The 113061-nt window shown below is 70.4% G+C and carries 110 protein-coding genes and 2 pseudogenes (2 of these 112 running past the window's edge); 42 read left to right on the forward strand and 70 right to left on the reverse strand.

The window, feature by feature from the left end:
• The 10 genes from hpnE to OG322_RS02870 all read right to left on the reverse strand — a co-directional run.
• Positions 1-253, reverse strand: partial view of a hydroxysqualene dehydroxylase HpnE gene (hpnE, locus tag OG322_RS02825; protein WP_123464509.1) — the beginning only. The gene continues 1136 nt to the left of window position 1, outside the view; 253 of the gene's 1389 nt are visible here — the first part of the coding sequence; the start codon lies at positions 251-253; its stop codon lies off the left edge, out of view.
• Positions 254-372: 119 nt separating this feature from the next.
• On the reverse strand, positions 373-1293 hold the full coding sequence (gene hpnD, locus OG322_RS02830) for a presqualene diphosphate synthase HpnD (protein ID WP_185095500.1): 921 nt from the start codon (positions 1291-1293) through the stop codon (positions 373-375).
• A gap of 29 nt (positions 1294-1322) precedes the next feature.
• Positions 1323-2243, reverse strand: a complete 921-nt coding sequence (gene hpnC / locus OG322_RS02835) for a squalene synthase HpnC (protein ID WP_123464506.1) — start codon at positions 2241-2243, stop codon at positions 1323-1325.
• A gap of 468 nt (positions 2244-2711) precedes the next feature.
• Complete coding sequence (locus tag OG322_RS02840) at positions 2712-3497, reverse strand: ABC transporter ATP-binding protein (RefSeq protein ID WP_123464504.1); 786 nt, start codon at positions 3495-3497, stop codon at positions 2712-2714.
• A complete protein-coding gene (locus OG322_RS02845) occupies positions 3490-4419 on the reverse strand; it encodes an ABC transporter permease (RefSeq protein ID WP_123464502.1) in 930 nt (309 codons plus the stop codon). The genes OG322_RS02840 and OG322_RS02845 overlap by 8 nt, the downstream gene beginning before the upstream one ends.
• A 106-nt stretch (positions 4420-4525) precedes the next feature.
• A complete protein-coding gene (locus tag OG322_RS02850) occupies positions 4526-5398 on the reverse strand; it encodes a glycosyltransferase family 2 protein (RefSeq protein ID WP_185095566.1) in 873 nt (290 codons plus the stop codon).
• Positions 5399-5406: 8 nt separating this feature from the next.
• Positions 5407-6186: a CDP-alcohol phosphatidyltransferase family protein gene (locus OG322_RS02855; RefSeq protein ID WP_123466356.1), complete on the reverse strand. Its 780-nt coding sequence runs from the start codon at positions 6184-6186 to the stop codon at positions 5407-5409.
• On the reverse strand, positions 6164-7225 hold the full coding sequence (locus OG322_RS02860; RefSeq protein ID WP_124285716.1) for an iron-containing alcohol dehydrogenase family protein: 1062 nt from the start codon (positions 7223-7225) through the stop codon (positions 6164-6166). The genes OG322_RS02855 and OG322_RS02860 overlap by 23 nt, the downstream gene beginning before the upstream one ends.
• A complete protein-coding gene (locus OG322_RS02865; protein ID WP_123464496.1) occupies positions 7213-7950 on the reverse strand; it encodes a phosphocholine cytidylyltransferase family protein in 738 nt (245 codons plus the stop codon). The genes OG322_RS02860 and OG322_RS02865 overlap by 13 nt, the downstream gene beginning before the upstream one ends.
• Entirely contained in the window at positions 7947-9551 is a 1605-nt protein-coding gene (locus OG322_RS02870) for a DUF5941 domain-containing protein (RefSeq protein ID WP_241200307.1), read from the reverse strand. The genes OG322_RS02865 and OG322_RS02870 overlap by 4 nt, the downstream gene beginning before the upstream one ends.
• A gap of 455 nt (positions 9552-10006) precedes the next feature.
• Here OG322_RS02870 and galE point away from each other — a divergent pair, with 455 nt between their 5' ends.
• The 4 genes from galE to idi all read left to right on the forward strand — a co-directional run bounded on the left by galE (position 10007) and on the right by idi (position 13663).
• Entirely contained in the window at positions 10007-10990 is a 984-nt protein-coding gene (gene galE, locus OG322_RS02875; RefSeq protein WP_123464492.1) for a UDP-glucose 4-epimerase GalE, read from the forward strand.
• 168 nt (positions 10991-11158) lie between these two features.
• The gene (locus OG322_RS02880) at positions 11159-12100 is read left to right on the forward strand and encodes a cation diffusion facilitator family transporter (RefSeq protein ID WP_123464490.1); all 942 of its coding nucleotides are present in this window, start codon (positions 11159-11161) and stop codon (positions 12098-12100) included.
• A gap of 358 nt (positions 12101-12458) precedes the next feature.
• Positions 12459-12920 carry a GNAT family N-acetyltransferase gene (locus tag OG322_RS02885; protein ID WP_370375277.1) on the forward strand — a complete coding sequence of 154 codons (462 nt, stop codon included), beginning with the start codon at positions 12459-12461 and terminating at the stop codon, positions 12918-12920.
• A gap of 149 nt (positions 12921-13069) precedes the next feature.
• Positions 13070-13663 carry an isopentenyl-diphosphate Delta-isomerase gene (gene idi, locus OG322_RS02890; RefSeq protein ID WP_123464486.1) on the forward strand — a complete coding sequence of 198 codons (594 nt, stop codon included), beginning with the start codon at positions 13070-13072 and terminating at the stop codon, positions 13661-13663.
• A 23-nt stretch (positions 13664-13686) separates the two neighbouring features.
• Here idi and OG322_RS02895 read toward each other — a convergent pair whose 3' ends face one another.
• Together OG322_RS02895 and OG322_RS02900 are read right to left on the reverse strand one after the other, a co-directional pair.
• Positions 13687-14142 carry an ATP-binding protein gene (locus tag OG322_RS02895; protein WP_123464484.1) on the reverse strand — a complete coding sequence of 152 codons (456 nt, stop codon included), beginning with the start codon at positions 14140-14142 and terminating at the stop codon, positions 13687-13689.
• 134 nt (positions 14143-14276) lie between these two features.
• The gene (locus OG322_RS02900; RefSeq protein ID WP_329305994.1) at positions 14277-14915 is read right to left on the reverse strand and encodes an HdeD family acid-resistance protein; all 639 of its coding nucleotides are present in this window, start codon (positions 14913-14915) and stop codon (positions 14277-14279) included.
• Positions 14916-14995: 80 nt separating this feature from the next.
• Here OG322_RS02900 and OG322_RS02905 point away from each other — a divergent pair, with 80 nt between their 5' ends.
• Positions 14996-15754 carry an enoyl-CoA hydratase/isomerase family protein gene (locus tag OG322_RS02905; RefSeq protein ID WP_124285713.1) on the forward strand — a complete coding sequence of 253 codons (759 nt, stop codon included), beginning with the start codon at positions 14996-14998 and terminating at the stop codon, positions 15752-15754.
• A gap of 10 nt (positions 15755-15764) precedes the next feature.
• On the opposite strand, the gene OG322_RS02910 is transcribed toward OG322_RS02905, so the two are convergent.
• Positions 15765-16400, reverse strand: coding sequence for a DJ-1/PfpI family protein (locus OG322_RS02910; protein ID WP_123464480.1), 636 nt, complete (start codon positions 16398-16400; stop codon positions 15765-15767).
• Between the two features lie 21 nt (positions 16401-16421).
• The gene (locus tag OG322_RS02915) at positions 16422-17429 is read right to left on the reverse strand and encodes a GlxA family transcriptional regulator (RefSeq protein ID WP_329305995.1); all 1008 of its coding nucleotides are present in this window, start codon (positions 17427-17429) and stop codon (positions 16422-16424) included.
• Positions 17430-17564: 135 nt separating this feature from the next.
• Between OG322_RS02915 and OG322_RS02920 the strand changes: the two genes are divergently transcribed.
• From OG322_RS02920 to OG322_RS02965, 10 genes are all read left to right on the forward strand, one after another.
• Positions 17565-18422, forward strand: coding sequence for an SCO6745 family protein (locus tag OG322_RS02920; RefSeq protein ID WP_123464476.1), 858 nt, complete (start codon positions 17565-17567; stop codon positions 18420-18422).
• Between the two features lie 174 nt (positions 18423-18596).
• Positions 18597-21125, forward strand: a complete 2529-nt coding sequence (locus OG322_RS02925; RefSeq protein WP_329305996.1) for a Tex family protein — start codon at positions 18597-18599, stop codon at positions 21123-21125.
• A 299-nt stretch (positions 21126-21424) separates the two neighbouring features.
• Positions 21425-21622 (forward strand): hypothetical protein, encoded by a 198-nt coding sequence (locus OG322_RS02930; protein WP_266413262.1) that lies wholly within the window; start codon positions 21425-21427, stop codon positions 21620-21622.
• 35 nt (positions 21623-21657) lie between these two features.
• On the forward strand, positions 21658-21978 hold the full coding sequence (locus OG322_RS02935) for a hypothetical protein (RefSeq protein WP_398912127.1): 321 nt from the start codon (positions 21658-21660) through the stop codon (positions 21976-21978).
• Between the two features lie 95 nt (positions 21979-22073).
• Positions 22074-22283: a hypothetical protein gene (locus OG322_RS02940; RefSeq protein WP_329305997.1), complete on the forward strand. Its 210-nt coding sequence runs from the start codon at positions 22074-22076 to the stop codon at positions 22281-22283.
• A gap of 450 nt (positions 22284-22733) precedes the next feature.
• Entirely contained in the window at positions 22734-24344 is a 1611-nt protein-coding gene (locus OG322_RS02945) for an ABC transporter substrate-binding protein (protein WP_123464468.1), read from the forward strand.
• A complete protein-coding gene (locus tag OG322_RS02950; protein ID WP_123464466.1) occupies positions 24341-25315 on the forward strand; it encodes an ABC transporter permease in 975 nt (324 codons plus the stop codon). The genes OG322_RS02945 and OG322_RS02950 overlap by 4 nt, the downstream gene beginning before the upstream one ends.
• On the forward strand, positions 25312-26220 hold the full coding sequence (locus tag OG322_RS02955) for an ABC transporter permease (RefSeq protein WP_329305998.1): 909 nt from the start codon (positions 25312-25314) through the stop codon (positions 26218-26220). The genes OG322_RS02950 and OG322_RS02955 overlap by 4 nt, the downstream gene beginning before the upstream one ends.
• Positions 26217-27293, forward strand: a complete 1077-nt coding sequence (locus OG322_RS02960) for an ABC transporter ATP-binding protein (RefSeq protein WP_123464462.1) — start codon at positions 26217-26219, stop codon at positions 27291-27293. Before OG322_RS02955 ends, OG322_RS02960 begins: the two co-directional genes overlap by 4 nt.
• The gene (locus OG322_RS02965) at positions 27290-28354 is read left to right on the forward strand and encodes an ABC transporter ATP-binding protein (protein WP_124285709.1); all 1065 of its coding nucleotides are present in this window, start codon (positions 27290-27292) and stop codon (positions 28352-28354) included. The genes OG322_RS02960 and OG322_RS02965 overlap by 4 nt, the downstream gene beginning before the upstream one ends.
• 79 nt (positions 28355-28433) lie before the next feature.
• Here OG322_RS02965 and OG322_RS02970 read toward each other — a convergent pair whose 3' ends face one another.
• From OG322_RS02970 to OG322_RS02985, 4 genes are all read right to left on the reverse strand, one after another.
• A complete protein-coding gene (locus OG322_RS02970) occupies positions 28434-29642 on the reverse strand; it encodes an amidohydrolase (protein ID WP_123464458.1) in 1209 nt (402 codons plus the stop codon).
• A 68-nt stretch (positions 29643-29710) separates the two neighbouring features.
• Complete coding sequence (locus OG322_RS02975; RefSeq protein ID WP_123464456.1) at positions 29711-30379, reverse strand: GntR family transcriptional regulator; 669 nt, start codon at positions 30377-30379, stop codon at positions 29711-29713.
• Positions 30376-31419: an amidohydrolase family protein gene (locus OG322_RS02980; protein WP_443066522.1), complete on the reverse strand. Its 1044-nt coding sequence runs from the start codon at positions 31417-31419 to the stop codon at positions 30376-30378. The genes OG322_RS02975 and OG322_RS02980 overlap by 4 nt, the downstream gene beginning before the upstream one ends.
• Positions 31420-31547: 128 nt before the next feature.
• Entirely contained in the window at positions 31548-33185 is a 1638-nt protein-coding gene (locus OG322_RS02985) for an ABC-F family ATP-binding cassette domain-containing protein (RefSeq protein ID WP_329305999.1), read from the reverse strand.
• A gap of 268 nt (positions 33186-33453) precedes the next feature.
• Between OG322_RS02985 and OG322_RS02990 the strand changes: the two genes are divergently transcribed.
• A complete protein-coding gene (locus tag OG322_RS02990) occupies positions 33454-34377 on the forward strand; it encodes an FAD-dependent oxidoreductase (RefSeq protein WP_123464452.1) in 924 nt (307 codons plus the stop codon).
• Positions 34378-34504: 127 nt separating this feature from the next.
• Here OG322_RS02990 and OG322_RS02995 read toward each other — a convergent pair whose 3' ends face one another.
• Positions 34505-36250 carry a BCCT family transporter gene (locus OG322_RS02995; RefSeq protein WP_164494478.1) on the reverse strand — a complete coding sequence of 582 codons (1746 nt, stop codon included), beginning with the start codon at positions 36248-36250 and terminating at the stop codon, positions 34505-34507.
• Between the two features lie 74 nt (positions 36251-36324).
• The gene (locus OG322_RS03000; RefSeq protein WP_443066523.1) at positions 36325-37647 is read right to left on the reverse strand and encodes a M14 family metallopeptidase; all 1323 of its coding nucleotides are present in this window, start codon (positions 37645-37647) and stop codon (positions 36325-36327) included.
• A gap of 235 nt (positions 37648-37882) precedes the next feature.
• Here OG322_RS03000 and OG322_RS03005 point away from each other — a divergent pair, with 235 nt between their 5' ends.
• A complete protein-coding gene (locus OG322_RS03005) occupies positions 37883-38926 on the forward strand; it encodes a LacI family DNA-binding transcriptional regulator (RefSeq protein WP_329306000.1) in 1044 nt (347 codons plus the stop codon).
• Between the two features lie 88 nt (positions 38927-39014).
• Here the strand turns inward: OG322_RS03005 and OG322_RS03010 are convergent, their stop codons facing one another.
• A complete protein-coding gene (locus tag OG322_RS03010; RefSeq protein WP_329306001.1) occupies positions 39015-39893 on the reverse strand; it encodes an oxygenase MpaB family protein in 879 nt (292 codons plus the stop codon).
• A gap of 308 nt (positions 39894-40201) precedes the next feature.
• Between OG322_RS03010 and OG322_RS03015 the strand changes: the two genes are divergently transcribed.
• Together OG322_RS03015 and OG322_RS03020 are read left to right on the forward strand one after the other, a co-directional pair.
• Positions 40202-41128, forward strand: a complete 927-nt coding sequence (locus tag OG322_RS03015) for an oxygenase MpaB family protein (RefSeq protein ID WP_266410595.1) — start codon at positions 40202-40204, stop codon at positions 41126-41128.
• Between the two features lie 12 nt (positions 41129-41140).
• Positions 41141-41254 (forward strand): annotated as a pseudogene (locus OG322_RS03020) (transposase); the annotation flags it as partial.
• Positions 41255-41276: 22 nt separating this feature from the next.
• Here OG322_RS03020 and OG322_RS03025 read toward each other — a convergent pair.
• From OG322_RS03025 to OG322_RS03040, 4 genes are all read right to left on the reverse strand, one after another.
• Positions 41277-42023, reverse strand: coding sequence for a phosphotransferase family protein (locus OG322_RS03025; protein ID WP_123464442.1), 747 nt, complete (start codon positions 42021-42023; stop codon positions 41277-41279).
• Positions 42024-42168: 145 nt separating this feature from the next.
• Entirely contained in the window at positions 42169-42801 is a 633-nt protein-coding gene (locus tag OG322_RS03030; protein WP_123464440.1) for a TetR/AcrR family transcriptional regulator, read from the reverse strand.
• Between the two features lie 105 nt (positions 42802-42906).
• Positions 42907-43383: a macro domain-containing protein gene (locus tag OG322_RS03035; protein WP_123464438.1), complete on the reverse strand. Its 477-nt coding sequence runs from the start codon at positions 43381-43383 to the stop codon at positions 42907-42909.
• Positions 43380-43598 carry a hypothetical protein gene (locus OG322_RS03040; RefSeq protein ID WP_329307816.1) on the reverse strand — a complete coding sequence of 73 codons (219 nt, stop codon included), beginning with the start codon at positions 43596-43598 and terminating at the stop codon, positions 43380-43382. The genes OG322_RS03035 and OG322_RS03040 overlap by 4 nt, the downstream gene beginning before the upstream one ends.
• Before the next feature lie 227 nt (positions 43599-43825).
• Between OG322_RS03040 and OG322_RS03045 the strand changes: the two genes are divergently transcribed.
• Positions 43826-44557, forward strand: coding sequence for a MerR family transcriptional regulator (locus OG322_RS03045; protein ID WP_123464433.1), 732 nt, complete (start codon positions 43826-43828; stop codon positions 44555-44557).
• Positions 44558-44580: 23 nt separating this feature from the next.
• Here OG322_RS03045 and OG322_RS03050 read toward each other — a convergent pair whose 3' ends face one another.
• From OG322_RS03050 to OG322_RS03065, 4 genes are all read right to left on the reverse strand, one after another.
• The gene (locus OG322_RS03050; protein ID WP_329306002.1) at positions 44581-46788 is read right to left on the reverse strand and encodes a 3-hydroxyacyl-CoA dehydrogenase NAD-binding domain-containing protein; all 2208 of its coding nucleotides are present in this window, start codon (positions 46786-46788) and stop codon (positions 44581-44583) included.
• Positions 46789-46826: 38 nt separating this feature from the next.
• Positions 46827-48041 (reverse strand): acetyl-CoA C-acetyltransferase, encoded by a 1215-nt coding sequence (locus OG322_RS03055; RefSeq protein ID WP_266410597.1) that lies wholly within the window; start codon positions 48039-48041, stop codon positions 46827-46829.
• Between the two features lie 70 nt (positions 48042-48111).
• On the reverse strand, positions 48112-49254 hold the full coding sequence (locus OG322_RS03060; protein ID WP_329306003.1) for an acyl-CoA dehydrogenase family protein: 1143 nt from the start codon (positions 49252-49254) through the stop codon (positions 48112-48114).
• Positions 49254-50414, reverse strand: coding sequence for a CaiB/BaiF CoA transferase family protein (locus OG322_RS03065; RefSeq protein ID WP_124285701.1), 1161 nt, complete (start codon positions 50412-50414; stop codon positions 49254-49256). The genes OG322_RS03060 and OG322_RS03065 overlap by 1 nt, the downstream gene beginning before the upstream one ends.
• Positions 50415-50618: 204 nt before the next feature.
• Between OG322_RS03065 and OG322_RS03070 the strand changes: the two genes are divergently transcribed.
• Positions 50619-51809, forward strand: coding sequence for a saccharopine dehydrogenase family protein (locus OG322_RS03070; protein WP_329306004.1), 1191 nt, complete (start codon positions 50619-50621; stop codon positions 51807-51809).
• 51 nt (positions 51810-51860) lie between these two features.
• Here OG322_RS03070 and mmpA read toward each other — a convergent pair whose 3' ends face one another.
• Both mmpA and OG322_RS03080 read right to left on the reverse strand, forming a co-directional pair.
• Entirely contained in the window at positions 51861-52004 is a 144-nt protein-coding gene (mmpA, locus tag OG322_RS03075) for a morphogenic membrane protein MmpA (RefSeq protein ID WP_164494477.1), read from the reverse strand.
• Between the two features lie 79 nt (positions 52005-52083).
• Positions 52084-52761 carry an endonuclease V gene (locus OG322_RS03080; protein ID WP_266410600.1) on the reverse strand — a complete coding sequence of 226 codons (678 nt, stop codon included), beginning with the start codon at positions 52759-52761 and terminating at the stop codon, positions 52084-52086.
• 115 nt (positions 52762-52876) lie between these two features.
• Between OG322_RS03080 and OG322_RS03085 the strand changes: the two genes are divergently transcribed.
• A complete protein-coding gene (locus tag OG322_RS03085; RefSeq protein WP_123464419.1) occupies positions 52877-53167 on the forward strand; it encodes a YciI family protein in 291 nt (96 codons plus the stop codon).
• A 13-nt stretch (positions 53168-53180) separates the two neighbouring features.
• Here the strand turns inward: OG322_RS03085 and OG322_RS03090 are convergent, their stop codons facing one another.
• Positions 53181-54284 (reverse strand): oxidoreductase, encoded by a 1104-nt coding sequence (locus tag OG322_RS03090; RefSeq protein ID WP_241200304.1) that lies wholly within the window; start codon positions 54282-54284, stop codon positions 53181-53183.
• Positions 54285-54475: 191 nt separating this feature from the next.
• Here OG322_RS03090 and OG322_RS03095 point away from each other — a divergent pair, with 191 nt between their 5' ends.
• Entirely contained in the window at positions 54476-54892 is a 417-nt protein-coding gene (locus OG322_RS03095) for an SsgA family sporulation/cell division regulator (protein ID WP_123464415.1), read from the forward strand.
• Positions 54893-55211: 319 nt separating this feature from the next.
• The gene (locus OG322_RS03100) at positions 55212-56843 is read left to right on the forward strand and encodes an ABC-F family ATP-binding cassette domain-containing protein (RefSeq protein WP_123464413.1); all 1632 of its coding nucleotides are present in this window, start codon (positions 55212-55214) and stop codon (positions 56841-56843) included.
• Between the two features lie 72 nt (positions 56844-56915).
• Here the strand turns inward: OG322_RS03100 and OG322_RS03105 are convergent, their stop codons facing one another.
• Complete coding sequence (locus OG322_RS03105) at positions 56916-57122, reverse strand: hypothetical protein (protein WP_241200303.1); 207 nt, start codon at positions 57120-57122, stop codon at positions 56916-56918.
• Positions 57123-57248: 126 nt separating this feature from the next.
• Here OG322_RS03105 and OG322_RS03110 point away from each other — a divergent pair, with 126 nt between their 5' ends.
• From OG322_RS03110 to OG322_RS03125, 4 genes are all read left to right on the forward strand, one after another.
• Entirely contained in the window at positions 57249-57431 is a 183-nt protein-coding gene (locus tag OG322_RS03110; RefSeq protein ID WP_323179770.1) for a Scr1 family TA system antitoxin-like transcriptional regulator, read from the forward strand.
• Between the two features lie 9 nt (positions 57432-57440).
• On the forward strand, positions 57441-57632 hold the full coding sequence (locus OG322_RS03115) for a hypothetical protein (protein ID WP_123464411.1): 192 nt from the start codon (positions 57441-57443) through the stop codon (positions 57630-57632).
• Between the two features lie 277 nt (positions 57633-57909).
• Positions 57910-58884, forward strand: a complete 975-nt coding sequence (locus OG322_RS03120; RefSeq protein ID WP_329306005.1) for an acyl-ACP desaturase — start codon at positions 57910-57912, stop codon at positions 58882-58884.
• Between the two features lie 119 nt (positions 58885-59003).
• Positions 59004-59915 carry a chitosanase gene (locus tag OG322_RS03125; protein ID WP_123466352.1) on the forward strand — a complete coding sequence of 304 codons (912 nt, stop codon included), beginning with the start codon at positions 59004-59006 and terminating at the stop codon, positions 59913-59915.
• Between the two features lie 84 nt (positions 59916-59999).
• Here OG322_RS03125 and OG322_RS03130 read toward each other — a convergent pair whose 3' ends face one another.
• From OG322_RS03130 to OG322_RS03170, 9 genes and pseudogenes are all read right to left on the reverse strand, one after another.
• Positions 60000-60254 carry a WhiB family transcriptional regulator gene (locus OG322_RS03130; protein WP_123464407.1) on the reverse strand — a complete coding sequence of 85 codons (255 nt, stop codon included), beginning with the start codon at positions 60252-60254 and terminating at the stop codon, positions 60000-60002.
• 88 nt (positions 60255-60342) lie between these two features.
• The gene (locus tag OG322_RS03135; protein WP_123466350.1) at positions 60343-61128 is read right to left on the reverse strand and encodes a VOC family protein; all 786 of its coding nucleotides are present in this window, start codon (positions 61126-61128) and stop codon (positions 60343-60345) included.
• Between the two features lie 139 nt (positions 61129-61267).
• Positions 61268-62341, reverse strand: a complete 1074-nt coding sequence (locus tag OG322_RS03140) for an LLM class flavin-dependent oxidoreductase (RefSeq protein WP_124285697.1) — start codon at positions 62339-62341, stop codon at positions 61268-61270.
• A gap of 4 nt (positions 62342-62345) precedes the next feature.
• Positions 62346-63233, reverse strand: a complete 888-nt coding sequence (locus OG322_RS03145; protein WP_123464402.1) for an ABC transporter substrate-binding protein — start codon at positions 63231-63233, stop codon at positions 62346-62348.
• A complete protein-coding gene (locus OG322_RS03150) occupies positions 63234-63992 on the reverse strand; it encodes an ABC transporter ATP-binding protein (protein WP_123464400.1) in 759 nt (252 codons plus the stop codon).
• On the reverse strand, positions 63989-64873 hold the full coding sequence (locus OG322_RS03155) for an ABC transporter permease (RefSeq protein ID WP_123464397.1): 885 nt from the start codon (positions 64871-64873) through the stop codon (positions 63989-63991). Before OG322_RS03155 ends, OG322_RS03150 begins: the two co-directional genes overlap by 4 nt.
• Positions 64870-65891 (reverse strand): annotated as a pseudogene (locus OG322_RS03160) (NrtA/SsuA/CpmA family ABC transporter substrate-binding protein). Before OG322_RS03160 ends, OG322_RS03155 begins: the two are co-directional and overlap by 4 nt.
• Positions 65888-66916, reverse strand: a complete 1029-nt coding sequence (locus OG322_RS03165; RefSeq protein WP_329306006.1) for an ABC transporter substrate-binding protein — start codon at positions 66914-66916, stop codon at positions 65888-65890. The pseudogene OG322_RS03160 and the gene OG322_RS03165 overlap by 4 nt, the downstream one beginning before the upstream one ends.
• 143 nt (positions 66917-67059) lie before the next feature.
• The gene (locus OG322_RS03170) at positions 67060-67170 is read right to left on the reverse strand and encodes a putative leader peptide (protein WP_311309001.1); all 111 of its coding nucleotides are present in this window, start codon (positions 67168-67170) and stop codon (positions 67060-67062) included.
• Positions 67171-67365: 195 nt separating this feature from the next.
• On the opposite strand from OG322_RS03170, the gene OG322_RS03175 reads away from it, so the two are divergent.
• From OG322_RS03175 to OG322_RS03185, 3 genes are all read left to right on the forward strand, one after another.
• A complete protein-coding gene (locus OG322_RS03175; protein WP_123464391.1) occupies positions 67366-68148 on the forward strand; it encodes an IclR family transcriptional regulator in 783 nt (260 codons plus the stop codon).
• A 106-nt stretch (positions 68149-68254) separates the two neighbouring features.
• Positions 68255-70483, forward strand: coding sequence for a DEAD/DEAH box helicase (locus tag OG322_RS03180; protein ID WP_329306007.1), 2229 nt, complete (start codon positions 68255-68257; stop codon positions 70481-70483).
• Between the two features lie 71 nt (positions 70484-70554).
• Positions 70555-71127: an SMI1/KNR4 family protein gene (locus OG322_RS03185; RefSeq protein ID WP_266410604.1), complete on the forward strand. Its 573-nt coding sequence runs from the start codon at positions 70555-70557 to the stop codon at positions 71125-71127.
• 255 nt (positions 71128-71382) lie between these two features.
• On the opposite strand, the gene OG322_RS03190 is transcribed toward OG322_RS03185, so the two are convergent.
• Positions 71383-72438: a multicopper oxidase domain-containing protein gene (locus OG322_RS03190; RefSeq protein ID WP_329306008.1), complete on the reverse strand. Its 1056-nt coding sequence runs from the start codon at positions 72436-72438 to the stop codon at positions 71383-71385.
• Between the two features lie 261 nt (positions 72439-72699).
• Here OG322_RS03190 and OG322_RS03195 point away from each other — a divergent pair, with 261 nt between their 5' ends.
• Entirely contained in the window at positions 72700-75192 is a 2493-nt protein-coding gene (locus OG322_RS03195) for a ThuA domain-containing protein (protein WP_329306009.1), read from the forward strand.
• Positions 75189-77426: an OmpL47-type beta-barrel domain-containing protein gene (locus OG322_RS03200; protein WP_123464382.1), complete on the forward strand. Its 2238-nt coding sequence runs from the start codon at positions 75189-75191 to the stop codon at positions 77424-77426. Before OG322_RS03195 ends, OG322_RS03200 begins: the two co-directional genes overlap by 4 nt.
• 20 nt (positions 77427-77446) lie before the next feature.
• Here the strand turns inward: OG322_RS03200 and OG322_RS03205 are convergent, their stop codons facing one another.
• Complete coding sequence (locus tag OG322_RS03205) at positions 77447-78547, reverse strand: ABC transporter permease (protein ID WP_123464380.1); 1101 nt, start codon at positions 78545-78547, stop codon at positions 77447-77449.
• The gene (gene ligD, locus OG322_RS03210) at positions 78544-79554 is read right to left on the reverse strand and encodes a non-homologous end-joining DNA ligase (RefSeq protein WP_124286131.1); all 1011 of its coding nucleotides are present in this window, start codon (positions 79552-79554) and stop codon (positions 78544-78546) included. Before ligD ends, OG322_RS03205 begins: the two co-directional genes overlap by 4 nt.
• Before the next feature lie 97 nt (positions 79555-79651).
• On the opposite strand from ligD, the gene OG322_RS03215 reads away from it, so the two are divergent.
• Complete coding sequence (locus OG322_RS03215) at positions 79652-80716, forward strand: ATP-dependent DNA ligase (RefSeq protein ID WP_329306010.1); 1065 nt, start codon at positions 79652-79654, stop codon at positions 80714-80716.
• Positions 80717-80751: 35 nt separating this feature from the next.
• On the opposite strand, the gene OG322_RS03220 is transcribed toward OG322_RS03215, so the two are convergent.
• The 17 genes from OG322_RS03220 to OG322_RS03300 all read right to left on the reverse strand — a co-directional run bounded on the left by OG322_RS03220 (position 80752) and on the right by OG322_RS03300 (position 98136).
• Positions 80752-81972 carry a lytic transglycosylase domain-containing protein gene (locus OG322_RS03220; protein WP_266410606.1) on the reverse strand — a complete coding sequence of 407 codons (1221 nt, stop codon included), beginning with the start codon at positions 81970-81972 and terminating at the stop codon, positions 80752-80754.
• A 22-nt stretch (positions 81973-81994) separates the two neighbouring features.
• Positions 81995-82738 carry a hypothetical protein gene (locus tag OG322_RS03225; protein ID WP_266410607.1) on the reverse strand — a complete coding sequence of 248 codons (744 nt, stop codon included), beginning with the start codon at positions 82736-82738 and terminating at the stop codon, positions 81995-81997.
• Between the two features lie 40 nt (positions 82739-82778).
• Complete coding sequence (locus OG322_RS03230) at positions 82779-83309, reverse strand: nuclear transport factor 2 family protein (RefSeq protein ID WP_123464370.1); 531 nt, start codon at positions 83307-83309, stop codon at positions 82779-82781.
• Between the two features lie 97 nt (positions 83310-83406).
• On the reverse strand, positions 83407-84111 hold the full coding sequence (locus tag OG322_RS03235; RefSeq protein ID WP_241200301.1) for a hypothetical protein: 705 nt from the start codon (positions 84109-84111) through the stop codon (positions 83407-83409).
• Positions 84108-84632: a hypothetical protein gene (locus tag OG322_RS03240; RefSeq protein WP_123464368.1), complete on the reverse strand. Its 525-nt coding sequence runs from the start codon at positions 84630-84632 to the stop codon at positions 84108-84110. The genes OG322_RS03235 and OG322_RS03240 overlap by 4 nt, the downstream gene beginning before the upstream one ends.
• Positions 84629-85894, reverse strand: coding sequence for an MCE family protein (locus tag OG322_RS03245; RefSeq protein WP_123464366.1), 1266 nt, complete (start codon positions 85892-85894; stop codon positions 84629-84631). The genes OG322_RS03240 and OG322_RS03245 overlap by 4 nt, the downstream gene beginning before the upstream one ends.
• Positions 85891-87054, reverse strand: coding sequence for an MCE family protein (locus OG322_RS03250; RefSeq protein ID WP_329306011.1), 1164 nt, complete (start codon positions 87052-87054; stop codon positions 85891-85893). The genes OG322_RS03245 and OG322_RS03250 overlap by 4 nt, the downstream gene beginning before the upstream one ends.
• Positions 87051-88166 carry an MCE family protein gene (locus OG322_RS03255; RefSeq protein ID WP_123464362.1) on the reverse strand — a complete coding sequence of 372 codons (1116 nt, stop codon included), beginning with the start codon at positions 88164-88166 and terminating at the stop codon, positions 87051-87053. The genes OG322_RS03250 and OG322_RS03255 overlap by 4 nt, the downstream gene beginning before the upstream one ends.
• Before the next feature lies 1 nt (position 88167).
• Positions 88168-89187 carry an MCE family protein gene (locus OG322_RS03260; RefSeq protein WP_123464359.1) on the reverse strand — a complete coding sequence of 340 codons (1020 nt, stop codon included), beginning with the start codon at positions 89185-89187 and terminating at the stop codon, positions 88168-88170.
• Positions 89184-90215, reverse strand: a complete 1032-nt coding sequence (locus OG322_RS03265) for an MCE family protein (protein ID WP_123464357.1) — start codon at positions 90213-90215, stop codon at positions 89184-89186. The genes OG322_RS03260 and OG322_RS03265 overlap by 4 nt, the downstream gene beginning before the upstream one ends.
• Positions 90212-91525 (reverse strand): MCE family protein, encoded by a 1314-nt coding sequence (locus OG322_RS03270; protein ID WP_123464355.1) that lies wholly within the window; start codon positions 91523-91525, stop codon positions 90212-90214. Before OG322_RS03270 ends, OG322_RS03265 begins: the two co-directional genes overlap by 4 nt.
• The gene (locus OG322_RS03275; protein ID WP_073734361.1) at positions 91525-92328 is read right to left on the reverse strand and encodes an MlaE family ABC transporter permease; all 804 of its coding nucleotides are present in this window, start codon (positions 92326-92328) and stop codon (positions 91525-91527) included. The genes OG322_RS03270 and OG322_RS03275 overlap by 1 nt, the downstream gene beginning before the upstream one ends.
• Positions 92329-92331: 3 nt before the next feature.
• Complete coding sequence (locus tag OG322_RS03280) at positions 92332-93180, reverse strand: MlaE family ABC transporter permease (protein ID WP_306085973.1); 849 nt, start codon at positions 93178-93180, stop codon at positions 92332-92334.
• Complete coding sequence (locus OG322_RS03285; protein WP_207314990.1) at positions 93177-94172, reverse strand: ABC transporter ATP-binding protein; 996 nt, start codon at positions 94170-94172, stop codon at positions 93177-93179. The genes OG322_RS03280 and OG322_RS03285 overlap by 4 nt, the downstream gene beginning before the upstream one ends.
• Before the next feature lie 720 nt (positions 94173-94892).
• A complete protein-coding gene (locus tag OG322_RS03290) occupies positions 94893-95849 on the reverse strand; it encodes a hypothetical protein (protein ID WP_123464349.1) in 957 nt (318 codons plus the stop codon).
• Positions 95850-95928: 79 nt separating this feature from the next.
• Positions 95929-97356: a DUF6801 domain-containing protein gene (locus OG322_RS03295; RefSeq protein WP_260146927.1), complete on the reverse strand. Its 1428-nt coding sequence runs from the start codon at positions 97354-97356 to the stop codon at positions 95929-95931.
• 165 nt (positions 97357-97521) lie between these two features.
• Positions 97522-98136 (reverse strand): hypothetical protein, encoded by a 615-nt coding sequence (locus OG322_RS03300; protein WP_123464347.1) that lies wholly within the window; start codon positions 98134-98136, stop codon positions 97522-97524.
• Positions 98137-98743: 607 nt separating this feature from the next.
• Between OG322_RS03300 and OG322_RS03305 the strand changes: the two genes are divergently transcribed.
• From OG322_RS03305 to OG322_RS03320, 4 genes are all read left to right on the forward strand, one after another.
• Positions 98744-99958 (forward strand): helix-turn-helix domain-containing protein, encoded by a 1215-nt coding sequence (locus OG322_RS03305; protein WP_123464345.1) that lies wholly within the window; start codon positions 98744-98746, stop codon positions 99956-99958.
• Between the two features lie 218 nt (positions 99959-100176).
• The gene (locus tag OG322_RS03310; protein ID WP_123466344.1) at positions 100177-100440 is read left to right on the forward strand and encodes a hypothetical protein; all 264 of its coding nucleotides are present in this window, start codon (positions 100177-100179) and stop codon (positions 100438-100440) included.
• Positions 100441-100539: 99 nt separating this feature from the next.
• Entirely contained in the window at positions 100540-101013 is a 474-nt protein-coding gene (locus OG322_RS03315; RefSeq protein ID WP_123464343.1) for an SCP2 sterol-binding domain-containing protein, read from the forward strand.
• A gap of 4 nt (positions 101014-101017) precedes the next feature.
• Positions 101018-102232 (forward strand): acyl-CoA dehydrogenase family protein, encoded by a 1215-nt coding sequence (locus tag OG322_RS03320; RefSeq protein WP_123464341.1) that lies wholly within the window; start codon positions 101018-101020, stop codon positions 102230-102232.
• A 123-nt stretch (positions 102233-102355) separates the two neighbouring features.
• Here OG322_RS03320 and OG322_RS03325 read toward each other — a convergent pair whose 3' ends face one another.
• Positions 102356-103609, reverse strand: coding sequence for a cytochrome P450 (locus OG322_RS03325; protein WP_405699164.1), 1254 nt, complete (start codon positions 103607-103609; stop codon positions 102356-102358).
• 80 nt (positions 103610-103689) lie between these two features.
• Between OG322_RS03325 and OG322_RS03330 the strand changes: the two genes are divergently transcribed.
• The gene (locus OG322_RS03330) at positions 103690-104529 is read left to right on the forward strand and encodes a hypothetical protein (protein ID WP_124285688.1); all 840 of its coding nucleotides are present in this window, start codon (positions 103690-103692) and stop codon (positions 104527-104529) included.
• A gap of 55 nt (positions 104530-104584) precedes the next feature.
• Positions 104585-106657 (forward strand): MDR family MFS transporter, encoded by a 2073-nt coding sequence (locus tag OG322_RS03335; protein WP_123464335.1) that lies wholly within the window; start codon positions 104585-104587, stop codon positions 106655-106657.
• 9 nt (positions 106658-106666) lie between these two features.
• On the opposite strand, the gene OG322_RS03340 is transcribed toward OG322_RS03335, so the two are convergent.
• From OG322_RS03340 to OG322_RS03355, 4 genes are all read right to left on the reverse strand, one after another.
• The gene (locus OG322_RS03340) at positions 106667-107122 is read right to left on the reverse strand and encodes a YchJ family protein (protein ID WP_124285686.1); all 456 of its coding nucleotides are present in this window, start codon (positions 107120-107122) and stop codon (positions 106667-106669) included.
• Between the two features lie 49 nt (positions 107123-107171).
• Complete coding sequence (locus OG322_RS03345; RefSeq protein WP_123464331.1) at positions 107172-107981, reverse strand: SAM-dependent methyltransferase; 810 nt, start codon at positions 107979-107981, stop codon at positions 107172-107174.
• A gap of 82 nt (positions 107982-108063) precedes the next feature.
• Positions 108064-108300 (reverse strand): DUF397 domain-containing protein, encoded by a 237-nt coding sequence (locus OG322_RS03350; RefSeq protein WP_123464329.1) that lies wholly within the window; start codon positions 108298-108300, stop codon positions 108064-108066.
• Positions 108300-109160 carry a helix-turn-helix domain-containing protein gene (locus OG322_RS03355; protein ID WP_123464327.1) on the reverse strand — a complete coding sequence of 287 codons (861 nt, stop codon included), beginning with the start codon at positions 109158-109160 and terminating at the stop codon, positions 108300-108302. The genes OG322_RS03350 and OG322_RS03355 overlap by 1 nt, the downstream gene beginning before the upstream one ends.
• Before the next feature lie 206 nt (positions 109161-109366).
• On the opposite strand from OG322_RS03355, the gene OG322_RS03360 reads away from it, so the two are divergent.
• Together OG322_RS03360 and OG322_RS03365 are read left to right on the forward strand one after the other, a co-directional pair.
• Positions 109367-109825 (forward strand): ATP-binding protein, encoded by a 459-nt coding sequence (locus tag OG322_RS03360; RefSeq protein ID WP_124285685.1) that lies wholly within the window; start codon positions 109367-109369, stop codon positions 109823-109825.
• On the forward strand, positions 109819-110256 hold the full coding sequence (locus tag OG322_RS03365) for a hypothetical protein (protein ID WP_123464323.1): 438 nt from the start codon (positions 109819-109821) through the stop codon (positions 110254-110256). Before OG322_RS03360 ends, OG322_RS03365 begins: the two co-directional genes overlap by 7 nt.
• Before the next feature lie 65 nt (positions 110257-110321).
• Here OG322_RS03365 and OG322_RS03370 read toward each other — a convergent pair whose 3' ends face one another.
• The 3 genes from OG322_RS03370 to OG322_RS03380 all read right to left on the reverse strand — a co-directional run.
• Positions 110322-110723, reverse strand: coding sequence for a carbohydrate-binding protein (locus tag OG322_RS03370; protein WP_266413062.1), 402 nt, complete (start codon positions 110721-110723; stop codon positions 110322-110324).
• Complete coding sequence (locus tag OG322_RS03375; protein WP_329306012.1) at positions 110608-111639, reverse strand: right-handed parallel beta-helix repeat-containing protein; 1032 nt, start codon at positions 111637-111639, stop codon at positions 110608-110610. Before OG322_RS03375 ends, OG322_RS03370 begins: the two co-directional genes overlap by 116 nt.
• Before the next feature lie 130 nt (positions 111640-111769).
• Positions 111770-113061, reverse strand: partial view of a 6-phospho-beta-glucosidase gene (locus OG322_RS03380; protein WP_266410614.1) — the 3' portion only. Its footprint extends 49 nt past the window's final position; 1292 of the gene's 1341 nt are visible here — the last part of the coding sequence; the start codon falls outside the window, past its right edge — the gene reads right to left on this strand; its stop codon occupies positions 111770-111772.

Consider the following 113061-nt stretch of genomic DNA (forward strand, 5'->3'; position numbering starts at 1 on the left):
GGGCCAGGCGGGCTCCGTCGACACGGTCGAGGAACCATCGGTAGGCGGTGCAGCAGCGCAGATAGACGTGCTGGCCGTTGTCGACCGTCAGCTCGCCGCGCCGGAAGGAGAAGGCGAGGCCACCGAGCCGGGGCCGCCCTTCGAGCAGGGTCACGTCAAGCCCGGCGTCGGCCAGGCGCAGGGCGGACGTGATGCCGGCGAGCCCGCCGCCGATCACCACCGCCCGGGAGGAGCGCAGGCTGTCGTCCGTCATGAATCCCCCTCTCGCCAGGTCTTTCCAGTCAGGGACGCAGTGGTGCGGCCGGGGGTTGCCCGCCGTCCGGACTGATCATCCATGGTGCTCATGGTGCGCGAGATGTCCGCGAGGCGCATTCAGACACGCCCCCTGGCCGTCCGCCGCGAGATGTAGCGGGCGTCGAGACCCGACAGGCCGCGCACCGCCACGTACGCCTTCTCATGGCCCGGCAGCGAGACCCGGCCGCGCAGCACCGCCTCGGGGTCGCGCTCGATCCGGTCGAGGAGCCTGCGGTAGATACCGGCCATCGCCGCCACACACGCACCGCTGCGCCGGTCCAGCATCGGCAGCAGCCGGTAGCCCTCGGCGAACAGGGCGCGGGCGCGCCGGACCTCGAAGTGGATCAGCCCCGCGAAGTCCGAGCCGGGCGGCGGGGTGGCCCGGTGGAAGCCCTCGGAACAGCCGAACTTGGCGAGGTCGTCGGCGGGCAGATAGGTGCGCCCGTTGCCCGCGTCCTCGCGGACGTCACGCAGGATGTTCGTCAGCTGGAGCGCGAGACCGAGCGTGTCGGCGTACTCCGCGGCGCGTTCGGCGCCGGGCGCGCCCGGTTCCGTACCGAAGACGCCCAGGCTGAGCCGGCCGATGGCGCCCGCGACGCACCGGCAGTAGATCTTGAGGTCGTCCCACGTCTCGTAGGTCGCGCCGCGCACGTCCATCAGCACACCGTCGATGAGCTCGTCGAGCCCCTCCAGCGGCAGCGGGAACCTGCGGGCGGCGTCGGCGAGCGCGACGGCCACCGGATCGGTGTCGTCGTCGTCGACCGCGCCGTCCCGGACCCGGTCCAGGAGTGTGCGGGTGCTCTCCAGGCGGACGCGCTTGGTCTCCGGCTCCAGCTCGCCGTCACCGATGTCGTCGACACGACGGGAGAAGGCGTACAGCGCCGACATGGCCTGCCGCTTCTCGGGCGGCAGCAGCCTGATGCCGTACGCGAAGTTCCGCGCCTGCTGTCCGGTGACCGCCTCGCAGTAACTGTATGCGGCCTGTACCGGTGCCGACATGTACGTCGTCTGTCCCTCCACGGTCCGGCTCACCCCTCTCTACGCGCTCTTCGCAAGACAACTCCCACCTCGCGCAGCAGGCTGGGCTTGGTGGGCTTGGGCGGTCCGGGCAGTACGTCGAACCCGGCGGCCGCGATCGCGGTGAGGGCGGCACGCCCCCCTCCCACGAATCCGGCGAGAAGCAGCTTGAGCCTGCCGTGGACGCTACCCACCAGGGGGGTGCCTTCATTCAGCAGATCCCCGGCGCGTTCCGCCTCGTACGCGACCAGCGCCCGCACCGATGCGCCCCCGGACCGTGCCGCCAGATCAGATTCGGCCACATGGAACCTTGCCATGTCGTCGGCCGGCAGGTAGATCCGGTCCCGGCCGAGATCCTCGGTGACGTCCTGGAGGTGCTCGGCGATCTGCAGTGCGGTACAGACGGCGTCGGAGCGGCGGATCCGTTCGGGGCTCGCGGTCCCGGTGAGCTGGAGGACCAGGCGGCCGACGGGGTTGGCGGAGAGCTCGCAGTAGGCGAGCAGCTCCTCGTACGTCCCGTAGCGGCGGATCTTCTGGTCCTGCCGGTTGGCCTCGATGAGGCCGAGGAAGGGTTCGGGGGTGAGCGAGCAGCGCCGCACGGTGGGGCGTAGTGCCTGCAGGAGGGGATGGTGCGGGGTCTCGCCGGTGGTGGCGAAGATCCGGCGCAGGTCGGTCTCCAGCGCGTCGAGCATCGCGAGCCGGTCCTCCCCCTGTGCCGGGTCGAGACCGAGGTGGCGCGCGTCGCCACCGCCTGGGGCGAGATCGCCGTCGCCGATGTCGTCGACGAGCCGGGCATAGCCGTAGACAGCCATCAGGTCGTCGCGCCAGGCGCGCGGCAGGAAGAACGGAGCCACCGGGAAATTCTCGTCGGCGGCCTTGTCAAGGGTTCCGGGTACGGCGGAATCAAGCCGCGTCCGGCGGGCACGCGTCACTGCGGACCGCCCTGCACGGGGACGGCGTGAGCACCTCGGAGCTGGAGATTATCCGTCATAGCCGTCACATCTCCCGTTCTACACTGCCGACCCAAAACAACCCATTCCGGACACGCCGCCCGCTCTCCCCAGTGCGGAGGACCCCTGGAGCCCTTCCACTCAGGCGGTATCGCCCCACTTGCAACGAATCAGCACCGGTACAGCTTACGTTGTACAACGCTCATCGATACGCCGGGGTGTGGGACGCGTACCGAGTGCGCGCTCTGCTGTGCCAACTTTCCCCGTGTGCACGTAAATTGACGTCATCCGGCGGGAGGAGATCTTGCCGGGAGGCGTACGACGAGCCGTGGACGCCCGGGGTCCGGTCCACGATCCGGACGAGCGCAACAGCCTCGGTCCCGGCAAGCGCAGCGGCCTCCGCCGGAGTGGTCCGGCAGAGGCCGCTGCTGTGCGGAGGTCGGGAAGACGCTACTTGCCGGTCTCCCGCTCGTACGCCTTGAGGACCTCTTCGGTCGGACCGTCCATCAGCAGCTCGCCCTTCTCCAGCCACAGCACCCGGTCGCAGGTGTCCCTGATCGACTTGTTGCTGTGGCTGACCAGGAAGACGGTGCCGGCCTCCTTGCGGAGCTCCCGGATGCGCGCCTCGGAACGGATCTGGAACTTCCGGTCACCGGTCGCCAGCGCCTCGTCGATCATGAGGACGTCATGGTTCTTGGCGGCCGCGATCGAGAACCGCAGCCGGGCGGCCATGCCCGAGGAGTACGTCCGCATCGGCAGGGTGATGAAGTCGCCCTTCTCGTTGATGCCGGAGAAGTCGACGATGTCCTGGTACCGCTCCCGGATCTCCTCGCGGCTCATCCCCATGGCGAGTCCGCCCAGGACGACGTTGCGTTCGCCGGTCAGATCGCTCATCAGCGCCGCGTTCACCCCGAGCAGCGAGGGCTGGCCGTCGGTGTAGACCTTGCCGCGCTCGGTCGGGAGCAGACCGGCGATGGCCCGCAGCAGGGTCGACTTGCCGGAACCGTTGGTCCCGATGAGACCGATCGCCTCGCCCCGGTAGGAGGTGAAGGTCACGCCGCGCACGGCGTGCACCTTGCGGACGCCGCGCTCCTCGCCGTTGCCGCGGCGCAGTATCCGGCTCAGTGCCGCGGTGGCGCCGCCCTTGCCACCGCCGCCGCCGTTGACGCGGTACACGATGTGCACATCGTCGGCGATCACGGTGGGGACGCGCCCCGCGGTGTTGTCCTCAGCCACGGCCGTACCGTTCCTCTGCCTTCCAGAAGTACACAAAGCCCGCAACGCCCACCAGGAGCGCCCAGGCCAGCCCGACCACCCAGACGTGCGACGGCAGGTTCTCGGAGCCGTAACCGTCGATCATCGCGAACCGGACCAGGTCCATGTAGATGGCCGCCGGGTTGTACTGCAGCACATCGGCGATCCAGGACGGCTTGTCCGCGAGCATCACCGGGATGGAGAACATGACGCCCGACGCGTACATCCAGGTCCGCATGATGAACGGCATCAGCTGCGCCAGGTCGGGGGTCTTGGAGCCGAGCCTCGCCATGATCAGCGCCAGGCCGGTGTTGAAGAAGAACTGCATCACCAGGGCGGGAACCACCAGCAGCCACGAAAGCCGCGGGTAGCTGCCGAACCCGACCGTCACCGCGACCAGCACGATCATCGAGTACAGCAGCTGCTGGAGCTGCTGGAGCGAGAAGGAGATGGGCAGCGAGGCCCGGGGGAAGTGCAGCGCGCGGACCAGACCGAGGTTGCCGGAGATGGCCCGGACGCCCGCCATCACGGAGCTCTGGGTGAAGGTGAAGACAAAGACCCCGGTCACCAGGAACGGGATGAAGACGTCCTGGGGAATCCCCTTCTTCGTGCCGAGGATCAGACCGAAGATGATGAAGTACACCGCGGCGTTCAGGAGCGGGGTGGCCACCTGCCACAACTGGCCCAGCTTTGCCTGGCTGTACTGAGCGGTCAGCTTCGCCCGGGAGAACGCCATGATGAAGTGGCGTCGCCCGCGGAGCTGGCGCACGTACTCGAAGAGCCCCGGCCGGGCTCCGCTCACCGTCAGACCGTGCTTCGCGGCCAGCTCGGCCGAGCTCAGGCCGTCGTCTGCCGATGGCGGGGTGCTCAGCGCAACCGCACCATCATGGGTTGTGTCACTCACCAGATGAAACTCTCGTATTCAAAATGCGCAGCCAGTCGCGGGCGCGGCTCAGGGCGGACAGGTCCCGACAAGAAAAATACGCCTCATGCTCCCAGAGGCGAGCCTCTCAGATGACCGGAGGGCGGCCTAGTCTGGTCAGCCGCCACACCGTACGCCACTTCATGGGGCGTCGCGGTCCGCAGGGTTTCGACCAGCCTTCCCGGAAGCCGCCGAACCATGCCTTCAGCGCCGGGCCGGACGGCTTGCGGAGAAGAGTGAGCAGCAGCCACACGCCGAGGTACACGGGGACCAGCGGCGCGGGCAGGTTGCGACGGGCCAGCCAGACCCGGTTGCGGGCCACCATGCGGTGGTAGACGGCGTGCCTGGACGGGGCGGTGGTGGGGTGGTTGAGCACCATGTCGGCGCGATAGTCGATCAGCCAGCCGGCGTCCAGCGCCCGCCAGGCCAGATCGGTCTCCTCGTGCGCGTAGAAGAAGTCGCCGGGCAGCGGGCCGACCTCGGCGATGACCCGGGTACGTACGGCGTTGGCGCCGCCGAGGAACGTCGTCACCCGCGACGAGCGCAGCGGGTCGGCGGCGCGCAGCCGCGGCACATGGCGGCGCTGGGTGACCCCGGTGTCCGGATCGGCGATGCGGAAGCTGATGATGCCGAGCTTGGGGTCGGCCTCGAACGCCTGCCGGCACAGCTCGGCGGTGTCGGTGAGCGGCAGCAGCCCGTCGTCGTCCAGGAAGAGCAGGGCGTCCACGTCGGCACCGGAGGGCCCGAAGGCCTCGATGCCGACGTTGCGTCCGCCGGGGATGCCCAGGTTCTCGGGCAGCTCGACGGTGCGCACGCCCGCGGGGACGTCCGGTACGGGAGAGCCGTTGCCGACGACGACCACCTCGATCCGGTCGCCGTCCTGCTTGGCGACCGAATCGAGCAGGGCGCGCAGCTCGGCCGGGCGGTTGCCCATCGTGATGATGACCGCGCCGAGTTTCATGGGGGTGCTCACTTCAGCCTGCTCGATGCCAGGACCGACACGAGGTGGAGGAGGGTCTGCAGCAGGGCGATGCCGGCCAGCACCGCGACCGCGAGGCGGCTGAAGAAGAGGTCGTCCCTGACCGAGTCCAGGACGGCCGCGACCAGGATCACCAGCGACGCCTCGACACACAGGATCAGCCGGTGGAACTTGAGCGCACCGGCGGCCCGGCGGGCGAACGCCATGCCGGAGGAGCGCGGCTCGGACGCCGCCTCCTTGACCGGCGGCAGCCCGCCCTGGTGGCGTGCGACACCGACGAGGTCGGTCTCGGCCTTGATCAGGATGGCGCCCAGGGCCGCGAGCGTCCCCAGGAAGGCCCAGAGCCAGTCGATGCGTCCGTTGCCCCACAGGTCGGCGGCGCGCAGGCCGAAGCCGACCAGCACGGCCGCGTCGCAGAGGTAGGCGCCGACCCGGTCCAGATAGACCCCGCCCAGCGAGAACTGCTTCTTCCAGCGGGCCAGCTCGCCGTCGACGCAGTCGAGCAGCAGGTAGAGCTGGACCATGAGCACGCCGAGCAGCGCACCGGGGATACCCGGAACGAGCAGGGCCGGGGCGGCGAGCACACCCGCGACGGTCATCAGGTAGGTCAGCTGATTGGGCGTGACCTTGGTGTTCACCAGGTACCGGTCCACGCGCAGCGAGACCTCGCGCATGTAGATCCGGCCCGCCCAGTGTTCGCCGCTGCGCCGGTCCTTGACGCCCGGGGGGTGAACGACCGGGCGAAGTTCAGCTACTGATGGTCTTGGCATAGTCGGCGTACGCGTCCCTGATCTGGTCGGTGGACAGGCTGAGGTGTTCCAGGACCGTGAAGCGTCCCGGACGGGTCTGCGGGGCGTAGTCGACGGCCTGGACGAACTCTTCGGCGGTGAAGCCGATCTCCGCCGGCAGGACCGGAAGTCCGTGCCGACGAAGGACCTCGGCGAAGAGCCCCGACTGCTCGTGGGCTCCGCGCAGGTGCATGGCGAAGGCGGCGCCGAGGCCGACCTGCTCGCCGTGGCTCGCGGCCCGCTTGGGGAAGAGCAGGTCGAAGGCGTGGCTGATCTCGTGGCAGGCGCCGGACGACGGGCGGGTGTCGCCGCTGATCGAGATGGCGATGCCGGAGAGCACCAGCGACTCGGCGAGAACGGTGAGGAACTCGTCGTCGGCGACGGTGCCGGGGTGGCGCAGTACGGCTTCGCCCGCGGTACGGGCCATGGCGGCGGCCAGTCCGTCGATCTGCTCGTTGTTGACCTGGTGCGAGAGCTCCCAGTCGGCGATCGCGGAGATGTTGGAGATCGCGTCGCCGATGCCGGAGCGCACGAAGCGGTCGGGGGCCGCCCGGATCACCGAGAGGTCGATGACCATGGCGATCGGCATCGGGACCCCGTAGGAGCCGCGTCCGTTGTCGTTGTCCAGGGTCGCGACGGGTGAGCAGAGGCCGTCGTGGGCGAGGTTCGTGGCGACCGAGACCAGCGGCAGGCCGACCCGGGCCGCGGCGTACTTCGCCACGTCGATGATCTTGCCGCCGCCGAGACCGACCACGGCGTCGTACCGCTTGCCCTTGATGTCGTCGGCCAGCTGTACGGCGGCGTCGATGTTGCCGCCCGCGACGCAGTACCAGTCGGCGCCCGGCAGGGCCGGTGCGAGCTTCTCGCGCAGGGCCTGTCCGGAGCCGCCGCTGATCGCGATCGCGAGCTTCCCCGAGGCGGAGATCCGCTGGTCGGCGAGGAGGCCGGCCAGGTCGTCCATGGCGCCCCGGCTGATGTCGACGAAGACCGGGGACGGGATGAGCCGGGTCAGTACTGGCATGCGATCTCCCGGCCCTTCGCGAGGTCGTCGTGGTTGTCGATCTCGACCCAGGTGACCTCGCCGATGGGGGCCACGTCGACGGTGAAGCCGCGGTTGACGAGCTCCTGGTAGCCGTCCTCGTAGTACAGGTCCGGGTCCCGCTCGAACGTCGCCCTGAGGGCGTCGGCCAGTTCCTCGGCCGCCTCGGCCTCGATGAGGGTGACACCGATGTACTCGCCGGTGGCGGTGGCCGGGTCCATCAGCTTGGTGATCCGCTGAACGCCCTTGCCCTCCTCGGTGATGACCTTCATCTCCTCGTCGGCGAGGTGCTTCACCGTGTCGAGGGCGAGGATGATCTTCTGGCCCTTGCCGCGTGCGTCCAGCAGGGTCCGCTCGACGGAGACCGGGTGCACGGTGTCGCCGTTGGCGAGGATCACGCCGCGCTTGAGGACCTCGCGGGCGCACCACAGGGAGTAGGCGTTGTTCCACTCCTCGGCCTTGTCGTTGTCGACGAGGACGATCTTGAGGCCGTACTTCGCCTCCAGTTCCTCCTTGCGGTCGTAGACGGCTTCCTTGCGGTAGCCGACGACGATCGCGACCTCGGTGAGGCCGATCTCGGCGAAGTTGGCCAGCGTGAGATCGAGGACGGTCTTCTCGCCGTCCACCGGCACGAGAGCCTTGGGAAGCGTGTCGGTGTAGGGGCGCAGGCGCCGTCCTGCGCCGGCTGCCAGTACGAGGCCGATCATGCGGGTTCTCCTTCGTCGTGAACGGCGGGTGCCCCGGAGGACACCCAGAAGCGGATGGACTCCACCAGCACGACCAGTGCCACGGCCACTGCGAGAGCGGTGAGTGCCACGGCGAAGCCCGAGGCTCCGGTGAGTACGGCTGCGAGTACGGCCACCACCAGGGTCCGGCCCTCGTGCCCGCCGATCGTGCGCACCAGCCACTGCGGGGGTGCGCCGGTGCCGCCTCGAATGCGGTACACCGTGTCGTAGTGATGGTAGGCGACGGCCGACACGAGGCCGAAGGCCGCGGGAAGCGCCCCGTCGATGTCGCTGCGGGCGGCCAGCGCGAGGATCGTGCAGTACTCGGCCGCCCTGAAGACCGGCGGGACGAGCCAGTCGAGTGCGCCCTTGAGGGGGCGGGCCACGGCTATGCCGGAGCAGACCGCGTAGAAGACCGCGGCGACGATCATCTGCCGACTGCCGAAGGGCTGCTGGAGCGCGGCGGCGATCAGCGCGCCGGCGCCGACGACCGCCACCACCGGGGCTGTCCAGGCGCCCGGGATCCGGGGTCCGCGGGCCGCCACGAGCTGGGCGAGCGGGCCGGAGTCGGCGAGGTCCGCGAGTGCCTGGGCGGCCCGGTCGGTGCGGCGGGCCTTGCGGGTCAGGGAGCGCAGCAGCCGGCCCGCTGTGGTGTAGCAGGCCGCGAAGGCGCAGCCGACGAGCAGTGCGTAGAAGACGATCCGGGGAGTGGTGAGCGCGGTCAGTACGGCGATCATCGCCCAGCGCTCACCGATCGGAAGCACGATCATCCGGCGCAGCCAGACCGTCCAGCCGACGCTGTCGAGCTTGTCGGAGAGGGCGGCCGTGGGGCTGGAGTTCGCCACCGCGTCGTGGTTCGCCTCGTTGAACGAGAAGTCGATGACATGACGGCAGGACTGGAGCACCATCGCGCCGAGCGCCAGTGCCCAGACGTCGTCGCCGCCGCGGGCGGCGCCGAGTGCCAGGCCCGCGTAGTAGGCGTACTCCTTGGCGCGGTCGAAGGTGGCGTCCAGCCAGGCGCCCATCGTCGAGTACTGGAGCGAGTAGCGGGCGAGCTGCCCGTCGGTGCAGTCCAGGACGAAGGAGAAGAGCAGCAGCAGGCCGGCGGCGACATACCCGCCGCGGGTGCCGGTGGCCGCGCAGCCGGCCGCGACCAGGGCGGTCAGCAGCGACGCGGTGGTGACCTGGTTGGGAGTGAGTCCGCGGCGCGCGCACCAGCGGGCGATGTAGCGCGAGTACGGGCTGATGCAGTACGTGGTGAAGAAGCCGTCGCGGGCCTTGACGGCGCTGCGCAGCCGGACCGCCTCGTCGTCGACGGCGGCGACGCCGGAGAGCGCGGTGGCGCGGGCGGCCTCGTCAGCCGGTACGGCCGCGACCAGTGAGCCGAGCTCCGGGCGCTGCACCTCGGTGCCCTGCGCGTCCATCGTGGCGGCGAGCCGGCCGGGCACGGTGCGGTCGGCGACCGTGGCGGTGCTGCCGGGCGGTCCGGCGGGAACGCCCGCGTCGGCCGCCTCGCTGGTGCTGCTCAGTGCGCGGACCAGCGCGGGACGCGCCTCGGGCTGCACGGTGAGCGCGCCGGGCACGGTGGCGGCGGGGAAGCGGGGGTCGGTCAGTCCGAGCCGCAGGGCGTGGACATGGCCGACGAAACGGGGGTCGACGAGCGCGACCCGGCCGTCGGCGGGGACTGCGGACAGCAGTCGTGCGGCCTCGCCGACATCGGCGGCGGCCTGTACCTCGAAGCCCAGTGACCGCAGATCGGCCTCGATGGACGATCCGGGTACCGGAGCACCTGTGAGAATGGCGGTCGACAGACGAACTCACTCCTTGGTGCTGACATGGGTCGGCGCGCGACGGCACGGCCCCGATGCGGGCCGGCGGCATGTCGGCAGAGGCTATCGGATGAACGGAAGCGGGAGTTCACTGCCCGTTTATGCTCCGTTCCGGGCGGACCGGGATGATGCGGCGCCGTCCGCGATCATCATCGTCGATGGCCGCCTCACCTGACAAAACGCGGTGGGATGGATCTAGTCTGACCCGCATGACATGGCTGATCACAGGCGGAGCGGGATATATCGGGGCACATGTGGTGCGGGCCATGAGGGGGGCCGGGGAGCGGGTGGTCGTTCTCGACGATCTCTCGACGGGCGACCCGGACCGGCTGCCGGCCGAGGTCCCGCTGGTCCAGGGCTCGACGGCCGACCGCGCGACTCTGGACCGGGTGCTCGCGGAGCACACGGTGAGCGGTGTGATCCATCTCGCGGCGAAGAAGCAGGTCGGCGAATCCGTCGAGAAGCCGCTCCTGTACTACCGGGAGAACATCGGCGGGCTGACCGTCCTGCTGGAGGCCGTCGCGGCCGCCGGCGTGCGGAGCTTCCTGTTCTCCTCCTCGGCAGCGGTGTACGGCGTACCGGAGGCGGAGCTGATCACCGAGGAGGCTCCGTGCGTCCCGATCAATCCGTACGGGGAGACCAAGCTCGCCGGGGAGTGGCTGGTGCGGGCGGCCGGGCAGGCGCACGGGCTGTCCACCGGCTGCCTGCGCTACTTCAACGTGGCGGGCGCGGCCGAGCCGGAGCTGTCGGACACCGGCGTCTTCAACGTGATTCCGATGTTCTTCGACCGGCTGACCCGCGGTGAGGCCCCGCGGATCTTCGGCGACGACTACTCCACCCCCGACGGCTCCTGCATCCGTGACTACATCCATGTGGCCGACCTGGCCGACGCGCACCTGGCTGTCGCCGGGCGGCTGGCCGCACAGGACGGACCCGGGGACCTGACCGTCAACATCGGCCGCGGCGAGGGCGTCTCGGTGCGCGAGCTGGCCGCTCTGGTGGCGGAGGTCACCGGCCTCGACCGCAAGCCCGAGTTCGAACCGCGGCGGGCCGGGGACGCGTCGAAGGCGGTCGCGTCCTGCGAGCGGATCTCCGGGGAGCTGGGCTGGGCGGCCCGGCGCGGGGTGCGCGAGATGGTCGCGTCGGCCTGGCAGGGTTGGCTGCTGCACCACCCCGTGACGTCCGCCCCTTGAACTGCCCAGCCGGCCTGTCCGCCGCTCTGACCTGCGGCCATTTGCGCAGGTCAGAGCAGTTGACAACGGTGTTCACTGCCGTGTTGCCCGATACCCCCCGCCCGTAGTTCACTGGCATTGCTCGGGCGAAACGCGTCCGAGTCCGCGCGACGACCGGGAGGCGTCCCCATGGGGGCTGGGCACGATCACGGACATGCGCACGGCGGCCCCGCACCCACCGGCACAGCGGCCGCCGCGTACAAGGGGCGGCTGCGCATCGCGCTGGGCATCACGCTCACCGTGACGGTCATGGAGATCGTCGGCGGGCTGCTGTCCGGCTCCCTGGCGCTGATCGCCGACGCGGCCCATATGGCGACCGACGCGCTGGGCCTCGGCATGGCCCTGCTGGCGATCCACTTCGCCAACAAACCGGCCGGACCGAACCGCACCTTCGGCTACGCCCGCGCCGAGATCCTCGCCGCGCTGGCCAACTGCCTGCTGCTGCTCGGGGTCGGCGGCTACCTCCTCTTCGAGGCGGTGGAGCGCTTCGTCAGCCCGGCCGAAACCAGGGGCGGGCTGACGATCGCCTTCGCCCTCGTCGGCCTGGTGGCGAACATGGTGTCGCTGTCGCTGCTGGTGCGCGGGCAGAAGGACAGCCTCAATGTGCGGGGCGCCTACCTGGAGGTGCTCGCGGACACCCTCGGTTCGGTGACCGTGCTGATCTCGGCGGGCATCATCCTGGCCACCGGCTGGCAGGCCGCGGACCCGATCGCCTCGCTCCTCATCGGCCTCATGATCGTTCCGCGTACGGTGAAACTGCTCAGGGAGACGCTGAACGTGCTGCTGGAGTCGGCGCCCAAGGGCGTCGACATGGGCGAGGTGCGTGACCACATCACGGCCCTGCCCGGGGTGCTGGACGTCCATGACCTCCATGCCTGGACGATCACCTCCGGCATGCCGGTGCTCTCCGCCCATGTGGTGGTGCACCAGGAACTGCTCGACTCGATCGGGCACGAGAAGCTCCTGCACGAACTGCAGGGCTGTCTCGGCGACCACTTCGACGTCGAGCACTGCACCTTCCAGCTGGAGCCGAGCGGGCACGCCGAGCACGAGGCGAAGCTCTGCCACTGACGCGAGGACGAAAGAACCGGCGGTGTAGGGTTTTCGCAGAGGCGTACGAACCTCCACCCGTGTGAGAGCCGTGTCCGAGAGAGGAGCTGGGGCTGATGACCGCCGCGAAGGCACCTGCCCTGCGCACCCTCCGGTCCTGCTTCAGCTCCAGGGTTCCCGGCTAGTCCTGCGGCTCTCACCGAGTCGGCACGTCGGCCGGAGCCCGTTCACCCAAGGGTTTCCCACGTTGACCGACAACGATCACTCCCAGCACGACGAACCGTCCCGCTCCCCGCACGACCGCGATCCGGAGCAGCCGTCCGGCGGCAACGGCACCCGCTGGACGACCCGCCCCGAGACGCCGGCGGACGCCGAAGCGGTGCACGCGGTCAACGCCGCGGCGTTCCCGACGGACGCGGAGGCCCATCTGGTCGACGCACTGCGCGGCGATCCCCAGGCCTGGCTGCCCGGGCTCTCCTGCCTGGCCGAGGCGCCCGACGGTTCCGTGGCCGCGTACGCCCTGCTGACCCGCTGCCTGGTCGGGGGCGTACCGGCACTGGCGCTCGCCCCGGTGGCCACCGCGCCGGAACATCAACGCCGGGGCGCGGGGCAGGCCGTGGTGCGGGCCGTGCTCGACGCGGCCCGCCTGCGCGCGGAGCCGCTGGTCCTGGTGCTCGGCCATCCCGGGTACTACCCGAGGTTCGGCTTCGTGCCCGCGTCGCGGTACGGAATCCGGCCGGGCTTCGAGGTGCCGGACGAGGCGATGATGGCGCTGGTCCTCGATGATTCCGGGCCGGTTCCCCAGGGCACGATTCAGTACCCGGCGGCGTTCGGGATCTGACCCGCCCGTCCGGCCGCGCCGCGCCCGCGTGGGGCGGCGGGGCCGGACATGCCAGGACCCGAAGTGCGGACAAGCCGCTTTTGTACGGCAGACTTGAGCACACTCGACGGGACCGGCGCACGGGGCCGGGACCACAGCGAAGGATGGGTATGCCGACCACACCAGCCACCGCGGCGAACACCTCGTCGAACGGCTCAGCAGAAGCGATCATGCTCGAACTGGTCGACGAGAACGGCACCACCATCGGCACGGCGGAGAAGCTCGCCGCCCACCAGGCACCCGGCCAACTGCACCGCGCGTTCTCGGTGTTCCTCTTCGATGAGCAGGGCCGGCTGCTGCTGCAGCGGCGCGCCCTGGGCAAGTACCACTCCCCCGGTGTCTGGTCCAACACCTGTTGCGGTCACCCGTATCCGGGCGAGGCGCCCTTCGCCGCCGCCGCCCGGCGGACATTCGAGGAACTGGGCATCTCCCCCTCGCTGCTGGCCGAGGCGGGCACCGTCCGCTACAACCACCCGGACCCCGCCTCGGGTCTGGTGGAGCAGGAGTTCAACCACCTCTTCGTGGGCATGGCGCAGGAGCAGCTGCGGCCGGATCCGGAGGAGGTGGGAGAGACGGCCTTCGTGTCGGCCGAGGAGCTGGCCGAACGGCATGACCGGGCGCCGTTCTCCGCCTGGTTCATGACGGTGCTCGATGCCGCCAGGCCCGCGATCCGGGAGCTGACCGGTCCGGCTGCCGGCTGGTAGGGACGACCGTCGGCGCGGAGGGGTCAGGGGCGCGGACTGAGCGGCAGCGCCGCCCAGATGACCTTTCCGCCGCCCGCGGTATGCTCCACGTCACAGGCCCCGCCCGCCTCCCGGGTGATCTCCCGGACCAGCAGCAGTCCGCGCCCGCCCGTCTGCGCGTAGTCGGTCTCCAGCGCTGTCGGGCGGTACGGATGGTTGTCCTCGACGGACACCCTGACCCATTCGGCACCCACGGCCACCTCCACGGCGAGTTCCGGCGAGAGCAGCGCCGCGTGCTTCACCGCGTTGGTGACTAGTTCGGAGACGATGAGCAGCAGCCCCTGGGCGATGTCATCGTCCAGCGGTACGCCCTGGCGGTCCAGCAGATCGCGTACGGCGTGCCGGGCCTGGGGTACGGAGACGTCCGTGGCCGGGGCGGTGAACCGCCAGACCCCTTCGTACGGCACGGGCCTGGCGGGGACACTCCCGCGGCTCTCCATAGACCGGTACCCGCTCTCGACTCGATGGTGACTGCACGTCGAGTACAGGGTGCGGGGCGTAGTTGGTGCGGTCCGTACCACTGAGCAGAAGTCGACCTCTATCGACGGAACTTGACCGAACAGCTGCGGGTACGTCAGTTATCGGACCGCTTTTGCTCGTCTCCTGGCGGCTGGACCTGCTCGCCCCGGGCCGCCCCTCCCGCAGGCGCCATCTGGTCCGAGACCATCGAGACGATCCGGCGGCCACCCACACCGATCGCGATGAGCCCGAGTCCGTCGAAGAGCAGGGCGAGCGAGAAGAAGCAGCCGAGCACATAGAGGCTGCTGTGCGGCCAGTCGAAGAGGACCAGCAGACCCAGCAGCAGTCCGAAGGCGCCCTGCAGGAGCGTCCAGCCGAACTGCGGGCCGCGCACCACGACACTGCCGACGAGGCGGAACACCCCACCGGTCAGGAAGAGCAGCGCGGCGAACATGGTCAGCGCCTCGGCGGTGCCGTGCGGGTGGCGGATGACCACGACTCCGGCGGCGATGTTCAGCGCGGCGACCACCACGCCCAGCCAGAAGTAGCTGGTCCCGCGCGACTGGATCGCGTGGAGCAGCCCTACCAGGCCGCCGATCAGCAGCAGCCAGCCGAAGAGGATCATCGAGGTGAGCGTCGCGACGCCGGTGTAGACGAGACCGACCAGACCGGCGACGACGAGGAGAGCGCCGAGCAGGGCCAAGCCGCTGAAACCGCGGCTGAGCTTCCTGCCTTCTTTTACGGGGTCGGCCACCAGAAGCTCCTCGGGGTGTGTGCCTGCTTCGCGGCCCCTTCTTGATCATAGGTTCGAACGGTACGGATAGCATCCGGCGCATGGACCGTAAGGAACCCCGGCTGGAGCTCACCGTCGCGGACGGCGTCGCCACCCTCGTCATCAGCAACCCCGCCAAGCGCAATGCGATGACGACCGCGATGTGGCAGTCGCTGCCCGTGCTGCTGGAGGAGCTGGCCGCCGACTCCTCGGTGCGCGCGCTGGTACTGACGGGCGCCGGGGACACCTTCTGCGCCGGGGCGGACATCTCCTCCCTCCGCGACCCCTCGGGCGCGCCGCAGGGGCTCGCGGTGGCGGCCGAGGAGGCGCTCGCCGCCTTCCCCCGGCCGTCCATCGCCGCGGTGCGCGGCTACTGCGTGGGCGGGGGGAGCCAGCTGGCGGCCGCCTGCGACCTGCGGTTCGCCGAGGAGGGGGCGTCGTTCGGCGTCACCCCCGCGAAGCTCGGGATCGTCTACGCCGCGTCGTCGACCCGCCGGCTGGTCGCGCTGACGGGCCCGGCGACGGCGAAGCACCTGCTGTTCTCCGGCGAGCTGATCGGTACGGACCGGGCGCTGCGGACCGGTCTGGTCGACGAGGTGCTGCCCGTCGGCGAGCTGGACAAGCGGGTCGAGGCGTACGTCCGGGTCCTGGTGTCCCGTTCCCGGCTGACCCAGTCGGCCGCGAAGGAGTTCGCCGCGGGGCGCGAGGACCGGGACGCCCACTGGGCGGACCAGGCGCGCCGCAGCGGCGACACCGCGGAGGGGGTCGCCGCGTTCCTGGAACGGCGCGCGCCGCGCTTCACCTGGCCGTCCCGGGCCTGACCGCTCCCCGCTACCGGAGGATGAAGCGGCTCTTGGCGCGCCACTCCTCGACCATCTCGGCCGGCGCCTTCTCGGGGGACCCCGCGTCGTACGGCGGCTGCGGGTCGTACTCGGTCAGCAACTGCACGGACTGGGCATGCCGGTCGCCCGCGATCCGGCCGAGCAGGGTGAGGCCCATGTCGATGCCGGACGAGACGCCCGCGGCCGTGACGTACTTGCCGTCGATGACGACGCGTTCGCCGGTCGGCTCGACGCCGTAGTCCTTCAGTGTGCCGAGGGCGAGCCAGTGCGAGGTCCCCCGCCGCCCCTTCAGGAGCCCGGCGGCCGCGAGCAGCAGCGAGCCGGTGCAGACGGAGGTCGTCCAGGTACTGGTGGCATCGGCGGTGCGCAGCCAGTCGAGCAGGGTCTCGTTCTCCATCTGGGCCTGCTGCCCCGGGCCGCCGGGAACGATCACCAGATCGGGCGCCGGGACCTCGTCGAGCGTCCGGTCGGCGACCAGGGACAGGCTGCCGGAGTCATTGCGCACGGGGCCGGTCCGCTCGGCGACGAAGACGGTCTCGGCACCGGGGGCACGGGACAGGATCTCGTACGGTCCGACGGCGTCGAGCGCGGTGAAGCGGTCGAAGAGGACAATGGCGATCTGCATGGGTGGCTGCCTGCCTTCCGGTCAGTGACCGATGGTGAGGGGTTCGGTGGGGTCGGGCCCGTGGACGGGTCCGGCCGGCGGACGGGGGGCGAACCGCCTGCGGTATTCGGCGGGTGCGGTGCCCAGTGCCTTGATGAACGCGCGGCGCATCGCCTCCGGCGTGCCGTAGCCGCACAGCCGCGAGATGCCCGCGACGCCGTCGGTGGTGTCCTCCAGGAGCCTGCGGGCCTGTTCGAGACGGACGCGGTCGACGTACCGGCCGGGTGTCATACCGGTCTCGGCCTGGAACGCGCGGGCGAAGTGGCGCGGCGAGAGCCGGGCGCGGACGGCGAGGGCCTCGACGGACAGGTCGCCGCCGGGGTGTTCGGTGATCCAGTGCTGGACCTCGCGCAACGGTTCGCGGCGGGCCGTCTGGGCGGTGAGCTGGGCGCTGAACTGAGCCTGGTTCCCCGGCCTGCGCAGAAAGACCACCAGATGCCGGGCGACCGTGAGCGCCACGTCCCGGCCGTGGTCCTCCTCGACGAGTGCGAGCGCGAGATCGATGCCCGCGGTGACTCCGGCGGAGGTGGCCAGCCTGCCGTCGCGTACGAAGATGGGTTCGGGGTCCACCTCGACCTCCGGATAGGTGCGGGCCAAGTGGTCGCAGAGCATCCAGTGCGTGGTCACCCGGTGACCGTCCAGCTGTCCGGCAGCGGCGAGCAGCAGTGCGCCGCTGCAGACGGAGACGAGCCGTTCGGCGTGCGGGGCGTTTTCGCGCAGCCAGTCGACGAGGGCGGGGGCGGGGGCACGGGTGCCCCCGCCGCCGGGGACGAGGAGAGTGTGGACGGGGCCGGTGCCGGCGAGGCTGCTGTCCGGGACGAGCGTGAGCCCGCTCGACGAGCGGACCGGTGCGCCGTCCAGCGAGGCGGTACGCAGTTCGTACGAGACCCCGGGGAACCGGGAGGCGCCGGCGAAGACCTCCATGGGCCCGCTCACATCGAGGCTCTGGACGCCGTCGAAGAGGACGACGAGTACGGCTCGCTGCTTCATGCCTGCCATCCTGGACGGCCTCCCCGACGGCCGCAATGACGGGTTCCCCACCTTTTCTGCCATGGCGGCGGCGCGACGCACTTCACGTACGGCCCGGGGTTCCCTGCCGTACTGACCAGTCGGTAACGTGCGGGTATGAGTACTCTGCCGCCCCGTGCCGGACGCCGCTGCCACAACGCCCTCAACCCGTTGCACTCCGCGGTCTACTTCTCCCCCGATCTCGGCAAGGAGTTCGGGGAGATCGGGATCACCGCCCCCGCCGCCGTGTACTTCGCCGGGCGCTCAGCCGCCCTGGGTGCCGTGGGCCCGGGTACGGTCACCGCGACCTTCTACAACTTCAGCCACGAACTCGTGGCCGCGCACCTGCCCGCCGTCTGGGACATCGCCTCGCCCGAAGCCGTTCTGGCGGCGCGGCTGCGTGCCGCCGACTCGACGCTGCGCCGGCTCCTCGGAGAGGAGGTCATCGCCTCCTCCGAGCTGGCCGAGGCCGCGCAGCTGGCGCTGCGCGCCACCGCGGGCTGCACGCGACACGCCCGGCCGCTGTACGCGGCGCACGCCGATCTCCCGGTGCCGGAGCAGCCGCACCTGGCGTACTGGCATGCCGCGACCCTGTTGCGCGAACACCGCGGTGACGCCCATCTCGCGGCGCTCCTCGCGGCCGGTCTCGACCCCGTCGAGGCCCTGGTCAGCCACACCGCCACCGGCAAGGGCATGTCGCCCCGCTGGACCCTGGCGACCCGCGGGTGGCACCGCAGCGACTGGGAGGACGCCTCCGCCCGGCTGCGCGAGCGCGGACTGCTCACCGCCGAGGGCGGGTTGACGGAGGCGGGCGTGGCGCTGCGGACCGGCCTGGAGGAGGCCACGGACCGGATGGACCTGGCGCCGTACGAGGAGCTCGGCGGTGCGGGCGTGGCCCGCCTGACCGAACTGGGACGCGGGTTCCTCGGCACGGCGCTGGCCGCGGGCGCGTTTCCGGCGGATCTGAACGGCTGAGGGCTGTCCGGCGGACCGAGGTCGGACAGGACGACGGCCGGTACAGGGAGTGGCCGGGCGACACGGCGCCCGGCCACCCGGCAGAATGCAGTCGAGTGGCCCAGGACCGGTCCGGACAGCGGACCCCGGGGCCCGACCAGCACAGCCAGTACGAGAAGGCGAGTCGGTAAAACCGTGACGACGTCCATCGAAGGCAGGATCGCCGAGGAGCTCGGCGTACGCGAGCGACAGGTGAAGGCGGCCGTCGAGCTGCTCGACGGCGGATCGACCGTGCCGTTCATCGCGCGCTACCGCAAGGAAGCGACCGAGATGCTCGACGATGCGCAGCTGCGCACGCTCGAGGAGCGGTTGCGGTATCTGCGGGAGCTGGAGGACCGCCGTGCCGCGGTCCTCGAATCCGTACGGGAGCAGGGCAAACTCGACAGGGAGCTGGAGGCGCGGATCCGGGCCGCCGACACGAAGGCGCGCCTTGAGGACATCTATCTGCCCTTCAAGCCGAAGCGGCGGACGAAGGCGCAGATCGCCCGGGAAGCCGGGCTCGAACCGCTCGCCTCGGGTCTGCTGGACGATCCGTCGGTGGATCCGCTCGTCGCGGCGACGGCCTTCGTCGACGCGGACAAAGGCGTGGCGGACCCGGCGGCCGCTCTGGAGGGGGCCCGCGCCATCCTCGCCGAGCGGTTCTCGGAGGACGCCGACCTGACCGGCGAACTGCGTGAGCGCATGTGGACGCGGGGCCGGCTGGTGGCGAAGGTGCGGGACGGCAAGGAGGAGGCGGGCGCCAAGTTCGCGGACTACTTCGACTTCACCGAGCCGTTCACCGCGCTGCCCTCGCACCGGGTGCTCGCGATGCTCCGGGGCGAGAAGGAGGACGTCCTCGACCTCGTCCTGGAGCCGGAGGAACCGTCCGGGGAGTCCGGTCCCTCGTCGTACGAGAACATGGTCGCCCGCCGCTTCGGGGTGAACGACCGCGGCCGCCCCGGGGACAAGTGGCTGGCCGACACCGTGCGCTGGGCCTGGCGCACCCGGCTCCTGGTCCACCTCGGCATCGACCTGCGGCTGCGGCTGCGCACGGCGGCGGAGGACGAGGCGGTACGTGTCTTCGCGTCGAACCTGCGCGATCTGCTGCTCGCCGCGCCGGCCGGGACGCGTGCCACGCTGGGGCTCGACCCGGGTTTCCGTACCGGGGTCAAGGTCGCCGTCGTCGACGCGACCGGCAAGGTCGTCGCGACCGATGTCATCCACCCACACGTCCCTGCCAACAAGTGGGACCAGTCGCTGGCGAAACTGGAGCAGCTGGCGAAGGCGCACGATGTCGATCTGATCGCGATCGGCAACGGCACGGCGTCGCGCGAGACGGACAAGCTCGCCGGCGAACTGTGCGACAAGCACCCGGAGTTGAAGCTCACCAAGGTGATGGTTTCGGAGGCCGGCGCTTCCGTCTACTCGGCGTCCGCCTTCGCCTCACAGGAACTCCCGGACATGGACGTCTCGTTGCGCGGCGCCGTCTCGATCGCGCGCCGGCTCCAGGACCCGCTCGCGGAGCTGGTGAAGATCGACCCGAAGTCGATCGGGGTCGGGCAGTACCAGCACGACCTGTCCGAGGTGAAGCTGTCGCGCTCGCTGGACGCGGTCGTCGAGGACTGTGTGAACGGGGTCGGGGTCGACGTCAACACCGCCTCGGCGCCGCTGCTTTCACGGGTCTCCGGCATCGGTTCGGGGCTCGCGGAGAACATCGTCGCGCACCGTGACGCCAACGGCCCGTTCCGCTCCCGCAAGGGGCTCAAGGACGTGGCCAGGCTCGGCCCGAAGGCGTACGAGCAGTGCGCGGGCTTCCTGCGGATCCGGGGTGACGACCCGCTGGACGCGTCCAGCGTGCACCCGGAGGCGTACCCCGTGGTCCGGGCTATGGTGAAGCGGACGGGCAGTGACGTCGCCTCCCTGGTCGGCAACACGAGTGTGCTGCGGTCCCTGCGGGCCGATGACTTCGTGGACGAGAAGTTCGGGCTGCCGACCGTCACCGACATCCTCAGGGAGCTGGAGAAGCCGGGGCGCGACCCGCGTCCGGCGTTCAAGACGGCCACCTTCAAGGAGGGCGTCGAGAAGCTCGGCGATCTGGCGTCCGGGATGGTGCTGGAGGGGGTCGTGACGAATGTCGCGGCGTTCGGCGCGTTCGTGGACATCGGGGTGCACCAGGACGGCCTGGTGCATGTGTCGGCGATGTCGAGGACGTTCGTGAAGGACCCCCGTGATGTCGTGAAGCCGGGTGACATCGTCAAGGTCAAGGTCATGGAGGTCGACATCCCGCGGAAGCGGATCTCGTTGACCCTGCGGCTGGATGACGAGGCGGGGGCGAGTTCGGGTGCGGGTGCCGGGTCCGGGGCAGGGTCCGGGTCCGGGTCCGCCGGCTCAGGCTCCGGCTCCGGCTCCGGTGGCTCGGGCGGCGAGCGGGGCGGGCGCCCGCCGCGCCAGCGGCAGGGGCAGGGCGGCGCGGGTCCGCGTGGCGGTCAGGGCGGTCAGGGCAGTCAGGGCAGTCAGGGGCGTGACCGGCGCGGTGGCGGCGGCGCCAACGGCGGTGGCGGTCGTCAGGCTCCGGCTGCGGCTCCGGCTCCGGCTCCGGCTCCGGCTCCGGCCAACGGGGCGATGGCCGACGCGCTTCGGCGGGCGGGGCTGCTGGATCCGAAGCAGGGCGGCAAGAAGCGGTAGCGGAAGCCTGGCCTGAATCGGGGCGGGGCGGTGAGGGGTTCGCCTGCGGCGGGCCTTCTTCCCGCCCCGCCCCTTCCTGTATGTGCGACATCCCTTGAGCTCCCCTGAGCTGCGCTGAGTCCATTTCCCTTGCGGCCAGGGGCTCTTCCTCCTTCACGTGTCAGGTGGCCGGGTGACGTGGCTTCGGGATTCTTGAAGCGGCCGCGCCGGCAACCACTGGATCAGCGCCGCGATGTGCGGGCAGGACGCGCCGCCGGAGCGTCTCCGCGTCGACCGGGAGCTCGAAGGGGCCCTGCCCCATGGGCCTGATCCGCTCCACCGCCGAGGTGTTGGGGCTCGACGAAAAGACCGCGATGCGTTACACGGACTCCGCACGCCGGCTTCTGGAGACCGCCGTCGAACAAAAAACCGTGAGGACCGGCAGTGACCTTCTGTCATTCTGCCCTCCATGTCCGCACGAAATCGAAGACTGCCCCGGCACCGTGCCTGGCCTCTGACCACCACCGACATCAACGAGAGTCTCGGCCCTTGCATGACTCGCGTCACGGACCTGCAGTTCCTTACCGGGCAGGACAGCGGGACCATCGTCCTGGGAGCGGCATGGCTCGCTCCGAACCCCCAGAACTACGGCCGCGGCATCCACCCGGACATGGTCGGCTTCCACATAGACGTCCACCCGGTCGATGCCACTGAACGTGCTGCCACCCGCGCTGTTCTACGGGCGCACGCCCTCCCGCAACTCCACGACTGGATCACACAGGCGATCGCTGCCGACGAGACCTGGCAACTGACCGATCACCAGCACTACTGGCGGCTCACCGACGGCCACCTCACCCACCGCGACGAAGAGTGAACCGAGTACCGACGACACGCACACCCCCGCAGCAGCGAGGCCGAACGCGCGGGTTCACAACGAACCCAACGGGTCGCAACCGGGATTCAGAGCTCATGGACCCTGCCGGCACCGGGGCCGAACGGGGCATCGAGTTCCCCAACGGTGCCGGGCCGCCCGGCCGAGCTCCCGTCCCGCTGATGCCCGGCCGCTGGACGGTCCGCGCTGTCCGCGCTGTCCGCGCCGAGGCCGACGAGCCGGCCTCCTCCGGCCTGGTCCAACTCCTGCGCGCCGACGGCCGGATACCGGAACAGCAGCGGCGATAGCCAGAGCCCCGCTGTGGAGGGGCAAGGCCCGTTCGGCCGGCAGGTCGAGAACATCCCGGTCTCTGCGCTGAGCCCTCGGCGCAGAGCTCGCGCTCGCAGTTGGCACAGCCGGCCGGACCTTATCCGTGGACGGGCGAGAAGCTGCCCCCTCGCATACCCAGGGGCTGAAAAGAGGGGCTCCAAGCGCCTCCGGCCGTGGCGCACATTGCTGCTAGGCCATCAAGCCTCTCACTCATCCGGTATACCAAATAGGTCTCAAGTCGCGATTCCACTCGTGATCAACTGCACCCTCCGCCCCTTTTTGTGCGCCCAAATACCCTGCAAAAGTGGCAAACGAGGCCGCATGACCCAGCCTTGCCGTCGAACCTCCTGGTATACCGTTGCGCCTCAACGCATACCCACGTCGGTATGCGTTCCGTCGCCCTGCCGTCCTCAAGGAGGCTTGATCCCATGCGTCGAATTCCGGCCGCCCTCTCGGTGGCCGCATTGCTGGCGATCACCACCGCATGCAGTTCACTCACTCCGCCCGGCAAAGAAACCACCGCCCAGGCGCGGCTCACCGACCTGCGTCCCGTACGCGACGGCGGCACGGTCACGATCGGGCTGAAGTCTGATCCCGACATGCTGGATCCGAGCCTCACGACGACGCTCGTCGCACGCACCGTGTTCACCTCCATGTGCGAACAGCTCTACGACGTGGACCAGGACAACAAGTTCGTGCCGCAGCTCGCCGCCTCGATGCCGAAGATCACCGACGGCGGCAGAACCTTCACCTTCACCGTCCGCAAGGACGCCACCTTCAGCGACGGCGCACGGCTGGACGCCCGCGCGGTGAAGACCTCGCTCGACCGGCATCTGCATCTGCGCGGCTCCGGCCGGGCCTCCGAGATCGACTCCGTGGAGAAGGTCACGGCCATCGGTCCGTACACCGTGCGGCTCTCGCTGAGCCATCCCGACGTACCGCTGCTGGGCCGGCTCGCCAACACGGCCGGACTGATCATGTCGCCGAAGGCGCTGAAGACGTACGGAAGGAAGTTCGCGACGCATCCCTCGTGCGTCGGGCCGTTCCGGTACGTCAGGAGGGTCGTCGGTGACCGGATCGAACTGGCGAAGGACCCGCTGTACTACGACGCGGACAAGGTCCATCTCGACCACGTCGTCTACAAGACGATCACCGACGGCAACATCCGGATGGCCAACATACGTTCCGGTGACGTCCAGATCGGCGACCAGATGGGCCCGGTCGAGGTGCGCAGCTCCATGGGCGAGAAGGACCTCCAGCTCCTCAACACTCCGTCGCTGGGCTATATGTCCCTCACCCTCAACGTCGGTAACTCGCACGGCATCGACAAGAAGCCCAGCCCGGTCGACAGCCCCTTCGGGCGCGACGTGCGCGTCCGGGAGGCCTTCGATCTGTCGCTGGACCGCGAGCTGATCAACAAGCTGGTCTTCCAGGGCATGTACGAACCGGCCTGTGGTCCCGTCCCCCCGGGGACACCGCTCAGCACCCCGCTCACCTGCCCGGAGCGGGACGTGGCGAAGGCCGAGCGGCTACTGAGAGCGGCCGGTGTGAAGACGCCGGTGCCGCTGGAGCTGATGATCAACACGACTCCGGACGACAGCCGTCTCGGACAGGTCGTGCAGGCCATGGCGGCCGACGCGGGCTTCGAAGTCAAGCTGAGGCCGACCGAATTCGCCACCGGGCTGACCCGGACCCTGGCCGGCGACTTCGAGGCGCGGACCGGCGGCTGGGGCGGCCAGCCCGACCCGGCGGGCAACATCGACAGCCTCGTGGGCACCGCGGGCAGCAACAACCAGGGCAAGCTCTCGGACCCGACGATCGACCGGCTGATCGTCGAGGGCCGCAGCACCTCGGACATCGCCGAGCGCCGCGAGATCTACCGCAGGCTCACGGTCGCGATCAACAAGCAGCACGGGGTCATCTACCTCTACCGGAACATCAACTACGTCTCCGCCTCGCAGAACGTGAGCGGCCTCAAGCTCTCCGGTGACGGCCTGATCAGGGTCAAGGAAGCCGGTTACACGAAGGGGAGCCGGTGAAGACCCTCCGCAGACTGCTCACGTCGTACGTGAGCCGCCGGATCGGCATGTCTCTGGTGACCATGGTGCTGGTCAGCATCACCGTGTTCCTCGGGGTCCGTGCGATGCCCGGCGACACCGCCCAGGCACTGGCCGGTGAACAGACCTCCCCGGAGGTACTGGCCGCGATCCGCTCCGAGTACGGGCTCGACGACAACATCGCCGTGCAGTACTGGCGCTACGTCAGCAACGCGGCCACGGGTGACTTCGGCACCTCGGCCCGTACCGGCCTCCCGGTGCTCGACTCCATCACCCAGGCGCTGCCCATCACTCTCGAACTGGCGGCGCTGTCCCTGCTGATGGCCGTGGTCGTCGGCATCGGGGCCGGTGTCATGGCAGCCGTCCGGCGTGGCAAGCCGGAGGAGTGGCTGGCCAACGGCATCGCGCTGCTGGGCATGTCGGTCCCGGCGTTCTGGCTCGGCATCGTGCTGGTGCTGGTCTTCGCCATCGCCATGCCGGTGTTCGCCGCCTCCGGCTTCGTACCGTTCAGTGCCGATCCGCTGGAGAACCTGCGGCGGCTGGTGCTGCCCGCCGTCGTGCTCGGCTCCGGCCTCGCCGCGGTGGTGATGCGCCAGACCAGGGCGGCGATGATCGACGCGATGTCCTCGGACTACGTGCGCACCGCACGGGCCAAGGGGCTGGCCCCGGCCGCCGTGATCGGCCGGCACGGGCTGCGCAACTCGCTCGTCACCGTGATCACCGTGCTGGGTCTCCAGCTCGGGCACCTGATCTCCGGCGCCGTCGTCACCGAACAGGTCTTCGTCCTGCCGGGCTTCGGCAAGCTCACCATCGACGCGGTCTTCACCCGTGACTACGCGATGGTCCAGGGCGTGGTCCTGTTCACCTCGGCCGCCTACATCCTGATCAATCTGCTGGTCGACTTCCTGTACTCGGTGGTCGACCCGCGCATCCGGCTCGGAGGTTCCCGATGACCCTCGCCCCGTCCACGGCGCCGCCCGCCGCCGCGGCCCCCGCGGCACGGCCCGGCGTCCGTGCCGCACGGCCGGCCACCTCACTGCGCCGACTGCGGCGCAACCGGCTGGCGCTGGTGGGTGCGGTGCTGTCCGCGGTGTTCGTGCTCGTCGCGCTGCTCGCACCGCTGCTCGCCCCCTACGACCCGGCCCGGCCGGACTTCGACTCGGCTCTCATGGCGCCGAGTTGGTCGCACTGGCTCGGCACGGACGACCTGGGCCGTGACCAGCTCTCCAGGGTGCTGGTGGGCGTCACCGCTTCCATGCAGGTCGGTGTGCTGGCCGTGCTGCTGGCCTTCGTCGTCGCCGTCCCGCTCGGGCTGGTGGCCGGCTACTACGGCCGGTTCGCCGACACCGTGGTCTCCCGGCTGACCGACACCATGCTGGCCTTTCCCTTCCTGGTCCTGGCCGTGGGCCTCGCCGCCGTCATGGGTCCCTCGCTGCAGAACGCGACCATCGCGATCGGCATCTCCCAGATCCCCGGAATCATCCGCGTCACCCGGGCCGAGACCCTGCGGCTCAAGCATCTGGACTACGTCGGTGCCGCGGTGGCCAACGGCGGCGGCGACGGTGTGATCCTGTTCCGCCACATCCTGCCCAACGCGACCTCGACGCTGATCGTGCAGGCCACCGTCGGGATCCCGTCCGCCATCATCGGCGAGGCGGTGCTCAGCTTCCTCGGCCTCGGGGTGCAGCCGCCCTCCCCCTCGCTCGGCGTGATGCTCTCCAGCGCCCAGCCCTTCATCGCGGACGCGCCCTGGATGGCGGTCTTCCCCGGCCTGGTCATCGTGCTCGCCACTTTGGCTTTCAACCTGCTCGGCGACGGCGTACGCGACATCCTCGACCCCCGCGGAGGTTCCCGGTGACCGAAGTCGAGACGTCCACCGCGCCCCGGCCCGGCGCGGACAGTGGCAGCGAGCCGGTGCTCCGGGTCCGTGACCTGTCGGTCTCCTTCCACGGCGCGGAACGCACCGTGCACGCCGTGGACGGTGTCTCCTACGATTTGGCGCCCGGCGAGGTACTGGCCGTGGTCGGCGAGTCCGGCTGCGGAAAGTCCGTCACCTCCATGGCCGTGATGGGGCTGCTGCCGTCGACCGCCCGGATCGGCGGCTCCATCACCCTGGACGGCCAGGAGCTGGTCGGCGCGCCGGAGAAGCGGTTGCGGTCGCTCCGCGGCCGTCGCCTCTCGATGATCTTTCAGGAGCCGATGACCTCGCTCAACCCGGTACTCACCGTCGGCCGGCAGATCACCGAAGTCCTGCGCCGACACCAGGGGTTGAGCCGGAACGAAGCCAGGGAACGGGCTGTCGAACTGCTCGGTGTCGTCGGAATCCCGGCGCCCCGCAAGCGGGTTGACGAATACCCGCACCAGCTCTCCGGCGGCATGCGGCAGCGGGTGATGATCGCCATCGCGGTGGCGTGCGACCCCGCCGTGCTGATCGCGGACGAACCGACGACCGCTCTCGACGTGACAGTACAGGCCGGCATCCTCGATGTGCTCCGCTCGTTGCGGGACCGGCTCGGCACCGCCATCGTCCTGATCACCCACGACCTCGGAGTGGTCGCGGACACCGCAGACCGGGTCCTGGTGATGTACGCGGGCCGCCCCGTCGAACAGGCCTCGGTGGACGAGCTGTTCGCGTCGCCGCGGCATCCGTACACCCGGGGCCTGCTCGGTGCCGTACTGCGTCCCGGAAGCCGGGGCGCGGGCGGAAGGGCGCGGCTGAACGAGATCCCCGGGCTCGTCCCCGATCTGCGCGAACAGCCGAAGGGGTGCAGTTTCGCGCCGCGTTGCGCCTCGGCCGAGGACGGCTGCCTGACGAGCCGTCCCCCGCTGAACAGGTCCGCCGGCACCCACCTGATCGCCTGCTACCACCCGGCCGATGCGATCGGGTCCGACCCGTCCCGACCCGACGCGAGCAAGGGAACCGTCCGATGACCGCAGACCTCAACCCGCCCGCCGCCACGGCGGGGACCGTCACCCCGGTGCTGGCCGTGCACGGCCTGAAGCGGCATTTCGACGGGGCGGGCGGCACCGTGAAGGCGGTGGACGGGGTGTCGCTGACGATCCTGCCCGGCGAGGTCGTCGGCCTCGTCGGGGAGTCGGGCAGCGGCAAGTCCACGGTGGGGCGCTGTGTGGTCCGCCTCGACCGGCCGACCGACGGCAGCGTGGAGATCAACGGCACGGATGTCACCACGCTCTCGCCGCGTGCGCTCAGGCCGTTGCGGAAGGACTTCCACCTGGTGTTCCAGGACCCCTCGTCCTCGCTCAACCCGCGCATGACCATACGTCAGATCGTTGCGGAGCCGCTGCGGCTGCACGGCCTGGCGAACCGCGCCGAGGCGGCGCAGCGGGTGGACGGGCTCCTGGCCCAGGTGGGCCTGCGGCCCGAACTGGCCGACCGCAACCCCCATGAGCTCTCCGGAGGCCAGCGCCAGCGCGTCTCCATCGCGCGCGCGCTGGCGGTCGATCCCGCGCTCCTGGTGGCGGACGAGCCGACCTCGGCCCTCGATGTGTCCGTGCAGGCCTCCGTGCTCAACCTCCTCGCGGACCTGCAACGCGACCGGGGTTTCGGCTGCCTCTTCATCACCCACGACCTGGCGGCGGTGGAATACCTGGCGGACCGCATAGCGGTGATGTACCTGGGCCGGATCGTCGAACAGGCCCCGGCGGCCGAGCTGTTCGCGGCCCCCAAGCACCCGTACACGCAGGCGCTGCTGTCCGCGGCGCCGGTGCCCGATCCCGCCGAACAGCGGGGCCGGCGCCGGATCGTGCTGGGCGGCGATCTGCCCAGCCCGCTGGACCCGCCGCCCGGCTGCCACTTCCACACCCGGTGCCCCCTGGCCACCGACCGGTGCCGTACCGAGGCGCCCGAACTGCGCCCGCTGCCCACCGGGGGCGGTCGCGAGGCGGCTCCTCGGCAGGTGGCGTGCCATCTCGTCGCGGACGACGGCAGTGTGCCGGATGCCGCGAAGGCCGTGGCGGCGGCTGCCGGCTGACCCGCTGCGGCTGATCAGCCGCGAACGCCGGAGCCCGTCCACCACTCGGTGGACGGGCTCCGGCGTTCGCGGCGGCGGGTCAGCCGACCAGTTCCAGGCCGTCGGCGACGACACGGCCGGCATGCAGGACCGTACGGTCGTCGCTGCGGTCCATGACGGCGGACGCCACCGTCTCGCCCTCGACCAGCAGCAGATCGGCGCTGTCGCCAACGGCGAGACCGGGACGGTCCGAGACGGACGTCAGACGGGGCAGGTCCGTGTGGAGGATCGAGGCCCCGCCGCGGCTCGCGACGGCCACGCAGTGCTCGATCAGCTCGTCGGCCCGGTAGCGGTTGGTGAAGGCCAGCTGCCAGGTGCGGTCCAGCATGTCCCCGTTGCCGTAGGGCGACCAGAAGTCGCGCTGGCCGTCCTCTCCCAGGCCTACACGCACACCGGCGGCGGTCAGTTCGGCCAACGGCAGGGCGTGCTGCTGCTGAGCCGGTGCGATGGTCGCCATCGCGATGTCCAGCTCGGCGAACTCCTCGATGAGGCGGCGGGTGGTCGCCTCGTCGACGGTCCCGAGTTCATAGGCGTGCGAGAGCGTCACCTGACCGGCCATGCCCAGGGCGCGTACCCGCTCCAGGATGAGGTCGACGCTGAACACACCGAGTGCGCCGGGCTCGTGGAGGTGGATGTCGATCGGTGCCTGGTGGCGCTCGGCGAGGCCGAAGACGATGTCGAGATGGCGTACGGGGTCGCGGTCCAGGGTGCACGGGTCGATGCCGCCGACCACGGACGCGCCGGCGGACATCGCCTGGTCCATGAGTTCCGGCACGCCCTTCTCCTTGAGCAGACCGGCCTGCGGGAAGGCCATGATCTCGACCTCGCACCGGCCGGCGTGCGCCTCCTTGGCCGCGAGGACGCCCTCCAGCCGCTCCAGACCGCAGTCCGCGTCGATCTGGGCGTAGCTGCGCACGCGGGTCGTGCCCCGCTCGATCATGCGGCCCAGGGTGTACGTGGCCCGCTGGGCGACGCTCCACTCGTCCTCACGCCAGTGCGCGCGGTCGTTCATCGTCATGCCCCAGACACCGGGGGCGCCCGTGTGGGGGCGGAAGGGCAGCCCCATGCGGGTGGAGTCGAGGTGGCAGTGGACGTCGGAGAACGACGGCAGCGCGAGCCGTCCCCGTCCGGCCACGGTGTCGTCCGCGGCACGGCTCGGGTCGTGCGGGGTGAGCGCGGCTATCACGCCGTCCCTGATCTCGATGTCGCAGGGCTCGCCGCCCCAGGGACGGACGTTCGTGATCAGCATGTGGTGCCTCTCCTTCGTTCGGTAGACCGGTATGAAGTTGTCGGGGTGGAGGTGCCGGGCGGCTCGGGTCACTCCGCCGGCAGCACCTCGGCCAGGGTCGCCAGGGAAGGGCCGCGGCCCCGCTCGATGTGCGCATAGGCGAGGGCGTCGGCCAGGTCCGGCTTGCCCGCGTAGATCGCGGCGCAGATGTCCTGGTGCTCGGTGCACTGCACACGCGGGTCGAGGCCGCCGGTGAGGGTGAACAGCCACTGCACCAGGCCCAGCGAGGGCTGAAGGGCGTCCTGGAGCAGCCGGTTCCCGGTCATCGCGACGATCTCCGCGTGCAGGGCGGTGTTGGCGGCGGGAATCTCGTGGATATCACCCCGCCCGGTGGCGTCCTCGGCCGCTTCCATGAGTTCGCGCAGCCGGTCGCCGCCGCGGCCGGCCGCGCAGGCCTCCGCGGCCCTGCGGGCGGCGAACACCTCAAGGCTCAGCCGGAGGTCGAAGAGCTCGGCCACATCGCGCAGCGAGAGGTTGCGCACGGACGCGCCGCGCCGCGGGGAGATCACCACGAGGCCCTCCCCGGTCAGCCGGGTGAGCGCTTCCCGGACGGGGATGCGCGAGAAGCCCAGGGCCTCGGAGAGTTCGCGCTCCCGCAGACGTACGCCGGGCGGGTACTCGCCGGACAGGATGCGGGCGCGGATCGTCCGCTCGGCGTGATCGACATGGGACGCACCGGACTCGGGCGAATCGGTCATCGTGAGGTCTCCTCGTACGGCGGGAACGTCGGCGGGAACAGCTCGCCGGCGCCTCGGCGGCGCAGGTCGCGCTCGCCGTAGGCCGCGCGCATTGTCTCGAACAGGGTCTGGGCCCGGCGCCGCAGGTTCGGCAGGTCGGTGCCCGGTATCCGGCCGTCGGTCATGACGGGGCGCCCCGCCACGACGGAGTGGGTGGCCTGCCGGGCGGTGCCGTTCAGCAGGAACGTACGGACGGGGTCGTCCTGGACGCCGTCGCGGATGTCGTCCAGCCGGAACGCCACCAGGTCCGCCTGCGCGCCGGGCTCCAGCCGCCCGAGGTCGGTGCGCCGCAGTGCGCGGGCGCCGCCGAGCGTGGCCGCCTCGACGTAGTGCTCGGCGGGCGCGGCGTCCAGGCGTCCGTCGACGACCTTGGCGAGGTGGACGCCGGTGTCCATGCCCCGGATGAGGTCCGGCGGGAAGGAGTCGGTGCCCAGACACAGATTGATCCCTGCCCGCCGGTAGGCATCGAAGGAGTGCAGTACCTGGCCGTAGCGCAGCGAGGTCTGCGGGCAGTGGATGACGGAGACGCCCGCCGCCGCGAGCGCGGCCAGGTCGCCGCGGTCCTCGCCGTGCACGTCGGGGTGGCGGTCGGTCACGATGCCGTGCGGCACGAGGAGCCGGGTGTCCAGCAGCCCGGTGCGGGCGAGCAGCCGCAGGGGCGTGGTGCCGTGCAGCTCCTGTACGAGATCCCGTTCGGCCATGCCCTGGAGACAGTGCAGCCGTACGGGGACGTCGCGCCGTCGCGCGATCCACCAGCGCCTCGCCGAGGTCCAGTTCCGCGTCCACCGGACCGTCGTACCCCGTGCCCACGTACGCGATCGTGTCGTCCTCCCACACGATCTCGCCGTCACGGAGCAGAGCGTGCCCGCCGTCTCGGTGGGCGAGGACGTGGGTGGCGCGCCAGCGGGTTCGCACGGGGCCTCCTGCGGGTGCGGTGTACCGGACCGCCCCGAGCGGACGGCGGTCCTCGGTCGGAGCAAGGCGACAGTAACACTTGGCATACCAAGTGCCCGCACCCTCAGGAGTTATGTGAAGTTAGTCGGAAATATCGACCCGGAAAGCCTGCATGGAGGAGAGGATGACACCCTCTGGCATACCAGCAGGGTGACTCCGGGGAGCCGGAGCCCCGTCAGATCTCCGTGAGCCGTCCCGCCGTCACCTCGACGCGGCGCGTCGTGCGGACTGCCTCCAGCATCCGCCGGTCGTGCGTGACCAGCAGCAGCGTCCCCGTGTACGAGTCGAGCGCCGATTCCAGCTGCTCGATCGCCGGCAGGTCAAGATGGTTCGTGGGCTCGTCCAGGACGAGGAGGTTGACGCCGCGGCCCTGGAGCAGGGCGAGTGCCGACCGGGTCCGTTCGCCCGGGGAGAGGGTGGTCGCGGGGCGCATCACATGGTCGGCGCGCAAGCCGAATTTGGCGAGGAGGGTACGGACCTCGGCCGGTTCCGTGTCCGGGACGGCCGCGCAGAACGCCTCCAGCAGGGATTCCGTACCGTGGAACAGCTTCCGCGCCTGGTCCACCTCACCGACGACCACACCCGAGCCCAGGCTCGCGTGCCCCGAGTCCAGCGGGAGACGGCCGAGCAGAGCGGCGAGCAGGGTCGACTTCCCGGCGCCGTTGGCACCGGTGATGGCGATCCGGTCCGCCCAGTCGATCTGGAGCGAGACCGGGCCGAACACGAAGTCCCCGAGGCCGACCCGCGCCTCGCGCAGCGTCGCCACGACGGAGCCGGAGCGGGGGGCGGAGGCGATCTCCATCCGCAGCTCCCACTCCTTGCGCGGCTCGTCCACGACATCGAGGCGGTCGATCATGCGCTGGGTCTGGCGGGCCTTCGCGGCCTGCTTCTCGCTCGACTCGCTGCGGAACTTGCGGGCCATCTTGTCGGAGTCGCCGGCCTTGCGGCGCGCGTTCCTGACGCCCTTGTCCATCCAGGAGCGCTGCATCAGAGCGCGGCCTTCGAGTGCGGAGCGCTTGTCGGCGAACTCCTCGAACTCCTCGCGGGCGTGCCTGCGGGCCCGCTCGCGCTCCTCCAGGTATGCCGCGTAGCCACCGCCGTAGAGGTTGATCTGCTGCTGGGCCAGGTCGAGTTCGAGGACCTTGGTGACCGTGCGCATCAGGAACTCGCGGTCGTGGCTGATGACGACCGTGCCGGCGCGCAGCCCGGAGACGTACCGCTCCAGCCGTTCCAGGCCGTCGAGGTCGAGGTCGTTGGTGGGTTCGTCGAGCAGGAAGATGTCGTAGCGGGAGAGCAGCAGCGAGGCGAGGCCCACGCGGGCCGCCTGGCCGCCGGAGAGCGTGGTCATCGGCAGGTCGAGACCGACGGTCAGGCCGAGGTCGGCGGCGACCTCCTCGGCCCGTTCGTCCAGGTCGGCGCCGCCGAGGGCGAGCCAGCGCTCCAGCGACTCGGAGTACGCGTCGTCAGAGCCGGGCGCCCCGTCGACGAGGGCCTGGGTGGCGGTGTCCATCGCCGCCTGGGCCTCGGCGACACCCGTCCGGCGGGCCAGGAACTCCCGTACGGTCTCGTCGGGGCGCCGCTCCGGTTCCTGCGGCAGGTGGCCGACGGTGGCGGTGGGCGGGGAGAGCCGCAGCTCCCCCTCCTCCGGCTGGTCGAGCCCGGCGAGCAGCCGCAGCAGCGACGATTTTCCGGCGCCGTTGACTCCGACGAGACCGATCACATCACCGGGAGCGACCACGAGGTCGAGTTCGGCGAAGAGAGTGCGGTCGCCGTGTCCGGCGGCGAGGTCCTTGGCGACGAGGGTGGCAGTCATCAGGGTGTCGATCCTAATCGGCGGCCGGGGCTCCCGGTGCAGGTGCCTGCGGGGTCGGGGCACGGGCCACCGGCGAGGTGCGCCGCAGGGATGCCCGGCAGGCTCCCCGTCCTCACGCCTGCCGGGCGCCCGAAGCATCGCCCTGCCCGTGCACCTCGGCTAGGGTCCTTCCCCTGGATCGAGTGATCGGGCGCGGCCCGACCCGGGCGGGAGACCTGGCGTCCGGGGCGTGAACGGGGTCCGGACAGAGACGAGCGGCGGTGCGGCAGTGTCCGAAGTGATCGTGGTGGGCGGTGGGGTCAGCGGCCTCACCACGGCGGTGGTGCTGGCCGGGCGCGGTCACCGGGTGCGGGTCTGGTCCCGGCAGCCCGCGGCGGCCACGACGTCGGCGGTGGCGGGCGCCCTGTGGTGGCCGTACCGGATCGAGCCGCAGGACCGGGTCGGCGACTGGTCGCTGGCTTCACTGCGCTGGTACGAGGAGCTGGCCGCCCATCCGCGCGAGACCGGGGTGCGGCTGGTCAGCGGTGTGCACCGGGGTGAGCGGCTCGCGGCGCTCGGGGCGTGGGCCGGGAGGCTGAAGGATGTGGTGGAGGACGCCGAGGGGCTGCGGTGCCGGCTGCCCCTGATCGACATGCCGGTCCATCTCGACTGGCTGGAGGAGCGGGTCAGGGCGGCCGGGGGCTCGGTCGAGCGGCGTACGGTCACCTCGTTCGACGAGGCGGCCGCCGAGGCGGCGACGGTGGTCAACTGCACGGGGCTCGGCGCCCGCGAACTGGTCCCCGACACCGGGATGCGGCCGGTTCGCGGTCAGCTGGTCATGGTGGAGAACCCGGGGATCGAGGAGTGGTTCACCGAGGCTGACCCGGCGGCGGGCGCGACGACGTACTTCTTCCCGCAGCCGGGCCGGCTGGTGCTCGGCGGCACCGCCGGGACGGACGACTGGAGCACCGTGCCCGATCCCCGCACGGCCGAGGAGATCGTGGCCCGGTGTGCCCGGGTCCGGCCGGAGATCGCCCGCGCGCGGATCATCGGGCACCGGGTGGGGCTGCGGCCGGCCCGGGACGCGGGGGTCCGCATCGAGGCCGAGCCGCTGCCCGGCGGCGGGCGCCTGGTGCACAACTACGGACACGGGGGCGCGGGCGTGACCGTCGCCCTGGGCTGCGCGGAGGCGACGGCCCGGCTGGTGGTCTGAACCGCCGCGTGCGGGGCCGACGGGGGCAGGGACGCCTGGAGGGCCCGCGACCCCGCAGGGCCGTCGGCCCGCGCGGCCCTCGGACGGCTCGGGGTCCACTCCTCGGCCCTCGAACGGCCCAGCGCCCTCAGTCGCCCGCCGGGCTCGAACCGCCGGGCCGGTCCCCGCGCTCGGTGGTGATCTGGCTGTCGCCGGGGCCGATCCGGATCTCGAAGTCACCGTCGTACTTGGCGTGGCCCTCGATGACCGCGGACTCGACCGCCTCCACCCCGAACTCGCGGCGCACGATGAGCGGGTCCTCGCGCAGGTCCCGCACAAGGGCCACGCACATGCCGATCATGACGATCGTGAAGGGCGCGGCCACCAGAATGGTCAGGTTCTGGAGGCCGGCCAGCGCATCGCCCTTGCCGTTCCCGATCAGCAGCATGATCGCCGCCACCGCACCGGTGGTGACGCCCCAGAAGACGACGACCCACTTGGCCGGTTCGAGGATGCCCTTCTGCGACAGGGTGCCCATCACGATGGAAGCGGCATCCGCGCCCGACACGAAGAAGATGCCGACCAGGATCATCACCAGCAGACTCATCACCGTCGGGATGGGGAACTGCTGGAGCACGCCGAAGAGCTGGGCCTCCTGGGTGTCGGCGCCGTTCAGCTTCCCGGCCTCCTGGAGCTTGATGGCGCTGCCGCCGAAGATCGCGAACCAGATCAGGCTGACGGTGCTGGGGACCAGGATGACCCCGCCGATGAACTGACGGATCGTCCGGCCGCGGCTGATCCTGGCGATGAACATGCCGACGAACGGGGTCCAGGAGATCCACCAGGCCCAGTAGAAGACGGTCCAGCTGCTGAGCCAGTCGGCGACCTCTCCCTTGCCGGTCGCCTCGGTGCGGCCCGCGAGCTGGGGCAGATCACCGATGTAGGCGGCGATCGAGGTGGGCAGCAGGTCGAGCACGATGATGGTGGGTCCCGCGATGAACACGAAGACGGCGAGGATCAGGGCGAGCACCATATTGATGTTGGACAGCCACTGGATGCCCTTCTCCACGCCGGAGATCGCCGAGGCGACGAAGGCCACGGTCAGCACCGCGATGATCAGGACGAGCAGCCCGGTGCCGGTCGTCTCCATCCAGTTCAGTTCGTGGAAACCGCTGCCGATCTGAAGGGCTCCCAGGCCCAGCGAGGCCGCCGAGCCGAAGAGCGTGGCGAAAATGGCGAGGATGTCGATCAGCCGGCCGACGCCGCCGTGGGCGTGCCGGGCACCGATGAGCGGTTCGAAGACGGCACTGATCGTCTGCCGCCTGCGGCGCCGGAAGGTGCTGTACGAGATCGCGAGACCGACCACCGCGTAGATCGCCCAGGGATGGAGCGTCCAGTGGAAGAGAGTGGTGGCCATCGCCGTCTGCATCGCCTCGGCGGCGTCCGCCGGGTGGGTGCCGGGCGGCGGGTGGACGAAGTGCGCCAGGGGCTCACTCACTCCGTAGAACATCAGGCCGATGCCCATACCGGCGCTGAACATCATGGCGACCCAGGACACGGTCCGGAATTCCGGCTCCTCGCCCTCCTGGCCGAGGGTGATCGTTCCGTAGCGGCTGATGGCGAGCCAGAGCGCGAAGACCACGAATCCGGAGGCGGCCAGCATGAAGGCCCAACCGCCGTTGTGCATGAGTCCGTTGAGCAACGTATTGGAGACGTCCTCCAGCGAGTCGGTGGCGGTGGCCCCCCAGACCACGAAGGCGAGGGTCAGGACAGCGGTGACGCCGAACACCACCCGGTCGGTCGTGGGGTGCCGGCTCTGGGCCGGGTCGCCGGGCAGATCCGCCGTCACCGACAGATCCCCCCTGCCGCCCGTTCTCTGATCGTCCTGCGACACGAATGGCACCTTTCACGGAAGCTGGAGTTTCGCTCTCCGTAGGCAGTACCACACGCGACGCACATCTTCCGGGATCAACAAGCGGTATCAGCTTGACCGTTTATGAGGTGATACGTCGCATTCTTGTCCAGAAGGAGCGGGACCAGCCTCCGGGCGGGCTGGGCCAGCGGTACGTACACACCGTCACCGTCGGGCCGGGAGGTGACGCCGTGCAGGACGAGTTCGTCCCCGACCCGGGCGAACTGGGCCGCCGTGAGCCGGTAACCGCAGGGCGGGTGCGCGAGGGTCTCGCCCGGACCCGCCGCCTCGTTGTCGGCCCCGCCGAGCGGGACCGGGCCCCGGTCGGTGAACCCGGCCGCCCGGGAGCGGGCGGTGGCGGCGGCGATCTCGCCGCGCCGCTCCTCGACGTAGGAGAACAGGCCTTTGAGTGCGGCACGTTGGGAGTGCACCCGGCGACGGTTGTTGAGTGCGGGGTCGGCCCGCTCGGCGTCGGTGAGCGCGTCCACGCGGGACTCGACGAGCAGGGCCACCGCATGCTTGACGCCCGCCGCATTGCGCAGGATGCGCTCCTGCCCGTCGCCCGCGGTCTGCTTGACGGGCCGGCCCGTGACCGGGTCGGTCCAGATGCCGTAGAGCCCGCTGTCGTGTCCGGCGTCCCGGGCGGCCGGGCGCACATGGCGTTCGGCCAGGAGCTTCGATTCGTCGCGCACCAGGTCATGGACATTGGGGTTGCGGGGCCACAGGACGGTCAGGTCGCTGTCGTAGTACGGCGGCGTCGCGCCGTACTCGTGCAGGTCGTAGACCACATCGGGCCTGTCGTCCCGGAGGGCCGCCGCGATGGCCCGGCCCTCGGCGGTCCGCAGCGCGATGTGGTCGCGGTTGATGTCCACGTCGTCGGAGTTGCCACGGGTTCCGGCGGCGCGACCGTCGGGGTTGGCGGTCGGAATGACGAGGATCTCGGTACGGGAGAGAAGGTCCCGGGTCGCCCGGTCCCTGGCGTATCCGAGATCACGGATCACCGTCAGACAGGCCTCGCGGGCGGCGGGTTCATCACCGTGCTGGCCGCACACGAGGAGCACGGTGAGGGCGGTCGGACGCCGGCTGCCGATCCGGACGAGCCGCAACGGCCGCCCCTGCTTCGTCGTTCCGATCCGCTCCACGGAGACCCGGTCGCTGTGCCGGGCGACGGCCGCGAGCAAGGAGCGTTCCTCGGCCGGGCCGGTCCAGCGTGCCCCGTCGGCGGATTCGAATCCGGTACGCGGCGGGGTCCGCGCCGCCGCGGCGGACACCGTGACCAGCGCGCCGGCCAGCGCGGTGGCGACGCCCGTCAGCGCGAGGTTGCGAACCCTGTGACGCCCCGCCCGCCGGTCGCGGTACTTCGGCGCGCAGCGGTTCACCGGCCACCGGCCGCCGTGTCGCACGGACCGCCGGCGGGGGCCGGAACGGGCGGTCTGTACGTCGAGCGGGCACCCCGCGCACGTGTCGGCATGGGCGGAAGGTACCGTGGCCGGCGCCCGCGCGACAGGTCCCCCGGTCACCGCTCCGCGAAAGGCCCTAGGCTGGCGAGGTTCGTGCTGTTCGGCCGGACCCCGGCCGTCTCCGGCCCCCTCCCGCGCCTCCGAGGAGCGTCCCTTGCCCCGTCCGACCCCCGATGCCCCTCACGACGCACGCCCCACACTGGAAGCCGTGGCAGCCCGGGCCGGGGTGTCCCGGGCAACGGCCTCCCGAGTGGTCAACGGCGGGGCCGGGGTACGGCAGCCGCTCGTGGACCAGGTGCGCAAGGCGGTCGATGAGCTCGGCTACATACCGAACCACGCCGCCCGGACGCTGGTGACCCGGCGCAACGGAGCCGTCGCCGTGATCATCGACGAACCCGAGATACGTATCTTCTCCGACCCCTTCTTCTCCCAGCACATCCGCGGCATCAGCCGTGAACTCATTACTTATGACGCCCAGTTGGTGCTCCTCCTGGTGGAGGGGAGCGGGGACTTCGACCGGGTGACCCGCTATCTGGCCGGTGGCCATGTGGACGGGGTACTGGCCTTCTCGCTGCACACGGACGACGAACTGCCCGCGGTCATCCGCCGGTTCCGGGTACCGACGGTCTACGGCGGGCGCCCCGGACGGCCGGGCGCCACCTCCGAGCTCGCGGTCCCCTACGTCGACTGCGACAACCGCGGCGGCGCCCGTGAGGCCGTGCGCCATCTGGTCTCGCTCGGCCGCCGGCACATCGCGCACATCGCGGGCCCGCGCGACCAGACCTCCGCGCTCGATCGCATCGACGGGTACTTCGACGTGCTGCCCGACGGCGATCCCGCACTGGTCGCGGACGGCGACTTCACCGCGGAGGGCGGTGCCCGCGCCATGGCCGCACTGCTGGAGCGGCGGCCGGACCTGGACGCGGTCTTCGCCGCCAACGACCTGATGGCCTCGGGCGCCCTGCGGGTGCTGCGCGAGCACGGGCGCCGGGTACCGCAGGACGTGGCACTGGTCGGCTTCGACGACATGGAGTCGGTCGCCGAGACGACCGATCCGCCGCTGACGACAGTCCGCCAGGATGTGGTGAGCATGGGCAGGTTGATGGTCAAACTGTTGATGGATCGGCTCGACGGCGGGGCCGGGGACGCCGGTCCGGTCATCATGCCGACACAGCTGATCCGCCGCGCTTCGGCCTGATCCAGGCATCGGGCCGCTGCGAGGGCGTCCGGCCACCGCGAGGGGACCGGACCCCGATCAGCTCCCCCCGCCCCACCGCGGCACCCCGTCAGCCGGACACCGCTCGCGCACGCCGCCGGGCCTCCCGGTGGGCCGCCCTCGCCCGACGCGCCCTCGGCAGATACCGCAGCCGCTCCGGCAGCACCGGCACCACCACCCGCGCCACGGCGCAGAACCGCCGCAGCGCGCGCTCCTGCGCATCCGTCCACTCCAGGCCGATCGCCTCGCGCGCGTCCGGGGGCATCAGCCCGACGGTGAGGAAGCGGCGGAACCGGGCCAAGGGCGGAAGAAGCACCGGCCACAGGGCCCTCGTCAGCAGCCGCAGGAGCAGGGGGCCTCGGTCGGGCGGCGGTACGGGGGTACCGGGGGCGACCAGTTCGTCGACGACGACGGTCCGCTCGATCTCACCGGCCAGCATGCCGCGGTAGTAGGGCCAGAACTCCTCGATGGTCTGCGGCATGTCCCGGTCGCGGATCCCGAGCACCCGGCCCACCTGGAGCCACTCCCGGTACAGCGCCCGCTCCTGCTCCCCGCTGAGCGGGCGGATCAGGTACCGCACCGCGTGCTGGTACACGGGGAATCCGGTGGCGTGCACCCATGCGTAGTTCGCTGGTGACAGGGCGTGGTAGGGGCGGCCCCTGGTGTCGGTGCCCTGAATGGTGCGGTGCAGCCGACGAAGCCGGCGCCCCTCCTCCACCGCCTCCGCTCCCCCGTACACCCAGAGTTGGAGCGAGCGCAGGGAACGTTCGCCGCGCCCCCACGGGTCCGTACGGAAGACGGAGTGCTCGTCGACCCCCGCGCCGACGGCGGGATGGGCGACCTGGAGGGTGAGGGCGGCGGGCAGCATCAGCAGGGCCCGGATGTCGCCGGACAGGCTCCACAGCACACCCCCGGGCGGGGGCGGCACGGGGTCCGGCTCGCGTGTCATTCGGTGCTCCCCACGGTCGGCGCGGGAGCACGGCACGGCGACCGGCCCCTGCCTGATCCAGTATGCGAGCGCTTCGGGCGTCTCGCTCACCGGCCCCCGCCGTTCCCCGCCGCACGCCCGCCCGGCCGCCGGTCCGTCGGCACTGTTGACGGGACCTGTGAAACAAGTCGATAGTATTTGTAACTTTGACTCTCGGAACAGACGGACTCTCATATTCCTTGCGCAGCAAGCGAGTTGGACCGTCCCACTCAGGCACCAGTCGAAGAGCGGTCCCACAGGGAGCCGGTACACGGACAGGAGGGCGCACCATGGGCCGATACAGCCGCCTGCACGAGATACGCCGGATGAATCCGGCGCGCGACTACGCCGAAATTCTTCGGCTGATCTCCCAGTACGAGTTCCCCTGGGACTATCGGCAGGGGGTGAGCGTCGCCTTCCTCCGGGACTACGGCGTCCCCCGGATCTCCGTACTCCTGGACCGGACCCAGGAGTTCGAACGGGCCGGGCAGAAGCGGTACGACGACACGGTGCTGATCGGGTACGAGATGGCCGCCGACGGCTTCGACTCGGAGCGCGGGCGGGCTGCCGCGCGTCATCTCAACCGGATCCACGGCAAGTACCGGATACCCAACGAGGACTTCCTGTACGTCCTGGCGACCACGGTCGTCGGACCGAAGCGCTGGATCGACCGGTTCGGCTGGCGGCCCCTGTGCCGGGTGGAGACCGAGGCGCTGACCGAGGTGGGCCGGAAGATGGCCGCGATGATGGGCATCGAGGGCGCGCCGGACACCTACGAGGGGTTCGAGCGGCTGCTGGACTCCTACGAGGAGCGGATGTTCGCGTACGACCCGGCGAACCGGCGGGTCGCCAACGCCACGTTCCGGATCATGGCGAGCTGGTATCCGCGCCCGCTGCGTCCGGTGATCGCGCGGTTCTCGCTCGCGCTGCTGGACGAACCACTGCTGCGGGCCCTGGGGTTCAGGGCGCAGCCCCGCTGGGTCCGGTCGGCGGCCGCCGGATCGCTGCGGGCCCGCTCGCGGTGCGTGCGCCTCCTCCCGGCCCGGCCCCGCTGGCTGCCCTCACGCCCGCAGCCGCGTTCCTACCCGTTCGGCTGGCGGCTGGACGACCTGGGGCCGCACTGGGCGGGCAGCCGGCCCCTGGAGCCACTGCCCGACGAGCGCCGTCCCTCGCCCTCGGCGGCGCCGCTGAACGGGCGTGCGGATCAGCGCACTTAAGGACTGCCCGATAGCCGCAGGGTGCTGTGCGGGATCCTGTTCGTGCTGCATACCGGGATCCGCTGGGCGTTTCTGCCCCAGGAGCTGGGCTTCGGCTCGGGGATGACCTGCTGGCGACGACTGCGCACCACACTTTGCCCGCGTAGCCTCACACCCGGGATCTCAGCACGTCGACCTCACAGCCCGGCGCGAACGGGTCGAAGCCGTGCTCGATCAGCCAGCGAACCGCCAGCAGGCTTCGCAACGACCACCAAGCGTGGATCACGTCGAGGTCGATGTCGGTGCCATAGCCGGCGATGACGTCGTCGAGGTGCCCCTCGTGTCCGAGCGTGAAGGTGGCGAGGTCGTACAGAGCATCACCCTGGCCCGCCTCGGACCAGTCGATGATGCCCGTCACCTCGTCGCCGTCGACGAAGACGTGCGCGATCTGCAGGTCGCCGTGCGTGAACGCCGGAGTCCACGGCCGGAGCGCGGCCTCGGCGACCCGGCGGTTACGGGTGACCAGGTCAGTGGGCAGGACGCCGTTCGCCACGAGCAACTCGCACTCGTCGTCGAGTTCCGCCGCCAGCGCGACGACGCTCCGGCCGGCCCGGCCCGGCCGGGACGGCAGCGGCGCGTCGTGCAGCTTCCGGATTGTGGCGCCCGCAGCGGCCCACGCTGCCGACGACCCCGTCGACGGCCCACCGAGGCGCCCAAGCGTCGTCCCCGGGAGCGCGGCGATCGCGAGCACGGGCGGCTTGCGCCACAGGACCTCCGGGGTCGGTACCGGTGCCAGGGACATCGCCTCGACCTCGACGTCGATACGCGCCTGATCGGCGTCCACCTTCAGAAACACGTCGCCGACGCGCAGAGTCGCACGCTCGCAATGGGCGACAACGACTTTGACCTCATCCACGGGCGACCAGTATCCCGGAGATGATCGCCGACATCGCCAGATTTACCGCATGCGCTTACGCAGCTGACCGCGTCCCGCTACCCGACAGCCTCGTGCGCGACACTGACCCTTGACCAGGTCAGGCCCACCACGTTTGTCAGGAGTCCTAAGCGACGGCGATCAGCGGCACCAGGTAGCGGCGGGCGAACGCCCTCAGCTGCTCGTCGTCGTCGAGCTCGAAACAGCTGACCGGGTTGAGGAGGAAGGAGACCGTGATGCGCACCATCAGCTCGGCGACGGGTGCCGGATCGGCCTCCGGCCTCCCCTCCGCACGCCTGGCCTCGCGCAGCCGACCGGCCACGTAGCCGCGCATGGCGACGAGTGCCGGCCCGCTCTCCACGGTCAGGAACGGGAGCATGATCTCCGGTTCCAGCCGCAACAGCCCGCCCACCAGGGGATGTTCGCGGATGTGGCCGAGGACGGCCACGAACCCTTCGACGATCCGGTCCTCGGTGGTGGGGAGCGCGGCGACCGCCTCGTCCACCTCGACGACGAAGCGCCGGTACTCACGCAGCAAGCAGGCCGACACCAGGCCGTCCTTGTTGCCGATCCGCCGGTACACGGTCACGCGCGAGACCCCCGCCCGCTTCGCGACGTCGTCGACGGTGGAGCGGCGCAGCCCGAAGGTCATGAACTGCTCACGCGCGGCGTCGAGGATCTGCTCGCTCAGCGCGTCGGAGGGCGGTGCCTCGTCGAGCGCCCGGGCCAGCAGTGCTTCGTCCGTACTCCGTGCGGCCATGGGCCCTCCCCGCTCCTTGCCGGTTCCGGTTCACCATAGCGGCGCCGCAACACAGAGACCGTGTCCGTCTCTCTGTCACCTCGCCCGTGCGAGGGGGCGTGGCGGTCAGTCGTGGTCGTACACCGTCACGCCGATCCCCCGGCTCGACAGCCGCTGCTCCAGCAGTGGTTCGATCCGTGACCACTTGCCGCCCGCCAGTCCGCAGCCGATACGTGGCATGTGCACCGAAGCCCCCAGCCCGGTCGCCCGGCCGGCCACCGCACCCAGTGCCGTATCGATCGCCTCGTAGCGCACCGGCACCCCCTTGCTACCGGTGCGCATCCCTCGCTGGCCCACCATGTTCGCCACCCAGATGTACGGGCTCACCTGGACGAACTGAACGGCGCCGAGGCCGAAATCGTTGCCCGCCCGTTCCCGGTGCCAGGTGCGGTACCGGGCCTCCGGCTCGGGCCAGCGGCGCGAGAGCGCCAGGACGAAGCCCTTGCCCCAGCCGCCCAGGTCGTTGCAGACATGCGCGATCAGTTTGACGCCCTTGCCCTGCGGGGCGGTGGCATCCCCCCGTACGTACGTGATCTCCGTCATCGCACCAGCGTACGAGCGGGCACCGGCAACCGATGCGTCATTTCTCCCCGCCGGGCTCCGGCCGGTGCGGAGGCGGCCACGTCGATGCCCCGGGCGGCCGCCCACGCCGGTACCGTCTCGGGGTCCAGGACCAGGAGGGCCATCAGGCAGGAGCGGCCGTCGCCGTGGACAGGGGCCTGACCGATCAGGGGGTGTTCCTTCAGGGTGTTCTCCACGAGTGCCGGGGAGACGTTCCCCCTCGGCGACGGCGAAGCGGGCGCGGCTGTGCCGGGCGATCCTTCCGGCCGTCCTCGGCCGGACCGTGCGGGCCCGTACCCGGGGGTGGACTGCGCTTCGCTGCTGACGGACACTTTCACAACAGTGGTGAGACAGCAATACTGTTGCACCTGATTGACGCACACGCCCAGCAGTTCACCCGCGGGGTCGGACACGAGGAGCAGACATGGCGACCGGGACCGAGGAGCCGACGCTCACCGTCGACGAGCTGGCGGCGCGCGCCGGGGTGACCGTGCGCACGGTGCGCTTCTACAGCACCCGGGGGCTGCTGCCGCCGCCGGTGATCGGGCCGCGCCGGGTGGGGCACTACGGGCACGACCACCTCTCCCGGCTCGCACTGATCGAGGAGCTCCAGCACCAGGGCATGACGCTCGCCGCCATCGAACGCTATCTGGAGCAGCTGCCGCCCGATCTGAGCGCCCAGGATCTGGCGATCCACCGGGCGCTGGTGGCTTCCTGGGCGCCGGACTCGGCGGAGGACGCGACCCGGGCGGAGCTGGAGCGCCGCGCGGGGCGGGCGCTGACCGGACAGGACCTCGACCGGCTGGCCGCGATGGGCGTGCTGGAACGGGCCGATCCGGGCGAGGCCCCCTACCGGGTGGATCCGGGGCTGCTGCGGCTCGGGGTGGAACTGCTCGACGTGCCGATCGCGCACGAGACGATCCTGGCCGCCCGGACGGTGCTGCTGGAGCACACCCGCTCGGCCGCCCAGCAGCTGACCCGGCTGTTCCGGGACGAGGTGTGGAGTCCGTACCGGGAGCGGGAGTCGGATCCGGAGCACCTCAGGGCGATGAAGTCGCTGTCGGCGCATATGCAGCCGATGGTTCTCCAGGCGCTGGTGACCGCCTTCCAGCGGTCGCTGAAGGAGGAGCTGCGGGCCGCGTTCACCGCTGAGTGAGTTACGGCCCGCAGCGCCTGGCGTCAGTCGTGGAAGGTCTCGCCCCGCTCCGCCTTCGAGACGAGCAGCGCGGGCGGCAGGAAGCGGTCGCCGTACCGCTCGGCGAGTTCCCGGGCGCGGGCCACGAAGCCGGGCAGGCCGCCCTCGTACCCGTTGATGTACTGGAGCACGCCGCCGGTCCACGGCGGGAAGCCGATGCCCATGATGGAGCCGATGTTGGCGTCGGCGACGGTGATCAGCACGTTCTCCTCCAGGCAGCGGACGCTGTCCAGGGCCTCGGAGAAGAGCATCCGCTCCTGCATGTCGGTGAACGAGATGTCCGTGTCCGGTTTCGGGACGTGCCCGCCCGGGGCACGACCACCGGAGCGCCCGAAGTGCTCGCGCAGACCGGGCCAGAGGCGGGTGCGCTGGCCGTTCTCGTCGTAGTCGTAGAAGCCCGCGCCACCGCTGCGTCCCGGGCGTCCGAACTCGTCGACCATCCGGTCGATGACCGAGTCCGACGGGTGACCGGCCCAGCTGCCGCCCGCCTCCTCGACGGCCCGCCTGGTCTCGTCGCGGATCTTGCGGGGCAGGGTGAGCGTCAGCTCGTCCATCAGGGAGAGCACCTTGGCCGGGTATCCGGCCTGGGCGGCGGCCTGCTCGACGGAGGCGGGCTCGACGCCCTCGCCGACCATCGCGACGCCCTCGTTGATGAACTGGCCGATGACGCGTGAGGTGAAGAAGCCGCGTGAGTCGTTGACGACGATCGGCGTCTTCTTGATCCGGCGGACCAGGTCGAAGGCGCGGGCCAGGGCCTCGTCGCCGGTCTTCTCGCCCTTGATGATCTCGACGAGCGGCATCTTGTCGACGGGCGAGAAGAAGTGCAGCCCGATGAAGTCGGCGGGGCGCGCGACCCCTTCGGCCAGGGCCGTGATGGGCAGGGTGGAGGTGTTGGAGCAGAGCAGCGCGTCGGGCTCGATGACGTCCTGGATCTCCTGGAACACCTTGTGCTTGAGCGCGGTGTCCTCGAAGACGGCCTCGATGACGGCGTCGCAGCCGGCGAGGTCGGCCGGGTCGCCGGTCGGGGTGATGAGGGCGAGCAGCTCATCGCGCTTCGCCTCGGTCGTACGGCCCCGGGAGAGCGCCTTGTCGAGCAGCTTCTCGCTGTACGCCTTCCCCTTGGCGGCGGCCTCCGCGGAGACGTCCTTGAGGACGACCTCGATACCGGCGCGGGCGCAGGAGTAGGCGATGCCCGCGCCCATCATCCCGGCGCCGAGGACGGCGACCCTGCGGACCTGGCGCTCCTCGATGCCCTTGGGGCGGCTGGCACCGGAGTTGACGGCCTGGAGGTCGAAGAAGAACGCCTGGATCATGTTCTTCGAGACCTGGCCGGTGACCAGCTCGGTGAAGTAGCGGGCCTCGATGGTGAGCGCGGTCTCGAAGTCGACCTGCGAGCCCTCGACCGCGGCGGCCAGGATGTTGCGCGGCGCGGGCATCGGGGCCCCGGCCAGCTGCTTCTTCAGGTTGGCCGGGAAGGCGGGCAGGTTGGCGGCGAACTTGGGGTTCGACGGGGTGCCGCCGGGGATGCGGTAGCCCTTGACGTCCCAGGGCTGCCGCGACTCGGGGTTGGCCTCGATGAAGGCGCGGGCCTTGTCGAGCATCTCCTCGGGCGTCGCGGCGATTTCGTGGACCAGGCCGTTCTCCAGGGCGCGCCGCGGGGTGTACTGGGTGCCCTGGAGCAGCACCTTCAGCAGCGCGTCGGCGATGCCCATGAGGCGTACGGTGCGGGTGACTCCGCCGCCCGCGGGCAGCAGGCCGAGGGTGACCTCGGGCAGGCCGATCCGGGAGCCGGGCGTGTCGAGGGCGACGCGGTGGTGGGAGGCGAGCGCGATCTCGTAACCCCCGCCGAGGGCGGCTCCGTTGATGGCGGCGACGACCGGCTTGCCGAGGGTCTCGATGCGGCGCAGCGAGTCCTTGATCGCGGTGCCGGTGTCGAAGGCGGCCTGGGCGTTCTCGGGGCCGACCTTGATCATGTCCTTGAGGTCGCCGCCCGCGAAGAAGGTCTTCTTGGCGGAGGTGTAGATGATGCCGCGGATGGAGTCCTTCTCGGCCTCGGCGCGGTCGGCGACGGCCGCGATGGAGTCCTTGAAGGCCTGGTTCATCGTGTTGGCGGACTGGTTGGGGTCGTCGAGTACGAGGGTGACGACGCCGGTCTCGTCCTGTTCCCAGCGGATGGTCGTGCTCTCGGTCATTCTCTTCTTCTCCGTAAGCAGGGGGTTGCCGGGGACGGTCAGAGGCGCTCGACGACGGTGGCGACGCCCATGCCGCCGCCGACGCAGAGGGTGGCGAGGCCGTAGCGCTTGTCCCGGCGCTCCAGCTCGTCGATGAGCGTGCCGAGGATCATCGCGCCGGTGGCGCCGAGGGGGTGGCCGAGCGCGATGGCACCACCGTTGACATTGATCTTGTCGAGGGGCAGCCCCATGTCCCTGGCGAAGCGCAGGACGACGCCGGCGAAGGCCTCGTTGATCTCGACGAGGTCGATGTCGTCGATGGTGAGCCCGGCCTTGGCGAGCGCCTTGCGGGTGGCGGGCGCGGGGCCGGTGAGCATGATGGTGGGCTCGGAGCCGGAGACCGCGGCGGAGACGATCCGGGCGCGCGGCGTGAGGCCGTACCGCTCCCCGATCTCCTTCGAGCCGATCGCGACCAGGGCCGCTCCGTCGACGATGCCGGAGGAGTTGCCCGCGTGGTGGACGTGATCGATCTTCTCCACCCAGTGGTACTTCTGGAGTGCCACCGCGTCGAAGCCGCCCATCTCGCCGATGGCCGCGAACGACGGCTTGAGCGCGGCGAGGGAGTCGGCCGTGGTGCCGGGCCGCATGTGCTCGTCGTGGTCGAGGACGACGAGGCCGTTGCGGTCCTTGACGGGGACGACGGAGCGCGCGAAGCGGTTGTCCTTCCACGCCTCGGCGGCCCGCTCCTGCGAGAGCGCGGCGAACTCGTCGACGTCGCGGCGCGAGAAGCCCTCGATCGTCGCGATGAGGTCGGCGCCGACGCCCTGCGGCGCGAAGCCCGTCTCGTAGTTGGTCATCGGGTCCATCGCCCAGGCGCCGCCGTCCGAGCCCATCGGCACCCGGGACATCGACTCGACGCCACCCGCGAGGATGAGGTCCTCCCAGCCCGAACGGATCTTGGCGGCGGCCAGGTTGACGGCTTCCAGCCCCGAGGCACAGAAGCGGTTCTCCTGGACGCCCGCGACGGTGTCCGGGAGGCCGGCCGCGATGGCGGCGATCCGGGCGATGTCGGAGCCCTGGTCGCCGAGCGGGCTGACCACGCCGAGGACGATGTCGTCGATGGCCGCCGGGTCCAGGCCCGGGAAGCGGCTGCGGATCTCATGGATCAGGCCGACGACGAGGTCGATCGGCTTGGTGCCGTGCAGGGCCCCATTGGCCTTGCCGCGGCCGCGCGGGGTGCGGATCGCGTCGTAGACGAACGCTTCGGTACTCAAGACAGCTGCCTTTCGAGGGTGGTGGCGCAACAGGGGGTGTGGCACGGCGGGGGGTGGTGGCCTGCGGGGGTCAGCCGAGCAGCGAGCGGCCGATGATCTCCTTCATGATCTCGGTCGTACCGCCGTAGATGGTCTGGATGCGGCCGTCGGTGAACGCCTTGGCCACCCGGTACTCCGTCATGTAGCCGTAGCCGCCGTGTAGTTGGAGGCAGCGGTCGGCCACGCGCTTTTGCAGTTCGGTGGCCCACCACTTGGCCATCGAGGCGTGCACGGCATCGAGCGTCCCCTCCGAGTGGTCGACGATGCACCGGTCGAGGAAGGTACGGGTGACGGCGCACTCGGTGGCCATCTCGGCGATCTCGAAGCGGATGTGCTGGAGCTTGGAGAGCGGCCGCCCGAAGGCCTCGCGCTCCTTGACGTACTCGGTGGTGATCTCCACCAGGTACTCGGCGCCGGCGATCCCGGCGACGGCGATGCCCATCCGCTCCTGGGCCAGGTTGGTCATCAGGTGGATGAAGGCGCCGTCCAGCTCACCGAGGAGGTTCTCCTTGGGCACCCGGACGTCGTTGAAGAACAGTTCGGCGGTGTCCTGGGACTTCTGGCCGATCTTGTCGAGGTTGCGGCCCCGTTCGAAGCCCGCCGCACCCCGCTCGACGACTATGAGCGAGAGTCCCTTCGCGCCGCCGTCCGGGGTGGTCTTCGCCACGACGACGACGAGGTCGGCGAGGATGCCGTTGGAGATGAACGTCTTGGAGCCGTTGAGCAGCCAGTGGTCGCCCTTGTCCTCGGCCGTGGTGCGGATGCCCTGGAGGTCGGAGCCGGCACCGGGTTCGGTCATCGCGATGGCGGTGATGATCTCGCCGCTGCAGAAGCCGGGCAGCCAGCGCCGCTTCTGCTCGTCGGTGCCCAGACCGGTGAGATAGGGGCCGATGATGTCGTTGTGCAGGCCGAGCGCGAGCCCCGCGGCGCCCGCCCGGGTGAACTCCTCGGCGAGGACGGCGCTGTAGCGGAAGTCGGCGTTGCCGCCGCCCCCGTACTCCTCGGGCACCGCGAGGCCGAGAAGCCCCTGCCGTCCGGCCGCGAGCCAGGCCTCGCGCGAGACGATGCCGTCCTTCTCCCACTGCTCGTAGTGCGGGACGACCTCCTTGGCCAGGAAGGTGCGGACGGCCTCGCGGAACGCGTCGTGCTCTTCGTTGAAGATCTGCCGCTGCATCAGTCGGTGGTGTCCTTCCGGGTGGTCCGCAGGCCCGGTACGTCCCAGTCGGCGGCGACGGCGTCGGTGTCCGCGCCCGGCTGCGCCGGGCCGCTGTGCACCGAGGAGGGCGTGGCCGAGAACCGGGGCGCGGGCGCGGGCTGGGTGAGTCCGCCGTGTTCGACGAACGTGGCGCGGGCGGCGAGGTGCGGGTGGTGCGGGGCCTCGCGGAGCGAGAGCACGGGCGCCACGCAGGCGTCCGAGCCGGCGAAGACCTCGGCCCACTGGGCGCGGGTGCGGGTGCGGAACCGGGCGGCGACGACCGCGCGCAGCTCGTCCCAGCGGGAGATGTCGCCGCGGTCGGGGGCCGTCTCCCCGATGCCGAGGAGCCCGGTGAACTCGGCGTAGAACCGCTGCTCCAGCGGGCCGACCGCCATGTACTCGCCGTCGGCGGTCTCGTACGAGCCGTAGAACGGGCAGCCGCCGTCCAGGAGGTTGGAGCCACGCCGGTCCTGCCAGCTGCCGGCCGCCAGCATCCCGTGGATCATCATGGCGAGATGGGCGGCGCCGTCGACGATCGCCGCGTCCACGACCTGGCCGGAGCCGCCGGGCGTACGGGCGTGCTGGAGGGCGGCAAGGACGCCGACGACGAGGTAGAGCGAGCCGCCCGCGTAGTCGCCGAGCAGATTGGCCGGGACGGTGGGCGGCTCGTCCGGCTTCCCGATCATGGAGAGGGTGCCGGTGAGGGCGATGTAGGCGATGTCGTGCCCGGCCCGTTCGGCGAGCGGCCCGTCCTGGCCCCAGCCGGTCATCCGCCCGTACACCAGGAGCGGGTTGCGGGCCAGACAGGCGTCGGGGCCGACCCCCAGGCGCTCGGCGGTGCCCGGCCGGTATCCCTCGATCAGGATGTCGGCACGCTCGGCCAGCTCCAGGACCGTTTCCGGGCCGTGCTCGGCCTTGAGGTCGACGAGGACGGAGCGCTTGTTGCGGTTGGTGAGATCGCGGGCCGGGTCGATGCCGAGCCCGGCGCCGCCGGGCCGGTCGACCCGCACCACGTCGGCGCCCAGATCGGCCAGGAGCATCGCGGCGAACGGGCCGGGGCCGATGCCCGCCAGTTCGACCACCCGTACGCCGGCGAGCGGGCCCCGCGGGCCCTGCGCGCCGTTCCCTGTTGCTGCCATCGAGCCCCCAGCGGTATGACACAACCGATGTAACACCGATGATGCTAAGAACGTACGGCGCTCCGCACAACCCTTTCGGCCGAGCAAGCGCTTAGTTCTTTTCCCGCCGATCCTCCCCCACGAAGCCCTCCCGGGCACACACCGCCACGTCCCCTCCGCTAACCTCTGCCTGCCACATCGGCGCCGGCCCCTGCGGAGGCACTCGTGAACAGGCAGAACGGGGCACAACGCCCCTATGACGTAGTCCTCTTCGGCGCCACCGGATTCGTGGGAGTCCTCACCGCCCAATACCTGGCGTCACACGCGCCGGACGGTTGCCGCTGGGCCCTGGCCGGGCGCAACCGCGCCAGACTGGAGCAACTGCGCAATCACCTCACCGCCGCCGATCCCCGCTGCGCGGACCTCCCGCTGCTGCATGCCGACGCGGACGACGCCGGATCACTGCGCGAGCTGGCCGAGTCCGCCCATGTGGTGGCCACGACGGTCGGCCCGTACGTCTGGTACGGCGAGCAGCTGGTCGCCGCCTGCGCCGAGGCCGGGACGGACTACGCGGACCTCTCCGGCGAGCCGGAGTTCGCCGACCGGATGTATCTGGAGCACGACGCCCGGGCACGCGAGACCGGCGCCCGGATCGTGCACGCGTGCGGCTTCGACTCAGTACCGCACGACCTCGGGGTGTACTTCACGGTCCAGCAGCTGCCCGAGGACGTGCCGCTGCGCATCGACGGATTCGTCCGCAGCAACGCGGCCTTCTCGGGCGGTACGTTCGCCTCCGCGCTCACGGCGATGGGCCGCGGCCCGCAGATGCTGCGCGCCGCGAAGGAGCGCCGGCTGCACGAGCCGCGTCTTGTCGGCCGCCGTGCCCGCGCCCCGCTCGGCGCACCGCGCTTCAGTGCGGAGACCGGCACCTGGGCGCTTCCGCTGCCCACGCTGGACGCGCGGATCGTGGAGCGCTCCGCCCGAGCGCTGCCCCGCTACGGCCCCGACTTCCGCTACCGGCACTACGCCTCGGTCAAGCACCTGCCGGTGGCGCTGGGCGGCACGGCGGCGCTGGGCGCGCTGATGGGCGCCGCGCAGCTGCCGGCCGCACGGGCGTGGCTGATGGAGCGGTACGAACCCGGCTCGGGCCCCGACGCCGAGCGAAGGCACCGCAGCTGGTTCACGGTCAGGTTCGTCGGCGAGGGCGGCGGCCGCCGGGTGTTCACCGAGGTGTCGGGCGGCGATCCGGGCTACGGCGAGACGGCCAAGATGCTCGCGGAGTCCGCGCTGTGTCTGGCGCTGGACGAACTGCCGACGGTGTCGGGACAGGTCACCACGGCGGTCGCGATGGGCGATGCGCTGGGGGGACGCCTGCGGGCGGCCGGGCTGGGCTTCCGAGTGGCGGCGGTCCGCTGACCCCCTCCGGAAGATCCACGAGGCCGTCGGCGTGCAGAGCGTCGCCCCGGCCTAGAAGATCCACGAGGTCAGCGTGTAGAGCATCGCCCCGGCCCAGACGAATGCCACCGCACCCCCGATCAGCATGCCCGCCGCGACACGGCGCTGGGCAGGGCGAAGAGGTGCGGTTCGGGTGGGTGTGCGAGTTACGTTCATGTGTCCAGAGTGCCGATCATGATCGGCGAACGCTATCCGTACGGATACTCAGACGCCCTGGCCCCCGCCCGCACCGCTCTCAGCCGGTCGCCTCGCGCAGCGCCCGCCGGCAGAGCGCGTCCGCCCGGCGGGTGGTCTCGGGCTGGCGGAAGTCCCGGGCCAGCAACAGGGTGTGCGCACAGGCGTTGTCAAGGCCGGTGCGGTGGCCGACGGAGACGAAGACCGGTTTGGTGCCGTCCTGGGTACGCAGCGCCCGGCCCACCTCCTCGTCCCCGTCGAGCAGCGGCGAGCAGTCTCCGCGACACGGACCGGGCTGTTCGTACGAGAAGGTGAACGGGTTCTTCGCGACGCCGATGACCGGCAGCCCGGTGAGCACCCCCAGATGGCTGGCGAGCCCGAAGCGGCGCGGGTGCGCCTGCCCGTATCCGTCACAGACGACGAGCCCCGGGCCGACCGACAGGGACTCCAGCGCGGCCAGCACGGTGGGGATCTCGCGGAAGGCCAGGAGTCCGGGGACGTAGGGGAAGGTGACCCGGCCGACGGCGGTGGACTCGGCCACCACCTCCAGGGTGGCCGCGTCGAGCACGACGGCCGCCGCCACGACGACGTCGCGCTCGTCGTCGTAGGCGACGTCGACACCTGTCACCCGGCCGGTGCCGGGCGGCGGCCCGGGTTCGTCGAGCACCACCCGGGCACGCAGCGAGTCCTGGACGGCTCGGGCACCGGCCTCGTCGGAGGGCATCTGAAAAGTTGTCATGGTGCCGGCCAGCTTAGGACGGCCGGCACCTGAGGGGCGGCGTCGCGGGCGGGGCTCGCACCTCTGCCGGGCGGTCCCGGGTTCCGCCGCTGAGCCCTCCCGTAGCCTGGAGATCATGTTCGTACTCGAGCTCTCCTACACCGCCCCCCTCGACCGTGTCGACGCGCTGATGAAGGACCACGTCGGCTGGCTCGACGCGCAGTACGCGGCCGGGGTCTTCATCGCCTCCGGCCGCAAGAACCCGCGGGACGGCGGAGTGATTCTCGCCGTCGGGGACGACCGGGCCGCGATCGAGCGGCTCGCGGCGGGTGACCCCTTCGCCGTGTACGGCGTCTGCGCGTACCGGATCACGGAGTTCATCGCGACCAAGACGTCGGACGCCCTCGCCCCCTACCGTCAGCAGTAGTCACCGCGCCCCGTCAGAGCCCGGTCAGCCGGGCCGCACGCCCCTGCTCGCCGGCGGCCCAGCAGCCGCCGTCAGCGGTGCAGTCGACCGTGTCGTAGGAGCCGCTGTCGACCGTCCGCCAGGTGCGCCCGCCGTCCGTGGTGAGATCCGTGCCGGCCGGGCCGACCGCGAGTGCGGCCGACCGGCTGTGCGGCAGCCATGCGACGCCCGAGCGGTAGGCGGCGGTCGCGGTGGCCGACCGGCGCCAGCCGCGGCCGCCGTTGTCCGTGACGGCCGAGGCGTGAGGCGATTCCTGGTCGGGGCGGTAGTCGCCGCCGACCGCGATCCCGTGGGTCCGGTCGCGGAAGGCCAGCGCGAAGACCCCGCGGGCGGGGTCACCGGCCGGGAGGGTCGATTCGGCCGCCCGCCAGGTCAGTCCGCGGTCCCCGGAGTGCAGGACGCGGGCGGTGGCCGCCCCGCCGGTCGCCAGCCAGACGTCCTTGGGACCCGAACTGACCAGGCACTGGCCACTGGCCGCGAACCCCGCCTCACCCTCCTGGGCCCGGGGCATACCCGTACCGGGCAGCACGCTCCAGCTGCGGCCGCCGTCCGCGGTGGACAGGATGCGGAACCGGCCGTCCACCGGGTCGCTCATGGCCAGCCCGTGCCGGCTGTCGAAGAAGGTGAGGCAGTCGTAGAAGGCGCGGGCGTCGGTGTTGCGGAAGGACTCGGTCCAGGTCACTCCCCCGTCGCCGGTGCGCAGCACCCGGGACGCCTCCCCCTCGCCGATGGTCAGCGCCACCGCCCGCCTGGCGTCGAAGGCCTCGATGTCGCGGAACTCCAGCCCCGCCCCGGCCGCACCGGGCGGGGAGACGTCGCGCCAGTGCCGGCCGCCGTCGGAGGTGCGCAGCACCGTACCTTTCGTGCCGGCGAGCCAGGCGGTGCGGCTGTTCACCGCGGCGAGGCCGCGGAAGCGGGCATCGGTTCCGGTGGCGGTGGGCGTCCAGACCGGCCGGTCGCCGGGCCGGTGCCGTTCCGCGGGTGCCGCGTGAGCTGCCGGTGCGGTCAGCGCGGCGGCCAGCGCCGCCCCGCACAGTCCCAGTGACATCAGTCGTCGCGTCTTTCCCTTGGCCCTCATGGCGCTGGAAGCTAACCGACGGACCGCGCGCCGTCCAGGGTGCGCAGCCCGGCAACGGGCACATGATCAGGATGCGGGGCCCGGTGAGCGGTGACGCAGCTCACTCGGTCCCCGGGTGCACGGATCGGCGACTTCCGTCGTCTGTATCAGTGCCGGGAACCCGTTCATCCGGTCGCGAAAGGGAGCAGGTCTTGTCCATCGTTATCGAGCAGTCCGTACAGGCCCGCATGGTGGCGTCCGCGCCGCAGATGGAAACACTTCCCGCCGTCCTGCAGTACGACCGCACGGACCCCTTCGCGATCCGCATGGCCTTCCCCGCACCCGCGACACTGGAGGGCACCGAGGTGTCCTGGGAGTTCTCCCGGGAACTGCTCACGGCGGGAATGGACACACCGGCGGGCGTGGGCGACGTACGGATCAGGCCCTTCGGCTACGACCGCACGGTTCTGGAGTTCCACGCCGCCGAGGGCATCGCGATGGTGCACGTGCGCACGGCCGACCTGCGCCGGTTCCTGCGGCGGACACAGCAGCTGGTGCCCGCCGGTGCCGAGCACCGGTTCCTGGACCTGGACCGGAGCCTGACGGATCTGTTCGGCGGCTCCCGCTGACCCGGCCCCCGCGGGTACGGCGGTCAGGGACCCGATCCCGTTAATTCGTTTGCCCCGCCCGTGAGCCGGGCGTAGCGTCTGCGATGTCCTTGTCGTCGCCGATCGGAGTAGGACGTTGCTCGTCTGAGGTCTTGAGACACCGTGTTGCGCGCCGTGTCATGTCTGTACATGTCCGCGTGCCCGAGTGTGACCTCAGCTCTTCGAGCCGTCCTCCGTGACCAGGGCCTTCCTCCACACCCCCGGAATCCTTCCGTGGAACGCCAGTGACCGGTGTCTCATCCCGTTGCCCCTGACCTTCCTCGCAACCGGGAGATTCCTAGTGTCAGCTCCACTCGCACACCTCACCTGCTCGTCGCTCTCCTTCGCCTGGCCCGACGGCAGCGAGGTCTTCGACGACTTCCATCTCACCGTGGGGCCCGGCCGTACGGGTCTCATCGGTATCAACGGCGCCGGCAAGTCGACCCTGCTGCGGCTGATCGCCGGCGACCTCACTCCGGCCGCGGGCCAGGTCAAGGCCGCGGGCGAGATCGGCTACCTGCCGCAGAATCTGGTCCTGGACACCGCGCTGCGGGTCGACGCGACCCTGGGCATCGCCGCGACCCGTGAGGCGCTGCACGCCATCGAGGCGGGCGACGTCGGCGAGGAGCGGTTCGCGGCTGTCGGTGACGACTGGGACGTGGAGGAGCGGGCCCGTGCCACGCTCGACCAGCTCGGTCTCCGGCACATCGGGCTCGACCGCACCATCGGTGAGATGTCCGGCGGGGAGTGCGTGCTGCTGGGACTGGCCGCGCTGCTGCTGGCCCGGCCGGACGTGCTGCTGCTCGACGAGCCGACGAACAACCTGGATCTGTACGCACGGGAACGGCTGTACGCCGCGGTCGACGCGTGGACCGGGGTGCTCGTGGTCGTCAGTCACGACCGGGAGCTCCTGGAACGCGTCGATCAGATCGCCGATCTGCGGGGCTCCGAGGTCACCTGGTACGGGGGAAACCTCTCGGCGTACGAGGAGGCGCTCGCCGTGGAGCAGGAGGCCGCCGAGCGCATGGTGCGGGTCGCGGAGGCCGATGTGCACCGGCAGAAGCGCGAACTCGCCGACGCCCAGGTCAAGCTGGCGCGACGCAAGCGCTACGGACAGAAGATGAACGACCAGAAGCGCGAACCGAAGATCGTCATGGGCGCCCGCAGGCGCGCCGCGCAGGAGTCGGCGGGCAAGCACCGCATCATGCACACCGAGAGGCTGGCCGAGGCCAAGGAGCGCCTGGACGACGCCGTCGAGGCGGTGCGCGACGACGACGAGATCCGGGTCGAGCTGCCGCACACCAAGGTCCACCCGGGCCGCGGCGTGCTGGTGCTGCGCGATCTGGAACTGGCTTACGGGGCACGGGTCCAGGGCTCGTTCGAGGTGCGCGGTCCGGAGCGCATCGCACTGGTGGGACGTAACGGAGCGGGCAAGACGACGCTGCTGCGGACGCTCGTCGGTGAGCTGGCACCGGTGTCCGGCGAGGCGGCGGTACAGCTCCCGACGCGGTTTCTGCCGCAGCGGCTGGACGTGCTCGACGACGGGCTGAGCGTGGTGGAGAACGTGGCGCGGTTCGCACCGGATGCCACGGACAACGCGATCAGGGCGCGGCTGGCACGTTTCCTGTTCAAGGGGGCACGGGCGGACCGGCCCGCGGGAACCCTCTCGGGCGGGGAACGGTTCCGTGCGGCTCTGGCCGCGCTGCTGCTGGCCGAACCGGCACCTCAGCTGCTGATGCTGGACGAACCGACGAACAACCTGGACCTGGCGAGCGTGCGCCGGCTCACGGCGGCACTGGATTCGTACGAGGGAGCGCTCATCGTGGCGAGCCACGACGTGCCGTTCCTGGAGTCACTCGGAATCACGCGCTGGCTGCTGCTCGACGGCGAGCTCAGGGACACCACGGCCGAGGAGGTGCGGGCAGGAATGTGAGTACGGAGCCGGGAGGGCTGTGCGGGGGCTGGGGATGGAGTAACGCCCAGGTCTTGGAGCCACCGGACGCCGTCAGCGCGAGTGGACCCGGAGCAGCATCTCCCGGTCCGGGGTGAACCGGTAGGCGGCGGCGACCAGTTCCGACGTGGCGAGAACCGCGGTGTCACAGAGTTCCGCGAGGTCGTGCCGGATGAGCAGATCGCTCACGGCGCGGCGGGCGAGGCCGACGCAGAAAGCACCGCCGGGCAGGGCGAACGAATAGCTCAGATTGTCCGCCATCGGCGGATGGGACCCGGCGGGGGCGAGAGCCGGGAGACAACGCAGTGCGCCCTTCATCAAGGTACTCACGCTTCCGGTACATGTGGTGACGGCCACACGGCGGCATGGTCGCCCCGTGTGAGACTTATGCTACCGACCGTAGTGCCTCAGCTCGATACAGTGCAGCTCGATTCCTCGCACGGCTCGATGCTGCTGGATGCCGATATGCAACTGCGGCGCTATCGGGGCCTGTTGGACCGGCTTCGTACGCTCGCGCTACCCGTCGAGGAATCACGCGACTTCATCCGACGTATAGCCCAGGACCTCTGAGGAGAGACCATGAACGACATCTACTGGGACGAGGCATTCTGCAGCGAGGGGGCGAACTGCTTCCGTTTCGGACTGGACGACCAGGGCCGCGCCTACATCGGCTCCACCACCGACAGCGCCACCCACGCCAGCGACTCCGTGGAGGCGCTGCGGGCGCTGATCTCCGCGGTGAAGTCCGGCGCGGCGGACCATCTGCTCTGATCCCCGACCGGCCGGCCGAGCCCCCTGTGCGCCTGCGCTCCGAGTACGCCGACTGTTCGGAGCCCAACACCACCAGGGCCGGGCCCGGCTTTTCCTCTGTCTGAGGCCCTCCCCCACAGCCGACCTGACCCTCTGTATATACGCCTGACCTGCGCATATGACATAAAGTATCCGGTCATCGCCCGGGCGGGCTTGGCTCTGGCCTTACCGCCGCTTTAACCTACGGTCTCGTAACCTACGAAGCCGTAGGTAATTCTCCCGTCCCCAGGAGCTCCCCGTGACGATCACCTCTCCCCACCTCGGCAGTTCACCGGCGTGGACTGACGCCCAACTGCTGTACGCGCTGGAAGAGGTGGTGGAGAAGGAACTCAACCGCCATCTCAAGGTCGCCAAGGACTGGATGCCCCACGAGTACGTGCCGTTCTCCGACGGCCGGAACTTCCCCGGCATCTTCGAGGACGGCCAGGCCTGGGAGTCCGAGCAGTCCAAGGTCACCGACATCGGCAAGATCGCCCTGGTCGTGAACCTGCTGACCGAGGACAACCTCCCCAGCTACCACCACGAGATCGCCTCGCTCTTCGGCCGCGACGGTGCCTGGGGCACCTGGGTGCACCGCTGGACGGCCGAGGAGGGCCGGCACGGCATCGTGATGCGCGACTACCTGCTCACCTCGCGCGCCGTGGACCCGGACAAGCTGGAGCAGTTCCGGATGGCGCACATGGCGGAGGGCTTCGAGTCCGACAACCGCCACTCGATGCTGCACTCCGTGGCCTACGTCGCCTTCCAGGAGCTGGCGACCCGGGTGTCCCACCGGAACACCGGCCACCAGTCGGGCGACCCCGTCTGCGACCGGATGCTGGCGCGGATCGCGACCGACGAGAACCTGCACATGGTGTTCTACCGCAACCTCCTGGGCGCGGCCTTCGAGCTCGCACCGGACCTGACCATGCAGTCCGTGCGCGATGTCGTCGTGAACTTCCGGATGCCCGGCCACGGCATGCCCGGCTTCGAGCGGGCCGCCGCGCAGATGGCGATCGGCGAGATCTACAACATGCGCATCCACCACGACGACGTCATCCAGCCGGTGCTGCGGTACCTGAAGGTGCTGGACATCGACGGGCTGGGCCCGGAGGGCTTGAAGGCGCAGGAGGAGCTCGGTATGTACATGAACGGGCTGGACAGCGAGGCGTCCAAGTTCGACGAGAAGCTGGCCTCGCGCAAGGCGCGGATGGCGGCCCGGGCCCAGGCCTGACGGCCCGCACCACGTGACCCCGCCGGGGGCGGACCCCTGCGGCCCGCCCCCGGCGGATGTGCAGGTGGGGTGACCCCTCGGCGCGGACGTGCGAACCGTACTCTGTGCCGGTGAAACCTCTGACGCGTTTCGTTCTCTTCGCCGCGCCGATAGCCATCGCCGCCTCCATACTCTTCAACGGCGGTGGCGACGATCCCGAGCTGCCCGCCGACTCACCCGCGGCTGCGGACCCGGCCGACTCCTCGGTGGGCCCCGATCCGTACGCCGCCGCCAACGACGAGGAACGCCGTCAACTGGACGAGCGCGTCGCGGCGATGCCGGCCGGGCTGGACGCGCCGGCGAAGCGCGAGCTCGCCTGGAAGCTGCTGGCAAGCTCGGAGAGCTCGACACTGGACTGGCGCGGCCAGTACGCCACGATCGACGACAACGGCGACGGCACCGGCTACACGGCCGGGATCGTCGGATTCTGCTCCGGAACGCACGACATGCTCACGTTCGTCGAGGCGTTCACCAAGGACCACCCGGACAGCCCGCTGACGCCGTTCGTCCCGGCCCTGCGCAAGGTCGACGGCACCGGCTCGCACAAGGGCCTCGACCCCGGCTTCACCGCCGCGTGGAAGAAGTCGGCCACGGACCCGGTGTTCCGTGCCGCGCAGGACCGGGTCCGGGACAAGCAGTACTTCGAGCCGGCCGTGCGGCTGGCCAAACTGGACGGGCTCGGCACCCTGGGCCAGTTCATCTACTTCGACGCCATGGTGCTGCAGGGCCCCGGAACGGCCCCGGACGGCTTCTACGGAATCCGCAAGGCAGCGCTGGCCGAGGCCGACACGGTCGACGAGGGCGGCGACGAGAAGGCCTATCTGGACGCCTTCCTGGACGCCGCGCGAGCCGTGATGAAGTCGAAGAAGAACCAGCACGACACCTCGCGCATCGACACGACGCAGCGGGAATTCCTGTACGACGGCAATCTGGCGCTGAAGCCGCCGCTGACCTGGAAGATGTACGGCGAAACGTTCCACGTCGCGTCCTGACGCGGGCGCCCGGTCCGGGCCGGCGGCGCGGCGTCCCGGTTCAGGCCCCCGCCGCAGGCCCCTGTTGACCCGGGCGGAGCGGGATCACGCCTGGTCGCGTCCGACTCTGCGCAGCCGGTCCCGCTCCTTCTCGGAGAGGCCGCCCCACACGCCGAAGCGCTCGTCGTTGTCGAGGGCGTAGTCCAGGCAGGCCAGGCGCCCTTCGCAGGCGTTGCAGAGCTGCTTGGCCTCCCGGGTGGAGCTGCCGGGGGCGGGAAAGAAGAACTCGGGCCCCGCTTGCGCGCACAGCGCCGTCTCCTGCCAGGCGAGAGCGGGGTCGATCGAGGTGTTGATCAGCATGGGGCACACAGTGCCCTGCCGCGATAAACGACTGATCAACGATCCATCAACCAGCGGGCCGGGCCGCCGCCACCCGGCCGGCGGGCGTCTACGCGCTCTTGATCACGGCGAACGGCGCACCGTGGGGATCGGTGACGTTGGCGAACCTGCCCACGCCCTCCATCTCCAGCGGCTCCAGTGTGAGCTTGCCGCCCAGCCGCTCGACCTCCGCCGCCGTGGCGTCGCAGTCCTCGACCTCGATGTACGGCAGCCAGTGCGGCCCCCTTACCGCCCGTACCGGCACGGCGTCGAGCGGGACGAGCCCGCCGAAGGAGGTCTCTTCGCCGCCGCCCGCGGTCCGGATCATCGTGTACGAGCCTCCGCCGCCCGGATAGGGCACCTGGCTGCTCTCCCAGCCGAGGACGGCCCCGTAGAACGCCGCGGCGGCCGGGACGTCGGGGGTATACAGCTCCGCCCAGCAGAGACTGCCGGGGTCCCCGACGACTCCGAGTCCCGCAAGCCCCTTCGGCTGCCAGACGCCGAAGTACGCCCCGGCGCGGTCGGTGAATCCGCCCATCCGGCCGAACTCCAGCACGTCCATCGGGGCGAACAACGCCTTCCCGCCCGACTTCTCCACCACCCGCGCGGTGGCGTCGGCGTCCGACGACTGGAAGTACACCGACCACGACGGCTTCGCCTGCTCCTCGGTGACCGTCATCACGCCCCCGACGGACTTCCCGTCCAGCGTGAACATCCCGTACCCACCGGTCTCGGGCCCCCCGGCCTCGTACCCCCAGCCCAGGAGGGCGGTGTAGAAGGCCGTGGCCCCATCGAGATCCGGGGTGCCGAGATCCATCCAGTTGGGGGCTCCGTCAACAAAACGGGTGGTGAGCATGGTGCTCTCCTTCGGTGGTCCGTTCTCGGACACATTGGGGTTCCTCCCCATGTGTCCGAGTCTTGCACCGGGCACGGACAACCGCAGTCCGTCAGCCACCGTCCCTCCCACGGTGCCCTGCACCGTGGGAGGGAGCCCCTCAGCGTGTGACGTCCAGCGCCGGAAGCACCGTCTCGGCCACCCTGTAGGCCTCTTCCAGCAGCGGGTTGCCGGAGAGGATGAAGGTGTCCACACCCAGGTCCTCGAACTCCTTGAGCCGTTCGACGACCTGCGCGGTGGACCCCACCACGGCCGTTCCGGGGCCGGGGCGGAAGAGACCCATGCCCGGCCACATGTTCGGGTGCACCTCCAGCTCCCGGGCGTGCGCGGGGACCTTGCCGCCGTGCTGGCGGAACTGCCGCTGCCAGCCCACCCCGTCCTCGCCCGCCCGGTTACCGAGCTGACGGGCGTACGTGGCGTCGCTCGTGACGTCGAGGAGCCGGTCGGCCGCGGCCCAGGCCTCGTCCTGCGTGTCCCGGACGATGAGGTGCAGCCGCAGCCCGATCCTGAGCGTGCGGCCGTACGCGGCGGCCCGCGCCCGGACCGTGTCCAGCTTCTCCTTCAGCAGGTGCGGGGGCTCGCCCCAGGTCAGGAAGACATCGACGTGTTCGGCCGCCATCTCGATGCCGGGGCCGGACGAGCCGCCGAACCAGAGCGGGATGTGCGAGTCCTGGACCGGCTTCAGCTCGCGGAAGGAGGAGCCGGCGTTCTTCAGGTCGTAGAAGCGGCCCTTGTGGTCGAACACCTCACCGGCCGTCAGCCGCTTCACGATCGACCAGTACTCCGCGCTCAGCTCGTACCGTTCGTCGTGCTCCACATGGAGGCCGTACTCCTGGAGGGATTTGGTTGAACCATTGACCACATTGAAGCGCAGCCGGCCTCCGAAGAGGGTGTCGAAGCTGAGCGCCATCTTGGCCAGCAGGGTCGGAGAGATGAGCCCGGGGTGGACGGCGAGCAGCGGCTTGAAGCGGGTGCTGGTCGACGCGGCGAGCGCGCTGCCGAGCGGCCAGACGTCGTACAGGTCGGTGGCGAGCAGCGCACCGCTGTAGCCGAGCCGCTCGACCGTTCCGGCCAGCTGGGCGAGATAGCCCAGGTCGACCGGGCGCCGCCCCTCGGGTTCCCAGGGATAGGAGCCCTCGCGCGGGATGATGTACCAGAGGACTTCGGTCGCCATGTCGTCACACCGCCTTTTCCGCGGCCGGGCGGACCCGGGCGTGGTCGACGGTGACCGGCCGCTCGATGAAGCCGGTGCGGTGGAAGATGTCGGCGGCCTCCTGCTGCTCGGCGATGAACGCGTCCGTGACCGGTTCGATCGTCCAGGGCAGGGATTCGAGCGCGGTCTCCCAGTCGTCCGCCGATCCGCCCAGATCGGCGGAGGCGATCTCGGCCGCCTGCCGGGGGTGGGCCGCCGCCCATTCGTCGGCGCGGCTCAGCGCCCGGGTCAGTGCCTCGATGACCTCGGGCCTGGATTCCGCGAGGTCCCGGCGGGTGAAGAAGACGGAGCGGTCGCTGATGACGTCGCCGGTACGGATCAGGGTCCGCAGGCCGCCGGTGCGCCGGGCGGCGGCCAGCCGGTCGCCCTGGGCGACCCAGGCCGCGATCTCTCCCGTGCGCACCAGCTGTTCGCTGTCGTCGTTGCTGCGGACGGCGGTGATGTCGTCGGCGTAGGACAGCCCGGCGTCGTCGAGGGCCTTGGCGATCAGATGGGTCTGCCAGGAGCCGATCGCGAGGTGCACGGTCGAGCCCTTGAGGTCGGCGACCGTGCGCACCGGGCTGTCCTCGGGGACGAGGAGCGCGCCGTGTTCGGGGCGGGGGGCGGAGACCGCGGTGTAGACGATGTCGTGGCCGGCGGCCTGGGCGGTGATCGGCGGGGTCGATCCGGTGCCGCCGAAGTCGATGACGCCCCGGGTCAGGAGCTCACCGGTACGCACGCCGTTGGTGTACGGGTGGAAGACGACGGTCTCGCCCAGCGGGGCCAGCTCCTCCTGGGCGAAGCCCAGACGAGAGAGGTGGTACAGGTGGTAGAGGGACGGGTTGCTGCTGTGGACACCGATGGTCAGGGTCATTCAGATCACTCCGGCTTCGGCACGGTCGGGGGATGGGATGGGCTTCGGGGCGGTCTCGACCCCGAGGTCGTCGAGCAGGCGCCGGCGCAGGGACGCGAACGCGGGATCGCCGGGGTCGCGCGGCCGGGCGACATCGACGGTCTCGTCGGTGACGAGCCGCCCGTCGCGCAGGACGGCGACCCGGTCGGCCAGCCGTACGGCCTCGTCGACGTCGTGGGTGACCAGCAGAACGGCCGGCCGGTGCCGGCGGCACAGCTCGCCGACCAGGTCCTGCATCTTCAGCCGGGTCAAGGCGTCGAGCGCGGCGAACGGCTCGTCGAGCAGCAGGAGTTCTGGTTCACGCACCAGGGCTCGGGCGAGTGCCACGCGCTGGGCCTCACCCCCGGAGAGAGTCCCCGGCCAGGCCTCGGCGTGACGTTCCAGACCGACCTCGGCCAGTGCCCGGAGCCCGTGCGCGGACCGGCTGCGCGGCAGCGCGACCGTCACATTGGCGAGGACCTTCTTCGAGGGGACGAGGCGGGGCTCCTGGAAGACGACGGTGCGGGCCTCCGGAACGAGCACCTCTCCCCCGTCGGCACCGTCGAGAGCGCCCAGGATCCGCAGCAGCGTCGTCTTGCCGCTGCCGCTGGCGCCCAGCAGGGCGACGAACTCCCCGCGGGCGATGTCGAGCCGCAGTCCGTCGAGGACGGCCCGGTCGCCGAAGACCCGGCGCAGGCCCCGTACCCGTACGGCGGGGGCGGAGGTCGTACGGGCGGTCATCGGGCCACTCCCTGCGGGGTGCGCCAGGGCATCAGCACGCGTTCCAGCAGCCGTACCAGGATGTCGGCGGTCAGTCCCAGGAGCCCGTAGACGAGGATGCAGACGGCGAGGATGTCGGTGCGGGCGTAACTCTGGGCCTGGGACATCAGATAGCCGATCCCGGCGGTGGCGTTGATCTCCTCCGCGGCGATCAGCGCGATGACGCTGAGTGTCATGGAGAGCCGCAGCCCGGCGAGCAGGGACGGCAGCGCGCCGGGAAGGACGACTTCGCGGACGAGGGCGAGGCGGCCCATGCCGAAGCTCCGCATGGCCTCGATGAGTTTCGGGTCGGTGTTACGCACCCCGCTCGATGTCGACACGTACATCGGGAAGGTGGTGGCGACGGCGATGAGCAGGATCTTGGCCGTCTCGTTGATCCCGAACCAGACCATGAACAGCGGCACGAGGGAGAGGAAGGGGATGGTGCGCAGGGTCTGGAGCGAGGAGTCGAGGAGTTCGTCGCCGAGCCGGGTGAAGCCGGTGGTGATGCCGAGCGTCAGCCCGGCGGCGAGGCCGATCAGAAGGCCGAGTCCGGAGCGGGTGAGGGAGGTGGTGAGGGCGTCCGGCAGCTGTCCGTTGCCCCACAACTCGCCCACGGCCCGGAGAACTTCGCCGGGGGATGCCAGTACGTCGGCGGTGAGCAGTCCGGTCGCGGAGGCCACCCACCACAGGGCCAGCAGTGCCACCGGACCGATGGTGCGGACGGTGAGCGCGTAGCCCCGGCTGCGGGCACTGCGGAGCTGGGGGCGCGGCACGACGAGGCCGGCGGGCGGGGCGGTCGTTCCGCTCGGCCCGACGCGCCGCCGGACGGGTCCGGCCGGTTCGGCGGTGGTGTCGCTCATGTCAGCTTCCCGATGTCCAGCAGGTGCGCGGCGACATCGACCTCGGACTCGGTGACCTTCTGCTCCGCGTAGAACGCGGCGACGGCCTTGAAGCGTTTCGTGTCCTGCGGGCCGATGGGCTCGACCGTGCCGCCCTTGGCGGTGAACTCCATCTGGACCGCCTTGGCCTTTCCGGTGACGGCGGTCGGGCCGACGTCCGTGAAGACATTGAGGTACGCGGCCGGGTTCCGCTTCTCCTTGGCACCGGCCTCGTGGAGGTACTGGTAGAGGGCCTTCACGACCTCCGGGTGCTGCTCGGCGAAGTCGGTCCGTACGGCGTTGAGGCTGTAGTTGTCGGAGCCGATCGCCGCACCGTCGGCGACGAAGTGCGCCTTTCCGCTGCCGATCTCGGCGACCGCGTAGGTGGCCCAGACGGCCCAGGCGTCGACCTTTCCGGCATTGAAGACCGCCGCGGTCTGATCGGGCCGCAGATAGACCCGGGTGACCTTGTCCGCCGGGACGCCGGCCTTGGCGAGGGCCTTCAGCAGCAGGTACTCGCCCGTGCCGCCCTGATTGACGGCGACCTTCCTGCCGACCAGATCCGCGACCGAGCCGATCCCCGAGCCGTTCCTGACGAGGATGCCCTCCCCCGCCGCGTCCGGGGCCACGGCGGTGAAGAACTTGAAGCCGGGCCGCTGGGCGAGCGAGGTGATGCCGGAGGTGATGGAGCCGGTCGCGATGTCCAGCTGGTCGGCGTTCATCGCCTGGGCGGCCGGGGCGAAGGGGCCGGCGCTGCCCGTCCACCGCACCTCGGCGCCCACCGCGGACAGGGCCTTGTCCAGGCTGCCGTCCTTCTTGCCGAGGGCGAGCACACCCGAGTTGCCGGGGTCGGGATGCGGACGGACACGGTGGCACCGCCGCCGGAACCCGTGCCCGCGCCGTCTGCCGCCGAAGTCCCGCAGGCGGTGAGGGCGACGAGCGCGGTGATGCTGAGGAGCGCCGGAGCGAGCGTCGTACGCAGTGATCGGGGGAGATTCATGGTGAGGGGGTCCTCTGTGCTCTTGGGGTGGAAGTACGGCGGGCCAGCTCGGTCGCGCGGCGCAGGGGTTCGGGGTCGGCCCAGGCCGCGACGTCCACGGGCTCGGGCAGGAACCCGTGGGCGCGCAGCCCGGCCTCCTGCGCGGCGAGCAGGTCGAGGCGTTCGGCCGGCAGCCCGGGGTGGAGGGTGAGATGGGTGCCGGGCCGGTAGGCCCCGGCGACTCCGTCGGCCCCCGCCCCGGTCTCCGCACCGAGGATGCGGTCGACCTCGGCGGGCTGTCCGGCGGCCCAGTCGGCGGCCCTGAGCAGCACGGCGAGGAAGCGGTCGACGAGGCCGGGATGGTCGTCGAGGAGCTGCTGGTGGACGGTGATGGGGCGCGGGGTGCCGTTGTTGACCCGGAACCGGGGATCGGGCAGTTCGTCGAGCTCGACGGCCACCTCCGCACCGGCCCGGCGGGCCGCCTCGACGGCCAGCGCGCCCTTCACGTACACGGCGTCGACGTCACCGCGCCGCAGCGCGGCCAGTTCGGCCGCCCACTGGCCCTGGTGTCCGGCGGCCGGTACGTCGACGGGCACGGCGTCGTCGAGCGCCAGCCCGGCGGAGGCGAGCGCCCCCTCGAAACCGCGCAGTGCCATGGCCCGCCAGAAGTCGATGGCGATGTCGTGCTGCGGCACGGCGAGCCGAAGCCCGCGCAGTGCGGCGGCGCCCCGGATCGCGGAGCCGGGCGCGACCAGCACGGTCTGCCGTTCCTCGATCCAGGTGAGCCCGACCAGCCGGGTCCGCTCGCCACGCGAACGGGCCCACAGGGCGGGCACGTTGCCGCCCTCCCGGAAGAGTCCTGGCAGGGCGTGGGTGTAGTGCGCGGCGCGGTCGGCGTCCGGGGCGGCCTCCTGGAGGGAGCGCACGGCGATGCCGTCGGCGGCGAACTCGTCGGTGAGCCAGTGCCGGTCGGCGGCGATGCCGGTGGCGGTGGGTACGGGACAGCGGGTGAACCAGAGCGTCCGGGGCAAGGCGGCGTGCGTCATGGGGTGTTCCCGAGGATCGGTGAAGCGGGGGGGGCGGGCGTGGCGCGTACGTCCCGGATCAGGACAGCGCGTACCGCAAGGGCGCGGCCCCGAGCCAAGGCGACGCGGGAGGCCGGGGGAAGGGCAGGGGGAGGGTGGAGAGGTCAGCGACAGGCGGCGCTGGACACGCGGGCCAGGTCGATGTGACGGCGCAGCGTGAGGGCGAGCGGGACCGGAGCGGCGTGGGCGGGGGTCGCGGTTCGGCGGCCGGCCATGGCACTGCTCCCTTCAACTCGTCGGTGGTGACGGGCCGCAGCCTGCCACGGACAGGATCCGGCCCACAACTCGCCTCCCATGATGTGGGACGGAGCATGAACGCAGTGTTTCCCGGGAACGATTGATGCCTGTACGCCTCCCGTAATGTGGCAATCTCAGGCACCGCATTCCTCACGAGCGGAGAGTGAGCCCCCATGACCGAGGCCGCCGCAGTACGCGCTCCCGGCGGAGCGCAGGCGGTACAGCGCGCCCTGGACGTCCTGCACTGTTTCCACGACAACGGCCCCGACCTGAGCGCGTCGGACCTCGCCCGCCGACTCGCCCTGTCGGTCTCCACGGCCCACCGGCTGGCCCGTACCCTGCTCGCCGCAGGTTTCCTGGAGCAGGACGCGCACACGTCGCGCTACCGGCTCGGGCCCGCCGTGACGGAGCTCGGCCGTCTCTCGTACCACCGGCGCGGGCTGCATCTGGCCGCCCCCGAACTGGCGGATCTCGCCGAGCGCACGGGCGCGACCGCCGACCTGGCGCTGCGCAGCGGGCCTCATGCGGTGATCGTCGCGGGCGGTTCGGTGACTCCCAAGGTGGGGCTGCGCCGGCCGCTGCACTCCACCGCGCTGGGCAAAGTGCTGCTGGCCTGGGCGAGGCCGGGCGAGGGCGGTCCCTCCTCGCTGCCTCCGCTGCCCGCGTTCACCGACCGCACGATCGTCGAACCGGCGGCCCTGGAGGCGGAACTGGCCCGGGTGCGTTCCGACACCTACGCCGTCAACGACGGGGAGTCGGCCCATGGGGTACGCACCCTGGCGGTGCCGGTGCTGGACGGCGCCGGACACGCCCGCTTCGCCCTGGCGGTGCGGGCCACCCCGTCGGTGATCACCGACGGGCGCACCGACTGGTTCCTGACGCAGGCACGCTCCTGCGCCCGCGCCCTGGAGGTCCTGCTGCTGTCACCGGTGGAACGGCGGTCGCCCGCGCGCTGAGCCGCCGCGTCCGTGCCGGTTGTCAGCAGCGCATGGGACGATACGAGTCGCTCCGGTCGGCTGCCGGACGGAGCGGTGGTGAGACTGCGGGGGACAGAGGACGTACATGACTGAGGCCGGGTCCACGGAGGGCGGGGCGACGACCGGACGGGCGGCCCGTGAGCTGCTCGCGCGGGCCGAGGGGCTGCTGGGCGCGGCACGCGGGGTGCTGGCCGATCACGGCCGCGCCGTCGATGCCGTGCGTGCTGCGCTGGACCCCCTGCTCGACGCGCTCGTCCGCGACGAGCTGTCGGCCATCCCGGCGTCCCGGCTCAAGGACGTCACCGAGGGCCGGCTGCGCATCGGCGCGGTCGAGCAGGCCGGTTTCACGACCGTCGGGCAGGTGCACGGGGCGAACCGCTACGAACTCCGCCAGATCCCCGGGGTCGGTGCGCAGACCGCCGACCAGGCGCTCGCCGCGGCGGGCCAGATCGCCCACGCCGTTCGGGACACGGTCACGGTGCGGATAGCCGTGGAATCCCCGGACGACGCCACGACCGCCCTGGTCACCGCGTTGTACCGGCTGGTCGAGGCAGGGCCGGATGTGCGGCGGGCCGTGGACGGCGCGCGGGGTGTGACCGAGCGGCTGGATCCGCTGCTGGCCGCGGCGGCGCCCGCGAGGGGGCGGCTGCGGATGCTCTTCACCCGGCGGCCGGTCCGGGCGCAGGCCCTGGCCGCTGTCGCCGCCGCCCGGGCGGTGATGGCCGATGCGGCGGAGCGTGAACTCCCGCTGCTGTTCGGGCAGGTGTCGGTCGACCTGCTCCGCGATCCGGACTCCGCGGTCGCGGCCTGGGTCGACTTCGAGGTCCGCTCCGCCGAGTACTACAGCCTGCTCGCCGAGATGTCCGGCACCGGACCCGACCGGGACGCGGCCGAGGGGTTCCTGCCGTCCGGGATCGCGGACCGGGTGCGCGGGCTGCGGCTGGACGACGCCCGGCTGCGGGTGTCGTTGCGTGGCTACCAGTCGTTCGGGGCCCGGTTCGCGCTCGCGCAGAAGCGGGTGATCCTCGGCGACGAGATGGGGCTCGGCAAGACCGTCCAGGCCATCGCCGCGCTGGCGCATCTCGCGGCCCGGGGCGAGACCCACTTCCTGGTGGTCTGTCCGGCGAGCGTGCTGATCAACTGGACGCGGGAGGTCCGGGCCCGCTCCACGCTGCGCGCACTGCCCGTGCACGGTCCGGAGCGGCAGGGCGCGTTCGCGGAGTGGCGCGAGGCCGGCGGGGTCGCCCTCACCACGTTCGACGCCCTGCACACGCTGCCCCTCGCGGGCGACTGCGGCATACGGCCCGGAATGCTCGTGGTGGACGAGGCCCACTACGTCAAGAACCCCGCCACCCGCCGCTCCCGTGCGGTGTCCGGCTGGTCACAGCGGACCGAGCGGGTGCTGTTCCTGACCGGTACGCCGATGGAGAACCGGGTGGAGGAGTTCCGCAGCCTCGTCCGCCAGCTCCAGCCCGAACTGGCCCCGTCGATCAGTACCGGTCACGGCGCCGCCGGATCGCAGGCATTCCGCCGGGCCGTCGCTCCCGCCTATCTGCGCCGCAACCAGCAGGACGTTCTCACCGAACTCCCGGCGCTGGTGCAGGTCGACGAGTGGGAGGAGTTCAGCGCGGCCGATCTGCTGGCCTACCGCGAGGCGGTGGGTACCGGGCAGTTCATGCGGATGCGCCGGGCCGCGTACGCCTGCCCGGCCACCTCCGCGAAGCTGAACCGGCTGCGCGAGCTGGTCGCGGAGGCCGCGGGCAACGGACTGAAGGTCGTGGTGTTCTCGTACTTCCGTGAGGTGCTGGAGACGGTCCGGCAGGCCCTGGGCGAGGGCGTGTTCGGCCCGCTGTCGGGGAGCCTGCCGGCCGCCCGGCGCCAGGAGCTGATCGACGGCTTCACCGCGGCGGACGGCCATGCGGTCCTGCTGAGCCAGATCCAGGCCGGTGGAATCGGGCTCAACATGCAGGCCGCCTCGGTCGTCATCCTCTGCGAACCGCAGATCAAGCCGACGATGGAGCACCAGGCGGTGGCCCGCGCCCACCGGATGGGCCAGATACGCACGGTCCAGGTGCACCGGCTGCTCGCCGCGGACAGCGTCGATCAGCGCCTGCTGGACATCCTGGCCCGCAAGGAGCGGCTGTTCGACGCGTACGCACGGCGCAGCGATGTCGCCGAGACGACGCCGGACGCCGTGGACGTGTCGGACGGGTCGCTGGCCCGCCGGATCGTCGAGGAGGAACAGCAACGTCTCGCGGCGGGCGCGGAGACGGAGGCTGACGCCGGGAGCCCGGCCCCGGGGGCCGGTGTCTGACGACCTCACGGGTCGTTCCCGAGCACCGGCACATCCGGGGCCTTGTCACAGCGAGGTGGTATCCATACCGGATGAACGGTGATCAAGCTGTCCAAGCCGAGCCGGCGGTGCTCCGTGCGGCGTTCGACGTCGATGACGAGGGCCAGAACAACGGCGAGTCCGCCCTTGGCTGGGAGGCAGTCCACGCCTTCGAGTCCGCACACGAAATCGTGCTGCCCGAGCCGTACCGGAGCTTCGTTGCCGAGATAGCGGACGGTTCGTTTTCGGGGCCGCCCGCGTACGGACTGCTACCGGTTGCGGAGCTGCCGGACGACTGGGGCGACGACGGGCAGGACCGCGTCCTGAGCAAGCCGTTCCCGCTGACGACGGCATGGATGTGGGAGGAAGACCCGGACCGGGCCGAGGATGCCGACGAGATCCTTGAGCAGGTCTACGACCACGGCTCGATCGTGCTCGGCACGGACGGGTGCGCGATGAACTGGCATCTCGTCGTCGCCGGACCTCACAGAGGGCACGTCTGGCTGATCACTGACGTCGGCGCCGCCCCTTTCGGTGAGCAATTCGGTTTCACCACCGGCGAATCGGGCTTTGCCGGCTGGGTCAGGCACTGGGCGGCGAACAAGCCCTGGTACGACACCGCGTGACTGAATCAGGGCCCGCCCGCGGACCGTGGCGCCGCACCCACAGGCCCCGCAAACCGGCGGCGGGAAGCGGTCCGCGCCCAGGGCCTGCGGTACGAGCCGCCCCGGCCGGACACCCTGCGCCTCGCGGCGTGGGCGTCCGGCTCCCGTCCCCTGTGGGAGCCGCTCCGGGCCGTCCCGCCGCCGCGCGGGCCGACCGCCTTGTCCTGAGCGGTCCCACGGCCGAGGCAGGGGCAGCGGGCACGGCCCCGCCGCCCTTCAGTGGCTGTCGTGCGAGGCGGTCTTGTCCGATGTCTTGGCGTCCGATGTCTTGGCGTCCGGCGTCTTGGCGTCCGGGGTCTTCGCGTCGTGCGAGGACATGGAGTGCGCCTCGTGCCCCGGCACCGTCCCGTCGGCCTTGGCGACCAGCAGCATCCCGGCCATGCCCATGTCGGAATGGCTCTGCACATGGCAGTGGTACATCCACGCGCCCGCGCCCACGTGTTCACCCGCGATGACCTGGAAGCCGAAGGAGTCCGCCGGTCCGACGATCTTCGTGTCGATGACCCGGGTCGGGTCGTCGGGTCCGGTGAGCAGGCCCGTACGGTTGTCCGCCCAGCGGTGACCGTGCACATGGAACGTGTGGTAGTAATCGCCGTGCGTGATCATGACGACTTCGAGCCGGTCCCCCACCGTGGTTTCGAAGTCGGGGCTCTTGTCGGCGGGCTTGTTGTTGATCAGCATGTCGTTGAAGACGATCGTGATCGTCTTGTCCGGCAGGATGTCGCCCTTGCGGCGGACGATGACCGGCCCGTACAGCCCCTTGCGAATGCCGCCCGTGCCGTGGTCGGTGCCGACGACGTGGTCGTGGTAGTGCCAGTAGCCCGCGCTGCCCGCCTGCCAGGTGCCGTCCTTCCTCCGGCCCGGGGCATGGGTGCGCCAGGTGTAGGTGCGCGTGTCGCCCGGTTCGACGATGCTCTTGTTCATCCGCGTGCCGTCGCTGGCGATGTCGTAGTCGACGCCGTGCGCGTGGAGACTGGCCGCCACGTCCATCGTGTTCTCGAACTCGATGTGCAGGGTGTCGCCCTCATTGATCTCGATGAGCGGACCGGGGATCGACGCCTTGCCCTTCTCGAACCCGTACCCCATCGAGCCGTCCGGCAGCTTCTCCGCGTACATCTTGAGGTGCCGGACCACCCCGCCCGCCGGCGCCGTCCGGGGCGGGTTCTCGGCCGAGGTGGCCTCGATCGCACCAAGGGACAACGATGTCACGCCGGTTGCCGCCGCCACCCCGCCGCCCATCAGAATCCGCCGGTTGAAGCTGCGTCGATCCATGTCGAACTCCCCACTTTCGGACGGGTGTTGCGGAGAAATCCAAGCCAACTACGGCACGCGGCGCGGAGGCACGCAGGTCATTGCGGTCGAGGCCGTCGGGCACGGGTGACCTCGGGACGGGCCATACGGTAGCCCGGGGATCTTCGTTTATCCACACTAAGGACAAAGTTCGTGCGATTGCTGCCATAGCTATTGGCGAGTCGCGAAAAGAGGTCTAGCTTCATGCGCTGTTGCAGTGACCAAAGAGGGGTGGGTGACCACATGCAGCGCACACCACATCACAGGTCCAGATCGCGACGCGGACTTGCGGCGGCCGTAGCGGCCGGCGCACTGACCGCATCCCTGCTCGGCGGCAATGCCGCCAGTGCCAGGCCGTATCCCGGACCGCACGAGTCCATGGCGACAACGTTGTCCCTTCCGACGCCGCCCGGCGGCGCGAACGTGAAGGTGCTGGTGTTCCACGCCTCCGCGTCCGAGGAGTCCCCGACGGTCGACGCCGGAATAGCGGCGATCGAGAAGATCGGGCTCACCGGTCCGGAGGCGGGCCGCTTCAAGACCGTGGCCAGTGACGACCCGGCCGTCTTCACCAACGGCAAGCAGCTCGGCAAGTACAACGCCGTCGTCTTCCTGACCGGCGGCGGCGACGTCCTGGACCCGGAGCAGGAGGCCGGCCTGGAGGCGTACATGGAGGCCGGCGGCGGCTTCCTCGGCATCCATGACGCGGCGCGGACCGAGCCGTACTCGGACTGGTTCACCGGACTGGTCGGTGCCCGCCCGGCGGCCGGCAGCCCCACCTCCGTACAGCGTGCGACGGTGGAGATCGGCGACCGGGAGCACCCGGCCACCAAGAACCTCCCGCTGGAGTGGAAGCGTCCCGACAAGTGGCTGAACTGGAAGGAGAATCCGTCCGGCGACGTGCACACCGTGGCGCGCGTCCGGGAGATCACCTACAAGCCCGGGGCCGGCGCCAACGGCTGGGACCACCCGGTCTCCTGGTGCCGTGACTACGACGGCGGCCGGTCCTTCTACACCGCGATGGGCGGTACGGTCGACAGCTTCGCGGAGGCCGACTTCCGTGACCACCTGCGCGGCGCGCTCGACTGGACGACCCGGATCTCGCAGGCCGACTGCAAGGCGACGATCACCTCCAACTACACGGCGGAGCGGGTCACTCAGCCCAACAAGCCCGGTCAGAACGACCAGATCGGCGAACCGCACGGGATGGTGACCGCCCCCGACGGACGCGTGCTGTACATCGGCCGCGGCGGCGCCGACAGCAGCGTGCCGGTCGTCACCGACTGGGCCGACCCGAACGTCGGCAAGGGTCTGGGCCAGATCCACGTCTACGACCCGAAGACCAAGAAGGTCACCCTCGCCGGAGAGCTGACGATCTTCGGCAACAAGGGCGGCGGTGACGAACTGGTCAAGGTCGAGGAGGGTCTGCTCGGTATCGAACTCGACCCTGACTTCGAGAAGAACGGCTGGGTGTACCTGCACTACACACCCCACGACAAGATCGACCGCGACAAGCAGATGGCGGTCCGTCAGGTCTCCAGGTTCACCATGGACCTGGCCACCGACAAGCTGGACCTCTCCTCCGAGAAGGTGCTGCTGCACTGGCCGGTCCAGATCCACAGCTGCTGCCACGCGGGCGGCGGCATGGCCTGGGACTCCAAGGGCAACCTGTACATCGCGGCCGGTGACAACAACTCCTCCGGATTCAGCGACGGTTACTCGGGCAACAACCCCCAGCCCAACTACAAGGGCGTCTCGTTCGCCGATGCCCGGCGCACCGCGGGCAACACGAACAACCTCAACGGCAAGATCCTGCGGATCCACCCCGAGGACGACGGCACCTACACCCTGCCCGCGGGCAATCTCTTCACCGGCAAGGAGCCGGACGAGGGCGGGGGCAAGACCCGTGGCGAGATCTATGTGATGGGTGTGCGCAACCCGGCGAGGATCTCGATCGACAAGTCGACCGACACGCTGTACGCGGGCTGGGTCGGCCCCGACGCGGGCGCGCCGAGCACCACCTGGGGTCCGGCCAAGTACGACACGTTCGCCGCGATCACCAAGGCGGGCAACCACGGCTGGCCGTACTGCATGGGCAACAAGCAGCCCTACCGGGACCGCAATCTGCCCGATCCGAGCAAGCCGCTCGGCTGGTACGACTGCGACCACCCCAAGAACGAGTCGCCGAACAACGACGGTCTGGTGAACCTGCCGCCGATCACGTCCAACACCATCTGGTACTCGCCGCAGGGTGGCGGCGTGGACTACCCGCGCGACAAGAACGGCATCCCGAGCTACAAGGTGGAGGACCAGAAGGAACTCCTGCCCTGGCTCAAGGGCGGCGGCCAGGCCACGATGAACGGCCCGGTCTACCGGTACGACGCGGCGAGCACCAGCGCCGGAAAGTGGCCCTCCTACTGGGACGGCAAGTGGTTCGTCGGTGACTTCTACGACGACACTCAGCCGCGGCACGCCGTGCTCACCGACCCGAAGACGGTCGGCAAGGGCGGACTGCCCACGCACGCCGAGTCGCTCAAGAAGATCATCCCGGTCGGCGCGGACGGCATCCGCAACCTGATGGACTGGAAGTTCGCCCCGGACGGTTCGCTGTACGTCCTGGACTACGGGCGCGGCTTCTTCACCTCCGACTCCAAGTCCGCGCTGTGGCGCGTGACGTACAAGGGCGGCGCACCGACCCCGGCCGTCAAGGATCTGGCCAGGAAGGCGGCAGTGCAGTGAGACACCGTTCGATCTTCTTCCGAAGGCGGTCGCGGCCCGCCCGGCTGTGGCTCGCCCTGCTGGGGTCGTTCCTGATGGTGCTGGGACTGACCTCGACGGCGGCCTACGGGCGTACCGCGGCCCCGGTGGGCGCGGCGGCCGACCAGGTGCTCACCTGGACGGCCGGCAACCCCATCGACCACTATCTGTCCGCGCCGAAGACGGCGGTGGCCGGCAAGGCGACCATCGTCTTCGAGAACAGTGAGGGGACCGGGAACACCAGCGGGATGCCGCACACGCTGACCTTCAGCGTCTCGGACCCGGAGTTCAACAACGACGTGCCCCTGAACCTGCTGGCCAACCCGGGCGACGACCGGGGCGGCAAGCAGACCGCCGAGGTCACGCTCACCCCCGGCCGGTACTTCTACCACTGCACCATGCCGGGACACGAGGCGATGCAGGGCATCCTGACCGTGACCGACGGGGGCGGCGGTGAGGACACCACCGCACCCGCGACCTCGGCGAAGGTCGACGGCGACAAGAACGCCGACGGCGCCTACATCGGCCAGGCGACGGTCACCGTCGCCGCCACCGACGAGGGATCGGGCATCGACACCGTCGAGTACGCGGTCGGGGCCGACGGCGCCTGGCAGCCCTACACCGCGCCCGTCGTCGTGAACGAGGTCGGCGCGCACGCCATCCGCTACCGCGCCACCGACAAGGCGGGCAACGCCGCTGCCGAGAAGACGGCGGAGTTCACCGTCGCGGCACCGCCGACGGACGACACGACGGCGCCGGAGACCTCGGCGACCGTCTCCGGCGAGAAGGACGACCAGGGGCGGTACCTGGGCATGGCGACGGTCACCGTGACCGCCTCCGACACCGGGTCCGGCGTCAACACCATCGAGTACGCGCTCGGATCCGACGGTGCCTGGCAGCCGTACACCGGGCCGGTGATGGTGCACCAGGTGGGGGCGCAGAAGGTCCGTTACCGCGCCACCGACAAGGCGGGCAACGCTGCTGCCGAGAAGGCGGTGGAGTTCACCGTCGTGGAGCCGCCGACCAAGGACACGACGCCGCCGGAGACCTCCGCGAAGGTCTCGGGCGACAAGAACTCGGACGGCGCCTACCTCACCAGCGCCAAGGTGACGGTCACCGCGACCGATGCCGGCACCGGGGTGGACAAGGTCGAGTACTCCCTCGACGGCGGCCCCTACCTCGCCTACACCGCCACGGTCATCGTCGACCGCGTCGGCTACCACACCGTCGCCCACCGGGCCACGGACAAGGCGGGCAACACGTCCGAGGCGAAGCAGACGTCGTTCACCGTCGCGAAGAGCGGCGGCGTACCGGCGCCGAACTGCCCGGAGTTCGACGAGCGGCTCACCGTCATCGTGGGCACCGTCGACACCGGGGTCCCCAACCGCATCACCGGCAACCGCTGCACGATCAATGAGCTGATCGAGGACGAGAAGGACTGGTCGTCGCAGGCGCTGTTCCTCAAGCACGTCGACAAGGTCCTCGACCAGTTGCTCACCGCCGGGGTGGTCGACGCCCGCGAGCACAAGAAGATCTACAAGGCGGCCAAGCAGTCCGGGATCGGCAAGCCGGGCCAGGACGAGGGCTATCACAAGCTCTTCGACGGCACGGCCGCCTCCTTCGCCAAGTGGCAGCAGGTCGGCGGCGGGCAGTTCTCGCTCAACGAGGCGGACGGCTCGCTCAACAGCTCCACCACGGTGGACGGCATGGGCATGCTGTGGTTCCCGGGCCGGCAGTACGGGGACTTCTCGCTGAAGCTCCAGTGGCGGGACGACGCCCCCGGCACGGGCAACGCCAACGGCGGTGTGTTCGTGCGGTTCCCGAACGTCCACGACAACCCGGAGGAGTCGAATCCGGAGTGGGTCGCCATCAAGTACGGCCATGAGATCCAGATCAACGACCGGCCGGACGGCGACATGTACAAGACCGGTTCCGTCTACGGGTTCGACCGGGTGGGTCTCGGTGGCGCCGGGGTCACTCCCAAGGGCACCTGGAACGACTACGAGATCCGGGTGGTGGACCAGCACTACTCGATCTACCGCAACGGTGTTCTGCTCAATGAGTTCGACAACAACGGCGGTCAGCTCTTCGAGCCGCCGCGGGCCGACGACCCGGGGACCGACGGCCGGCGGTACGCCTCCGGCTACATCGGGCTCCAGGTCCACAGCACCTCGGACGTGATCTCCTACCGGGACATCCGGATCCAGGAGCTGTAGTCACGACGTCCGGGAGTGGTTCAGGTGGCCGCGGCCGCATGCTGAGGCATGTGGTCGCGGCCTCCCGGGTGCCGGTGGCGCCATACCCAGAAGACGGTGCAGGAGACCAGCGACCACGCCGCGAGCACCAGGAACGGGAAGATCCGCTGATGCCCCTGGTAGTAGACAGCGGTGTGCTGGGCGTTGACGGAGGCACCCGGGGGCAGCCAGCGCCCGATGTGTCCCAGCAACGACGGCAGCAGCGGCCAGGACACGGCTCCGCCGGAGGACGGGTTCCCCAGGAGCACCATCAATCCCCAGGTCGGGAGCATGGCCCAGCGCCCCATCAGGGTGTTGAACATGGTGAAGACCATGCCCGAGGTGAACATCGTGAACGCCAGGATCAGCCAGGACTCGAAGAAGGGCAGATCGACGGCGCCCAGCCACCAGTCCACCACCGCGGCGATGGAGAACGCGCCGAGCATCGAGTAGGCGATCGTGAACGCGATCCGTTCCAGCGGGGTCAGCGCGCGGGCGTGCACGCTCAGCTGGATGGAGCCTACGAAGCCGACGATGACGGCGGCGAGCGAGATGTAGAAGAGCGCGAGTCCGCGCGGGTCGCCCTTCTGGAGCGGTTTGACGTCCGTGACGGAGACGGGGACGCCGAGCCTGTCCCCCACCTTCACCGCGGACTCGGTGAGCAACTGGGCGACGGCGGCTCCTGAGGCGCCGGCCACATCGAGTGACACCCCCGCCCCGTGGAGCCGCACGATCGCGAAGACCTGCTGTTCCTCCAGTGCCTCGCGCGCCTCGGCGCCGGTGTCGTACCGGTGGACGTGCAGAGAGGTGTCGAGCGCCTCGTCCATCGCGGTGACGAACGCCCTGCCGCGGGCCGTCTCCTGGAGGCTGACCACGGCGGTCGGGATCTGGTGCGGGGTCGGGTTGGCCATCGCGTACGTGTACGAGCCGGCGAAGAGCCCGGCGGCGGCCGCGACGATGAGGAGCAGGACGGTCGCCGGGAAGTAGGGGGAATCCTTGTACGACGCCCACTTCTGGCGTCGGCTCAGCGGCCGGCCGTGCGCTCCGTGCGGCGGGGTGTGCTCGGATCCGGGCGGAGCCGGGCCGGAGCCGGGGTCGCTCATGCGTCGCCGTCCTGGTCGTGCCGGGCGCGGCTCGGCTGCACCCGCTTCGGTTCGCCGGGCATCTTCGGGTACTCCGGCGGGTACGGCATGTCGCCCAGCCCGCGCTCCTGCTCGTCGCGGTCGGCGAGCTCCAGCAGCCGGTCGAGCCGGAAGGCGTGCTCGTCCATGTCCGCGTGCACATCACCCGCCTCCGCGTACCGCACCGGCATGGTCCGGATGTCGAAGTCGCGCGGTTCCGCGTCGTCGATCTCCTCCCAGCGCAGGGGCGCCGAGACCGGGGCGTGCGGTCGGGGACGCACGGAGTAGGCCGAGGCGATCGTGCGGTCCCGGGCGGTCTGGTTGAAGTCGACGAAGATCCGCTCGCCGCGCTCCTCCTTCCACCAGGCGGTGGTCACCCGGTCCGGCATCCGGCGTTCCAGCTCGCGGCCCGCCGCGATGGTCGCCCGCCGGACCTCGGTGAAGGTCCAGCGGGCCTCGATGGGGACGAAGACATGGATACCGCGGCCGCCGGAGGTCTTGGGCCAGCCGCGCAGGCCGTGGTCGTCCAGGACGGAGCGCAGCTCGTGGGCGGCCCGCACCGCGTCGGCGTAGTCGGTGCCGGGCTGGGGGTCGAGGTCGATGCGCAGCTCGTCGGGATGGTCGGTGTCACCGCCCCGGACCGGCCACGGGTGGAAGGTGAGCGTCCCGAGGTTGGCGGCCCAGATGACGGCGGCCACCTCGGTGGGGCAGATCTCGTCGGCGGGGCGGCCACTGGGAAAGGTGATCTCGGCGGTGGGGATCCATTCGGGCAGGTTCTTCGGGGCCCGCTTCTGGTAGAAGAACTCACCCTCGACCCCGTCCACGAAGCGCTGGAGGGTGGTCGGCCGGTTGCGCAGGGCGCGGGTGATGCCGGGGCCCACGGCCAGGAAGTACTCGGCCACGTCCCTCTTGGTGTAGCCCTTCTCCGGGAAGTAGACCTTGTCCGGACTGGACAGCCGGACGGGCCGTCCGCCCGCGTCCAGCTCCACCGCTTTGCCCGCTGCTGCCATGTCGGCCACGGTAGGCCGGGCACACATATGGCGCATATCGGGAGACTCCGGCTGCCGGGCGGTCCACAATCGGGGCATGGATCTGCCGGTGATGCCGCCCGTGAAGCCGATGCTCGCCAAGTCCGTGTCCCGGATCCCGCCGGGGATGCACTACGAGGCCAAGTGGGACGGCTTCCGGGCGATCGTGCACCGGGACGGCGACGAGGTGGTGATCGGCAGCCGCACCGGAAAGCCGCTCACCCGCTACTTCCCCGAGCTGGTCACCGCGGTCCGGGACAGCCTGCCGGCCCGGTGTGTGATCGACGGCGAGATCGTGATCGCGTACGAGGGACGGCTCGACTTCGACCGGCTCAGCGAGCGCATCCACCCCGCCGACTCCCGGGTGCGGCTGCTCGCCGAGCGGACCCCGGCCAGTCTGGTCGCCTTCGACATCCTCGCGGTGGACGACGACTCGCTCCTGAGCACACGGCAGTCGGAACGCAGAACGGTGCTGGAAGCCGCACTGTCCGGCGTCTCGGCGCCCGTCCACCTCGCCCCGGCCACCACCGACCCGGCCGTCGCGCAGGAGTGGTTCGAACGGTACGAGGGGGCCGGTCTCGACGGGGTCGTCGCCAAACCGCTCGACCTGCCCTACCGGCCGGACACCCGGGTGATGTACAAGATCAAGCATGAGCGGACCGCCGACTGTGTGGTGGCGGGCTACCGCCACCACAAGAGCGGCCCGGTCGTCGGATCGCTGCTGCTCGGCCTGTACGACGAGGCGGGTGTCCTCCAGCACGTGGGGGTCTGCGCGGCCTTCCCGATGAAACGCCGCGCGGAGCTGGCCACCGAACTGGAGCCGCTGCTCACGGACTTCACCGGCCACCCCTGGGGGGCCTGGCAGGACGCCGAGGCGCACGAGCACGCCCGGCTGCCCGGCACCCCGAGCCGGTGGTCCGGGAAGAAGGACCAGTCGTGGGTGCCGGTGCGCCCGGAGCGGGTCTGCGAGGTGGGTTACGACCACATGGAGGGCGACCGGTTCCGGCACACGGCCCAGTTCCGCAGGTGGCGGCCGGACCGCACCCCCGACACCTGCACGTACGAGCAGCTGGAAGAGGTGGTGCGGTACGACCTGGCCGCGGTGCTCTCGACCGGTGGCTGAACCGGAGTGCCCGCCCGGGCCGAACGGGCCCGGGATCAGTCGGCGGCCGGCGGCACCGACGGCGTGGTGCAGGGCTCAGGGGTCGTGCTCGGCTCGGGTGACGGAGACTCCGTGGCCCCGGTGGTGTCGCTCGGGTCCGGCGACGGGGAGTCCGTCGCGCAGCCCGGACCGGGCTTCGTGGTGGTCGGGTCGGGGTCCGGACTGGTGGACGGGTCGGGGCTGGTGCCGGGATCGGGGGTGGCGGATCCGCTGCCGGTCGGATCGGGCGAGGCACCCGGGTCCGTGGAACCGCCGGGATCCGGGGAACCCGAGTCACCGGGCGAGGGGGCCGGGGACGTCGGAGGCTTGGTGTGGCCGGGCTGCGGACCGACCTCGATGCCGCCGCCGTTGTCGCCGCCGGATCCGCCCACGGGGTGCTTGGGCTCGTTCGGGCTCCCGGCGCCGGGGCTCCTGGGCACCGGGCCCTTGCCGTCGGTGACCGGATGGGTGCCCTTGCGGTAGAACTCCAGCCAGGACAGCACGGTGCGCAGATAGGTGTCCGAGTGGTTGTAGCTCAGGATCGCCCGGTCGAGGTCGGCCCGTACCGTCAGATCGCGCGGTCCGGCGCAGAGGTAGGACCCGGCGGCCAGGGCCGCGTCGTAGACGTTGCCCGGGTCGCTGCGCCCGTCGCCGTTGCCGTCCCGCCCCCAGTGCGCCCAGGTCGAGGGGATGAACTGCATCGGGCCGACCGCCCGGTCGAAGGTCTTGTTCCCGTCGTACGCTCCCCCGTCGGTGTCCGGGATGTTGGCGAATCCCGCGCCGTTGAGCACCGGTCCGAGGATCGGCGAGAGCGTCGTGCCGCGGGCGTCGACCCTGCCCCCGCCCGCGTGCCCGGACTCGACCTTGCCGATGGCCGCCAGTAACTGCCACGGCAGCCCGCAGCCCGGATCGCTGCGTCCCAGTGAGCTCTCCGCCCTGCGGTAGGCGGCGAGCACCGTGGCCGGAATCCCCGCCTCGGCCCACGACGCGGCGACGGCCGGACTCTGCTTGACGCCCGGCTTCGGGGGCTCGGGGCTCTTCAGCGGCGGCAGTTCGGTGTGGTAGGAGTCGTCGTTGGGCACCTCCGACCACGTGACCTCGTCGGACTCCTGACGCTGTTTCTGCGTCTCCTCATGCGCCACGAGCCCCGGTCCCTGGGAGGCGGTGAGCGCTGCCATCGCGGCGACGGCGGCTGCAGTGCCGCCGAGTCCGCGGCGCATGGTGCCGTTGAACCTCATGCGTGCTCTCCTCTCCCCCGGCTCACCGGGAGAACGTGTCGATGGCCGATATCCGCCAGGTGCCGCCCCGGCGAACCGCGTCCACGGCGAACATCGCCGCGGCGTAGGTCGTCTCCTGCGACTTGCCGGTACGGGTGTTGCTCTGGTCGGCGAAGATCAGCAGCCGGGCCCGGTCGCCGTCGAGCAGTTGCACGCCGCTCTCGGTGACGGTCGTGGTGAGGACGAGCTTCTGCTTGGGTGCCTGTGCCCTCACGTCGGCGAGCATGTCCTTGTGCTGCTGTACCGCCTTGCCCACCAGGTAGGTCTTCACCGCGGTGTCGGCCCTGGCCGGCGAGGCGTAGTTGTACGAGAACACCGCGCCCACCGCCTCGGTGATCTGCCCCTTCACCTCACTGGTGCCGCTGATGTCGGTGAGGGCGGTGTTCTGCCGGCCGGGGTCGTCCCGCAGGCTGCCCGCCGAGGTGAGAGCCCAGGCGGCGAAGGAACCGAGAAGCACGGTCAGGACGCACAGGACCGCGGGCAGTGAGGCCCTCAGACCACGTGGCCGCCCGGACCGCGGCCCCTCCTTCTCCGGCTCCCCCTCGGGTTCGCTCCCGGCACCGGGGCTGTCCTCGCCGGCTGCGGCGGCGCCCTCGGACCCGCTGTCCGCGGGCTCGGCGTCCGGCTCGGCGGGCCTGGGCACGGTGGCGGTCGTGGCGGTGCGTTCTGCTGCGGCGACGGTGGCCAGGCGGCGCTGCCGGTTGACGAGGTGACGGGTCGTCGACATGTCCGGGGGTCCTCTCGGTGCGGGGTGGAAGTCGGTGGCGTCAGCCGGCCGTGTTGCCGACGGGCGCCTGACCGAGGGCGCTGAGCTTCCACCCCTCGGAGGTGCGGGTGAGCTGCCCGAGCATCCGGCTCTCCTTCACCGCGGGCTTGCCCTTCGGCGCCGTCACGGTCACCCGCAGCGCCACCATGACCCCGGCCCGGCCGGCCCGGTCGTCGAGCTCGGTGACCGCACCGGACAGCACCTTGGCCGTGCTGACGGTCTTCGCCTCCTGGATCTGCTTCACGAACGCGTCCCGTCCGTCGACGAGTTGCTGGTGCAGGTCGCCGGTGGTGGAGTCCTCCCAGCTGTCGAGCCCCTTGGCCAGCCGCTGGTGGTCGAGCGTGTTCATGTTCTGCACGGCCTGCTCGCCCGCGGCCAGCGCGTCGTCGCGGGTCTGCGCATACGCCGCCGAGTCGTCGTGCGACGCCTGGTATCGGGACACTCCGCCCCACCCCGCCGCACCGGCCGCCGCGACCGTCAGCACGATCGCCGCCGCCACCAGCGGATTCCTCGTCATCCGTACCCGTGCCATTGCTGCCTCTCCCTGCCGGCCCTGTGCTGTGCCGTGCTGTGCTGAGTCGTGCGGTGCGCTGTTCGGTGCCGCTGTGCGGACGTACCGCCGTACAGCGCTATCTGGAGGTGATCTCGACGATCGTCCAGCGTCCGTCGCGCAGTCGGGCGGTGACGGAGAGCTGCGCCGCCGCCGTACTGGCGGCCTTGCCCTGGCGTTCGTAGACCTGGTCCAGGAAGACGAGCAGATGCGCGCTGTCGTGGGTCAGCCGGGTCACTCCGGCGCGTACGACATGGGTGGTGAGGGTGAGCTTCTGGTCGGCGGCCTGCTTCTCGACCTGGCCGAACAGCGCCGCGTACTGCTGGAGTGCCTTGCCCGCCAGCAGTTGCTTCGCCGACTCCTTGGTGACGGCGGTGGCCGAGGGGCTGTAGGAGAAGACCTTGCCGAGCGCGTTGGTGACATCTCCCGCGACCCGGGTGGTCGCCTCGCTGTCGGTGAGCGCCGTGTTGGAGGTGGCGGGGGTGTCGCGCAGCTGACGCCCCATGGCGAAGAGACCGCCACCGGCCACGAGCAGCGCCACGACCAGTACCCCTGCCACGAGGCGCAGCCTGCGGCGGCCCGCGCCGGATGCCGGCTCGTCCTGCCCCGGCTCGTCCTTCGCGGACTCCTCCGATACGGGCACGTCCGTTACCGGCTCCTGCGTTCCGGACCCGTCCGTTCCGGGCTCCTGCGGGCGTTCCCCGTCCGCGGTTGCCCCGAGTTCCCCGACGCCCTCCACATCCGTGCCGGTGGTCACGACCGTCGCCCCTCCCTGCCGCTTCATGTGCCGCTCCCGACCGGTATCGCCGTCAGTGCCTTGACCTTCCAGCCGTCCCCGGTCCGGGCGAGGGTGGCCTCGAACCGTTTGCGTTCGGTGCCGCCCTTGCCGGTGCGCGGAGTGACCCGGACATCGACGGTCGCGATCAGCTGCGCGGTACCGGTCCGCTCGTCGAGCGCGATGAGCGCCGCGTCGGTGACCTTGCCCCTCGCCGTGGAACCGGACTTCGTCAGCTCGCTCGCGTCCTTGGTCCGGGTGCGCTTCAGCTGTTCGTGCAGGGGGCCGGTCGAGGACCGGAGCCAGCTGCTCAGACCGGCGTCCACGCTCTTGGCGTCCTTGCCGTCCAGGCTGTTGAGCCGGGCGAGGTGCGCACTCCCGTCGGCCAGCGCGGTGTCCCGGCTCTTGGCGTACGCCAGGTCGTCGTCGCCGCGCGCCCGGGCGTACGACCAGCCGCCGAGTGCGCAGATCAGAGTTGCGGCGGCGAGCAGTGCGGCCCAGCCGATCGATGTCCTCGTACGCGATGTCATGAGCCGCCTCCCTGGCCGAGACCCAGCAGACCGGCCATGCCGTCGGCGGCCGGGGCGGTGTCGGGGGTGACACCGAGCGCCCCGGGAAGCCGGTCCGTCGACTTGTCGTCGCCCAGGAGCATCGAGCCGGGCTTGGCCGGCGGGGGCAGGGCCCCGCCCTTCGGTGCGTTCGCGCTGCCCCGGACGTTGACGCCCGTTCCGGGCGACGAGGTGCAGCGGGCCTTGGTGTTGAGCGCGGGGCCGGCCGTGACGTCGAGCCCGTTGCGGTAGGTCGTCCCGCCGTAGCCCGAGGTGCAGGGCAGCGGCTCGAAGAAGGTGACGGACATGCCGAACCGGGCACCGTTCTCGTCCACGGCACTGGAGCCCACGGCCGCGACCGCCGGGAGCTTCACCAGCAGTTCCTCCAGTCCGCGCTGCCGGGTGACCGCGACGTCCGAGGTGGTGAGGAGGTTGGCGACGACGACGCCGAAGCTCGGGTCCAGGTCCCGCAGGAGTCCGCTGATCTGGCCGGTGGCGTCGGGGGCGACCGCGATCAGCTTGCGCAGATCGGTGTCGGACCCCTTCAGCTCGGCGGCCAGTTCCTTGGCACCGGACGCGAAGCCCTTGAGCGCGTCGCCCTGTTCGGCCTGGGTGCGCAGCACGGTCTCGCCGTCGATCATCAGCCGGGTGTTGACGGGCAGCGCGTCGTCGGCCGCCTGGACGAAGTCGCTGCTGGTGTCGAGCAGCACCTGGAGGTCGTCGCCGCGCCCCTCGAAGGCGGTGCCGAATTCGTCGACGACCGTGCGCAGCGACTCCAGGTCGACGGAGCCGGCGAGATCGTCGACGCTGGTGAGTACGTCGGTGACGGGGGCCGGGATCGTGGTGTCGGCCTGGTCGATGACGGAGCCGTTCGCCAGGTACGGGCCCTCGGTGCGGGTCGGGCGCAGATCGATGTACTGCTCGCCGACCGAGGAGAGGTTGGCGACGACGGCCTTGAGGGCGTCCGGGATGGGCGGGGAGTCCTTCTCGATGCGGAGTTCGGCCTCCACCCCGTCGTCGGTGAGCTCGATCGGCCCGACCCGGCCCACGGACACGCCCCGGTAGGTGACGTTGGAGTGGGTGAACAGGCCGCCGGTCTGCGGGAGCTGGACCTTGACGGTGTAGTAGCTGCGCATGCCGACGTAGTGGCCGAGGTCGGCGTAGCGCACCCCGAGGTAGCCGAGGACGAGCACCGCGATGATCAGGAAGGCGATGTTCTTGAGCCGGATGGCCAGGGTGATCATCGGTTGCTCCCCTTCGTGGCCGGCCCCGTGACCGAGGGAAGCGGCAGCGGCAGGGCCGCACCGGACTTCTGGGCGGTGCTGCCCTGGGCGGCCGGGGGTGTGGTGCCGCCGGCCGGGTCGAGCGGCGGAATGATCTGGGTGCCGGGCAGGGCCGTCACATCCAGGTAGACGTTGAGGTAGTCGCCCTTCACGCCGCGCAGCACCTCATCGGTGAACGGGTAGGTCAGCAGCACCTGGAGCGAGTCGGGCAGGTCCTGGCCGGAGTCGGCGAGGGCCTGGAGGGTGGGGGCGAGGGCCTTGAGGTCGGCGACCATGTCGGCCTTGCTCTTGTTCACCGTGTCGACGGCGACGGTGGAGAGCGTGTCGAGCGAGCGCAGCATCGTCATGAGCGAGCCGCGCTGCTTCTCAAGGACCTTCATGCCGGGGCTGAGTTTGGTCAGGACCGTGCCGACGTCCTGTTTGCGGGTGGCGAGGGTGGCGGACAGCCGGTTGACGCCGTCGAGGGCGTCGGTGATGTCCCCCTTGTGGTCGTCCAGGTCGGTGACGAGGGTGTTGACCCGGCTGAGCATGGAGCGGACCTGGGGTTCCTGTCCGGCCAGTGCCTTGTTGAGCTCGGTGGTGATGGTCTTCAGCTGGTTGATGCCACCGCCGTTGAGGAGCATCGACAGCGCGCCGAACACCTCCTCGACCTCCGGGTTCCGGTTGGTCCGGGCGAGCGGGATGCGGTCCCCGTCGGCGAGGGCGCCCTTGGCGGTGCCGGATGCGGGGGGCGAGAGCTGGATGTACTTCTCGCCGAGCAGGCTGGACTGTTCCAGGTGCGCGTACGCGTTCGCGGGGAGTCTGATCCTCCCGTTGACCCTCATGGTGACCTTGGCGTTCCAGCTGCCCGGGGCCAGCGAGATCTTGGTGACCCGGCCGATGGCCACGTCGTTGACCTTCACCGAGGACTGCGGGGCGAGGCTGGGCACGTCCCCGAACTCGGCGGTGATCTCGTACGGGTGGTCGCCGAGGTCCGCGCCGCCGGGCAGCGGCACCTGGTCGATGCCGGTGAACGTCGGCAGGTCGACCGTGGTGACGATCAGGGCCAGGCCGACGCCCGCCGCGAGCACGGCGGCGACGCCGGTCGCGCGGGCGCCGGGTCGGCGCAGTACGCGGCTCATCGCTTCGCCCCCTTCTTCTGCGTGGCGGTCTTGTCGGGGGTGCCGTAGACGGTGCCCACGGCGGGCAGCGGCAGCGAGGGCAGCGCCTTCTGGCGGGCGGTGTCCACGGGCGAGAGTCCGCTCAGGCCGGCGGACTCGTCCGTGAGCGGTCCGCCCATGGAGAGCTCGTTGAGGTTGGTGCGGCCGTTGATGGTGCGGTTCAACGGGTCGTAGGCCTTGATCACGTTGTCCGCGGCGAGCGGCAGCGTGTCCATCGACTCCGCGAGCGAGGCCCGTTGGTCGACCAGGGTCTGGGTGACCGGCACCAGGGCGTCCACGTTCGCCTTCAGGACGCCTCGGTTGTCCTTGATGAAGGTCTTGACCTGGCCGAGGGCGGTGCCCAGTTCCTTCAGGGCCGCGCTGAGGTTCGACTTGTCGTCGGCGAGGAATCCGGTGACCGAGTTGAGCTGCTGTTCGGCCTCGCGGACGTTGCCGTCGTTGTCCTTCAGCATGGTGGTGAAGGTCTGCAGGTAGGACAGGGTGTCGAAGAGGTTCCCGCTGCTCTTGTCGAGGGTCTTCGTCGCCTTGCCGAACTGCTCGATGGAGTCCCCGATCGCCTTTCCGTTGCCGTCGAGGTTCTTCGCTCCGGTGTCCAGGAGCTTCGCCAGCGCGCCGTCGGCGTTGGCCCCGTCGGGCCCGAGCGCGGTGGAGAGTTCCGTGATGGAGGCGTACAGCTGATCGACCTCGACCGGGGTCGCGTTGTGCGACGCGGGCAGTTCGGCCTCGTCCGCCAGCACCGGTCCCCCTTTGTACGCGGGGGCGAGCTGGACGTACCGGTCGGCGACCAGGCTGGGGGCGACGACCACGGCATGCACGTCCTTGGGCACCTTGACGCCCTTGTCGACGCGGAGTCTGACCTCGACCTCCTCTCCCTTCGGCCGCACCGACTCGACGGTGCCGACCTTCACTCCGAGGATCCGCAGGTCCGATCCGGCGTACACGCCGGTGGCCTGGTCGAAGTAGGCGGTGACGGTCGTCCTGCCCTCGTCGTCCAAGGCCAGCACGCCGGAGGTGGCCGCGACGGCCACGACGGCGAGTCCGGCGCCGATGCCGACGATGCGCGTGATTCTCATGTCAGCGGCCGCCTTGCTGCTTGGGTGGCATGCATCCGGTCGCCGGGGGCGTGCCGGCGGGGAGGTAGTCCCTCGGGACGACCCCGCAGACGTAGTTGTCGAGCCAGCGGCCGTTGCCGATCGTGTTGCCGACGAGCCGGTTGTAGGAACCCGCCAGCGACAGCACCTTGTCGAGGCTCTTGCGGTTCTTCACCAGGACGGCGGTGACCCGGCCGAGCGACTCCAGGGTGGGCTTCAGCTGCTTGTTGTTGTCCGCGACCAGGCCGGTGAGCTGGGTGCCGAGGTCCCGGGTGCCGGTGAGCAGCAGATGGATGGAGTCCCGCCGGGCCTGGATCTCGCCGAGGAGCAGGTTGCCGTCCTCCAGCAGGGTCTCGAAGCTGCTCTTCTTGTGGGCGAGGGTTTTGGTCAGCTGCTTGCTGCCCTTGAGGAGCGTGGCCAGCTGGGCGTCGCGCTGGGACACGGTCCTGGAAAGAGCGGAGAGCCCGTCGGCGGCGCTCTTCACATCGGGCGGCGAGTCCTTGAAGGTGGCGGAGATCGTCTCGAAGCTCTTGGCGAGCTGCTTGGTGTCGATCTCGCCGATGGTCTCGCCGAGTCCGTTGAACGCCTGGGTGACGTCGTACGGAGAGGTGGTACGGCTCGCGGTGATGCGCCGGTCCGGGTCCTGCGGCCCGGTGCCGAGCGGGTCGACGGCGAGGTACTTGTCGCCCAGCAGGGTCTTGATGGCGATGCCCACGGTGGAGGAGTTGCCGATCCAGGCGTCCTTGACCCGGAAGCTGACCTTCACCCTGGCGCCGTCGAGCGAGACTCCGGTGACCTCGCCGACCTTGACGCCGGCGATGCGTACCTCGTCGCCGTCGCCGAGCCCGGCGGACTCGGTGAAGTCAGCGGTGTAGGTGGTGCCGCCGCCGATGAAGGGCAACGAGTCGGCGCGGTAGGCGCCGAGGCCGATGAGGGCCAGGACGAGGAGTCCGGCGATGCCGATGGCGACGGGGTTGCGTTCCCGCAGGGGTTTGATTCTCATGCCAGGCACCTCGGCTGGGTGATCGCGATGCCGGTGGGCGGCGCGCTGCCGTCCTCGGTGCTCACACCGCTGACCCTGGCCTCGCAGAGATAGAGGTTGAGCCAGGACCCGTACGAGGCGAGGCGGCCGATCGCCTCCATCTTGGCCGGGGTCTTCTTCAGGAAGTTCTCGATCTGCGGGGTTCCCTTGCCCAGCTGGTCCGAGAGCCGCCCGAGCTGCTTGATGTCGTCCTTGAGGGGCTGGCGTCCGTCCTGGAGCAGATCGGCGGTGACGGTGGTCAGCGCGCCCATCGCGGTGACTGCCTGTCCGAGCGGCTTGCGGTCGCCGGAGAAGCCCGTGACGAGCTGCTGGAGCGTGTCGACGAGGTCGTTGAAGCCGGCCTCCCGGTCGTTCACGGTCTTCAGGACCGTGTTGAGGTTCTTGATCACCTCACCGATCACCTTGTCCTTGGCCGCGACCGTGGAGGTCAGTGAGCCGACGTGCTGGAGGATGCTGTCGACGGTGCCGCCCTCGCCCTGGAGCACCTGGACGATGGAGCCGGCGAGCTGGTTGACGTCGGGCGGGGACAGTCCTTCGAAGAGCGGCTGGAAGCCGTTGAAGAGCTGGGTCAGGTCGAGCGCGGGTGTGGTGCGTGAGAGCGGAATGGTCGCTCCGGCGTCGAAGCTCCTGCCGACCGGTCCGGCGCCCTGGTCGAGGTCGATGTAGCGCTGGCCGACCATGTTGAGATATTTGATCGAGGCGGTCACCGAGGCGGGGAGGCTGCGCCCCTTGCGGACGGCGAAGCCGACCTCGGCGAGCCGCTTGTCCGCGACCTTGATCGACTCGACCTGCCCGACCTTGACCCCGGCGATCCGTACGCTGTCGCCGACGATCAGCCCGGTGGCGTCGGTGAACCTCGCCTTGTACGTGGTGGTGTCACCGACCCCGGTGTTGGCGATGGACAGCCCCAGGACGGTGGTGGCCAGGACGGTCACCAGGATGAAGACGATCGATTTCGCGAGCGGTCCCGCGAGGGAGCGGCGCTTCACTTGAGCTTCACCTCCGCGCCGCGGAAGGCCGGACCGATGAGCACGCTGCTCCAGTCGGGCAGGGTCTGCGGCTGGACTTTCAGTGAGGGAGCGACCAGCTCGTTGACGAGCCGGCTCTCCTGCGGGGAGTTGGGCATGCCGAGGGAGGTGTCCGTGGCCTTGGGCCCGGTGCCGGCCGCCTCTCCGGCGGCCGCCTTGTCGCCGGGGGCCGGCGATGCGGCAGCGCGTCCGGCGGCCGTCGGCGCGGCCGTGCCGACGTACGGCACGGAGTAGCAGTGCGGTCCGCCGGTCGCGTCGTAGACCGGGGTGTCCTTGCCGGGCACGTACTTCCCCTTGGACTTCACGGACTTGACGGTGACGTGGAGGCCGGGCTGTCCGGTGCCCTTGCCGAGCGCCTTGTCCATCGCCGGGACGAATCCGGCCACGGTCCGCAGGGTGCAGGGGAACTCGTCGGAGTACTTCGCAAGGAGTTCCAGCGTGGGCCTGCCCGTGGCGGAGAGCCGGATCAGGTTGTCCTTGTTCTCCTGGAGGAACGTGGTGAGGTCATGCGCGGAGGCGGTCGTGGAGCCGTAGAGATCGGCGAGCTCCGCCTGCTGGTCGGCGATGGTGCCGCTGGTGGTGGTGAAGTCGGTGAGTGCGTCCAGGACGTCCGGTGCGGCGTCCCCGTACACCCTGCTCACTTTGACGAGTTCCTTGATGTCGGCGTTGAGCGTGGGGAGCTGGGGGTTGAACTTCTGGAGGTGCGCGTCGAGCCTGACGAGGGTGTCGCCGAGCTTCTCGCCGCGTCCCCGGAGTGCCTGGGAGACCGCGTTGAGGGTGGCGGAGAGCTTCTCCGGCTGCACCGCGGTCAGCAGCGGCAGGACGTTGTCGAGGACCTCTTCCAGCTCGATGGCGTTGCTGGAGCGGTCCTGCGGGATGACGGCTCCGGCCCGCAGCGTCCGCGCGGAGGGCACCGCGGGCGGTACGAGCGCGACGAACCGTTCGCCGAACAGGGTGGTGGGCAGCATCTGGGCGGTCACGTCGGCCGGGATCCGGTCGAGTTTGCCGGGCTGGATGGCCAGGGTGAGGCGGGCGCCCTCGCCGTCGGCCGAGATGTCGCGGACCTGCCCGATGACGACGCCGCGCAGCTTCACATCGGCGTTGTCGTGCATCTCGTTGCCGACGCTCGCGGTCCGTACCGTCACGGTCGCGTCGTCGGTGAAGTCCTTGTTGTACACGGCCACCGACACCCAGATGAGTACGGCGGGCACGAGCAGGAGGGCCACTCCGGCGAGTCTGCGGCGAGCGGTCTGCGTGGTCCGGGTGTTCATCAGCCGGCCACCTTCACCGTCGTCGTGGCGCCCCAGATGGCGAGCGAGAGGAAGAAGTCGGTGACGCTGATCAGCACGATCGCGTTGCGCACCGACCGGCCGACCGCCACCCCCACCCCGGCGGGTCCGCCGGTGGCGTGGAAGCCGTAGTAACAGTGCGCGAGGATCACCATCACGCTGAAGATCAGCACTTTGAGCACCGACAGCAGCACATCCTGCGGGGACAGGAACAGATTGAAGTAGTGGTCGTAGGTGCCGGCCGACTGCCCGTTGAACAGGACGGTGACGTAGCGGGAGGAGACGTAGGAGGAGAGCAGCCCGATCGCGTAGAGCGGGATGATGGCGACGACCCCGGCGATGATGCGGGTGGTGACGAGGTAGGGCATGGACCGCACCCCCATCGCCTCCAGGCCGTCGATCTCCTCGTTGATCCGCATGGCGCCGAGCTGCGCGGTGAAGCCCGCTCCCACGGTCGCGGAGAGCGCGAGTCCGGCGACGAGCGGGGCGATCTCACGGGTGTTGAAGTAGGCGGAGATGAAGCCGGTGAAGGCGGCGGTGCCGATCTGGTTGAGCGCCGCGTACCCCTGGAGGCCGACGACCGTTCCGGTGGCCAGCGTCATCGCGATCATCACGCCGATGGTGCCACCGACGACGCCGAGGCCGCCGCTGCCGAAGGCGACTTCGGCGAGGAGCCGCTGCACCTCTTTGAGATAGCGCCGCAGCGTCCTGGGGATCCAGAGCAGCGCCCTTACGTAGAAGGTGAGTTGGTCACCGGATCGGTCGAGCCAGCTGAGCATCGACATCGGTCAGCTCCCCTTCGCGGGGACGATCTGGAGGTAGATCGCCGTGAGGACCATGTTCACGAAGAACAGCAGCATGAAGGTGATGACGACGGACTGGTTGACCGCGTCCCCGACCCCCTTCGGCCCGCCGCGCGGGTTGAGGCCGCGGTAGGCGGCGACGATGCCCGCGATGAAGCCGAAGATCAGGGCCTTGATCTCGCTGATGTACAGGTCGGGCAGCTGGGCCAGGGCGGAGAAGCTGGACAGATAGGCGCCGGGGGTGCCGTGCTGCAGGATCACGTTGAAGAAGTAGCCGCCGAGGGTGCCGACGACGGAGACCAGTCCGTTCAGCAGGACGGCCACCAGCATGGTGGCCAGCACCCGCGGGACGACGAGCCGCTGGACGGGCGAGACGCCCATGACCTCCATCGCGTCGAGCTCCTCGCGGATCTTGCGTGATCCGAGGTCGGCGCAGATGGCCGACCCGGCGGCCCCGGAGACCAGCAGCGCCACGATGATCGGGCTGGCCTGCTGGATGACGGCGAGGACGCTGGCACCGCCGGTGAACGACTGGGCGCCGAGCTGCTGGGTGAGGGAGCCGACCTGGAGCGCGATGACCGCACCGAACGGGATGGAGACGAGGGCGGCGGGCAGGATGGTGACGCTGGCGACGAACCAGAACTGCTCGATGAACTCCCGCACCTGGAAGGGCCGGCGGAAGGTCTCGCGGCACACGGTCCCGGCAAGGGTGAAGAGCCTGCCCGTCTCGCGCAGCGGGGCGAACAGCCGGGTCGGGCGTCTCTGTTCGGGCGCCTTCTCCGGCACCCGGTCCGCGGGCGGCCCGGGGGGCCGCACCGGCATGGGGGCGGTCACGGGCGTCCACCGCCGGCGGCCGGGCTGTAGCTGTTCAGGATGGCCGTACGGGCGGCCTCCGGCAGCTGCCCCATCATCGACATGACCCGTTCCCGGCGGCGCAGCGCGCCCTGCCGTACGGGCAGGCCCGGCGAGGGCTCCAGCTGCGGGACCACGGTGCGCACAGCGTTGGCCGAACTGATGCCCTGCCCGTAGCCGTTGACCTCCTCGGCGGCGAGCGTGGCCGCGTCCTTCTCCTCCGACATGCCGATGGGTCCTTCGCGGCGGCCGGAGAGGAACTGCGAGACGACGGGCAGATCGCTGGTCAGCAGGACCTCGCGCGGTCCGAAGGTGACGAGGTTGCGGCAGAACAGCATGCCCATGTTGTCCGGGACGGTAGCCGCGATGTCGAGGTTGTGGGTGACGATCAGCATCGTCGCGTCGATCTGTGCGTTGAGGTCGATGAGCAGCTGGGAGATGTAGGCGGTGCGGACCGGGTCGAGCCCGGAGTCCGGCTCGTCGCAGAGAATGATCTGCGGGTCCAGGACGAGGGCGCGGGCCAGGCCGGCCCGTTTGCGCATACCGCCGGATATCTCGCCGGGCAGTTTGTCCTCGTCGCCGAGAAGGCCGACGATATCGATCCGCTCCATGACGATCCGGCGGATTTCGGATTCCTTCTTGCGGGTGTGCTCACGCAAGGGAAAGGCGATGTTGTCGAAGAGCGACATCGATCCGAAGAGCGCACCGTCCTGGAACATGAGACCGAAGAGCTTCCGGGTCTCCATGATCTTCCGCTCGGGGCTGTTCACCATGTCGACGCCGTTGATGAGTACGCGCCCCTGCTCGGGCTTGAGCAGACCGATGAGGGATTTCAGGAAGACGGTCTTTCCGGTACCGGAAGGACCGAGCATCACGCTCACTTCACCGGCGGGCAGAGTGAGGCTGACATCCTGCCAGATGTTCTGTTTGCCGAAGGATTTCGTAAGGCCTTCAACGACTACTTCGATTCCCATCGGCCCTCCCTCGACGTGTCGGTGAACGAAGTCATCTGTCAGCGCTCCGGCTCTGAGAAATCCAATGGCGGCTCGTCACACATGCACCAGGAGGCGCACGTTATGTCCGCCGAAACCGCCAGGACAAGCCGTTGAACAGCGGAAATCGACGAACAAGGTGCTCGGTGTGGATCACTTGTCACCGAGTGACAAAGCCGTGCACCGGCTTTGTCGGAATCTGCGCAAGATCTCCGGCGTACGAGTCGGGGCCCCCGGTCCACGGAGGCCGGAGCCGCGAGACCCCGACAGCGGGAGCGCCGCCCCCGGACGGAGGGTTCGGGGCCGAGGCAATCCCGGTGCGGAATCCGGGTCAAGGGGGGCGCGACCTGGACTCCACGTGCGTCGAACGAACAGTTGCGGACGCGTTTCCGCGCTGCTCACCTGGGACGCTACGGCTCAGTAACCTGCCTTCGCAATAGCGGTCCCTGAACTTTTTGCGCAGCTGTTCACGGCAGGGTTGTTTTTGTACGGAGGTGAGCAGGGACCCACATGGGGTTGTCGAAAGATGAGCCCTTCTGGAACTCCCGCCACCCTTCACGGTGCTCACTTTCGTATGGAACAGTCCACGACGATGCCCGCCCCGCCCAGGAGATTTCCCGGACGGGGCGGGCATCGTCATGCACAGCGAGGAAATACACGGGGAGCAGAGCGGGACAGCGTGCCTCTGCGCCTCCGCCGGCGTTACTTCACCGCGGAGTGCCAGTACTGGGAAAGCACCTTCCCGTCGTTGGGAAGGACGAGCCCCGGGGCGGTGAGCGCACCGCTGTACGTCGAGGCGTTGTTCAGCGTGAGGTGGTTGTTCCCGGAGGTGGACGGCAGGCCCGTCTTCAGGTTCACCGCCCAGCTCAGGATTCCGCCCAGACCGCAGCCGGTGGCCTTCGGCACGGAGAACGTGGTGTCGCCCTGGTTGTTTCCGGTGAGCGCGAACCTGAGCATCGCGCCCTCGGTGGCGTTGGGCGTGCCGTCACCGTCGAACCGCTGGATGGCGATGGCCGGAGCAGTGGTGTTCTGCGGACGCAGAATCACCGGGTCCGCAGCCGAGCCTATGTAGCAGTTGGAGCCGAGGAGCGGGTTCTCCAGGTGTATCCGCACGGGCAGCTTCACGATCGGCTGCCCGGTGCTCAGCCCGGCCGGGAGATTGAACTCGGTGGGCGTACCGGCGGACTCCACCGTCGCCTTCACCTTGTTCAGACTGACGTCGGTGATCTGCTGGCAGACGGCGGTGACGACCGGAATGTCACTGGGGCACATGAGCCCGAGCAGCCCGCCGGGTATCGACGTCGGCGCACCGACGATCGCCCCGCCCGCAGGCGGAACGACCTTGAACGTACCGGCGGCCGTGTCCTGGATGACACCGAACTGCATGTCGTTGGCGCCGGTGGTGGCCTCCGTACTGCCCAGCTTGATGGCACCGCTGGGCGAGTACGAGGACACACACGACGCCACGAGGTCCTGGCCGTCCGCCGCGAGCATGGCGGGATCGTCGACGGGGCAGCGGGAGAAGGGCGCCCAGTGCCCGTTGAGGTTCGCGGCGGTGACGGCCGCGGAGGCGGAAAGAGGTGTCAGCGGAATCGCGACCACCGCGGCGGCGCCGGCGGCGAGCAGGCCGGTGCGCCATCTCTTCGGGACAGCTCTCATTACTCCCTCAATTCATGGTGGGCTGAGCGGAATGGAATGATTCGGTTCCGGCGGAGAAAGCAGCAGGACGGGAAGGGAATCAGCGCTGCGGCTTGGGAACCTGAACCGGCTGACTGTCCTGCGTGCACACGGTCGGCGATTGCTGTGCCGCCGCGCAGGGCGCCGCCTGGACCTGCTTCACGGCGCCGGGAACACCCGATATGGAGGCGGTGAAGAGATCGTCCAGGTCCTCACCGACACCGCACCCCGAGAACGGCGGCAGGGTGACCTGGCCGGTGAGCACACCGCCCGTGACCAGTGTGTAGCCGGTCTGAACCCCGTCCTTGAGAACCATGTCCCCCTGCAGGGGCAGGGTGAACGGGCGCTCCGTACGGCAGTTGGCGCCGACGTCCAGGGCGACGCCGTTGACTTTCACGTCGTGCAGCCGCAACTGGAGCTGGATTTCGATGGTGGTCTTGCCCTCGCTGTTGCCCGGGCCGAGGATCTTCAGGTCGGAGTGGATATTGGGCGCCGGTTTGCCGTCCGGACCGGCGGCCGGTGGGATCTGAGTCATCTCCAGGGTCGCGGTCGTCGGCATGAAGCCGAACGTCAGGAACGTGCCTGTGGCCGGAGGCAGTTGCGGCTTGCCCTGATAGTCCAGAGTCGCCGTCGAATCCTGGAACAGATGGACAAGGCCGTCCTGGATCTTGATCTCGGTCGCGCCCTGCTCGATCTGCGTGCACGCGACCGGGAACAGCGTGGCGCTCTTGAGCTTGGCGACGTTCGCGTAGCCGGTGACATAGGCGTTCAGGCTGAACTGGTCCTCCGGGTCACCCACGCAGCGCGGTGCCTTCCCGTCCTGGAGGACGGAATTCGCCGGACCGCCCACCTTCGGAGTCCCGGCGTCACGATCGGGGCCGCTGCTTCCGGAGGCCTTTCCCTCCTCGGTCCCGGAGGGCTCCGGCGAAGGCCATTGCGGGTCGCCGGCGACCGGCACGGTTCCGAGTACCAGGTCCTGGTCCGGCTCCGGAGTGCACGTCAGCAGTACGGCCGAGGGCTCGGCGGACGCGCTGTCCGGCTTCGGCGAGGTCAGCAGTGCCGTCAGTTTCCCCGCCGTGAAGGTGAGGTCGCCGGACGAGCCGGCGGTCACCGAGGGAACGGCTCCGGAGGAGGTGAAGGTGAACTCCCCCGCATCCGGGACGGCCACCGGCTCACCGGTGGTCCCGATCCACACGGTCGAGGCGGTGTGGTCACCCTGCGCCACGCCCATGGTCAGCTGCGTCTCCACCTCGACGCCGGCCGTCCCCACGTCGGCCAGGTCCGGCAGTCCGGCCTCGGGCAGGGTCAGCTCGGTGCTCACGTCGCTGAGCTGAACGGGCTGGTCGACCGCGGCCTCCTCCGGAACCGTCGCGGACACCCGGACCACGGCCTTCTTGGCCCCGGAAGGAAAGTCGCAGCCGTACTTCACGTCGATGCGAACGTCACGACCACCGGCGGATGCCTGCGCACCCGGGATCATTCCGGCCATGAGGACCGCGGCCAGAACGGCTCCACTCCGTGCCGTCGCACGCCCACGGCTCCGCCCTGTTGTGCCGCGCGTCATCATGCTTCGTCATTCCCTTCCATCGACGGTGCAGACCGCACGGCAGGAATCCCGCGGTGCGGTCTGCTGGTTCGACTGTCCGGCAGTCCGTCAGCTGCCGACAATGCTCGTGATCCCGGTGACGCTGTAAGTGCCCGTGAAGGTCGGGTGGGCTCCGTTGGCGACGATGCCGGCACACGCGGCGGTGGCACCCGAGACGGTCAGCTGGCGGGTGCTGTTGGAGACGGCCAGCTTCTTGGTGCTGTTGGTGTACGTCGCGTTGACCTCACCCGTGACGTTGAAGGTGCAGGTGAGGACCGTGAGCTTGGCCTGGATGTTCTTGATGTAGCCGGTCGTCACACCGGAGGTGTAGTCCTGCGCCACGAGCTGCCAGGCCGGCGTCGTCGTGGCGACCGGCGTCACCGGGCCGAGAGCACTCGTGCACGGGCTGGCCGTCGTGCCGAAGGTGGCCGAGGTGATGTTGCCGACGGTGGCGGGGTTGCCGGTGGCACTGAACGCGGATCCGCTCGCGCCCGCCGTCGGGCAGGTGAGCGGAATCCCGCTCACCGACAGGACCGTGTTGGTAGAGACAGCCGTGAACGGGGCCGGGTTGGGCGTGACGGTCCACGTGGTGGCGGGGATTGCCATGGCCTGGGTGGACCCGAGCACGACAGCGACGGAAGCCACGCCGGTGGCGACGGCGATCTTCTTGAGGGCATTACGCACAGTTAGTTCCTCCGATTCGACAATGCGGGTGGCACTGCTTGCGGGGACGTGCTCCACAGCTGCCCAAGGGGCAGGAAGCACGACTACGAACCAATTCTCCAAGGGGAGACGTACACTCTCGGCCACATATAATCTGTGACAGGCCGTGACGTTACTTGCGAGAAACTTCCAGCACAATCCTGCTGGCGAAGATTCTCGCCAGCAGCTGTTTTTGTCATCCGTAGGTCACTAAACGGCTCAGATCAATTGTCACTTGGTGCGCAATTTCCCGGCCCGAGCCGGCCGTCCGGGCCGGACGCCGCTCAACCGGCCGGAGGACGGCCCCGGTCCGGCCGGTCGTCCGGACTCCGCCGACGCCCGTACATGGTGGTACCAGCCACACTCCCGACTGTTGTCCGAAATTGACCACTCCCACCCCACCTGCGCCGGAGCCCCGCAACAGGGCGGAAGTGTGTGCACCTTGCACTTCGATCTTGCACAAGTGGTGCGCATGGCCGCTGACTTGGTCTATCTTCATCGCGGACTTGATACGCACCTGTCGGTTCGTGGGAGCGCGGTCCCCCACCGCCTCACCCCCACCGGGCGCCGGAGAGCAAGGGGACACGTCATGCCGAAAGTCATTTCGCCATTGGACACGGGGGATCCGCTGGGGCCGCTTCCCCAGGAGTTCGCCGCGATCATGCGGCCCGAACTCCCGAGTCTCATCAAGGAGATCGGCGTCGAGGTCACCCGGGCCTATCCGGAATACGCGCGTCTGCTCAGTGGCCCCAATGGCCATGCCATCCGGGTCGGCGTCGAACAGAGCCTCTCCTCGTTCGTGGACCTGGTCGCCGAACCGTCCACATCGACATCACTGCGTGACGACATGTGCCGCCGGTTCGGACGGTTCGAGGCATATGAAGGCCGCACCATGGAAACGCTTCAGGGCGCCTATCGGCTCGGGGCCCGCGTCGCACTGCGGCGGGCGAAGAAGGTCGGCCGCAGTTACAACTTCTCGCCGACCCTGATGCTCAGTTTCGCCGACGCGCTCTTCACCTACATAGACGAGCTCGAATCGCTCTCCCGCGAGGGGTTCCTGGAGGTGCAGTCCCAGAGCGGCGAACAGGGCGAGGCCATGCGCCGGCGCCTGCTGCACCTGATCCTGGCCGGGCGCCCCGTCCCCCGTACCGCCATCGCCGAGCTGTGCGAGCAGACCGGGTGGACACTGCCCAAGGAGGTCACCCTCGTCGCGGTGCGCGCTCCCGCCGGGCTCGACCGGGTCAGCGCCGACCGAGACGTGCTGGCCGATCTCAGCGATCCCCAGCCGCACTTACTGATCCCGGGGCCCCTCGACGACGCGCGAAGATCCATGCTCGACCAGTCGCTCCTCGGCACCCGCGCCGCGATCGGGCTGACCGTCCCCACCGCTCTGGCCTCGGACTCGATCCGCTGGGCCAGGAGGATCCTCGAACTCGTCGACACGGGCGTCATCGACGACGCGCCGTTCGTCCTCTGCGAGGACCACCTGATCACCCTGTGGCTGCTGTCCGACCCGGTCCTCCTGGACCAGCTCGCCCAGCGCGAACTCGCACCCATCGCCGCGATCAGCGCCACCCGCCGGGAGCGGCTGGTGGAGACACTGCGCATCTGGCTCGACACCCGCGGCACCGCGGCCCACATGGGCGAACTCCTCGATGTGCACCCGCAGACCGTCCGCTACCGCATGCGCAACCTGGAGTCCATCTTCGGCGAGCAACTGGTCGACCCCGAGAGCAGGTTCTCCACCGAGGCGGTACTGCGGGCGCTGCAACTGCAGGCCCGGAGTCAGGAATCCGCCCTGTAGTAGCCCCGCAGAACGGTTTCCGGCCGGATCACGGCCCTCACGTCGAGTCAACTTACTTATGGGTAAGGCGAAATACCCGGTCACTCCCAAACGGTTGCCACACGGAGACGTTCTCAACGAGAAACCCGGAACTGCGTCCCGTACACATGGAGGAGTCGGCCGCCCACCCGGCGGCCGTACCGCACGACCTCCTGGCCACCATTCGAGAGGGAACCCCCATGACCGCCTCGCACCTGCTCGTCCCCGTGCCGATCCCGGACCGGGTCGCCGCACTCATCGGGTCCTGCATCCCGCCGCACATCCTGGAGGCGGAGTTCGACGCCGAGTGCGCCGCGCGCGAGGTCCGCAGGTTCCGCGGTCCGCGGCTCGGCATCGAGGACCAGGCCGACCGTGAGCACGCCCTGTCGGAGCTGGCCCGCGCCAATAAGCTCCTGGCCGCCCATCATCCCCTGCTGACGGTGCGCCCCGGCAGCTCCTGGTGACTCCCCCGCGGCGCACCGGCGCCCGGCCCCGTCTTGCGGTGGGGCGGACCGACGCTTACCTTACTCAAAAGTAAGTTTACTCCAGAGTAAGGAACTGGCGTGGCCGACAACAGCAGCGGCAACCTCACCGGTGAACTGGCCGCACTCGACTTCGCGACCGTCTCCCCGCCGGAGTTCGCGCGGATCGTGAAGGGCCTGTCCGCCAAGCAGCTCGGCGAGGTCATGCACGGTGAACTGCGCACCCGGGTGCTCGGTGAGGTCTTCGGCCGGATGAGGCAGCAGTTCCGCCCGGACGCCGCGGGACAGCTCAGGGCGCTGATCCGCTGGAAGATCACCGGGGACACCGACGCGGTTTTCGAGACCTCGATCGCGGACGGCAGCTGCACCGTCAGCGAGGGCCGCTCCGACGCCGAACCGCGCACGACCCTGGTGATGGGGGACGCCGAGTTCCTCAAGCTGGTCTCCGGCAACGGCAATCCCGTCACGATGTTCATGATGCGCAAGCTGAAGGTGGCCGGCGACGTCGGCCTCGCCTCGGGCCTCACCCGATACTTCGACATCCCGAAGGCCTGAGCCGATGAGCTACTTCTCCCTCGCCCTCACCGAGGAGCAGCAGGACCTCCGCAACTGGGTGCACGGCTTCGCCGCCCAGGTGGTGCGCCCGGCAGCCGCCGAATGGGACGCCCGCGAGGAGACCCCCTGGCCGGTCATCCAGGAAGCGGCCCGGATCGGCCTGTACGGGTTCGAGTCGCTGGCCGACATGTACGGCGACCCCACAGGGCTCTCCCTCCAGATAGCCAACGAGGAGCTGTTCTGGGGCGATGCCGGAATCGGCATGGCACTCTTCGGCACCTCCCTCGCGGTGGCCGGGATCTTCGCCTCCGGCACACCGGACCAGCTCGCCGAGTGGGTTCCGCAGTGCTACGGCGACGAGGACGACCCCAAGGTGGCGGCGTTCTGCGTCTCCGAACCACAGGCCGGTTCGGATGTCTCCGCCATGGCCACGAGGGCCCGTTACGACGAGGCCGCGGACGAGTGGGTGCTCTCCGGCCAGAAGGCGTGGATCACCAACGGCGGGATCGCCGGGATCCATGTGGTCGTCGCCTCGGTCGACCCGGCGCTCGGCGCCCGCGGGCAGGCCGCGTTCATCGTGCCGCCCGCCACGAAGGGCCTGGAGGCGGGCCGCACCATCAAGAAGCTCGGCCTGCGCGCCTCGCACACAGCGGACGTCTTTCTGGACGACGTCCGGGTCCCGGGGCACTGTCTGCTCGGCGGAAAGGAGAAGCTGGACGCCCGGCTCGCCCGCGCCCGCGAGGGCGGCAACGCCAAGGGGCAGGCGGCGATGGCGACCTTCGAGGTCAGCCGCCCCACCGTCGGCGCCCAGGCACTGGGCATCGCGCGCGCGGCGTACGAGTACGCGCTGGAGTACGCCGGACAGCGCGAGGCGTTCGGCCGGCCCATCATCGAGAACCAGTCGATCGCCTTCGCGCTGGCCGACATCCGTACCGAGATCGAGTCCGTGCGGCTGCTGATCTGGCAGGCCGCCTGGATGGCCCGCAACGACCGGACCTTCGACGCGGGGCAGGGTTCCATGTCCAAGCTGCGCGCCGGTGAACTCGCCGTGTCCGCAACGGAGAAGGCCGTGCAGATCCTCGGCGGCGCCGGGTACAGCCGGGAGCATCCGGTCGAGCGGATGTACCGCGACGCCAAGATCTACACGATCTTCGAGGGGACCAGCGAGATCCAGCGCCTGGTCATCGCGCGGGCGATCTCGGGGCGCCACATCCGCTGAGCCGGTGCGGGGCGCCCGTGCGGACGCCGTCCGTGCGCCACGGGTCCACGGACGACATCCGCACCCGTATCGGCCGGCCTCCCCGTCGGGCGGCGGCCCGGCAATCCGTGCCGCCGCCCCGGTTCAGCCCGCGACCGGGGTGAACCGCACCGGCAGCGACCGCGGCCCCCGGGTGAAGACGCCCTGCTCGGACGGGGTGAATCCGTCCGCGAGCCGCACGTCGGGCATCGCGTCCAGCAACTGGTTCACCCCGGTCTCCACCTCGGCCCTGGCCAGCAGCGCGCCGACGCAGAAGTGCCTGCCCAGGGCGAACGCCAGATGATCGGCCGCCGCGGAGAACGCCGTGGTGCTCGTCAGGTCCGTGCGGAAGATGTCGAACCGGTCCGGATCGCGGTACCGGGACGCGTCCCGGTTGGCCGAGCCGATCAGACAGGTGACGGTCGACCCCGCGGGCACCCGGCCGCCGCCGAGCTCCACGTCGGTGGCGGTCTGGCGCATGATCATGTGCACCGGCGGGGTGAAGCGCAGCGTCTCGGCGAAGGCCCGGTCGATGAGGCCGCGGTCCTCCCGTACGGCCGCGAGCTGCTCGGGGTGGGTCAGCAGGTTGGCGAAGATCGAGGCGATGGCCTTGTCGGTGGTCTCGCCGCCCGCGGCCAGCAGCAGGCTGCAGAAGGCCTTGATGTCCTCGTCACTCATCCGTACGCCGTCGACCTCGGCCGCGCAGAGGGCGGAGAGCAGATCGTCGCCGGGGGCGGCCCGGCGCTGCTGGATGACCGGGATCATGTACGCGGCGAATTCCTGCCGGGTCCGCTCGCCGGCCGCCGCCACCTCCGGGTCGCCCGCGAGGTTGCCGAGGAAGGCGATGACGGTGGTGTACCAGCCGTGGAAGCGGTCGTGGTCCGCCTTGTCCAGGCCGAGCATGTCCGCGATGACCAGGACAGGGAGGCGGGTCGCGAACGCGTCGACGAGATCGGCGGCGCCGGTGTGCCGGAAGGTGTCGACCAGCTCGCGGGAGTTGCGCTCGATGACCGGGAGGAACTTCTCCTGGAGGTCGGTGCCCCGGAAGGCCGGGGCGACCAGGGCCCGGCGCACGGCGTGCTCACGGCCGCTGAGCTGGAGGATGGTCCTGCCGTGAACGGGTTCGATCTGCCAGTCGTAGTTGTCGGTGGTGAATTCCCCCGCCTTGTCCTTGAAGACCCGTTCGACGTCCTCGTAGCGGGAGATGATGTAGCTGTTCGTGGCCTCGTGCCTGATCAGCGGGGCGCTCTCGCGCATGGTCCGGTAGGCCCCGTAGGGATCTGCGGCGAAGGCGGACGAGAGAATGTCGGGCACGGGCGGCTCTTGCGAGGCGAGCGACTCTTGCGGGGCAGACGTCATGACGCTCCAGGGTCGTTGACGGGCGACGCCGCCCAGGTTATTGACCACCCGTCCGCTCATACACCCCTTGGGGGAACACCATGGCCGCCGGCTCGCGCCCGTCCGTCCTCTTCGTCACCGACCTCGCCTACGAGGCCCGCGGGCGCCGCTACTGCGACGAGGACATCTTTCTGACCTCACGGCTGCGCGAGGACTTCGACACGGCGCTCTGCCACCCGCGCGACGCCGCCGCGCTGCTGGACGGCTTCGACATGGCCGTCATACGCAACAGCGGCCCGGTGCTGCACTACCAGGAGGCGTACGACGCCTTCTGCGCACGGGCCCGGGAACTGGACGCACTGGTCTACAACCCGCTGACCGGCCGGGGTGACATGGCCGGCAAGCAGTACCTGGTCGATCTGAGCCGCGCCGGGTACCCGGTGATCCCCACCGTGGACCGGGTGGCGGACCTGGGGCTGCTGCCCGGGGCCGACGGCTATGTGATCAAGCCGAAGCTGGGCGCGGACTCGGTGGGGCTGCGTTTCGTGCGGACCCCCGAGCTGTCCGCCGAGCTGTCCTGCGAGACGGACGGGACCCAGCTGATCCAGCCGCGGATCGACTTCCGCTACGAGGTGTCCTTCTACTTCGTCGATCACGACTTCCAGTACGCGCTGCACGCGCCGCACCCGGAGCGGCGGTGGGTGCTGGAGCCGTACGGGGCGAGTGCGGCGGATCTGGAGTTCGCCCGGTCCTTCGTGGAGTGGAACACCCTCGACCACGGCATCCAGCGGGTCGACGCGTGCCGGACGGCGGACGGCGAGCTGCTGCTCGTCGAGCTGGAGGACCTCAATCCGTACCTCTCGCTGGACCGGGTGGCAGAACCGGTGCGGGAGGCGTTCGTGACCCGGATGAAGGCGTCACTGCGGGATCTGCCGGCCTGACACGTCCGGCCCTCCACCGCATGCGGGTGGCAGGGCGCGGTGTGAGGGTGCAAGCGTGACCACTGCCAGCGAGACCGTCCCCGCCGGGCAGAGTGCCGCCGCACCGCCGCTGCTCGATCCGCGCCGCCGCAATATCGTCTTCGCCACGATCGTGCTGGGCATTCTGCTGGCCGCGCTGGACCAGACGATCGTGGGTACGGCGCTGCCCACGATCGTCTCGGACCTGGGGGGCGCCGCCCATATGTCGTGGGTGGTCACGGCGTACCTGCTCGCGGAGACGGTGGCGACGGTCCTGGTCGGGAAGTTCGGCGACCTGTTCGGCCGGAAGATCGTCTTCCAGCTCTCGGCGATCATCTTCATCACCGGTTCGTTCCTCTGCGGCCTCGCGACGAACATGACGCTGCTGATCGTGTGGCGCGGTCTCCAGGGCATCGGCGCGGGCGGGCTGATGGTCACCTCGATGGCGCTGATCGCCGATGTGATCCCGCTGCGCGACCGCGGCAAGTACCAGGGTGCGATCGGTGCGGTGTTCGGCATCTCCACCGTCATCGGCCCCTTGCTGGGCGGACTCTTCACCGACCATCTGACCTGGCGCTGGGCGTTCTACGTCAATGTGCCGATCGCGATCGTGGTGGTCATCGCCGCGGCCCGCACCATTCCGTCCGTCAGGGCGGCGGGACGCCCGGTCATCGACTACCTGGGCATCGCGATGGTCACGGTCGGGGCGAGCTCGCTGATCCTGGCGACGAGCTGGGGCGGCAACCAGTACGCCTGGGGATCGCCCGTCATCATCGGCCTGTTCGCCCTCGGGCTGGCCGCGCTCGCGATGTTCTGCTTCGTCGAGTTCCGGGCGAAGGAACCGATGCTGCCGATGCGGCTGTTCGGGAACCCGGTCTTCACGGTCTGCTCGATCCTCAGCTTCATCGTGGGATTCGCGATGCTCGGCGCGATGATCTTCCTGCCGACGTATCTGCAGTACGTGGACGGGGACTCGGCGACCCTTTCGGGCGTCCGGACGCTGCCGATGGTCCTCGGCCTGCTGGTCGCGTCGATCTTCAGCGGCAATGTGGTCAGCAAGACCGGCCGCTACCGGATCTTCCCCATCGTGGGCTCGCTGGTCATGGCGGTCGGTCTGTACCTGCTCTCCCGGATGGGCCCGCACAGCGGGGTGTGGCTGGAGTCGCTGTACATGCTGGTGCTCGGGCTCGGCATCGGCCTGTCCATGCAGGTGCTGACGATCGCCGTGCAGAACACCGTCGACTACGCGGACCTGGGCACGGCGACCTCGGGCGTGACGTTCTTCCGGACGCTCGGCAGCGCTTTCGGCACCGCGGTGTTCGGGACCATCTACGCCAACGCGCTCGGCCCCAATCTCAAGGACGGGATCGCGGCGGCGACGCGGGCGGGCGGGAACCCGGCGGTGCTGGCGAAGGCGTCGCAGAGCCCGGAGGGCCTGCACTCGCTGCCCGGCGCGCAGTCGGCGCCGCTGGCCCAGGCGTACGCCGACACCCTGCACACGGTGTTCCTGTGGACGGTGCCGGTCGCGCTGGTCGGATTCGTCGTGGCGCTGTTCCTGAAGGAGGTGAAGCTGCGCGACACGGTGCGGGCCGGCTCGACCGACATGGGCGAGGGCTTCGCCTCACCGAGCGCCGGGGACTCGGCCCGGCTGCTCGAATTCTCGGTGGCCAAGCTCCTGCGCCGGGTCGACCCGGACACGGCCCGGCGGATCATCGCCGAATCGGACACCCGGCTCGATATGGCGGGGGCCTGGGCGGTGATGCAGGTCGAGCTGTTCACCCGGATGGTCGGCCACGCGGGGCTCCGGCTGATCGCCGCCCGGCACCGGATTCCGCCGGAGGTACTGGTGCCCGTCTTCGACCGGATGATCGAGGAGGGCTACCTCACCGGGGACGGTCACCTGTTCGCGCACACCGAGGCCGGGAGCAGGGAGGCAGCGACCATCACGAACGCCTGGGCGACGTGGCTCAACGAACAGCTGGGGCAGGACGGCGAGCGCCCGGACGACGCGCGCCTGCGTGCCGCGGTCGACGTCATCGCCAAGCGGCTGCTGGCGGAGGACCTCACGCAGGAGCTGTCCCCGGCGGCCCCGGCCGGCGCGCCGGTCTGAGCCGGGCGGTCAGTCGGCGAAGACCGCCGACTCGTAGACCCAGGCGCCCTCGTGCCGGACGAAGCGGCTCTTCTCGTGGAGCGAGTCGGCGCGGCCGTTGTCCTTGAAGTGGGCCCGGAAGGTGACGGTGCCCGTGGTGTGGAAGGCGCTGCCCTCGGTCGTCCCCAGGATCTCCAGACGCTCCCAGCGCACCCCCGGATCGAGGTCGAGGACGGCGGGCCGGGTGCCGGGGTGCCAGGTGCGCAGAAGATACGCGGCGTCCCGGACGGCGAAGGCGGCGTACCGCGAGCGCATCAGCGCCTCACAGGTCGGCGCGGCGGCCCCGGCGTGCAGCTTTCCGCAGCACGCGCCGTACTCGGCGGGCAGCCCGCACGGACACGGCGATGCTGCGGTGATCTCGGCCGCGGAAGCGGTGCGGGCGCTCGCGGCGGACGGGCGCCGGGGGCGTGAGGTGCGTCGGGACATGGGTCCATTGTGGCCTGCGGCGGCGCATTGCCGTCCCGGCGGGCCGCCCTCAGAGCTTGCGGGCCACGCCCGCGTACCCCGGGATCGGTTCGTCGCCCGGGACATCGACGACCTCGCCGAGCTCCGGATGCCAGTCGGCGGCGAGGGAGACCCCGGGGGCGATGAGGTCGAGGCCGTGGAAGAAGACGGTGAGTTCGGCGTGGGTGCGCAGGCGCAGGGTCATGCCGCGGGCCTTGTACAGGGCGGCCGCCTGGGCCGCGCCGTCCGGGTCGAAGTCGCCCGTGGTGTGCGAGAGGATCAGGTAGCTGCCGGGCGCGAGCTGGTCGACCAGGCGGTCCACCAGCTCGGCGGCGCCGTCCTCGTCGTCCAGGAAGTGCAGCAGGGCCAGCAGCGAGAGGGCGATCGGCCTGTCGAAGTCGAGGACCCGGCCGGCCGCCTCCAGGATGGCCTCGGGCCTGCGGGCGTCGGCCTGGATGTACTCGGTGGCGCCTTCCGGGGTGGAGCGCAGCAGTGCCGCCGCGTGTGCGAGGACGATGGGGTCGTTGTCGCAGTAGACGACCCGGGCGTCCGGCGCGGTCCGCTGGGCGATCTGGTGGAGGTTGGGCTCGGTGGGTATGCCGGTGCCGATGTCGAGGAACTGCCGGATGCCGTTCTCCACGAGCCACCGGGTGGCGCGGTGCATGAACGCCCGGTTGACCCGTGCCATGTCGCGGCCCCGGGAGTCCAGGGCCAGCAGTTGCCGGGCCATCTGCTCGTCGACCGGATAGTTGTCCTTGCCGCCGAGGAACCAGTCGTACATCCGCGCGGGGTGCGGCTTGCTGGTGTCGATCTCGATGGCGGGGGGCTCGTGTCCGGTCATGGCGCGCTCCTTGGGTCCGTGGGACGGCGGCAGAGAGAACGAAGAGGGTGAGCGGCGGGCCGGGCCCCGGACCGCCGCCGGGTCAGGTCAGCAGGAAGTCCGCCTGACCGGCCTTGGCTCCCTGGATGAAGGCGGCGATCTCGCGGTGGCTGTAGATCAGGGCGGGGCCGTCCGGGTCCGCGGACTGACGCATGGCGATTCTTCCGTCGGACAGCTTCATGGCCTCCACACAATTGCCGCCGTTGCCGCCGCTCCACGGCTTGTACCAGCCCTCGGAGCCGAGTTCGGCGGCCGGCATGCCGTTGTATATGGGTGTCATCACAGCTCCTTGCGGAAGTCCCGGAGGATTTCCTTCGTGCGTTGTGCAGTCGCGGCCTGGGCCGCCATGCGGTCCATGACCTCGAGGTAGGAGGCCACCTCGGGGCGTGCGTCGAAGTAGACGGCCCCGGTCAGGTACTCGCTGTAGACCATGTCGGGGAGCTCGGGGACGCCGAACCGGAAGAGTACGAACGGCCCGTAGGTGCCCGGGTGATGGCCGGTCGAGAACTCCGCGATCTGGAGGGTCACATGGGGCATCGCGGTCGCTTCGAGCAACTGGTCGATCTGGGCGCGCATGGCCTGCGGGCTGCCCACCGGGCGGCGCAGCACCGTCTCGTCCATCACGACCCACAGCCGCGGGGCGTCCGGCCGGGTGAGCAGGGACTGGCGCTGCATCCGCAGTGCCACATGGCGCTCGATGTCCTCCGGCCTGGTCTGGCCGACCGCTCCGGTACGCATCACCGAGCGCGCGTAGTCCTCGGTCTGCAGCAGTCCGGGGACGAAGTGCGGCTCGTACATGCGCAGCAGGCTCGCGGCGCCCTCCAGGCTGACGTACATGCTGAACCAGTCGGGCAGCACGTCGTGGAACCGCTGCCACCAGCCCGGCTTGTTGGCCTCCTCGGCGAGGACGACGAAGGCGTCGGCCTCCTCCTCGGAGATCCCGTAGGCCTTCAGGAGGAGTTGCACATAGGCGATCTTGAGAGCGACCTCGGCGGTCTCCAGCCTGCGTATCGTCGCGGGCGCGACGCGCAGCACCTTGGCAGCCTGGTCCCGGCTCAGGCCGACCCGTTCCCGCAGATCCTGCAGGCGCTTGCCGAGAACGACCTGACCCACGGTCGGGGCGGACCGCGGTTCACTCACTTCAGACCTCCCCATGCGCTGTTTGCCAGCAGTGTGCCATGCGCGTGCCATCAAAGACACAGCCACTCTGGAAATTTCAGAGTGCCCCTTGCCAAGTGTTCACGACAGGGGGAGAGTTGGCGAGTGAACCAGTTCACTAGTCACCATCGCCCCCTTTGACAGAGGATCGCGATGCGTGACGCAGCCCCCACTGTGAGGATTCGGTCGTGGCACCTGGCAGTGCGCTCATCCCCCGGCTCATGGACCTCTGCCCCGGGACGGAAGCGCTCCGGTACTGCTTCGCGCTGCCCGCGCGCCCGGAGTCGGTGGCCGGTGCCCGGCAGCTGACCCGGGCCCGGCTGGACGAGTGGCGGCTGGACGGCGACGCACACGACGCGGCGATCCTCATCGTGTCCGAACTGGTCACCAACGCGGTGGTGCACACCGCCAGCTCTCGCGTCGTGTGCGAGCTGCGCTGCCTCGATCAGCGGCTGCGCATAGCCGTACAGGACCAAGGACACCAGCCCGGCGGGCCGCGGCTGGGCCGCGGCGCCGATGACGAGCACGGACGCGGCCTGCTGCTCGTCGACGCGATGTGCAGCTCCTGGGGGTCCCGCGACGCCGGGGGCGGCTCGGGCCGCATCGTCTGGGCAGAACTGCCGCACGGCTCGGAGCACTCATGCTGAAGAACGCCATGTCCCATCTCCTCGGAACCCGCCGCCCCCGTGAGCTGGGCCGCCCCGGCGGCGGCCGCGTGCAACTGCCGCTTCCTTCTGCCCTTTCGGCGACCCTGGGCTGCGACGCGGTGGGGGTGCCGGCGCGGTACGGCTTCCGGCTGATGTCTCATCTGCCGCGCACCGGCTGCGTCTTCGACGACGGGGAGCGCTGGTGGTGGATCGTCCCGTCGGGCTCCGACCTCGATCTGGACTGGCCCGCGCAGGCCGCCTACGCACGAGGGGCCTGCGTCCCCGCGGTCCGGCCCCGGCTGATCCACCAGCCCGACAGCCGTACGCCCTACACGCCACCCATCCCGCTCTACCTGATGGTCTGCCAGGTGACCGGCGTGACGCCCTCCTGGGCTTCCACCGGTGGCACGCGTGTTCCCTCCGCCCCCTGACCGGGGTACGGACGTGCGGGTGGGGGCCGGGGCATCGGACGAGGTCCCGGCCCCCACCCGCGTACTCACCTGCCAAACGTCAGCCAGTCGACGGCCGCGGTCCTCGCGCCGCCTGCGGCGACGACGTACACGTCGTGCGAACCGGTGACGGTGTGCGGCAGCTTCGCCGACTGCTCCTGCCAGGTGTCGGCGCCGCCGGTCGCCTGCACCGGCAGCACACCCACGATCCGGCCCTTCGGGCTGTCCAGCCGCACCTGGAGCGCACCGGTCACGCCCCGGCCCGGCGCCGCGACGCGGACGGTCATCCGGTCCGCGCCCGCACCGAACTGGACCCTGCGGAAGCCGAAGCGGTCACCTGAGCCCAGCAGCCCGGTGGCGGCATCGCCCCGGGTGGTGCCCAGGACGTCGGTGGCCAGTTCGGCCTGGAGCGTCCCGGCGGCGTCCGGCCCGTCCGCGTAGAGACGGATCTCGTTCACACCCCATTCGGTGTCGCCGGGTGCGGTGAGGGTGATCCGCAGACAGCGGACGGTGGCGGGCGCGAAGACGGCCTCCTGGGTGAAGGAACGGCCGCTCACCTCGGCGACCGGCTTGCAGGAAGTTCCCGGAGGAGTTGTCGATGTAGTAGCCGACCTGGCCGTCGTCGTCGTGGACGATGTTGTGGTCCACACTGGTGCCGGTCGCGTCCAGGTTGCAGCAGACGTAGAACGGGCTGCCGTCGCGGGAGGTCCGCATCGCCTCGGAGAGGTCGTTGTAGGCGATCTCGTTGTTGTGGAACGGCACTCTGTTGAGCTGCCACGACACGTCGATGCTGCCCCGCCCGGTGCGGCGGACGGTGTTGTGGGTGACCGTGTGGTCGCTGCCGTTGATCTCGATGCCGGGGGTGTAGCTGCCCATCCAGCCGATGTCGTGGATGTAGGTGTTGGTGACCGTGTTGCCGCTGCCGCGCACCAGGACGCCGGTGCCGGCGGAGTAGCCGATCTCGCTGTCACGCAGGGGGTTTCCGGTGCCCAGGAGCTGGACACCGGAGTCCAGGATCCGGGAGACGACGATGTGGCCCTCGCCCGGTTCGATGGCGAGTTCGTCGTCGGCGGGCATCGGGAGCGTCGAGTACTCGGAGACGTAACGGGCGTTCAGGTCCTCGACGAGGACGCCGGTGCTGTCCTTGCCGGTGCGCAGCGAGGTGCCCCACAGGTCGAGGCCGCGCACGGTGACGTCCTGTCGCGGACCGGGCTGACGCGTGCGTCGGCCCTGCTGCGCGCCGTACTGCACGCGCTGGAGCACGGTGGCGGCCTCGCACCCACCGCGCGGAGTGACACCCCGTCGGCCGGTGGCTCGCCGGGCGGTGACCCCCGGACCGGTGCCTGGCCGGCGGCGCAGCTCCATCTCCTGGTCAGCAGCGAACTCCTGGCAGCCGAGGGCCTCTGACCCGGCACGGATCCCGGACCGGACGGCCGCCCCGCGGCGGCCCAACAGCCCCGCGGCGGCGGCCCGGACGCATCTCCCGTGAGCGGCGCTACGTCAGATAGGAAAGACCCGGGTGCACCCCGGTGTAGCCGTCGACCAGTCGACGGGCGACCGAGACCGAGTCGACCAGTGGGTGCAGGGCGAACGCCCGGACGGCGTCGGCGCGTGAACCGCTCGCCGCCGCGTCCAGTACCGCGCGTTCGACGGCCTTCACCGAGGTGACCAGGCCGACGGCGTGATACGGGAGCGGGTCGACGGCGACCGGTTGGGCGCCGTTCGCGTCCACGAGGCACGGCACCTCGATGACGGCGTCCGCGTCGAGCATCGAAAGGGTGGTGCGGTTGCGGACGTTGAGGATCAGGGAGGTCCGTTCGTTCCGGGCGACGGCCCGCATGAGGGCCAGCGCGACCTGCTCGTAACCGCCGGAGTCGAGATCGCTCTCGTCGCGCTCACCGGCCCCCGCGACATCCCGGTTCTCCGACATGTAGGTCGCCTCGCGCTCCGCGCGGGTGCGGTCCCAGGTGGCCAGCGCGGGAGTGTCCGGGTTCTTCATCCGGCCGTAGAAGCCCTCCTGCTGTTCGCGGAGGAAGGCTCCCCGGGTCTGCTCCGCCTCCTGGTAGGCGCGGACCGCCTCGCGGTTGAAGTAGTAGTAGTGCAGGTACTCGTTGGGAATCGCGCCCAGGGACCGCAGCCAGTCTGCGCCGAAGAGCCTGCCCTCCTCGAACGAGCCGAGCAGCTCCGGGTCGGCCAACAGACGCGGCAGTTCGTCCCGGCCCTCGACGTACAGCCCGCGCACCCAGCCGAGGTGGTTGAGGCCGACGTAGTCGACCCGGGCCCGGTCGGGGTCCACGCCGAGCACCCGGGCGATCCGGCGGCCGAGGCCGACCGGCGAGTCGCAGATGCCGATGACGCGGTCGCCGAGGTGCCGGGACATGGCCTCGGTGACCAGGCCGGCGGGGTTGGTGAAGTTGATGACCCAGGCGTGCGGGGCGAGCCGGGCGATGCGCCGGGCCAGGTCGACCGCGACCGGCACGGTGCGCAGACCGTAGGCGATTCCGCCCGCGCCGACGGTCTCCTGGCCGAGCACGCCTTCGTCGAGGGCCACCCGTTCGTCGGCGGCCCGGCCCGCGAGCCCGCCGACCCGGATCGCCGAGAAGACGAAGTCGGCGCCGCGCAAAGCCTCGTCGAGCTCGTTGGTGGCGACGACGGCCGGCGCGTCCACGATGCCTTCGGCCTGCTCGGTGAGCACCCGGGCGACAGCGGTGAGCCGGTCGGCGTCGGTGTCGTAGAGGGTGACCGCGGAGACCCGCCCCTCGGCGTGGTCGGCGAGCAGCGCCCCGT

The organism is Streptomyces sp. NBC_01260 (genome assembly GCF_036226405.1).
Lineage (GTDB): Bacteria > Actinomycetota > Actinomycetes > Streptomycetales > Streptomycetaceae > Streptomyces > Streptomyces laculatispora.

Bases quoted from the DNA above. Each gene is read 5' to 3' on its own strand.
- hpnD (WP_185095500.1), bottom strand. From the start codon at position 1,293: ATGTCGGCACCGGTACAGGCCGCATACAGTTACTGCGAGGCGGTCACC.
- OG322_RS02850 (WP_185095566.1), bottom strand. From the start codon at position 5,398: ATGAAACTCGGCGCGGTCATCATCACGATGGGCAACCGCCCGGCCGAG.
- OG322_RS02855 (WP_123466356.1), bottom strand. From the start codon at position 6,186: ATGCCAAGACCATCAGTAGCTGAACTTCGCCCGGTCGTTCACCCCCCG.
- OG322_RS02860 (WP_124285716.1), bottom strand. From the start codon at position 7,225: ATGCCAGTACTGACCCGGCTCATCCCGTCCCCGGTCTTCGTCGACATC.
- OG322_RS02865 (WP_123464496.1), bottom strand. From the start codon at position 7,950: ATGATCGGCCTCGTACTGGCAGCCGGCGCAGGACGGCGCCTGCGCCCC.
- galE (WP_123464492.1), top strand. From the start codon at position 10,007: ATGACATGGCTGATCACAGGCGGAGCGGGATATATCGGGGCACATGTG.
- OG322_RS02880 (WP_123464490.1), top strand. From the start codon at position 11,159: ATGGGGGCTGGGCACGATCACGGACATGCGCACGGCGGCCCCGCACCC.
- idi (WP_123464486.1), top strand. From the start codon at position 13,070: ATGCCGACCACACCAGCCACCGCGGCGAACACCTCGTCGAACGGCTCA.
- OG322_RS02895 (WP_123464484.1), bottom strand. From the start codon at position 14,142: ATGGAGAGCCGCGGGAGTGTCCCCGCCAGGCCCGTGCCGTACGAAGGG.
- OG322_RS02905 (WP_124285713.1), top strand. From the start codon at position 14,996: ATGGACCGTAAGGAACCCCGGCTGGAGCTCACCGTCGCGGACGGCGTC.
- OG322_RS02910 (WP_123464480.1), bottom strand. From the start codon at position 16,400: ATGCAGATCGCCATTGTCCTCTTCGACCGCTTCACCGCGCTCGACGCC.
- OG322_RS02915 (WP_329305995.1), bottom strand. From the start codon at position 17,429: ATGAAGCAGCGAGCCGTACTCGTCGTCCTCTTCGACGGCGTCCAGAGC.
- OG322_RS02920 (WP_123464476.1), top strand. From the start codon at position 17,565: ATGAGTACTCTGCCGCCCCGTGCCGGACGCCGCTGCCACAACGCCCTC.
- OG322_RS02930 (WP_266413262.1), top strand. From the start codon at position 21,425: ATGGGCCTGATCCGCTCCACCGCCGAGGTGTTGGGGCTCGACGAAAAG.
- OG322_RS02935 (WP_398912127.1), top strand. From the start codon at position 21,658: ATGACTCGCGTCACGGACCTGCAGTTCCTTACCGGGCAGGACAGCGGG.
- OG322_RS02940 (WP_329305997.1), top strand. From the start codon at position 22,074: ATGGACCCTGCCGGCACCGGGGCCGAACGGGGCATCGAGTTCCCCAAC.
- OG322_RS02945 (WP_123464468.1), top strand. From the start codon at position 22,734: ATGCGTCGAATTCCGGCCGCCCTCTCGGTGGCCGCATTGCTGGCGATC.
- OG322_RS02955 (WP_329305998.1), top strand. From the start codon at position 25,312: ATGACCCTCGCCCCGTCCACGGCGCCGCCCGCCGCCGCGGCCCCCGCG.
- OG322_RS02965 (WP_124285709.1), top strand. From the start codon at position 27,290: ATGACCGCAGACCTCAACCCGCCCGCCGCCACGGCGGGGACCGTCACC.
- OG322_RS02970 (WP_123464458.1), bottom strand. From the start codon at position 29,642: ATGCTGATCACGAACGTCCGTCCCTGGGGCGGCGAGCCCTGCGACATC.
- OG322_RS02975 (WP_123464456.1), bottom strand. From the start codon at position 30,379: ATGACCGATTCGCCCGAGTCCGGTGCGTCCCATGTCGATCACGCCGAG.
- OG322_RS02980 (WP_443066522.1), bottom strand. From the start codon at position 31,419: ATGCCAAGTGTTACTGTCGCCTTGCTCCGACCGAGGACCGCCGTCCGC.
- OG322_RS02985 (WP_329305999.1), bottom strand. From the start codon at position 33,185: ATGACTGCCACCCTCGTCGCCAAGGACCTCGCCGCCGGACACGGCGAC.
- OG322_RS03010 (WP_329306001.1), bottom strand. From the start codon at position 39,893: ATGACACGCGAGCCGGACCCCGTGCCGCCCCCGCCCGGGGGTGTGCTG.
- OG322_RS03015 (WP_266410595.1), top strand. From the start codon at position 40,202: ATGGGCCGATACAGCCGCCTGCACGAGATACGCCGGATGAATCCGGCG.
- OG322_RS03030 (WP_123464440.1), bottom strand. From the start codon at position 42,801: ATGGCCGCACGGAGTACGGACGAAGCACTGCTGGCCCGGGCGCTCGAC.
- OG322_RS03035 (WP_123464438.1), bottom strand. From the start codon at position 43,383: ATGACGGAGATCACGTACGTACGGGGGGATGCCACCGCCCCGCAGGGC.
- OG322_RS03045 (WP_123464433.1), top strand. From the start codon at position 43,826: ATGGCGACCGGGACCGAGGAGCCGACGCTCACCGTCGACGAGCTGGCG.
- OG322_RS03050 (WP_329306002.1), bottom strand. From the start codon at position 46,788: ATGACCGAGAGCACGACCATCCGCTGGGAACAGGACGAGACCGGCGTC.
- OG322_RS03060 (WP_329306003.1), bottom strand. From the start codon at position 49,254: ATGCAGCGGCAGATCTTCAACGAAGAGCACGACGCGTTCCGCGAGGCC.
- OG322_RS03065 (WP_124285701.1), bottom strand. From the start codon at position 50,414: ATGGCAGCAACAGGGAACGGCGCGCAGGGCCCGCGGGGCCCGCTCGCC.
- mmpA (WP_164494477.1), bottom strand. From the start codon at position 52,004: ATGAACGTAACTCGCACACCCACCCGAACCGCACCTCTTCGCCCTGCC.
- OG322_RS03080 (WP_266410600.1), bottom strand. From the start codon at position 52,761: ATGACAACTTTTCAGATGCCCTCCGACGAGGCCGGTGCCCGAGCCGTC.
- OG322_RS03085 (WP_123464419.1), top strand. From the start codon at position 52,877: ATGTTCGTACTCGAGCTCTCCTACACCGCCCCCCTCGACCGTGTCGAC.
- OG322_RS03090 (WP_241200304.1), bottom strand. From the start codon at position 54,284: ATGAGGGCCAAGGGAAAGACGCGACGACTGATGTCACTGGGACTGTGC.
- OG322_RS03105 (WP_241200303.1), bottom strand. From the start codon at position 57,122: ATGGCGGACAATCTGAGCTATTCGTTCGCCCTGCCCGGCGGTGCTTTC.
- OG322_RS03110 (WP_323179770.1), top strand. From the start codon at position 57,249: ATGCTACCGACCGTAGTGCCTCAGCTCGATACAGTGCAGCTCGATTCC.
- OG322_RS03115 (WP_123464411.1), top strand. From the start codon at position 57,441: ATGAACGACATCTACTGGGACGAGGCATTCTGCAGCGAGGGGGCGAAC.
- OG322_RS03130 (WP_123464407.1), bottom strand. From the start codon at position 60,254: ATGCTGATCAACACCTCGATCGACCCCGCTCTCGCCTGGCAGGAGACG.
- OG322_RS03135 (WP_123466350.1), bottom strand. From the start codon at position 61,128: ATGCTCACCACCCGTTTTGTTGACGGAGCCCCCAACTGGATGGATCTC.
- OG322_RS03140 (WP_124285697.1), bottom strand. From the start codon at position 62,341: ATGGCGACCGAAGTCCTCTGGTACATCATCCCGCGCGAGGGCTCCTAT.
- OG322_RS03145 (WP_123464402.1), bottom strand. From the start codon at position 63,233: ATGACCCTGACCATCGGTGTCCACAGCAGCAACCCGTCCCTCTACCAC.
- OG322_RS03150 (WP_123464400.1), bottom strand. From the start codon at position 63,992: ATGACCGCCCGTACGACCTCCGCCCCCGCCGTACGGGTACGGGGCCTG.
- OG322_RS03155 (WP_123464397.1), bottom strand. From the start codon at position 64,873: ATGAGCGACACCACCGCCGAACCGGCCGGACCCGTCCGGCGGCGCGTC.
- OG322_RS03165 (WP_329306006.1), bottom strand. From the start codon at position 66,916: ATGACGCACGCCGCCTTGCCCCGGACGCTCTGGTTCACCCGCTGTCCC.
- OG322_RS03170 (WP_311309001.1), bottom strand. From the start codon at position 67,170: ATGGCCGGCCGCCGAACCGCGACCCCCGCCCACGCCGCTCCGGTCCCG.
- OG322_RS03175 (WP_123464391.1), top strand. From the start codon at position 67,366: ATGACCGAGGCCGCCGCAGTACGCGCTCCCGGCGGAGCGCAGGCGGTA.
- OG322_RS03180 (WP_329306007.1), top strand. From the start codon at position 68,255: ATGACTGAGGCCGGGTCCACGGAGGGCGGGGCGACGACCGGACGGGCG.
- OG322_RS03185 (WP_266410604.1), top strand. From the start codon at position 70,555: ATGAACGGTGATCAAGCTGTCCAAGCCGAGCCGGCGGTGCTCCGTGCG.
- OG322_RS03190 (WP_329306008.1), bottom strand. From the start codon at position 72,438: ATGGATCGACGCAGCTTCAACCGGCGGATTCTGATGGGCGGCGGGGTG.
- OG322_RS03195 (WP_329306009.1), top strand. From the start codon at position 72,700: ATGCAGCGCACACCACATCACAGGTCCAGATCGCGACGCGGACTTGCG.
- OG322_RS03205 (WP_123464380.1), bottom strand. From the start codon at position 78,547: ATGAGCGACCCCGGCTCCGGCCCGGCTCCGCCCGGATCCGAGCACACC.
- OG322_RS03215 (WP_329306010.1), top strand. From the start codon at position 79,652: ATGGATCTGCCGGTGATGCCGCCCGTGAAGCCGATGCTCGCCAAGTCC.
- OG322_RS03220 (WP_266410606.1), bottom strand. From the start codon at position 81,972: ATGAGGTTCAACGGCACCATGCGCCGCGGACTCGGCGGCACTGCAGCC.
- OG322_RS03225 (WP_266410607.1), bottom strand. From the start codon at position 82,738: ATGTCGACGACCCGTCACCTCGTCAACCGGCAGCGCCGCCTGGCCACC.
- OG322_RS03230 (WP_123464370.1), bottom strand. From the start codon at position 83,309: ATGGCACGGGTACGGATGACGAGGAATCCGCTGGTGGCGGCGGCGATC.
- OG322_RS03235 (WP_241200301.1), bottom strand. From the start codon at position 84,111: ATGAAGCGGCAGGGAGGGGCGACGGTCGTGACCACCGGCACGGATGTG.
- OG322_RS03240 (WP_123464368.1), bottom strand. From the start codon at position 84,632: ATGACATCGCGTACGAGGACATCGATCGGCTGGGCCGCACTGCTCGCC.
- OG322_RS03245 (WP_123464366.1), bottom strand. From the start codon at position 85,894: ATGATCACCCTGGCCATCCGGCTCAAGAACATCGCCTTCCTGATCATC.
- OG322_RS03250 (WP_329306011.1), bottom strand. From the start codon at position 87,054: ATGAGCCGCGTACTGCGCCGACCCGGCGCCCGCGCGACCGGCGTCGCC.
- OG322_RS03255 (WP_123464362.1), bottom strand. From the start codon at position 88,166: ATGAGAATCACGCGCATCGTCGGCATCGGCGCCGGACTCGCCGTCGTG.
- OG322_RS03260 (WP_123464359.1), bottom strand. From the start codon at position 89,187: ATGAGAATCAAACCCCTGCGGGAACGCAACCCCGTCGCCATCGGCATC.
- OG322_RS03270 (WP_123464355.1), bottom strand. From the start codon at position 91,525: ATGAACACCCGGACCACGCAGACCGCTCGCCGCAGACTCGCCGGAGTG.
- OG322_RS03275 (WP_073734361.1), bottom strand. From the start codon at position 92,328: ATGTCGATGCTCAGCTGGCTCGACCGATCCGGTGACCAACTCACCTTC.
- OG322_RS03285 (WP_207314990.1), bottom strand. From the start codon at position 94,172: ATGGGAATCGAAGTAGTCGTTGAAGGCCTTACGAAATCCTTCGGCAAA.
- OG322_RS03290 (WP_123464349.1), bottom strand. From the start codon at position 95,849: ATGAGAGCTGTCCCGAAGAGATGGCGCACCGGCCTGCTCGCCGCCGGC.
- OG322_RS03295 (WP_260146927.1), bottom strand. From the start codon at position 97,356: ATGGCCGGAATGATCCCGGGTGCGCAGGCATCCGCCGGTGGTCGTGAC.
- OG322_RS03305 (WP_123464345.1), top strand. From the start codon at position 98,744: ATGCCGAAAGTCATTTCGCCATTGGACACGGGGGATCCGCTGGGGCCG.
- OG322_RS03310 (WP_123466344.1), top strand. From the start codon at position 100,177: ATGACCGCCTCGCACCTGCTCGTCCCCGTGCCGATCCCGGACCGGGTC.
- OG322_RS03320 (WP_123464341.1), top strand. From the start codon at position 101,018: ATGAGCTACTTCTCCCTCGCCCTCACCGAGGAGCAGCAGGACCTCCGC.
- OG322_RS03325 (WP_405699164.1), bottom strand. From the start codon at position 103,609: ATGACGTCTGCCCCGCAAGAGTCGCTCGCCTCGCAAGAGCCGCCCGTG.
- OG322_RS03330 (WP_124285688.1), top strand. From the start codon at position 103,690: ATGGCCGCCGGCTCGCGCCCGTCCGTCCTCTTCGTCACCGACCTCGCC.
- OG322_RS03340 (WP_124285686.1), bottom strand. From the start codon at position 107,122: ATGTCCCGACGCACCTCACGCCCCCGGCGCCCGTCCGCCGCGAGCGCC.
- OG322_RS03345 (WP_123464331.1), bottom strand. From the start codon at position 107,981: ATGACCGGACACGAGCCCCCCGCCATCGAGATCGACACCAGCAAGCCG.
- OG322_RS03350 (WP_123464329.1), bottom strand. From the start codon at position 108,300: ATGACACCCATATACAACGGCATGCCGGCCGCCGAACTCGGCTCCGAG.
- OG322_RS03365 (WP_123464323.1), top strand. From the start codon at position 109,819: ATGCTGAAGAACGCCATGTCCCATCTCCTCGGAACCCGCCGCCCCCGT.
- OG322_RS03375 (WP_329306012.1), bottom strand. From the start codon at position 111,639: ATGGAGCTGCGCCGCCGGCCAGGCACCGGTCCGGGGGTCACCGCCCGG.